The organism is Nisaea sp. (genome assembly GCF_034670185.1).
Lineage (GTDB): Bacteria > Pseudomonadota > Alphaproteobacteria > Thalassobaculales > Thalassobaculaceae > Nisaea.
Genome location: NZ_JAXMNY010000006.1, coordinates 57672 through 142469, shown reverse-complemented (window position 1 = coordinate 142469; position 84798 = coordinate 57672). Strand labels below are relative to the sequence as shown.

Annotated in this window: 69 protein-coding genes and 1 pseudogene (1 of these 70 cut by a window edge); 40 read left to right on the top strand and 30 right to left on the bottom strand. The window is 62.3% G+C overall.

Going from position 1 to position 84798, the window contains the following annotated elements; genetic code table 11:
• Positions 1–226: 226 nt before the first annotated feature.
• The 7 genes and pseudogenes from VOI22_RS21145 to ectB all read left to right on the top strand — a co-directional run.
• Positions 227–367, top strand: a pseudogene (locus VOI22_RS21145) (hypothetical protein); the annotation flags it as partial.
• Between the two features lie 3 nt (positions 368–370).
• The gene (locus VOI22_RS20525) at positions 371–6610 is read left to right on the top strand and encodes a non-ribosomal peptide synthetase (protein WP_323798315.1); all 6240 of its coding nucleotides are present in this window, start codon (positions 371–373) and stop codon (positions 6608–6610) included.
• The gene (locus VOI22_RS20520) at positions 6607–9288 is read left to right on the top strand and encodes an amino acid adenylation domain-containing protein (protein WP_323798314.1); all 2682 of its coding nucleotides are present in this window, start codon (positions 6607–6609) and stop codon (positions 9286–9288) included. The genes VOI22_RS20525 and VOI22_RS20520 overlap by 4 nt, the downstream gene beginning before the upstream one ends.
• Positions 9288–10046: a thioesterase II family protein gene (locus VOI22_RS20515; RefSeq protein ID WP_323798313.1), complete on the top strand. Its 759-nt coding sequence runs from the start codon at positions 9288–9290 to the stop codon at positions 10044–10046. Before VOI22_RS20520 ends, VOI22_RS20515 begins: the two co-directional genes overlap by 1 nt.
• 29 nt (positions 10047–10075) lie before the next feature.
• Positions 10076–11200 carry a hypothetical protein gene (locus VOI22_RS20510; RefSeq protein WP_323798312.1) on the top strand — a complete coding sequence of 375 codons (1125 nt, stop codon included), beginning with the start codon at positions 10076–10078 and terminating at the stop codon, positions 11198–11200.
• Positions 11197–12306, top strand: a complete 1110-nt coding sequence (locus VOI22_RS20505) for an FkbM family methyltransferase (RefSeq protein WP_323798311.1) — start codon at positions 11197–11199, stop codon at positions 12304–12306. Before VOI22_RS20510 ends, VOI22_RS20505 begins: the two co-directional genes overlap by 4 nt.
• A gap of 12 nt (positions 12307–12318) precedes the next feature.
• Complete coding sequence (ectB, locus tag VOI22_RS20500) at positions 12319–13617, top strand: diaminobutyrate--2-oxoglutarate transaminase (RefSeq protein WP_323798310.1); 1299 nt, start codon at positions 12319–12321, stop codon at positions 13615–13617.
• 93 nt (positions 13618–13710) lie between these two features.
• Here the strand turns inward: ectB and VOI22_RS20495 are convergent, their stop codons facing one another.
• Complete coding sequence (locus VOI22_RS20495) at positions 13711–13932, bottom strand: hypothetical protein (RefSeq protein WP_323798309.1); 222 nt, start codon at positions 13930–13932, stop codon at positions 13711–13713.
• Positions 13933–13981: 49 nt separating this feature from the next.
• Between VOI22_RS20495 and VOI22_RS20490 the strand changes: the two genes are divergently transcribed.
• Entirely contained in the window at positions 13982–15412 is a 1431-nt protein-coding gene (locus VOI22_RS20490) for an amidase (protein ID WP_323798308.1), read from the top strand.
• Between the two features lie 73 nt (positions 15413–15485).
• Here VOI22_RS20490 and queF read toward each other — a convergent pair whose 3' ends face one another.
• Together queF and VOI22_RS20480 are read right to left on the bottom strand one after the other, a co-directional pair.
• Positions 15486–15959, bottom strand: a complete 474-nt coding sequence (queF, locus tag VOI22_RS20485) for a preQ(1) synthase (protein ID WP_323798307.1) — start codon at positions 15957–15959, stop codon at positions 15486–15488.
• 207 nt (positions 15960–16166) lie between these two features.
• A complete protein-coding gene (locus VOI22_RS20480) occupies positions 16167–17294 on the bottom strand; it encodes a TauD/TfdA family dioxygenase (protein WP_323798306.1) in 1128 nt (375 codons plus the stop codon).
• A gap of 187 nt (positions 17295–17481) precedes the next feature.
• Between VOI22_RS20480 and VOI22_RS20475 the strand changes: the two genes are divergently transcribed.
• Together VOI22_RS20475 and VOI22_RS20470 are read left to right on the top strand one after the other, a co-directional pair.
• Positions 17482–18384 carry a LysR substrate-binding domain-containing protein gene (locus VOI22_RS20475; RefSeq protein ID WP_323798305.1) on the top strand — a complete coding sequence of 301 codons (903 nt, stop codon included), beginning with the start codon at positions 17482–17484 and terminating at the stop codon, positions 18382–18384.
• A 272-nt stretch (positions 18385–18656) separates the two neighbouring features.
• On the top strand, positions 18657–19421 hold the full coding sequence (locus tag VOI22_RS20470; RefSeq protein ID WP_323798304.1) for a class II aldolase and adducin N-terminal domain-containing protein: 765 nt from the start codon (positions 18657–18659) through the stop codon (positions 19419–19421).
• A gap of 75 nt (positions 19422–19496) precedes the next feature.
• Here VOI22_RS20470 and asnB read toward each other — a convergent pair whose 3' ends face one another.
• Positions 19497–21020 carry an asparagine synthase (glutamine-hydrolyzing) gene (asnB, locus tag VOI22_RS20465; protein WP_323798303.1) on the bottom strand — a complete coding sequence of 508 codons (1524 nt, stop codon included), beginning with the start codon at positions 21018–21020 and terminating at the stop codon, positions 19497–19499.
• A gap of 273 nt (positions 21021–21293) precedes the next feature.
• On the opposite strand from asnB, the gene VOI22_RS20460 reads away from it, so the two are divergent.
• The gene (locus tag VOI22_RS20460; protein WP_323798301.1) at positions 21294–21848 is read left to right on the top strand and encodes a cytochrome b; all 555 of its coding nucleotides are present in this window, start codon (positions 21294–21296) and stop codon (positions 21846–21848) included.
• Between the two features lie 236 nt (positions 21849–22084).
• On the opposite strand, the gene VOI22_RS20455 is transcribed toward VOI22_RS20460, so the two are convergent.
• The 4 genes from VOI22_RS20455 to VOI22_RS20440 are packed head-to-tail and all read right to left on the bottom strand — an operon-like array spanning position 22085 to position 28848.
• Positions 22085–24184, bottom strand: a complete 2100-nt coding sequence (locus tag VOI22_RS20455) for a hypothetical protein (protein WP_323798300.1) — start codon at positions 24182–24184, stop codon at positions 22085–22087.
• The gene (locus VOI22_RS20450) at positions 24181–26955 is read right to left on the bottom strand and encodes a DUF4159 domain-containing protein (RefSeq protein ID WP_323798299.1); all 2775 of its coding nucleotides are present in this window, start codon (positions 26953–26955) and stop codon (positions 24181–24183) included. The genes VOI22_RS20455 and VOI22_RS20450 overlap by 4 nt, the downstream gene beginning before the upstream one ends.
• Positions 26956–26965: 10 nt before the next feature.
• Positions 26966–27823 (bottom strand): DUF58 domain-containing protein, encoded by an 858-nt coding sequence (locus tag VOI22_RS20445; RefSeq protein WP_323798298.1) that lies wholly within the window; start codon positions 27821–27823, stop codon positions 26966–26968.
• Between the two features lie 14 nt (positions 27824–27837).
• The gene (locus VOI22_RS20440) at positions 27838–28848 is read right to left on the bottom strand and encodes an AAA family ATPase (protein WP_028466758.1); all 1011 of its coding nucleotides are present in this window, start codon (positions 28846–28848) and stop codon (positions 27838–27840) included.
• A gap of 85 nt (positions 28849–28933) precedes the next feature.
• Here VOI22_RS20440 and VOI22_RS20435 point away from each other — a divergent pair, with 85 nt between their 5' ends.
• From VOI22_RS20435 to VOI22_RS20420, 4 genes are read left to right on the top strand one after another with little or no spacing between them, the layout of a single operon-like run.
• Positions 28934–29521, top strand: a complete 588-nt coding sequence (locus VOI22_RS20435) for a DUF1285 domain-containing protein (RefSeq protein ID WP_323798297.1) — start codon at positions 28934–28936, stop codon at positions 29519–29521.
• Positions 29521–30141, top strand: a complete 621-nt coding sequence (locus VOI22_RS20430; protein ID WP_323798296.1) for a CoA pyrophosphatase — start codon at positions 29521–29523, stop codon at positions 30139–30141. The genes VOI22_RS20435 and VOI22_RS20430 overlap by 1 nt, the downstream gene beginning before the upstream one ends.
• 9 nt (positions 30142–30150) lie before the next feature.
• The gene (locus VOI22_RS20425; RefSeq protein ID WP_323798295.1) at positions 30151–31359 is read left to right on the top strand and encodes a CCA tRNA nucleotidyltransferase; all 1209 of its coding nucleotides are present in this window, start codon (positions 30151–30153) and stop codon (positions 31357–31359) included.
• A 2-nt stretch (positions 31360–31361) separates the two neighbouring features.
• A complete protein-coding gene (locus VOI22_RS20420; RefSeq protein ID WP_323798294.1) occupies positions 31362–32132 on the top strand; it encodes a 2-keto-4-pentenoate hydratase in 771 nt (256 codons plus the stop codon).
• A gap of 13 nt (positions 32133–32145) precedes the next feature.
• Here the strand turns inward: VOI22_RS20420 and VOI22_RS20415 are convergent, their stop codons facing one another.
• The 7 genes from VOI22_RS20415 to hemC all read right to left on the bottom strand — a co-directional run bounded on the left by VOI22_RS20415 (position 32146) and on the right by hemC (position 39340).
• On the bottom strand, positions 32146–32709 hold the full coding sequence (locus tag VOI22_RS20415) for a hypothetical protein (protein WP_323798293.1): 564 nt from the start codon (positions 32707–32709) through the stop codon (positions 32146–32148).
• Positions 32710–32815: 106 nt separating this feature from the next.
• Positions 32816–33679, bottom strand: a complete 864-nt coding sequence (hemF, locus tag VOI22_RS20410; protein ID WP_323798292.1) for an oxygen-dependent coproporphyrinogen oxidase — start codon at positions 33677–33679, stop codon at positions 32816–32818.
• Positions 33680–33773: 94 nt separating this feature from the next.
• On the bottom strand, positions 33774–34565 hold the full coding sequence (locus VOI22_RS20405) for a hypothetical protein (RefSeq protein WP_323798291.1): 792 nt from the start codon (positions 34563–34565) through the stop codon (positions 33774–33776).
• A 116-nt stretch (positions 34566–34681) separates the two neighbouring features.
• Entirely contained in the window at positions 34682–36160 is a 1479-nt protein-coding gene (locus tag VOI22_RS20400) for a heme biosynthesis protein HemY (RefSeq protein ID WP_323798290.1), read from the bottom strand.
• A gap of 4 nt (positions 36161–36164) precedes the next feature.
• Positions 36165–37553 carry a COG4223 family protein gene (locus VOI22_RS20395; RefSeq protein ID WP_323798289.1) on the bottom strand — a complete coding sequence of 463 codons (1389 nt, stop codon included), beginning with the start codon at positions 37551–37553 and terminating at the stop codon, positions 36165–36167.
• Positions 37554–37655: 102 nt separating this feature from the next.
• Positions 37656–38384: a uroporphyrinogen-III synthase gene (locus VOI22_RS20390; protein WP_323798288.1), complete on the bottom strand. Its 729-nt coding sequence runs from the start codon at positions 38382–38384 to the stop codon at positions 37656–37658.
• Positions 38384–39340: a hydroxymethylbilane synthase gene (gene hemC, locus VOI22_RS20385; protein WP_323798287.1), complete on the bottom strand. Its 957-nt coding sequence runs from the start codon at positions 39338–39340 to the stop codon at positions 38384–38386. Before hemC ends, VOI22_RS20390 begins: the two co-directional genes overlap by 1 nt.
• A gap of 25 nt (positions 39341–39365) precedes the next feature.
• On the opposite strand from hemC, the gene tsaD reads away from it, so the two are divergent.
• From tsaD to VOI22_RS20370, 3 genes are read left to right on the top strand one after another with little or no spacing between them, the layout of a single operon-like run.
• Positions 39366–40454, top strand: a complete 1089-nt coding sequence (gene tsaD / locus VOI22_RS20380; protein ID WP_416366269.1) for a tRNA (adenosine(37)-N6)-threonylcarbamoyltransferase complex transferase subunit TsaD — start codon at positions 39366–39368, stop codon at positions 40452–40454.
• Positions 40451–41473, top strand: a complete 1023-nt coding sequence (locus VOI22_RS20375; protein ID WP_323798285.1) for an NAD(P)H-dependent glycerol-3-phosphate dehydrogenase — start codon at positions 40451–40453, stop codon at positions 41471–41473. The genes tsaD and VOI22_RS20375 overlap by 4 nt, the downstream gene beginning before the upstream one ends.
• Positions 41474–41487: 14 nt before the next feature.
• Positions 41488–41907: an EVE domain-containing protein gene (locus VOI22_RS20370; protein ID WP_323798284.1), complete on the top strand. Its 420-nt coding sequence runs from the start codon at positions 41488–41490 to the stop codon at positions 41905–41907.
• Positions 41908–41913: 6 nt separating this feature from the next.
• On the opposite strand, the gene VOI22_RS20365 is transcribed toward VOI22_RS20370, so the two are convergent.
• The 4 genes from VOI22_RS20365 to VOI22_RS20350 form a co-directional block, all read right to left on the bottom strand.
• Positions 41914–42645: a hypothetical protein gene (locus VOI22_RS20365; RefSeq protein WP_323798283.1), complete on the bottom strand. Its 732-nt coding sequence runs from the start codon at positions 42643–42645 to the stop codon at positions 41914–41916.
• 39 nt (positions 42646–42684) lie between these two features.
• Positions 42685–43863, bottom strand: a complete 1179-nt coding sequence (locus tag VOI22_RS20360; RefSeq protein ID WP_323798282.1) for an alpha-D-ribose 1-methylphosphonate 5-triphosphate diphosphatase — start codon at positions 43861–43863, stop codon at positions 42685–42687.
• A 113-nt stretch (positions 43864–43976) separates the two neighbouring features.
• The gene (locus tag VOI22_RS20355; protein ID WP_323798281.1) at positions 43977–44306 is read right to left on the bottom strand and encodes a lipid-A-disaccharide synthase N-terminal domain-containing protein; all 330 of its coding nucleotides are present in this window, start codon (positions 44304–44306) and stop codon (positions 43977–43979) included.
• A complete protein-coding gene (locus VOI22_RS20350; RefSeq protein WP_323798280.1) occupies positions 44303–45079 on the bottom strand; it encodes a glycosyltransferase family 2 protein in 777 nt (258 codons plus the stop codon). The genes VOI22_RS20355 and VOI22_RS20350 overlap by 4 nt, the downstream gene beginning before the upstream one ends.
• 547 nt (positions 45080–45626) lie before the next feature.
• Between VOI22_RS20350 and VOI22_RS20345 the strand changes: the two genes are divergently transcribed.
• Positions 45627–46889, top strand: coding sequence for a TIGR04372 family glycosyltransferase (locus tag VOI22_RS20345; protein ID WP_323798279.1), 1263 nt, complete (start codon positions 45627–45629; stop codon positions 46887–46889).
• 107 nt (positions 46890–46996) lie between these two features.
• Positions 46997–47485, top strand: a complete 489-nt coding sequence (locus VOI22_RS20340; RefSeq protein ID WP_323798278.1) for a tetratricopeptide repeat protein — start codon at positions 46997–46999, stop codon at positions 47483–47485.
• 4 nt (positions 47486–47489) lie between these two features.
• Here the strand turns inward: VOI22_RS20340 and VOI22_RS20335 are convergent, their stop codons facing one another.
• The gene (locus VOI22_RS20335; RefSeq protein WP_323798277.1) at positions 47490–48410 is read right to left on the bottom strand and encodes a LysR family transcriptional regulator; all 921 of its coding nucleotides are present in this window, start codon (positions 48408–48410) and stop codon (positions 47490–47492) included.
• 125 nt (positions 48411–48535) lie between these two features.
• On the opposite strand from VOI22_RS20335, the gene wrbA reads away from it, so the two are divergent.
• Positions 48536–49135, top strand: a complete 600-nt coding sequence (gene wrbA, locus VOI22_RS20330; RefSeq protein WP_323798276.1) for an NAD(P)H:quinone oxidoreductase — start codon at positions 48536–48538, stop codon at positions 49133–49135.
• A gap of 28 nt (positions 49136–49163) precedes the next feature.
• Positions 49164–49865 (top strand): pirin family protein, encoded by a 702-nt coding sequence (locus VOI22_RS20325; protein WP_323798275.1) that lies wholly within the window; start codon positions 49164–49166, stop codon positions 49863–49865.
• A gap of 7 nt (positions 49866–49872) precedes the next feature.
• On the opposite strand, the gene VOI22_RS20320 is transcribed toward VOI22_RS20325, so the two are convergent.
• A complete protein-coding gene (locus VOI22_RS20320; protein ID WP_323798274.1) occupies positions 49873–50883 on the bottom strand; it encodes an NAD-dependent epimerase/dehydratase family protein in 1011 nt (336 codons plus the stop codon).
• A 312-nt stretch (positions 50884–51195) separates the two neighbouring features.
• Between VOI22_RS20320 and VOI22_RS20315 the strand changes: the two genes are divergently transcribed.
• Positions 51196–54684, top strand: a complete 3489-nt coding sequence (locus VOI22_RS20315) for an indolepyruvate ferredoxin oxidoreductase family protein (RefSeq protein ID WP_323798273.1) — start codon at positions 51196–51198, stop codon at positions 54682–54684.
• Positions 54685–54766: 82 nt separating this feature from the next.
• Positions 54767–55537, top strand: a complete 771-nt coding sequence (locus VOI22_RS20310; RefSeq protein WP_323798272.1) for a DUF3750 domain-containing protein — start codon at positions 54767–54769, stop codon at positions 55535–55537.
• Here the strand turns inward: VOI22_RS20310 and VOI22_RS20305 are convergent.
• Entirely contained in the window at positions 55534–56619 is a 1086-nt protein-coding gene (locus tag VOI22_RS20305) for a helix-turn-helix domain-containing protein (RefSeq protein WP_323798271.1), read from the bottom strand. The two genes, VOI22_RS20310 and VOI22_RS20305, sit on opposite strands and share 4 nt — an antisense overlap.
• 588 nt (positions 56620–57207) lie before the next feature.
• On the opposite strand from VOI22_RS20305, the gene VOI22_RS20300 reads away from it, so the two are divergent.
• Positions 57208–59541, top strand: a complete 2334-nt coding sequence (locus VOI22_RS20300) for a DUF4347 domain-containing protein (RefSeq protein ID WP_323798270.1) — start codon at positions 57208–57210, stop codon at positions 59539–59541.
• Between the two features lie 175 nt (positions 59542–59716).
• Here VOI22_RS20300 and VOI22_RS20295 read toward each other — a convergent pair whose 3' ends face one another.
• Both VOI22_RS20295 and VOI22_RS20290 read right to left on the bottom strand, forming a co-directional pair.
• Positions 59717–61141, bottom strand: coding sequence for an aldehyde dehydrogenase family protein (locus VOI22_RS20295; protein ID WP_323798269.1), 1425 nt, complete (start codon positions 61139–61141; stop codon positions 59717–59719).
• Positions 61142–61168: 27 nt separating this feature from the next.
• Positions 61169–62128 carry an NAD(P)-dependent oxidoreductase gene (locus VOI22_RS20290; RefSeq protein WP_323798268.1) on the bottom strand — a complete coding sequence of 320 codons (960 nt, stop codon included), beginning with the start codon at positions 62126–62128 and terminating at the stop codon, positions 61169–61171.
• A 270-nt stretch (positions 62129–62398) separates the two neighbouring features.
• Between VOI22_RS20290 and VOI22_RS20285 the strand changes: the two genes are divergently transcribed.
• Together VOI22_RS20285 and VOI22_RS20280 are read left to right on the top strand one after the other, a co-directional pair.
• Complete coding sequence (locus VOI22_RS20285) at positions 62399–63706, top strand: tetratricopeptide repeat protein (protein ID WP_323798267.1); 1308 nt, start codon at positions 62399–62401, stop codon at positions 63704–63706.
• Positions 63707–63851: 145 nt separating this feature from the next.
• Positions 63852–65159 (top strand): hypothetical protein, encoded by a 1308-nt coding sequence (locus VOI22_RS20280; RefSeq protein WP_323798266.1) that lies wholly within the window; start codon positions 63852–63854, stop codon positions 65157–65159.
• Between the two features lie 38 nt (positions 65160–65197).
• On the opposite strand, the gene VOI22_RS20275 is transcribed toward VOI22_RS20280, so the two are convergent.
• The 4 genes from VOI22_RS20275 to VOI22_RS20260 all read right to left on the bottom strand — a co-directional run bounded on the left by VOI22_RS20275 (position 65198) and on the right by VOI22_RS20260 (position 69568).
• The gene (locus tag VOI22_RS20275) at positions 65198–65878 is read right to left on the bottom strand and encodes a DNA-3-methyladenine glycosylase I (protein ID WP_323798265.1); all 681 of its coding nucleotides are present in this window, start codon (positions 65876–65878) and stop codon (positions 65198–65200) included.
• Between the two features lie 94 nt (positions 65879–65972).
• Positions 65973–67598 carry an ATP-binding protein gene (locus tag VOI22_RS20270; RefSeq protein WP_323798264.1) on the bottom strand — a complete coding sequence of 542 codons (1626 nt, stop codon included), beginning with the start codon at positions 67596–67598 and terminating at the stop codon, positions 65973–65975.
• Between the two features lie 222 nt (positions 67599–67820).
• The gene (locus VOI22_RS20265) at positions 67821–68969 is read right to left on the bottom strand and encodes a DSD1 family PLP-dependent enzyme (protein WP_323798263.1); all 1149 of its coding nucleotides are present in this window, start codon (positions 68967–68969) and stop codon (positions 67821–67823) included.
• Positions 68970–68971: 2 nt separating this feature from the next.
• Positions 68972–69568, bottom strand: a complete 597-nt coding sequence (locus VOI22_RS20260; protein ID WP_323798262.1) for a LysE family translocator — start codon at positions 69566–69568, stop codon at positions 68972–68974.
• A gap of 222 nt (positions 69569–69790) precedes the next feature.
• On the opposite strand from VOI22_RS20260, the gene VOI22_RS20255 reads away from it, so the two are divergent.
• The 4 genes from VOI22_RS20255 to VOI22_RS20240 all read left to right on the top strand — a co-directional run bounded on the left by VOI22_RS20255 (position 69791) and on the right by VOI22_RS20240 (position 73607).
• The gene (locus VOI22_RS20255) at positions 69791–70195 is read left to right on the top strand and encodes a hypothetical protein (RefSeq protein ID WP_323798261.1); all 405 of its coding nucleotides are present in this window, start codon (positions 69791–69793) and stop codon (positions 70193–70195) included.
• 33 nt (positions 70196–70228) lie between these two features.
• Complete coding sequence (locus tag VOI22_RS20250) at positions 70229–71794, top strand: HAMP domain-containing sensor histidine kinase (protein ID WP_323798260.1); 1566 nt, start codon at positions 70229–70231, stop codon at positions 71792–71794.
• Between the two features lie 120 nt (positions 71795–71914).
• Positions 71915–72340, top strand: a complete 426-nt coding sequence (locus VOI22_RS20245) for a DUF2946 family protein (protein ID WP_323798259.1) — start codon at positions 71915–71917, stop codon at positions 72338–72340.
• A gap of 133 nt (positions 72341–72473) precedes the next feature.
• On the top strand, positions 72474–73607 hold the full coding sequence (locus VOI22_RS20240; RefSeq protein WP_323798258.1) for a transporter: 1134 nt from the start codon (positions 72474–72476) through the stop codon (positions 73605–73607).
• A gap of 84 nt (positions 73608–73691) precedes the next feature.
• Here the strand turns inward: VOI22_RS20240 and VOI22_RS20235 are convergent, their stop codons facing one another.
• On the bottom strand, positions 73692–74129 hold the full coding sequence (locus VOI22_RS20235; RefSeq protein ID WP_323798257.1) for a type II 3-dehydroquinate dehydratase: 438 nt from the start codon (positions 74127–74129) through the stop codon (positions 73692–73694).
• Between the two features lie 173 nt (positions 74130–74302).
• Here VOI22_RS20235 and VOI22_RS20230 point away from each other — a divergent pair, with 173 nt between their 5' ends.
• The gene (locus tag VOI22_RS20230) at positions 74303–75187 is read left to right on the top strand and encodes a dienelactone hydrolase family protein (protein WP_323798256.1); all 885 of its coding nucleotides are present in this window, start codon (positions 74303–74305) and stop codon (positions 75185–75187) included.
• Positions 75188–75196: 9 nt separating this feature from the next.
• Here VOI22_RS20230 and VOI22_RS20225 read toward each other — a convergent pair whose 3' ends face one another.
• Positions 75197–76435: a LysR family transcriptional regulator gene (locus VOI22_RS20225; RefSeq protein ID WP_323798255.1), complete on the bottom strand. Its 1239-nt coding sequence runs from the start codon at positions 76433–76435 to the stop codon at positions 75197–75199.
• A 129-nt stretch (positions 76436–76564) separates the two neighbouring features.
• Here VOI22_RS20225 and VOI22_RS20220 point away from each other — a divergent pair, with 129 nt between their 5' ends.
• From VOI22_RS20220 to VOI22_RS20185, 8 genes are all read left to right on the top strand, one after another.
• A complete protein-coding gene (locus VOI22_RS20220; protein ID WP_323798254.1) occupies positions 76565–77299 on the top strand; it encodes a PIG-L deacetylase family protein in 735 nt (244 codons plus the stop codon).
• A gap of 2 nt (positions 77300–77301) precedes the next feature.
• On the top strand, positions 77302–78264 hold the full coding sequence (locus tag VOI22_RS20215; RefSeq protein ID WP_323798253.1) for a catechol 2,3-dioxygenase: 963 nt from the start codon (positions 77302–77304) through the stop codon (positions 78262–78264).
• On the top strand, positions 78264–78935 hold the full coding sequence (locus VOI22_RS20210) for a 4-carboxy-4-hydroxy-2-oxoadipate aldolase/oxaloacetate decarboxylase (RefSeq protein ID WP_028466714.1): 672 nt from the start codon (positions 78264–78266) through the stop codon (positions 78933–78935). Before VOI22_RS20215 ends, VOI22_RS20210 begins: the two co-directional genes overlap by 1 nt.
• Entirely contained in the window at positions 78928–79983 is a 1056-nt protein-coding gene (locus VOI22_RS20205) for a 4-oxalomesaconate tautomerase (RefSeq protein WP_323798252.1), read from the top strand. Before VOI22_RS20210 ends, VOI22_RS20205 begins: the two co-directional genes overlap by 8 nt.
• 33 nt (positions 79984–80016) lie before the next feature.
• Positions 80017–80904: a DUF1932 domain-containing protein gene (locus VOI22_RS20200; RefSeq protein WP_323798251.1), complete on the top strand. Its 888-nt coding sequence runs from the start codon at positions 80017–80019 to the stop codon at positions 80902–80904.
• Between the two features lie 199 nt (positions 80905–81103).
• Positions 81104–82207 carry a tricarboxylate transporter gene (locus VOI22_RS20195; RefSeq protein ID WP_323798250.1) on the top strand — a complete coding sequence of 368 codons (1104 nt, stop codon included), beginning with the start codon at positions 81104–81106 and terminating at the stop codon, positions 82205–82207.
• A 73-nt stretch (positions 82208–82280) separates the two neighbouring features.
• Complete coding sequence (locus VOI22_RS20190) at positions 82281–84296, top strand: tripartite tricarboxylate transporter permease (protein WP_323798249.1); 2016 nt, start codon at positions 82281–82283, stop codon at positions 84294–84296.
• Between the two features lie 355 nt (positions 84297–84651).
• Positions 84652–84798: the 5' end (the start) of a TRAP transporter substrate-binding protein gene (locus tag VOI22_RS20185; RefSeq protein WP_323798248.1), read on the top strand. It continues 885 nt past the right edge of the window; 147 of the gene's 1032 nt are visible here — the first part of the coding sequence; the start codon lies at positions 84652–84654; its stop codon lies off the right edge, out of view.

Below are 84798 nucleotides of genomic sequence, written 5' to 3'. Positions count from 1 at the left end.
CGCGGGAGAGCTGCATCTCGGCGGCGACGGCCTCGCGGACGGGTATCTCGCACAGCCGGACCTGACCGAAGAGCGCTTCGTCATCCACCCGACCCTCGGGCGGCTCTACCGCACAGGCGATCTCTGCAGATGGAACCGGTCTGGCGCCATCGACTATCTCGGCCGCACCGATCACCAGATCAAACTCCGCGGCTTCCGCATCGAGCTCGGAGAGATCGAGGCCGCGTTGCGTGCCCAGCCCGCTGTCGAGGAGGCCGTCACACTCCTCGCGGGCGAGGGAGAACACCGCCGCATCGTCGCCTATGTCACAGGCACAGACCTTGACGGCACAGCCCTCCGCCGGGAGCTCCACACCGCCCTCCCGAGCTACATGGTGCCGTCTGAGATCATCGTCCTCGACGCCTTGCCTCTGACGGTCACAGGCAAGCTCGACCGCAAAGCGCTCCCCGTGCCCGAGATGGCGCCCATTGCACAAACCTACGAAGCACCCCGAACAGATCGGGAAATAGCGCTTGCTGCGATCTGGGGCAGTGTGCTCGGACGCGAGCGGGTCGGCCGAAACGACAATTTCTTCGAGCTCGGCGGGGATTCGATCCTTAGCATCCAGATCGTTGCACAGGCGCGGGCAGCCGGGCTCCGGCTAGCGGTGCGGGATATTTTCAAGCATCAGACGGTCGCTGCCCTTGCCCCCCACGTGACGTCGGTAGAGCCGTCCGCAGAAGCGGCGACGACCAAACCGGCCGGACCGGCGCCGCTGACGCCCGTTCAGTCCTGGTTCTTTTCCTGGGATCTGGCCGATCTGTCGCATTTCAATCAGGCGCTTCTGCTGCAGCCGAACGAACGGATCTCGACAGAAGAACTGCAAGCCGCGGCCAGCGCGATCATCGCGCGGCACGCCGGACTGCGCCTCCGGTTCCGGCAAAGTGCCGAAGGCTGGCAGCAAGAGCCCGCCTGGATCGACGGGGACCTGCCGGTCTACGAAGAAGATCTCCGCGACTTGCCGATCGAGGCACAGGCTGATGTCCTTGCCGAGCGCGCGACCCATTGGCAACGCAGCCTCGATCTGGAAAGCGGCCCGGTCATGCGACTCGTCCTGTTCGAGCTGACAGCGGGCCAGCGCCTGCTCTGGTGCATCCATCATCTCGCGGTCGACGGCGTGTCCTGGCGCATCCTGCTGGGCGATCTCGATAATGCCTTCGCACAGATCCGGCAGGGCGCCGACATATTCCTTGAGCCGGTCCCGGCCTCTTTCCCGGACTGGGCGCATTATCTCCAGAGCCTCGCCGGCACACAGGAGAACACCGAAGAGACTGTCTACTGGCGTGGTTGGGAGACGACACCGCCCTTGCCGAAAGACGATCCGGAGGGAGCGGCACGCTGGGACAGTACAGAGCATGTCCGGATCGCCTTCGACCGGGAGACGACCGCCGCTCTTCTTGAACAGGCCCCGCGCGCTTACGGCACACGGATCAACGACCTGCTGCTGACGGCGCTGGCGCTGGCGCTGGCCGACTGGACCGGACGCAGCGACTGGCCCATCGCGCTCGAAAGACATGGGCGTCCGGAGCGGCCGGGTGCGCCGGATCTGAGCGAGGCGGTCGGCTGGTTCACGGCAATTTACCCGGTGCGCCTGAGCCTGCCCGACCGACACGATCTCGCCGCCTGCCTGATGGCGGTGAAAGAACAACTCCGCGCGGTGCCTGGTGAGGGGCTGGCCTATGGCATCGGGCGCTATCTTCCGGAGGACCCGCCAGAGGATTATCCGGAAGCGGAGATCGCCTTTAACTATCTTGGCCAGTTCGAGACCGACGCGGGCGCCGGGTTGTTCTCTGTCGCGGAGGAAGGCGCTGGCGAGAGCCAATGCCTCGACGGAACGCGGCCGCACGCAATCGATATCAACGGGCTGGTATCGGACGGCTCCCTGACTGTCTCGCTGAGCTACAGCAGCCATCAGTACCGGCCGGAAACAATGGAGAGTCTGGCGCAAGGCTTCGAGGACGCCTTGCGCTCCCTCGTGGACCTATGCCGCGACGAAGCGGCCTGCGGTTACACGGCAAGCGATTTCCCGCTCGTCCCCGTCGCGCAGGACCGGCTCGACCGGCTCGCGGCACAGCAGGGGCGCGGCGTGGCGGCGCTCTATCCGCTAAGCCCGATGCAACAGGGCATGGCCTTCCACAGCCTCGCCGACGAGCCGGGCGGGTCTGTCTATTTCGAGCAACTGACCTGGAAGATCGCCAGCCCGTTCAACCCAGAAGCTTTCCGCGCGGCGTGGGATGCGCTGGTGGAGCGCCATCCGATCCTGCGCACCGCGCTCTGGCTGGATGGCGGGGAGCCTCTGCAGTTCGTCCGGCGTGATGTCACTCTCCCCTGGCGGGATCTGGACTGGCGCGATCTGGACGAGGAGGAGCAAACCGACGCGCTGGAACGGCTTCTCGCCGAAGAACGCAGCGCCGGTTTCGCCCTGACGTGCCCGCCGCTGCTGCGCTGCCTGCTGATCCAGCTGGAAGACGATAACTGGCAGTTTGTGCTGGGCCTCCATCACATGCTGCTGGACGGCTGGAGCCTGCCGATACTCTTCCGGGACTTGATGCTGCTCTATGGCTCCCGCTCGACCGACCTCCCTCCGGCTCCGCCCTACGAACGCTACATCGCCTGGCTGCAGGAACAGGATCACGCGGCAGCCCGCACCCACTGGCGAGACGTTATAGAAGATTTCGGCGCACCCACACCGCTGCCGGGTGCACGGACAAAGGCGCCTGATGGTTCCGCAAACGCGCAGCCGAGCGAAAAAACCTTCACCTTCGAGCCCGCGCTCGGCCGCGCCTTGATCGAGACCGCGCGCCAGCGCCACCTGACGCTGAACACCCTCTTCAATGCGGGCTGGGCACTGGTGCTGAGCCGGACCAGTGCCGAGAGCGATACTGTTTTCGGCGTCACCCTGTCCGGCCGCGATATCGACCTCACCGGGATCGAGGACATGGTCGGCCTCTTCATCAACACGGTGCCGATGCGGGTTTCGACCGTGGATTGCCCGGTCGGCGTCTGGCTGGACACACTGCAGACGCAGCATCAGGAAAACAGCCGGTTCGGCTTCGTGCCCCTGGCCGAGATCCAGCGGGACAGCGCGGTGTCGCCCGGCACGCCCCTGTTCGACAGTCTGCTCGTCTTCGAAAATTATCCGCTCGATCCAGATCTGCCTACTGGCGAAGGCACGGACGAAGGCGGGGGGGCCGAATTCTCCGGCGGCCGCGCCATCGACCATACCAACTACCCGCTCACCCTCATCGCGGCAGCCTATGGCGACGAGATTCGCCTGCGTGTCGGCTACGACGGAGGACAATTCACGACAGACGATATAGGCCGGATCTTCGCCTTTCTGAGCACCACGCTGCGCGGCCTGATCGAGGCGGATTCGGATCAGCCGCTGGATAGGATCGGCATCGTCAGCGAGGCTGAGTGCAAGGCTCTCTGGGAGGCAGGACGCGCACGCTGCCACCTGCCCGTCGCCGATACCCTGACCGAACGCTTCGCCGCGCAGGTCGCGCGACACGCGGGCCGCCCCGCCGTCACCTGCGCCGGCGAGACGCTGACCTATGCAGAACTCGATGCGCGCGCCGACGATATAGCCCGGCGCCTTTCCGCTTTGGGCGCAGGGCCGGACCGGCTGGTCGGCCTGCTTGCGGAGCGATCCAACGATCTCATTGCCGGCCTGCTCGGCATCGTGAAGTCTGGCGCCGCCTATCTGCCGATAGACCCGGCGACACCGTCCGCGCGCGTTGATTTCATGCTGAAAGACGCTGGTGCAATCGCTCTGGTCACGGAACGGGCGCTCGCGGAAGACCGTTCCGCATGGGAAGGACCCCGCCTTTATCTGGACGATCCGGCGGAGGTCGATGACACATCTCCGCCGTGCGCCAGGATACCGGCGCAACCGGATGATATGGCTTACGTGATCTATACGTCAGGCTCCACCGGCCAGCCCAAGGGCGTCATGGTCAGCCACGCAAATGTGCTGCGTCTGTTCGACGCAACCCAGCCGGACTGTGCTTTCTCGGCGGACGACGTCTGGACCATGTTTCATTCCGTCGCCTTTGATTTCTCCGTCTGGGAGATCTGGGGGGCGCTGCTGCATGGCGGGCACCTGATCGTGGTTCCCGATGAGGTGAGGCGTGATCCCACCGCCTTTCACACCCTGCTGGAAAGTGAGAGCGTCACGGTTCTGAACCAGACGCCTTCTGCCTTCCGGCACCTCATTCCGGAGGCCGTCGAGCGCGGGCGGACGCTTTCTCTCCGGCTCGTTGTTTTCGGCGGCGAGGCTCTGGACCTGCCGGGTCTGAAACCCTGGTTCAAGCTCTATGGCGAGCGGGGCCCCCGGCTGGTCAATATGTACGGGATCACCGAAACCACGGTGCATGTCACCTGGTGCCCGCTGACCGAAGCGGATTGCAGCAGCACGGCGAGCCTGATCGGGACACCGCTTCGGGACCTTGACCTGCATCTGATGGACCGGCGCGGCGAGCCGGTGCCGGTCGGCGTGACCGGCGAGATCCATGTCGGCGGAGCCGGGCTCGCGCGCGGCTATCTCAACCGTCCTGAGCTGACTGCCGAGCGCTTTATCGAGCGCACTATTGAAGGAACCGCACAGCGGCTGTACCGCAGCGGCGATCTCGCGCGGCGGCGTGCGGATGGCAGCCTCGAATATCTCGGCCGCATGGACAAACAGGTTAAGCTGCGCGGCTACCGCATCGAAATCGGCGAGATCGAAGCGACTCTGAGCCAGCATACGGCCGTCCGACAGGTCGCTGTCATCGCACAACAAGAAGAAGGCCGGATCGTCGCATACGTTGTCGCAGACAGTGAGGCGATACCGGAGATCAGGGACTGGTCGGCAGCGCGCCTGCCTGGATATATGGTTCCGGCGATTTTCGTCCCGATTGAGCGCATCCCCCTCACACGAAACGGCAAGACCGACCACGCAGCCCTGCCGAAGCCCGAATCCCGCACCGCCCCCGATCGCGGGGGAGCGGCCCCGGCCAACGAGGTGGAACGGCGCCTTGTTGATATCTGGCGGGAGGTTCTCGGCGTCGAGAATATCGCCACCGACGACGACTTCTTCGCGCTCGGCGGACACAGCCTGAAAGCCCTGCAGGTAGTCGCCCGCATCAATCAGGCCTTCGGCCGTCAACTACCCGTCGGCCTGTTGCTGAAGAACCCCACAATCGCCGCGCTGGCACCGCATGTCGGCAACAGTGGTGCGGCAGCTTACGAGCCGATCCGGGCCACGCTGAAACAGGAAAACTATCCGCTCTCCCATGCTCAGAAGCGGTTCTGGCTCGAAGACAGGCTGGCCGGGGATGCCCGTTACAACATGCCCGCTGCCTTCGAGCTGAAACAGCAGATCGACGCAGATGCCCTGCGCCGCGCGCTGGCACAGCTGATCGACCGGCACGAAATTCTCCGCACCGTCTTCGTCGAAGTGGATGGCGAGCCGCGCCAGCAGGTTCTGGACGTCATAGATGTGCCGCTCACACCCGTTGATCTGAGCGATGCGGAAGATGCCGACGCGCAAACGCGCGCCATCGTCGCAGAGGAAAACCGGACGCGCTTCGCCCTCGACCAGGCGCCGCTGTTCCGCGTCACCCTGATTACCCGGGACGGCGGCCCCACGGTCTTCGTGCTCGTGATGCATCACATCATCGGAGACGGATGGTCGATGCAGGTCTTTTATCGCGAGCTCCTGACGCTCTACGACGCCGCGAGATCCGGCGCGCGGAGCCCGCTTCCGCCGTTGGAGATCCAGTACCGCGACTACGCCGTTCTGCAGGACGGGCGCGACCGAAGCGAAGATGCCCGCTTCTGGAAAGCACGGCTCGACGGTCTCGAGGGGCCACTGCGCCTGCCGCACGATCTCGCGCAAAACGCGGGGACGGACCGGAAGGGCGAACGGGTCAGTCTGGAACTCTCGGAGGAATGCAGCGAGGCGCTGCGCGCGCTCTCTCGCTCACGCGGCTCTACGCCCGCCAACGCCCTTCTCGCCCTCTTCAAGCTCTTCCTGTTCCAGCTCACGCAACAGGAGGACATCTGTATCGGCATGGCCGTCGCCAATCGGGGGAGGCCCGAGCTGGAGCCGCTGCTTGGCGCGTTCGTGAACCTTTTGCCCCTGCGCACGCGGGTTTCGGCAGGGCTCGATTTCGACACATTACTCGATCGGGTGACTGAAACCAGCACCGCCGCCCTGGACCATCAGGATTATCCCTATGACCTGATCCTCAGCGGCCGGACTACGGGGCCCGGCCGGGACCCGGTCAATGTCATCTATGCCTATCAGAACGCGGCCAACGTCAATGTCAGAGGCGGCAAGCCACCCGGCGCGCCAGATGAAGAGGAAGCGCCGGAGGCAAGACAACTCGACCTCGCGTTCCCGTTCGCCAAGGTCGACCTGATGCTGCTGGCCGCGGAACACGGCCCCCGGTTCGAGCTGACCCTCGAATATGACGCGGGCCTATTCTCGGCGGCGACCGCCGAGCGCTATCTGCAAACCCTGAACCGTTTCGCCGAAGCCATCGCGGCCGATACCGCACAAGAACGTCGCATGGGAGAACGGATATGAAACTTTCGAGCTTCAGCCTGATCGACCAGACCGGCGACGCGGATGACGTCACCGCACTGATCCAAAGCTTCAATCGGACGTCACGGGACTATCCGCTCGACAGCACCGTGGCCGCTCTGTTCTTGGAGCAGGCCACGGCCCATCCGGGCGACGTCGCGGTCAGCTCCGAGGGACGGAACCTGACCTATGGCGAGTTGGACCTGCGGTCAAACCGTCTGGCGCATTACCTGAAAGACACCGCAGAGATTGCCGACGGCGCACTGATCACAGTTTGCCTCGACCGCTCGCCGGAGCTGATCGTCGCACTTCTGGGAATCCTGAAGGCCGGGGCGGCCTATCTTCCGCTTGACCCAAGCTATCCGGCGGACCGGCTCCGCTTCATGCTGGAGCATTCCGGTGCATCGGCCCTCATCACGCATATGGATGCTTCCGGAAACCTGCCGGAAAGCGATATTTGCCGAATCCTGCTGGACCGGGACGGAGCCGAGATCGCGCGGGCGCCGGTGACCCCGCTTCCGCCGGTTTCAGGCGCCGATGCCGGAGACCGGCTCGCTTATGTCATGTACACCTCCGGCTCGACCGGACGGCCGAAAGCGGTCGCCGTGCCTCAGCGCGGGATTGTCCGGCTGGTTAAGGGTTCGGACTACGCCGACTTCGGCACCGATCAGGTCTTCCTGCAATACGCGCCCATCTCTTTCGACGCCGCCACTCTCGAAATCTGGGGACCCCTCCTGAACGGCGCCCGGCTGGCCCTGGCGCCGCGCGGGAAGCAGAGCCTCGCCGATCTCGGAGACACGATCGCGTGCGAGGGTGTCACGACGCTCTGGCTTACCGGCGGGTTGTTCAACGTGATGATCGACGAATATCCGCAGAGCCTGAAGCCACTCCGACAGCTCCTCGTGGGCGGCGAGGCACTCTCCGTTCCGCATATCCAGAAAGCGCTGGAGGCGCTCCCCGCCTGCCGCCTTGTGAACGGCTACGGCCCGACCGAAAACACGACCTTTTCCTGCTGCTTCCGGATCGAGCCGGGCGACTATCGCGGCGCTATTCCCATCGGGTCGCCGATAGCTAATTCGACGGCCTATATCCTGGACGCGGAAATGCGGATTCTGCCGCCCGGCGCGGCAGGGGAGCTTTATGTCGGGGGCGACGGCCTCGCCCTTGGCTACTGGAACGACCCCGCCCTGACGGCCGAACGCTTTGTCGCGAATCCCTTCGCTGGCCATGATCTCCCGGAGGAACGCCCTGGGGAACGGCTCTACCGCACCGGCGATCTGGCCTGTTGGCGCAGTGACGGTTCCATCGAGTTCCTCGGCCGCATGGACGACCAGCTCAAGATTCGGGGATTCCGGATCGAGCCCGGTGAGATTGAAGTCGCGCTTCATCAATTTCCCGGCGTCACAAGTGCGGTCGTGCATGCCTGGGATGCCGGCAAAGCGGCGACCGAAGAAGACCGGCGCGTGCTGATCGCGCATTATGCGGCAGCGACCGGGACAATCGACGAGACCGCCCTGCGCGCGCATCTCCATGCGACACTGCCGGATTTCATGGTGCCCACCCACCTGACCCGGGTCGACAAACTTCCGCTCAACCCAAACGGCAAGATCGACCGCGCCGCGCTGCCGCCGCCAATCCCGCAACCGGATAAGGATGATGCCGCATCCGAGCCGCCATCTGGCGAGACGGAAGGCGCTCTCGCGACAATCTGGGAAGACCTTCTCGGCCTCTCGCCCATCGGCGTGCATGACGACTTCTTCGCCCTCGGCGGGCATAGCCTGATGGCTGCGAAGATGGTCTCGGTGTTGGAAAAACAGTTCGGCGTCACCCTGCCGCTGACGTCCATCTTCACGCATCCAACCGTGCGCCAACTGGCCGGAGCCGTGCTGGATGCGGCCAAATTCGGCAATGTTTCAGTCGATCAAACATGCGTACGGCTGAGCCCGGAGCCGGGCGGGCGACCACTCTTCGCCCTGCCGCCAGGCACCACGGATGCCCTCAGCTATGGCCGTCTGGGTGGAGACCTCGCGGGGTTCGCGCTCCACGCCTTCAACTTCATCGAGGCGGAAACCCGGATCGGCGATTATGCGGACCTGATCGCAGAGCACGATCCGGACGGCCCGCATCTGCTGTTCGGCTATTCAGGCGGCGGCAATATCGCCTTTCACGTAGCACGGGAGCTGGAGCGGCGCGGCAGGCCCGTCAGCGCCATCGTCCTGCTGGACGCCTCGCGTTTCCTGCGGTGCTTTGACTTTCCCGAAGAAGAGGCAGACCGGCTGACCAGTGCCGTTCTGGAAGCGGATGGCGTGGCCGAAATCGTCTCCAGCAGCATCCTGAGGGACAAGATCCAGCGCCGCGTCCGGCGCTACTACGCCTTCCTCTCCTCAATCACCGAAGATGCGCCGATCAACGCCGATATTCACCTGATCAGCAGCCCCACGGGCGATGACGAGCATCGCGACGAAGCGGGAAACCTTATCGCCAGCAAACCGGCTTGGGCGGAGATGACCCGCGGCAGCTTTCACCGGTATGACGGCCACGGCGATCACGGCGACATGCTGCTCGATCCGCATTACCGCGCCAATGCGGCGCTTCTCGAAAAGATCTTGAGCGCCGCCGCCCGGAAGCCTGCAGCTGCACCCGACGCCGCCCAGACATTCGAAAACCACCGGAGACCGTAATGAACGCAACGGCAAAAACCGATCCCTGGATCCGCTGTTCGAAACCGACCCCTGCCGCACGGCTCCGGCTCTTCTGCCTGCCCTATGCAGGCGGCGGCGCTTCCATCTTCAAGAACTGGGGACGCGCGCTGCCGGACAGCATCGAGGTCTGCGCCATCCAGCTTCCGGGACGTGAGGACCGGATCGCCGAGACGCCTTTCCGGCAGGTTGAACAACTCCTGCCCGTTCTGCTGGAACGGCTCCGCCCCTATCTCGACCGGAATGTCGCGTTTTTCGGGCACTCCATGGGCGCTTTCCTCTCCTACGAGCTGGCCCGCGCGCTGACCGAGGAGCATCGCGCTCCGGCGCAACTGATCGTCTCCGGCCAGAGGGCGCCTCACCTGCCTCTTTCCCGGCCCGAGAGCTATCACCTGTGCGACACAGGTTTCTGCGAGCGGCTGCGCAGCCTCAACGGCACGCCCGCCTCCGTGCTGGCAGAGCCAGAGCTGCTGTCGATGATCCTGCCGCTGCTGCGGAGCGATTTCGAGATGAGCGAGACCTACCGGCGCGCCCCACAGGCCAGACTGAATTGCCCCATACAGGTCTTCGGTGGCGACCAGGATGAAGAGGTCGATCAGGCCGGACTGGAGGCCTGGCAGGAGACCACCAGCGCGCCGGTGAAGGTGGAGATGTTCCCCGGCGATCATTTCTTTCTGCAAAGCCAGACCGACGCATTGCTGCAAACGGTGGAGCGCACGCTCCGACCGCATCTGCACTGACAAAGCCACGGGAAGGGAGCGAAACAGACATGAGCAATCGCGATGCCGCACTGGCCTATGCCGCATTCGAAGACAGGAATCTGGACGCTGCCGCCAGCCACGCGGATGCCGCGTATGCGGCGGGCTTCAAACCGATCCAGCAGCTGGGCGCCATGATTGCCGCCCAGCGCGGAGAGTACGGCAATGCCATCGCCAGGCTGGAAGCGATGGAGGATCACAGCGAGGCCTCGGCCGCCCTGCTTATTCGCCTTCACCTGCTGGCAGGCGATGTCAGGAAAGGCGGCCAATTGCTGCTCGATTGCTGCAAGGCCAACGCCTTCGGCCCACCGCTCTACCCGATCCCGCGCTGGCAGGGCGAGCCGCTGGAAGGACGCCGGATCGTCGCCTGGGGCGGCGGGCTTGGCGACGACATCCTCTACGCCCGCTTCCTGCCCATGCTGGCCGCCACCTACAGGACCGAGATCACATTGCAATGCCGTCCCGGTCTCGTGGATCTTTTCCGCTCCCTCTCCGGGGTCGCCCGCGTACTGCCCCTTGAGACCGAGGTCACGGATTGCGACTTCCATGTGCAGACGGCGGAGCTGACGGCACATTTCGGTATCGCCCGCGGCAGAATGTGGGATGGCCCCTATCTTCATGCCGCCGCTCCGCTGGAGCTTTCGGGCGACGGGCTGAAAGTGGGCATCGTCTGGGCCACCACCGCCACCCACTGGGAGGGCGGATCCCGCAGCACCTCGCTTGCCGAAATGGCCCCCCTCGCCAGCGTTCCGGGCGTGCGTCTCTACAGCCTGCAATTCGGCGCGCCAACAGCCCAACTGATGCCGCCACCGGAGGGAATGGAGGTCGAGGATCTGAGCGACCGGATCAAGGGTTTCGCGAATACGGCGGCAGCAATTGCGGGTCTCGATCTGGTGATCACGATCGACACCGTCGTCGCGAACCTTGCAGGCGCGATGGGCGTGCCGGTCTGGGTGGCGACGCCCTCCATGCCGGACTGGCGCTGGGGTCTCGAAGGAAGTCGCACACCCTGGTTCCCGTCGGCGACCGTCTACCGGCAGACGAGAAGCGGGAGCTGGCGCGAGCTGTTCGAGGCAATTGCGTCGGATCTTGCCGGGCTTGCCAAGGATACCGGCAAGAGGAACGCCAGCCGATGAGCTGGGTCTGCGACTGCACCCTCTGCCGCGCGGACCCGGCCCATCCGGCAAAGCGCTTCCACGACATGTTCCGGCGGATCGCCGCCTGCATGTCCGCAAGCGATCTCGCCGCCTCTCTGGTCCAATACGGACAGCGCTCGGAAATGGGAGACAGCGACGACGGCATCCTCCGGCAGATCGGCCGGCTGGACACGCGGCAACTGCGGGAAGCGCGCATGGTCGTCCAGCAGGATCAGGAAGCATTGATGCGCGGGCTGAGCCAGCCCGCCGACCAGATCCCGGCCCTCGCCGCCAACGACGAGACACGGGACTGGCTCATTGCCGTTGCCGCAGCGGCCGCGAGCCAGGCGGCCGATTTCCGCCTCCGCGTCCAGCGCCTCGCCGTCACGCTTAACGGCCGCCCCTACCGGATCGACATGCCGCCCGACTGGATGGCCTATGCCAATCTGTTCGAGGTTTTCCTGCGCAAGAACTACGCGCACGCGCCCCAAAAGGTCGACACGATCTTCGATATCGGCGCGTTTGTCGGCCTGTCGTCGCTCTATCTGAACAGTTGCTATCCGGACGCGGACATCGTCGCGGTAGAGCCAAACCCGGCCAATCTCCGGGCCTTGAGCGAGACGCTTGGCCTCAACGCCGGACAAATCCGCTATCGGACAATCGGCAAGGTTCTCGCGGCCGAGTCCGGGACCGCCACCATAGCCAGCCTGGTAGACGGACCGGACGCCACAAGCATGATGAATTCCACCGTGATCACTCTGACGAACGCACCAACCGCACAGGTCGATGCCATCGGCTTGACCGAACTCGTCGGCGAGGCCAGCAGCTACGGTCTCAAGCTCGACATCGAAGGAGGGGAATTCGGCCTGAAACCGGCCCAGGCCGCGCTTTCGGATGCGGAATGGATCCTCGGAGAATTTCATTACGGCCCATGGTCGACAAAAGGCGACCAATGGCTGCCGAAACTCCTGGCACGGGATTTCGAACTGAGCATGCAGGTGCCACGTCTCGAAATGACCGGGAGCGGTGAGTTCTTCTGTATCGGTCAGGATTTCCGCGCCGTGAAGCCGAAAGGAAAAACTGCCATCGCATCGGAAAATCCCTGAGGAGGAAGGTCGATGAACGATATTTTTGAAGTCGCTGAATCACAGGTCCGCAGCTATTGCCGGAGCTTTCCCGCCATCTTCACCAAGGCCGTCGGTCACGAGCTGATCACGGAGGATGGCCGCCGGGTCGTTGATCTGCTGATGGGATGCGGCGCCCTGAATTACGGGCACAACAATCCCATCATGAAGAATGCGGTGATGGACTATCTGCGCGATGACGGCGTCGTTCAGGCGATGGACTTGCATACCGGCGCGAAGGACGATTTCCTGCGCCGTTTCAAGCGTATAATCCTCGACAGGAGCGGGCTCCAGCATCGCGTGATGTTCACCGGCCCGACCGGCACAAATGCCGTGGAAGCCGCTCTCAAGCTGGCACGAAAAGTCACCGGCCGGTCGACAGTGCTGGCCTTTACCGGCGGATTTCACGGCATGACTCTTGGAGCCTTGTCAGCAACGTCCAACCGCAACAGCAGGGCCGCGTCCGCGCATCTCTTGTCCAACGTGATCAGGGTGCCCTACGACGGCTACCTGCCGGGAGATGGTCTCGACTTTCTGGAACGCTCTCTGGACGATCCCAGCAGCGGCATCGACGCTCCCGCCTGTATCCTGGTTGAAACCATTCAGGGCGAAGGCGGCTTGCGAGCGGCGTCCTGCGCCTGGCTCCGCCGGCTGAGAACCATTGCAGATCGCTGCGGCGCGCTGCTGATCGTCGACGATATTCAGGCTGGGTGCGGGCGCACCGGAACGTTCTTCAGTTTTGAAAGCTTTGATGTTCGCCCGGACCTGATCTGCCTTTCCAAATCGATCAGCGGCATCGGATTGCCGATGGCTCTGCTTCTGATCGAACCCGAATTCGATATCTGGCAGGTCGGTGAGCACAACGGAACTTTTCGCGGCAACAACCTGGCCTTTGTCTCCGCCTCCGCCGCCTTGCAATATTGGGAAGACGACCGTTTCCGGAATGAGGTTTCCGGCAAGATCGAGATCCTCGATGCGCGGTTGCAGGCAATGGCGGAGCGTTTCCCCGATCATATCGAGGAAGTCCGCGGGCGTGGCTTCATGCGCGGCCTGGTCTTGCGCGGCGCCGGCAAGGCGGATGCGGTGTCACGGGATCTGTTCGCGCGCAACGTCATGGCCGAAACATGCGGTGCCGGCGGTCAGGTGCTCAAACTTCTGCCGGCCCTGACCATCCCCGTCGACGTTTTACACACAGCCCTGTACACAATCGAGGAGGTGATCGCACACCTCCCGACCCATGATTCTGACGCGGCAACCGCGTCCCTCGCTGCAACAACAGCACATACCGCGTAGGGCGGATTACCGCCGAAAACAGTTCCGCAGTTCAAATGGATGCGTCGATAGAGAGTGTCCCGCAAGCACCTTCGCCGACGCCACTTTCGAGGATCAACCGCCTAACCGTCCCCGGAACGGCGCCCCCGAAATCAGTGTCACCAAGTGCGCCAACAGCACGAGGCAGGTGACGACAGCCAAAATCTGGATCATCGTATAGGGGATCAGGCTAACCTGACCCGGCTCCCGCTCGCGTTTGTCCTGCCAGTAGGCATAGGCGAACACCAGAGCGGCGACGCCAAGTGCGATCAATGTGGTGAAGAGGTCCATAAACACGACAGACTGAACAAAAGACCCAAGAAAAACGACAGGGGGAAACATAAGCATGAGTGTTGCAAAGCGCCAGCAGACCGCGACAAGCGGCAATTACGATCCGGCGAACGCCAGCCTGCCTACCTTCCACGACGCTGTGCCTGGCTTTCAGGATGGAAGCGACAGCCCGAGGGCCTATCTGGAACGCTGCCTCGAGGTGATCGAAGCGCGGGAACCGGAGGTCCAGGCTTGGGTCACGATCAACCGCGACGGCGCCCGCGCCGCAGCCGATGCGGCGACAGACCGCTTCAAAGCCGGCCGCGCCCTTTCCCCTATCGACGGCATGCCCATCGGCATCAAGGATCTCTTCATGACGAAGGACATGCCGACGGAAATGGGCAGTCCCCTGTTCAAGGGGAACCAGACCCACGCGGACAGTGCCCTCGTCTATGGCCTGCGCCTTGCCGGCGCCGTGATACTCGGGAAGACCGTCACCACCGAACTTGGCTTTTCGCATCCCGGCCCGACCCGGAACCCGTTCGACACGAACCGCACACCGGGCGGCTCCTCCAGCGGCTCCGCCGCCGCGATCGGCGCCGGCATGGTGCCCGCCACCATCGGCTCCCAGGTCGTGGGCTCGGTCATCCGGCCCGCCAGCTTCTGCGGCAATATCGCCATCAAGCCGACCCTGGGTGCCCTCAATCGGGGCGAGCGCGCGGGCGGCCTGAGCCAAAGCCATGTCGGCGTGCATGCCGGCTCTCTCAAAGACATGTGGGCGGTTGCCTACCAGATCGCCGCGCAGGCTGGCGGCGATGCGGGCTATCCCGGCCTTTACGGCGAGGAAGCACCGGCAGAGGCGCGCAAGCCAAGCCATCTGGTCCTGCTGCAAACCGAAGGCTGGGAGATGCTGGACGGCACCACCCGTGCAGCTTTCGAGAAGGTGCTGGACCAGCTCCGGCAACAGGATGTGAAGATCCTGACCCGCGCCGACAGTCCGACCATCGATGCCTGCGAGGCCGCAATCGCCGACAGCCTGAAGCTGGCCCGCGATATCTGCTGCTGGGAGCTGCGCTGGACCCTTCGGAATCTAGCGGAGAAAGACGAAAGCCTGATGAGCGAGAGCCTGAAACAGCGCCTCGCCCTGGCCGAAGACATGGGGCTGGACGATTACCGCGCCGCGCTCGACAACCGGGAGCGGATGCGGGCCCGGTTCCGCGCTCTGGCGCCTTTCGCGGACGGCTGCATCACACTGTCCTCCGTCGGCATCGCGCCGCCGTTCGACGGCTCCGGCTCTGTCGGCGAGCCGGGCATCACGCACCAGACCGGTCTGCCCGCCTTCAACGCGGCGACGTCGGCTCTCGGCGTGCCCTGCGTAACCCTGCCGCTTATGGGTGTGAGCGGTATGCCCGTCGGCGTGCAACTGGTCGGCCAGGCCCATCGGGACCAGGAACTGACTGGCTTCGCCGCCTGGATGCAGGAGAACGTGAAACCGGTCTCGCTCTGAGCTGTATCGTTTCCAACAAAACCGTCATCCCGACCTGCGTCGGGATGACAAATTGGTTGGGTGAAGGTGCGTTCTAGCCACGCCCGCGATAGGGCGGTACGCCCTGGTCGGGCAACCAGACACCGTCCGGCACCGGGCCGGACTGGAAGAACACGTCGATCGGGATGCCGCCGCGCGGATACCAGTAGCCGCCGATGCGAAGCCAGCGCGGCTCCAGCTCCTTGATCAGCCGGCGGGCAATTCCGACTGTGCAATCCTCGTGAAACGCGCCGTGATTGCGGAAAGAGCCGAGAAACAGCTTCAGCGACTTGCTCTCCACCAGCCACTGGTCCGGCACGTAATCGATCATCAGGTGGGCGAAATCGGGCTGGCCCGTCATCGGACAGAGCGAGGTAAATTCCGGCGCCGTAAAGCGGACGAGATAATTCACGTCCGCCATGGAGTTCGGAACTTTCTCCAGTACGGCCTTCTCCGGACTGTCCGGCAATTCAGTCGCGCCGCCGAGCTGGGTCAGACTGGAAAAACGCTCTTCGGAATGCGTGGTCATGGGACGGCTCCGTGTCAAATCCTACCGGTCGGGCCGTTTCATAACGCCGGAGCGTCCCGGAAGCCAGCGCCTGCTCACACCTTACATCGTCATTCCGGCCGGAGAGCCGGGACCTAGATGATCATAAGACTGCGCTCGCCTTCCTCTGGGTCCCGTCTTTCGACGGGATGACGATGTAAGGTGAGAATAAGATCACCCCTTCTCCCCCTACGTGAACCGTCCCGCCCCAGAGAGCACGCGATAGGCGCTGCGCAATTCCCCCCGGTCCGTGTAGCAGCCGCGCAGGTGACGATCGCCGCTGGTTGCCGTGTAAGCTTCCCGGCCATGCACCACGCGGTGATTGTCGAAGCTGATGCACTCTCCCGCATTAAGCCGGAACCGCATGATGTATTTCTCACCCTGCAGCATCCGGCCAAACCGATGAAAGGCCGGGTAGTAGAGATCGAGAAAATCCTGCGGCAGGTCGAAGATGTCTGCCATGTGCTGGCTGATGGTGACGCCGGAGACCGTTCCGTGAGCGTCGAGTTCGATGACCCGTTGGCGAGCCCGCATGTCAAAGGCGTCATGTTCGCAAAAATAGGGGATCCCGGTCTCCGCCAGCAGCTCGAAATCAGCCGGGTATTGCTCCCGAAAATCATTTGCGACCGCGACCGCATCGACGAAAACGCTGTTGCCGCCTTCCACCGAATTCGCGACGCAATGCAGGTACTGGACGCCCGGCGCGAACTCCTCTGACGGCAGGTCGGTATGCAGCTCCAGCGCACGCGCCGTGAAGGCCGTGTTGGTCGGGTTGATGTGGGTCATCACCTCGAACGAATTACCGAAGAAGCTCGGCCTGACATAACCCGCCAACGCGGCAGTCACCTCCAGGGCGTCCGGCGTTTCCGGCATGTCCGTGATCAGTGCGACACCCTCGGTCAAGATCGTCTTGAACCAGGCCTTCCGAAGATCCGGGTCCGCCATAAGAGCCGGCTGGGAGTACCGGGGCACATCCGGATAATGATCGCTGAACCAGGCCCGGCGCGGCAAGTCCGCCGGATCGGGCCGCGGCGTTCCGGCCGCATAGGAGGCGAGAAAATCGAGCGAGTAGCGGCTGCTGTGGCCGCAGCGCCAGACCACGTCCAGCGCCTCGTCAGACAGCACCGCCGCCTCCGGTTCCGGCGCAGTCTCCTCGGCAAAAATGTCAAAGGAGCGTTCCCGCGTCACCGGGTCAAAAGATGTCCTGCAGTTATCGCGAAGCCAGAAGTAATTGAAATAGGCCGTAGTTCCGTCGGGGAACCCTACCTCAAGCCCCATATCGCGCAATATGACACCGCCTTCTTTTCGCGCCTGCATATCAAATGCTCCTTATCCGCGCTGAAACCGCCTCATAAGAGAAAAAATCGGTCTCAATGTCGCATTCGAGCCAATTGATGGCCCGCACGCGTCAACTAACCTTATGTTTTCAATGAAAAACTTGAACCTGCGCAAAGGCTGTGAGAAGCCTGAAAAATCGGATCATTCGATAAGGTGAGCTTATTTCATGTCCCGACATCTGCCGCCGCTTCGCCTGTTTGGTGTGTTCGAGACGGTCTGCCGGACGGACAACCTCCGCGCCGCTGCGGCGGCGCTGAATGTCTCCCAGCCGGCCGTCAGCCAATCCCTGCGGCAACTTGAGGACCATATCGGCGCGCGCCTGATCGACCGGAACACCCGGCCCGCCTCTCTGACGGCCGAGGGGGAAATCCTGCTGCGGGCGACGGAAGACGGGCTTGGCCGGATTTCAGGCGCCGTCGACGAGATCCGCCGCCATCAGGCGCAGCGTGGATCGAACGTCACGGTGGCCTGCTCAGTCGGTGTTGCCACACTCTGGTTGATGCCGCATCTGGAGAGTTTCTACTGCGATCATCCGGACGTGCAGGTGAATGTCATCACCTCCGAAAGCGGCGCGCCGACCATTGCGGGCGATGTCGATATCGCCATCAGATTCGGCGACGGCAACTGGTCCGACGGCACTGTCACGCCACTGCTGGAAGAACGGATCGAGCCTGTCTGCACACCGGAGTTGGCGGAACGCCTGACCCTGACGCCGGAGAGACTGCACGCGGCTCCATTGATCCATGTCGATGTTAAGGACCCGCACTGGCTCGGCTGGACGGACTATCTGACAGCTCTTGGCCTCGACCGTCCCACCCATCCGGTCCAGCTCCGCTTCTCGAACTATGTCCAGGCCACCCAGGCGGCGCTTGCCGGACGTGGCGTCGCGCTCGGCTGGCGCACGATTACCGGCGGCTATGTCGCGGAAGGCCGACTGGTGGTGCCGGTAGAAGCTCCGCTGACACCGCCGAGCAGCTTCTATGCCGTCACGGCATTCGACCGCGCCGAAGATGCCGCAACCCGTAGCCTGCTCGATTGGCTGGCGAGCCTCGGTGGAGAGTTTGATTAGCTTTTTCGTCTCAATTCTTCGCCTCTATTACCTTAATCGTCATCCCGTTGAAAAACGGGACCCAGGGGAAGGCGAGCGCAGCGATACGATCATCTGGGTCCCGGCTCTCCGGCCGGGATGACGGAGTTGGGGGGTGACGGTTATGGAAATGGGTCCAGTCATTACAGAAGGCAGATAAGAAACGCTAATCGCAGCATCCGTATTTTTGCAGTAGCGAAGACACCAACGGCGCGGCACTCTGCGGCAAGACCATACCTTCCGGAGACCACACCATGTCCTCGCCCGTCGCCCTCACCCTGAAAAGCAATCTCGGCTACTGGCCGGAGCGCGTCGATCTCGCCGCCGCTTTCCGCTGGACCGCGCGGCTCGACATGCATGAGGCGGTGGCGAATCATTTCTCGCTGGCGACAAACGACGACGGCACCCGCTTCCTGATGAACCCGAACCAGATGCATTTCTCCCGCATCAAGGCCTCGGACCTGCTGGAGCTGGATGCGAACGACCCTGACGTGCTGAGCCGCCCCGGCGCACCGGACCCGACAGCCTGGGGTCTGCACGGCTCGGTGCACCGGCACTGCCCGCATGCCCGCTGCGTCATGCATGTGCATTCGATCCACGCCACCGTGCTTGCCAGCCTGAAAGACAGCCGTCTGCCGCCAATCGACCAGAACTGCGCCACCTTCTACAACCGCATGGTGATCGACAACGACTATGGCGGGCTGGCCTTCGAGGAAGAGGGCGAGCGCTGCGCCACCATGCTGACCGACCCGAAGGTCAAGGTCATGGTGATGGGCAATCACGGTATTCTGGTGATCGGCGACACGGTCGCGGACACCTTCAACCGGCTGTATTATTTCGAGCGCGCGGCGGAGACCTATATCCGCGCCCTGCAGACCGGCATGGAACTGCGTGTGATACCGGACGACATCGCCGAGAAGACAGCGCAGGAACTGGACGACTATCCGGGACAATCACAGCAGCATCTTGACGAGCTGAAGGCGATCCTCGACGAGGAAGGCTCGAACTACGCGACCTGAGCGGGAACCGACGCGATCAGTCCGCCGCGACGATCTCTAAGGATTTCTTCATCAGCTTATGGAGCGCGGAAGAGTTCACACCGCGACCCGGTCCGCCGACCAGGTGCCGGCATTCTCGATGATCCGGTCCGGATTCTCATATCGGCTGCGCAGGATTTTCTCGTAGAGCAGCCCCTCTTCGGCGCGGGTAACGGCGCCTTCCTTCCCGATCAATCCGCGCAGCGCGCCATCAAGCGCAGCGACGGTGCCTGAGCCTTCGTCGAACTGCGCCTTCTTGCGCCAGACCAAATCCGACGGCAGGAGATCGTCGCAGCTCTTGCGCAGGATCCATTTCTCCGTGGTCGGCCCGGTGGACTCAAGCGCGTTCGGGTCCGTCCGGCAGAGCTTCAGGGAAGCAGGAATGGATTGCGCAAAGTCGATCAGATCGCGGTCGAGGAAAGGCGTCCGGGCCTCCAGACTTTCGGCCATGGTCACCCGGTCGACCCGCTGCAGATTGATGTTGTGCATGGTGCCCAGAGACCGCGTCAGCTCGTCGGCCAGCGCTCGCGGTTCGTTCACATAGGCGTGGTGATAGGTATAGCCGGCGAATAGTTCGTCGGCTCCCTCGCCGGTCAGCACCGCCTTTACCTCGCGTCGGGCAAGACGGGCAGCGAACAGTGTCGGTATCGCGCTCCGGACCAGATCCACGTCAGCGCTTTCCAGATGATAGATCACGTGCGGCAAGGCCTCCGCCACGTCTTCCGCCGTGAAGACATATTCCCGGTGGTCGGAGCCGATATGCGCCGCAACCGCGCGGGCCGCAACGAGATCCGGCGAACCCTCGGTGCCGACGGAGAATGTCTTCAGCGGCCCCTTGCCCGCCGCCCGGCTCACCTGCTGGGCGATGGCGGCGATGATCGAGCTGTCCAGCCCGCCGGAAAGGAAGGAGCCGACCTCGACATCGGCAACCATCCATTTCGCCACAGCCTCTTCAAGCACCAGCCGAAGCTCGCGCGCCGTCCGGCCGGTATCGAGATCCGGCTCCGCCTCGGCCGCACCCTGGGGCGTACGGTACCATTGCCGCCAGCCGTCCCGGCTGTCGTAGAGCGAGCCCGGCGGGATCGCCTCCATATTCTCGACCTCGATACCGTCAAAGGCCTTCAGCTCGGAGGCGAAGGCATAGCCGTCCCCCAGCTTGGCAACATAGAGCGGCTTGATACCAAGAGGATCGCGCGCCGCGATGATCCGGTTCCGGGTGGCCAGCACGAAGGCGAACATGCCGTCCAGCCGGCTGATCCAGCGCGCCTCGCCGGAGCGGAACAGATGCAGGATGGTTTCGCTGTCGCTTTCGGTCTGGAAGGCGCTCTCGCCGAGGATCGCCCGCAAATCCCGGTGATTGTAGATCTCGCCATTGGCGACCAGCAGATCGTCCGTCTGGTGGATCGGCTGCCGCCCGTCTTCCGGCCCGATGATCGACAGCCGGCAATGCGCCATCACGGTCTGCGTCCCGGGCAACCGCGCCACTTCGACGGCGTCGGGACCCCGGTGGGCGATCTTCCTGATCATTCGGTTGGCAAGGGATTCGTCTCCGGCATTCCAGAGACAGACGAAACCACACATGGGAATTACTCCTTCTCGTCGGGCTCGTATGCGTGCGGCGGGTCCGTTGCGTCACGCTGGCGACAAGCTTAGAGCAGTGTGCCGTGGATGGAAAAGGCGTTCTCAGCCTCGCAACGACGACGGGGATGACGTCATCTTGAATCCGCCCCGCCTTCAATTTCCTTGATTTTCAAACGTGTTAACTATGAGATCAAGATCCATGCAGACAGCCAGGAAGAAGAGCGCCGCGCCGCTTTTGATTGCCGCACGCCTCGACCCAGCAAGGAGCGACAGATGCAGGAAGACCGCTACTCCCTCCCCCAGCGATTGCTCCATTGGGGGATCGCAGGACTGGTCGCGCTGGCACTTGCCGCCGGCATCCTCTTCTTTGTTTTCGGGTATGACGGACTGAACACGACCTTCGGCGGGGCCGTGACCAATGCGCTCTACAAGTATCACAAGACTGCGGGCGTTCTGGTACTGGGTCTGATGCTTCTCCGCATCGCCTTGCGTCTGAGCCTCGGCGCCCCGCCGAAGCTGGAAAGCCTGACACCACAGGAACGCATTCTCTCAACAGCCGTGCAGCACCTGCTCTATCTGGCGCTGATCGCGCTGCCGGTCTTCGGCTGGCTCGCCACCGCGGCCGGTGGCTTTCCCGTCGAGTTCTTCAACTGGACACTTCCCGGCCTGATCGGCAAGGACAAGGTCCTGTCAGAGATACTCTTCACGCTGCACGGGCTGGCCGCGCTGGCCGTCATGCTGCTGCTCGGCCTGCACATCGCTGGCGCGCTGCGGCACTGGCTGATCAAGCGGGACGGGGTGATGCGGCGGATGAGTTTGTTCGGGTGAAAGCTTGCGCGAAGGTAAGAGCGTCGAAAGCTGAGTAAGCGCAGCCTTGAATTTGGAATAATTCCAGCGGCCTTAGATGTCAGATCCTCCCCCATAACCGTCATCCCTGCGCACGCAGGGACCCAGGGAAGACACGCTCAGCCTTAGGTTCATCTAGGTCCCGGCTCTCTGGCCGGGATGACGACGGTCTGGATGGAAGAGAAGGTGGAATGATCCCGGCCCTTCGTCCTGTTTCCTCACCCCGCCTCACGCCGCCACGCCATGATGATCCCGCCGATCACCAGCAGCAGTACGAGCACGCCGGGCAACAGCGGCACGGTCTGCACCCCCGTCACGATGTAATCCTCGTTCCGCACCAGCCCCGCCCAGTCGCGGCCTGATGTGGCGCGGCCGGTGCGGACGCGGCGGAGGGACGGGTTGTCCTCCTCGGCGCCCCAGGTGACGGAGCCGCCGGTCTGTTCCGCCAGCGGGCCGAGCCACTCCGCCGTGGTGCGGACATCGGAGAATTCGACCGGGTTGAGGGCACCGACGGCGGCGAGTTTGCTGAGAGTGCCGTCGGTGAAGCCATGCAGGCCGACCTGGTCCGTGGTGAAGCTGGCCTGGCCCCGGCCGGGGCCGGTGCGGGTCAGCGGCAGGGTCAGCTCGGTGCCGTCCGGCAGGGTCATGGTGACATCCGGCAATTCCCCGTCGAGGGAGCGGCGAATGACGTCGATCCGGTCGCCCTTTACGCGGACGCGCAGATCGTTCTCTTCAAGATCAGGCTCCCGCATCAGCCAGTGGGCGGTGCGGCGGAGAATTTCGGCCTGTGGGCCGCCGCCGTCGAAGCCGCGGGTCCAGAGCCACATCTGGTCGGTCAGCAAGTGGGCGACGCGGCCTTCGCCGAAACGGTCGAGGATCAGCAGCGGGCGGCCTTCCGCCCCTTCCATCAGCACGACACCGCGCAGCACGTCCGCCTCGATTTGCCGGAACCAGCGCCCCCATGTCGGCGCGGCGGTCTCGATACCGTCGGCATCAAGCGCCGGGCCGCCCGGCAGGTCCGCTGTCACCGGATGGCGATGGCCGTCCGGCGTGGTGGCGGGGCGGAACGGTTGCTCGACGATATCGCCGGTCGGCATGGCCGGCAGCACCTCGCCGAGCGGTGTATTGGCGAGCGACAGGCGGGAGGCGAAGGGCGGGCCGCTGGCCTCAAGGAAGGCGCCGCCATTACGCACGAACTCGACGATGTTGCGCAGATAGCTGCGCGGCAGCACGCCCCGGCGCTGATACTGGTCGAAAATGATCAGGTCGAACTCATCCAGCTTCAGCTCGAACAGCTCACGCACCGGAAAGGCGATCAGGGACAGCTCGCGCACCGGCGTGCCGTCCTGCTTTTCCGGCGGGCGCAGAATGGTGAAATGCACCAGATCGACGGACGGGTCCGCTTTCAGCAGATCCCGCCAGGTCCGCTCACCGGCATGGGGCGCGCCAGAGACCAGCAGCACGCGCAGCCGGTCCCGCACGCCGTTGATGGCCAGCACAGCGCGGTTATTCTTTTCCGTCAGCTCATCCGGGCCCGGGCCCGCCATCATCTCCACGATGGTCTCGCCACCATGCTCGATGGGGATTTCGATCTCCACCACCCGGTTGGCACGGATCACGGCATCAGGCCGGGGCACACCGTCGATCGACATGGTGAAGGGCACCGCCGCCGTCTCGTCCGCATCCTCGATCCGGATCTTGGCGGTCACCGTCCGCCCGACCACGCCAAAGGAGGGCACATGCTCGATCACAAGGCGCCTGTCCCGCTCGCCCTTGCGGCCGGTCAGGATGACATGCAGCGGCGCGCCGAGCTCCCGTCCGCCGAGTTCTTCCATCCGGTCATGGCTCTGGCCGTCCGTCACCGCGATCACACCGGCAAGCCGGCCTTGCGGCACATCGTCCAGCACGTCGCGGAGCGCAGTGAAAAGCCGGGTTCCATCCCGGCCGCTCGCCGCCCGGCCGCTGCCGCCACCGACGGTCACAGTTCGCAGTTCAAGATCGCCGAGGGCGCCAAGCTGGCGCTTCAGATCCTCGGTGATTTCAGCCGCCCGCTCCGTGCGGCCGTCTATCGACTGACTGGTACTCTCATCCACCAGCAGCACGGCAACATCATCGCGCGGGTCCCGGTCCTCGGCGATCAGATAGGGGTTGGCGAGCGCGGCCAGCAGAACAAGGAGCGCCAGACTGCGCCAGACGGCCCCGCGTCCGCGCATCGATGCCGTATAGACCACCAGGGCGAAGCCGACCGCCGCCAGCGTGCCGATCACCCACCAGGGGACCATCGGCGAGAAATCCAGCCCGACCGCCGCGCCGATCATTGCCCGAGCCTTTCAAGGATCGCCGGGACGTGCACCTGATCCGCCTTGTAGTTGCCGGTCAGCATGTACATCACTAGGTTCACGCCGGAGCGGAAGGCCATTTCCCTCTGCAACTCACCGCCCGGTACAACCGGGAACCGATAGAAACCATCCTCTGATTTCGCCCAGGCACCGGCCCAGTCGTGGCTGCCGATGATCACCGGGGAGACCTCGCTCTCGCTGCTCCCCTCGCCCTGCTCGACATAGAGCCGGCCGCCGTCATAGCGGCCCGGGAAGGTATCAAGCAGGTAGAAGGTCTTGGTCAGCACGTGGTTTTCCGGCACCGGCGCGAGCGCGGGAATATCGAGATTACGGGTCAGGGAGCGGAGCCTTTGCAGACCCGGCCCGGCACTCCCGGGGGCGGCGTCGATCCGGTCCCGCGTGTCGAAAAAGATCGTCCCGCCATTGCGCATATAGAGGTTGAGCCGGGCTTCCCCGCCCGGCGTCAGGTCTGTCTGCACGCCTGTGATAGGCCAGTAGAGCAGCGGAAACAGCGACAGCTCGTCCACCTCCACATCGACGGCCATCGGCTCCAGCGGTTCCACCGCCGTCCGGCGGTTCAGGATTTCGCTGAGACTGCTGAGCCCGGAGCGGCTGATCTCGTCGACGTCACGGTCCCCCGTGATGACATAGGCCAGTCGCGTATTGAGCGCGGCGCGCATGATCCAGCGATCCTGCTCGCTCATCGAGCTTGTTGTCTGCGCGCCGGCGCCGTTCAGCGGCACCAGAGACAACAGCCCGGCGAGCAGAAGAACCGCCGTCGTCGCGCCGGAGCGTGCATTGCCGACACCGCGCACAAGGCCTCTCATGACCAGGGTGATGATGAAATCGACCAGCAGCAGCAGGGCGGCGGCGGTCAGTCCCCACGGCGCGAGGTCGAGTTCGTCCCCGCCACCGTAATGCGCAGTCTGACTTCCTTCCGGTATCGTCGCGAGCGGCGCCATGTTCGCAGCCAGCGGGCCCAGATTGAACGCCATGCGCGACAGCTCGCTACCGTAATAACCCGGCGGATGCTCCGGCCCGATCGCCGGTGTCACATCCCCGCCCAGTTCGAGCGCCCGGGCGCTGGCCTGAGGCACACCGATCTGACCGAAGCCGTTCAGTGTTTCCACGGCAGGCGCCGTCCCGCCGCCTGCTGCCTCGCCGACCCCGGCACTGACAGCAACGATGCGGCGGAGCATTTCGACAAAGGCACCGGAGATGGAGAGATCGCTCCAGTCCGTATTGGCCGTGGTGTGGAACAGCACAATACGGCCGTCTCCGAGCGTCATGGCAGTCACGATCGGCGTGCCGTCTCCCAGGCTGGCCCAGGTCCGGTCAGCCAGCTCTATCGACGGCTCGGCCAGCACCTGCTTGTAGATCAGCACATTCTCATAATCCGGCAGATCGGCGAACGGTGTCTCTCCCTCAAAGGGGGCAAGGGCAGCCGGGGAGTCCCAGGAGAGCACGCCACCAAGCGAGCGATCCCCGCCGCGCAGGCGTACCGGCAGCAATTCGGACTCGCCGAGCCCGCGATTTTCCAGGCTGGCTCCGGCCAGCCGTGGCCCAGCAAACCGGATCAGCGTGCCCCCGGCGGAGACCCAGTCATTCAGCAGGGCCTTTTCCCCGGACGGCAGCAGGCCGGTATCCGGCAGCGCAATGACCGAGATATCGCGTTTCAGCAGATCCTCCAGTGTGCCCCGGCTGACCTCGCTGAACGGCGCCAGCGCCCGGTCGAGATAGAACATCTCCTCCAGCAACGGCTGGGATTCCTGGAAACCCGAGCCTGCAACCAGCCCGACCGGCCGACGCCGGAAACTTTCGTCCAGCAGGGCAACGGAAGCCGCGCCCGGACGGTCCTCAAGCTCGAGACGGGCCAGCTCGTTGCGCAGCTCCAGCGGAAGCTCGACGACTGTTTCGGCAGCGGGCTCTCCTTCCGCGAATGTGGCGATTGCCCTTGTCAGTACCCGGCCATCGGTTGCCACCGCGCGGACATTCACGATCTCTTCCGCACCGGCGGACAGCCGTGTCAGCCGCGCGGTCAAGGCATTGCGCTCTCCGACACGGGCAGTCAGGGCCAGTGGGCTCTCGCCGCCTTCATAGACAGTCAGGCTTCCGAAACCGGCGAGCCCGGCCGCCAGTAACCGGTCGTCCGGCTCTTCAATCCCATCCGCCAGCCAGAATGCCGAAGCGGCAGCCAGTGCTCCCAACGGCGCTTCCCCTATCCGTTCAGCCACGACCGCGGGGGCCGTCGGCCAGGGCTGCGGCGCAAGACCATTGACGAAGGTCCGTGCGTCGTCCGGCGCCATCAAACCTCCGCGCTCGATAGCGGCGGAATCCGAGACGGCGGTCGGAAAAATCGCCACGGCCCGCCCGGCCCGCTCCGCCCGTTCGACAAGATCCATCGCCGCCGCCTTGCGGTCCGTCCAGCCCGGCGCGGATGCCCAGCCATTGTCGACAACGATCACCACCGGCCCGGAGCCGACCAGCTCCTGCCGGGCCCCGATCAACGGCTTCGCCAGAGCCAGCACGACCAGCGCCGCGAACAGCAGACGCAGCAGCAACAGCCACCAGGGCGTACGGTCCGGCGTTTCCTCCGGCGATTGCAATCCGTAGAGCAGGCGGATAGCGGGGAAAGCGACGGTGCGTGGAGCCGGGGGCGTGATCCGGATCAGCAGCCAGATCGCAGGCAAGGCAATCAGCCCGGCAAGGATCCAGGGGGAGGCGAAAGCCAGAGGACCGAGTGTCAGCATCCGCGCGCCCTCACCCGTCCTGCCGCGTCATCGCGGTATAGAGCTTGAGCAGGGCGGATTCAGGCGGCTCCGTCGTGACGTGCTGGGCAAAGAACCATCCCGCACTCCGGCAAACATCCTTCAGCTGCGCCCGGTGCTTTGCCAGTTTCTCGATATAGGCGTCCCGCACCCGGTCAGCACGCCGTAGCAAATGCGATGCCTCGGCCTCGGTGCCTTCGAAGCGAATTCGGCCCTGGAACGGAAATGCCTCTTCGGCCGGATCGGTCACCTGCAGCAGGAACCCGGATACACCGGCTGCGGCGTAATGCCCGATGATCCCGGCATAGTCCGCCGCGGGTTCCATGAAGTCGGACACCAGAACCATGACGGCATGGCGTGGCAGGCTTTCAAGGGCAGGAAGGCTCGCGGCACTGTCCCGTGCATTTTCCAGAGTGTTTGCGAAGAGGTTCAGACCGCTCCTGCCGCCGCGTGGCGGTATGCCTTCGCCCAGCAGGGCGATACGCTCCCCGGCCTCGACCAGGAGGGCGCCAAGAGCAAGCGTGAGAAGATCGGTCCGCACCGCTTTTTCAGGCAGGGTCCGATCCGAGGAAAACCGCATAGAAGGTGAGGAATCGCGCCAAAGCCAGACGCTCTGCGACGCTTCCCATTCTGTCTCCCGGACATAGACCTCATCGGTCCGCGCCGTGCGGCGCCAGTCGATCCGGCGGACCGAGTCTGTCACCTGATAGGGCCGGAACTGCCAGAAGGCTTCTCCCATGCCGACGCGCCGGCGGCCGTGCATACCTTGGGAAACAGTCGCAGCAACCCGCTCCGCCGCGACCAGAAGCGGCGGGAATTTTCCGGCGAGTTCTTCGGCATGATGACGCATCGGGGCGCCCCGGCTCAGCGATACGGAGCCAACAGGCGCTGGATGATATCGTCGAGCGAGACACCTTCCGCGCGTGCGGCAAAGTTCAGAGCCATACGATGCCGCAGGACCGGCGGTGCCAGATCAAGCACATCCTCGACCGACGGAGACAGGCGGCCGTCCAGGATGGCACGCGCCCGAACCGCCAGCATCAGCGCCTGGCTGGCGCGGGGGCCGGGCCCCCAGGCCACATGCCGCTTCACCTCGTCCACCTCGGTGGTTTCCAGCCGGCCGGACCGCACGATTTCAAGGATAGCCTCAAGCACGGTTTCACCGACCGGGATCTGCCGCAGCAGTTTCTGCGCATCAATCAGCTCAGCCGCGTTCAGCACCGGTTCGACCTTCGACTCCTCGCTGCCGGTCGTGGCCAGCAACATGCGGCGTTCCGCATCCCGGTCCGGATAGCCGACATCGATCTGCATCAGGAACCGGTCGAGCTGGGCTTCCGGAAGTGGATAGGTGCCTTCCTGCTCAAGCGGATTCTGGGTCGCCAGCACCATGAAAGGCGCCGGCAGATCGTAGGTATGGCCGCCGACGGAGACCGTGCGTTCCTGCATGGCTTGCAGCAGGGCAGACTGGGTCCGCGGGCTGGCACGGTTGATTTCGTCCGCCATCAGGATCTGCGCAAAGACAGGCCCCTTCACGAAGCGGAAATGCCGCTTTCCGTCGTCCGATTCTTCAAGGATTTCCGCGCCGACGATATCGGCGGGCATCAGATCGGGCGTACATTGGATGCGTTTGTCATCAAGCCCAAGAACGGTGCCAAGGGTTTCGACAAGCCGCGTTTTGGCAAGCCCCGGCACCCCGATCAACAGGGCATGCCCGCCGGCAAGAACGGTGGTCAGCGTCTCGTCGATAACCGCACGCTGACCGAAGATCACCGCTTCGATTTGCGCCCTGGCCTTGGCCATGCGCGCGCCGAGTGCATCGATTTTTTCAACTGTGTCGGTTTCAAGCCGATGATCGAGAGTGGAGGAATTGGTCATGGACTCTATACTTCCTTCTTAATCATGAGCTCCGCCGGCAACCGGCGGCGCATAACGAAGAACCCATAGAAGCAGCCAACAACCGATGACCGCATCGAACGCGCCTTCCGATGTCTCCCCCACACCAGATCAGTTAGAGCGTATCGCAGCTGCTGCAACAGGCAAGCGCGAACAACGCAAACAGATCGATATGGGCCACTACGGCATTCGGATCGCCGTAGACGGCACATGGTACCACCAGGGCGCGCCGTTCACCCGCCAAGCCCTAGTAAAGCTCTTCGCAACCATCCTGCACCGCGACGAAGATGGCGGCTACTCTCTCAGAACGCCGGTCGAACGAGGCAAGATCACGGTCGACGACGCTCCCTTTACAATCGTCGAAGCATGGTACGACGATGCGGGGTCAGCGGAAATGACATCTCCGAGACTTATGCTCCGAACAAACCTTGACCTCATTGTGATCGCCGATGCCAAACATTGCATTCGTGTGGTTACCGATGCTGAAACCGGGGAGCCGCGACCCTATATCGATACAGGAAATGGTTTGGATGCCCTGATCCTGCGTCCGGTGTTCTACGATCTGGTGGATCAGGCAGTGAGCCTTGAGCGCGACGGTAAAACCACTCTCGGACTCTGGAGCGACGGCGTATTTCATGAACTCGGTACCATCTGATGCATAATTTCGACAGCAGCCGGCTACGGATGGCGTTTGAAGGGCTTGCCCCACAGGACACGGAAAAAGGCCGCGGCGATCACGACCTGAACCCGGACATGAAGCCGCCGGCCAAGAACCGGCCGGCTTCCGTTCTCATCCCGATTGTGGAGCGCGACGAGGGCCTCACCATGCTGCTGACCAAGCGGTCGGAGGATTTGCCGGTCCATCCGGGGCAGGTCAGCTTTCCGGGGGGCCGGGCCGAGTCCCACGATGACGGCCCTGTCGACACCGCCCTGCGCGAGACCGAAGAAGAAGTCGGCATCCATCGCCGGCACATCGATATTGTCGGCCAGCTCGACCTCTACAGCACCCGCACCGGCTTCGAGATCACGCCAGTGGTCGGCCTGCTCACCCCGCCTTTCGACATGCGGGCCGATCCGATGGAAGTGCAGGAAATCTTCGAGGTCCCGCTCGCATTCTTTCTGGACCGCAAAAATCACGAACGGCACAGCCGGGAATGGAACAACAAGATCCGCAGCTTCTATGCCATGCCCTATGGTGATTATTACATCTGGGGCGCGACCGCCGGAATGCTGGTGAACTTCGTCGACGTGCTACTCCCCCGCGTCGATGCCTGAGTCCCTCTGATGCGCATTTCTCCGCTACCCTGGATGACCAGCCCCGAGACGCGGGCCGTGATGGACGCCCTGAACCAGGACGGCGACATGGCGCGCTTCGTTGGCGGCTGCGTGCGCAGCGCGGTATTGCACTTACCCATCGCGGATATCGACATCGCCACACGTCACACGCCGGAGAAGACAACCGAGCTTCTGAAAGATGCCGGCATCAGGGTTGTGCCGACTGGCCTGCAGCACGGCACGGTGACGGCGGTCATCAATCACGAGCATTTCGAGATCACCACACTTCGACTCGATGTCGAGACCGACGGACGGCGCGCGATCGTCGCCTTCACCGAAGACTGGAAAGAGGACGCGGCCCGGCGGGATTTCACAATGAACGCCATGTTCCTCCGCCCGGACGGCACGCTGGAAGACCCGTTCGGCGGGCACGGCGATGCGCTGAGCGGCCGGGTCCGGTTCGTCGGCGATCCGGCAACCCGCATCCAGGAAGACGTGCTCCGGATTCTCCGCTTCTTCCGGTTCCATGCGCATTTCGGCAAGGACGGTATCGATCCCGTCGGGCTCAAGGCCTGCGCGGACCATGCCGGGCTGATCGAGACCCTGTCCGGAGAGCGGATCGGAGCCGAGTTTCTGAAACTTCTGGCCGCGCCCGGCCCGGGCGCCGTGCTGGAGGCTATGGAATCAGCCGGGATACTGCAAAGCTACCTTCCCGGCCCTTACGATCCGGCTGCCCTCACCCGGCTCATCGCGTTCGAGCCCGAAGTCGCCGACCCCATTCTACGCCTCGCGGCATTCGCGCCGGAGCGGCCCGAACAGACTTTCCGCGCGTCGGCGCGGATGCGGTTCTCAAATGCGGAAGCGGCCCGCTTCACCAGCCTGTCGCAGACGAACCTCGCGGAAATACCCGATGACCCTGCGATCCGCCGGCAGATCTACATCAATGGCAATTTCCTGTTCGAAGATCTCGTCCGGCTCGGCTATGCAAGTGGCGGCTTCGACCGGGAGCAAGCCGAAAACCTCATCGCCCGATCCAAAGATTGGCCAAAACCCGACCTGCCCCTGCGCGGTGCCGATCTCGTGAAAATGGGGATTGCCGCTGGCCCCGGAGTAGGAAACCTTCTGCGGAAAATCGAATCATGGTGGATCGAGCGGGATTTCGGTCCCGGACACGAGGAATGCCTCGCTGAGACCCACCGCATTGCAGGCAAGGAGTAACAATGTCAGACAGAGTGAGTGCCGCAGCCCAGCGGCTGTTCAAAGCTTTCGGGACCGGCACGCCAATCGCGGATCTGCCCGCGGCCGAAGCGCCGCAGACACGTGACGATGCCTTCGCCATTCAGGATGCTACGTTCGATCTCCTCGGTCGGAAGGTGGGCGCCTGGAAAGTCGGCGGCAGTCCCGGAACGGAATCGACCGCATCGCCGATAGCGACCAGCAAGATCTATCCCTCGGGACAGGTGCTCGCCTCGGCTGAGCACCGGAACTTCGGTGTGGAGGCCGAGATCGCCTTCCGGCTCGGCCAGGACTTGCCGCAGCGTGAAACAGACTATGGCCCCGACGATATCAGGGCAGCCGTATCGGACATGATTGTCGCCATCGAGATCGTCGAATCCCGCCTGCTGAACTGGCCGAAGACAGATCCGCTCTGGGCACTGATGGATTTCCAGGCGAATGACTCGCTCGTACTCGGCACCGAGATGCCAGTCCCCGAGGCGCTCGACTTCTCCACTCAGCCCGTTCGCTTGTTGTTCGACGATACAGTCGCCTTCGAGGATACCGGAACCTTCGGCGGCGGCGATCCCTTTGTCCTGATGGCATGGCTCGCCAATCATGCGCCGGGCCGGACAGGCTCCCTCAAGGGGCGTGGATTGAAAGCCGGGGACGTGGTCACAACCGGGTCATGGAACGGCGTTCACTTCGCCAAGGCAGGCACTGCGGCACGGATCGAGTTTGCCGGGCTCGGACAGGCGGACATGCGGTTCGGGTAAAAGGGAAGCCCCGTCAGGCGATGATGCTTAGACCGCCCCCGGAGCGTGGGGCAGGACGGCTGTTCAGGAATTCGAGCACTTGGGTCGACCGGCTGATGCGCTCGTTAAACACCTGAATGTCCTGCTCCGCCGGGTCGATGCTGTAATTTGGAACTTCCAGTGGCTCGCCCGTCAGCCGCTGGGATTCGCTCACCAGCTCGCCGGCCTTCACTCCCTCAGGGCGACCATCAAGGGCGACGCTCTCCGTCGAATCCTCATCCCCCACCGGAACCAGACGGGCTGAAATCGTCAGAGTTCCATCATCCTCCGTCTCTGTGTCCGTCTCTTCAGCCGCTTCTTGCGCCTGTGAAAGATTTGCGGGATCGACAAGCGGACGCGGCGCCAAAGGCGCCGGGCTTTGCCCGGACTCTTCCCGGTTTTCTATCTCTCCGGGAGCCACGGTTGTCACGGGAGCTTCATCGGCTGATGACGTTTCACGGATATCGGCAGCCGAACTGCCCGATCCGGACCGGGAATTGACGACAGCTCTCTCGAGCGCGCTGGTCGCCGTCAGATTTAACGCACCAGAAATGGTCATTAGTCAGCAAGGCCTCAACTACCCCGGCGCCCCCGCACCGGGTCTTAACGGAAGGTTAATTCATCCGCAAAATGAGTCCAACTGAAATAGGAGTATCACTTGGTGTCTAGTCGTCTCCGGGCGCCGGCCAGATAACCATCGGAGGCATACTCATCAGGATAGCCTCAACATTTCCGCCGGTTTTCAGGCCGAAAAGCGTGCCCCGGTCATGGATCAGGTTGAACTCAACATAGCGTCCACGCCGCACCAGCTGATGGTGGCGCTCCTCTTCCGTCCAGTCCTCGTTCATCCGCCGCCGGGCAATCGCCGGATACGTCTCAAGGAACGCCGTGCCGATATCGCGGGTGAAGGCGAAGTCCTTTTCGAAGTCGCTGTCCAGATAGTCATAAAAAATCCCGCCGACACCGCGCGGCTCGTTCCTGTGCTTCAGGAAAAAGTACTCGTCGCACCAGTCCTTGAACTTCGGATAGTAGGCTGGATCGTGCTTGTCGCAGGCAGCCTTGAGGCCGGCATGGAAGGCGTCGGTGTCCACCTGCTCCGGCACCATCGGAGTCAGGTCGGCACCGCCGCCGAACCAGGATTTCGTCGTTGTGATGTGCCGGGTGTTCATATGCACCGCCGGAACCTTCGGCGACTGCATATGCGCGACCAGCGAAATACCCGCCGCCCAGAAGCGCGGATCCTCGTCGGCTCCGGGAATCGACTTGCGGAATTCTTCGGAGAACGTGCCGTGCACGGTCGAGATATTGACACCGACTTTCTCGAAGACCCGGCCTTCCATGACGGACATGACACCGCCACCACCGCCGTCGCGTTCCCAGCTCTTGCGCTTGAAGCGACCAGCCGGGCGGTCTTTCAGAGGCCCCTCGTAATCATCCTCCATACGCTCGAAAGCCGCGCAGATCTGATTACGCAGATTTTCGAACCAGGCGCGGGCCGCGCCCTTTTGTTCTTCGGTGGAGATGTACATGGACCTATCCATTGCTGAACCAACGATGCCGCCCTTCACGGGCTGCGCCCCGGTTTAGCCGGAAGCCGGAAGTCCTGTCGAGAGCCAGGGTGACTCAGACGTCCAGAATACCGCTACCCGGAAAGACCGCGCTCTTCGTGACGTCCTTGGCGCTGGACAGTGCACGGACGCTTTCCGCATCCAGCGTACCGCTCCGGAACAGGCTTTCGATATTCTGCAACGGACCAAGATCCCCGCGCCGGAACGCGGCGAGAGCGTCGCTGACCAGCTTCAGCCTTTCCAGGGCCTGATCGGCCGCCGTCGCCTGGGTCGAGTTCGACGCAGTGGCCGGGTCGTCGAGGACAAACCTTCCGGTGACGATACCGGTCTGCTTCTGCGCATCGGTCAGGGGAAGCTTCTTGCCTTCAAAGGACAATAGCGCCACGTCCTCGGCAGCAATCTTGCCGTCACGGACCAGCCCGACCTCAATGGAAAGCTGGGAAATGCTGGAAAACACATCCCCCCCGCCATCGTCAGTACGCAATTGCTGGCTGACACTGGAAATCCGGATCTGAAAGCCGGAGACAGACGGGTCTTCTCCGGCTTTGCCGAGCAAATCCTTCAGACTGTCGAGGGCGCGTGAAACGGAACCATCCGGGTCGTTTTTCCGGTCGAGAGCACCGAACAGCTTCTCAAGCTCGCCGCCAAGCAGTTCCTGCAGGCCCGCCGTGGTGCGGTCACCGTCGGAGATAGACGCCGAGAAAAGGTTGTTTCCTGTCTCGGCAGTCCGGTAGGTCGGTGATGAAGAAGACGAGGCTGAACTCTTGCTCGTCGCTTCCTGGCCGATAACACGCGGTTGGGCGACCTGCAATTTGGTCAAGCTCGACAGATTGGAAATACTCGTCATCGTACAGGCTCCATTCTGGGCCCTTAAAGATCCGGGGCTTCCTGCCCCTCAAGAGGTATCGCGGGTTTACAATACCCTGAAATCAACCAACAGATTAACTCATAGTGCAGTAAGAGTCACGCGAGACGACGTACCACATCTTCCGGGTTCGGCTCGTCACCAGATGGTTCATCCGGGCGCCCAGACGCCACATTCTCCCCGACAACCGCCTCGGCCGGTGCCGGAGCCTCCGCCGGAACTGACGTTTCGATCAGCGCCGGAGCCGGAACGATATCGGATTCCGGCAGGACGACGAGGGCCGAGACCCGCGGCGGCTGTTTCCAGGTCAGGGTTGCGAAATGACCGCAATTGCCACACGAGACCGTCCAGCTTCCAGAGGTTGCGCCGCAATCGGAGCATGTCCAGGCAGGGTCGGCCGGCGCATTGCTCGCACGCTCCAGAAAACCACGGGCCTGCGCCGCATCTCCGCGTTCCGCCTGTGCCATATAGGCGAGCAATCGAAACACGCTGGCGCTGCGCTCCGCATCCGGGATCGCTTCCAGTGCCGCGCGGGCCACGCCCCAGAGTTCGGCCGCGATGGCCGCCTCGGCGACAGCCAATCGCCCGGCCAGACCGTCAGCCAGCCGATCGGTCAATTTCTGGATGCGTTTCAGCCGCTGGGCAGGGTCGTCATCCGGCCAGAGACCGGCATAAAGTTTTGCAAACGTCGGATGCGGCGCTGCCGACCAGGCATCTTCCAAAAGGCGTTGTGCTTTCTTGTCCCGCCCCTTGACCTGCTCTGCCTCGACCGCGACCTGCACCGCCGGCGGAAAAGCGGGTTCCACCGCTAGCGCCCGCAACGCGAAGTCCGCCGCGCCACCGAGATCGCCGGCTTCCTGCTTCAGCCGGGCGCGTTCCATATCGATGGCCATCCGGTAGCGCTTCGCCTCGCCTTCCGGAATCAGGTCCCGCCGGACAGCGTCGAACAGGGTCTTCTGCGCGCCATCCCAGTCTTCCGCTCCGGTCTCCAGCGTGAACAGGGTACGGGCGACAAACCCCGAATCCGGCCGCAAATCGCGGGCACGGAGCGCAAGCGTAAGGGCTTCGTCCCGATCGCCCGCGTCGAGCGCCTGACGCAGTTTGCCGACCAGACCGACAAATCGGGTTTCCGGACTTTCGGTCAACGCATCGAAATAACGGCCCGCAGCCTCGCTATCACCGCCGAGTGCCGCCGCCTGGGCGGAAAGCAGCCGGGTCTTCGACGGATCATTGAGAAGTTTCTCCGCCCGCTTGGCCTGCTTGCGCGCCTCTTCGGCATCTCCGGCCGCAATCGCCGCCATACCAAGGCTGAGGGCGTTCACACCCTCATCTCGGCGTCGCTCCGCGCGGCGGTCGAAAAACCCGCCAGGCAAGCCGACGATGCCCCGGAACAGTCGGTAGACGACAAGCAGCAGCCAAAGGCACGCCAGCAGCGCCAGCAAGGCAACGCCGAAATAGGTATCGATATGGTAGCCGAGCCAGTCGATAGAGATCTGGCCCGGATTGTCCGCAAGCTGAATGGCCGCGAAGGTGATCGCGCCGACCAGGATGATGAGGCCGAAACAGAATTTCAACATGGCCTTACCCCGCTTCCGCAACGGACGCGAGCGCGGCACCGCGCAGGCGGGCAACCGCCTGATCGACAGCGACACGCGCCTTCGCCGCCGCGACCCAGGCAGACGCCCGTTCCGCCGGAGCGCCGGAAAGCTCTTCAAGTGCGGCAACGGCACCGGCGATATCCCCGGCTTTGACCGCACTCTCGACCCGCACCAGGATTGCATCGACGCCGGGCCCTTCGGCCACATCGGTCCGCCTGATGGTCACCAACGAGGCAACCGTATTCAAGGTTTTCCCCACCAGCCCCTCATCGCTTCCGGCAATCTTGGCTTGGCTTACCGCCTTGGCAAGATCGTTGAAGCGCTGGGTGAGCGAGGTCACTGTTGCAACACCGCCTTCATGCCCTTCAAGCACCGCGAGAGCCTCTGCCGTCTCGGCAGACTCTCCAGAGGCCAGGTCCTTCACCGATGCGAGCTGTGCCGCGAAGCTGCCGGACGTCGTCGTCGCTGCTTCAAGCTGCCCCACCGCGAGCAGCAGCAGGCCAGCGCGTTCACGCTGCGGAGCCCGCTTCTCGGCAAGCTGACGAACCGTCGCCAGATCGGCCTCCAGCCCGGCAATACGCGCACCTGCACCGCTTTCCGCCGTCTCTATCCGGTTTGTCACCGTTTCAAGATCGGACGGTGCAACCGTCTCACGCGATTCCAGGGAGACAATCCGCTCCCTGAGGGAGCCGATCAGATTGAGCAGGGCCTCATTGACCGCAGCGGCCTCCGAGCCGCCTCCGGTTGCGGCGGCAAGCGGCCGGGCCTCAAGCCCATCCAACCGTTGCTCAAGACGATCCAGCCGGGCGGAAAGAGCCGTCACAGCTTCTTTATCGGTATCCGGGCTGCCCGCGATCGCGGCGGATGTCTCCGCAGCGCTTTCGGCTACGGACTGGGCCGCCTCTGCAGTTTCCGCGACGGTGTCGATTTCTTCTTCAAGCCCATCAAGGCGGCTCGCCAGAGCTGTCAGCGGATCGACGACAGGCGCCGGCGCGGGGGCAGCCGTTATGACCGCCGTCGCTGTATTTTCAATGGGTGCGGCGTCGGGTGACGCGCCTTCGAAGAAAGAGATGACGTCGCCGACCGTTCCATAAAAGGCATTGTCCGGCACTTCCGGGAGGGCGAGCGGCAGACCGCTCTGCGACACCACGGCATCCGCCTTGTCCCGCCAGAGCGGATAGAGCGCAGCAGCCACACCGCCCGCGATGATCACCAGCAGGATCAGGAACCCGATCAGCTTGGTGCGCAAGGAGAGGCCCGGCTTTTTCTCAGGGCCATCTGCGGACTCTTCCGAGACCCGCGTCGGCTCAACGTCAATAACGGTGACGTCCTCAGGGTTGGTCTCGCCAGTCTGGCTTTTCGGGTCGGTCATACGTCGGATCTTCCAAACTCAGCGGCGCGCAGTGCACCGCTTCACATTTCAGCCCAGTCACCATCGAAGCACCAAGGCGCCGAAGATTCAGCTATTATTTTTTTAGGCATCTTTGTGACATGGGGCCGCAAGCAGGGCGAGTAAATCCCCTTTGTTCGGCTTTGCCGCGATGCGGACGGCCGCCCATGGCATCGTAGAGACGGCATCCGCAACAGCGTCGCTGAGGCAATATGCCGTCATCTCGTCACAGAATGACGCGAGCCCGGCCTGTTCGACAAGAGAGATAAAGGTGCGCCCTGCCCGGGGCGAGAAAAACAGCACGCCCTGAATTTCCCCGGCGCGCATTTGAGCCTCGACATCGCGGGCCAGAATCCGCTCGGGAACGCCTCGATAGGCAATGATTCGCCGCAGGTCGAAACCGTCCGCAGACAGTGCGCCCTCGATATCTCCGGCAACAATTTCGGCGCTCAGGAAAAGCAACGGTCCGGCGGCGGGATCAAGCCGGCCTCGGGCCAGCTCCGCGAGATCGGCAGCATCGCCATCCGCGCTTTCAACTGTCTCGAACCCGAGATGCGCCAGTCGCTCCGCCGTCGCCGCGCCCACCGCCAGAACCGGTTTGTCCCGGCTCTCCGTATACCGCGCCAGCGCTTCGGCTCCGTTCCGGCTGGTAACCAGATAGGCCTGCACCGGCTCATCAGGTTCCTCGACCGGATTAAAGAATTCGATGGAGAGCATCGGGGCGAGGACCGAGGAAATTTCGTGGCCCAGGAGCTCCGCCTGCAACGCCAAACCGTCCTCGATCGCCCTGGTAATGAGGACGCGCACCGCCACTAGACCTTGTAGTCCGGCCCGGCCTGCGCAATCAGCGCCTCGCCAACAGCCAGACCAAGCGCGGCAGGATCGTCCACGCTGCCAACTTCCTCGGCCGAGAACAGCGCACTACCGTCGAGCACCGCGAGCTGGCCGCGCAACCGCAGCTTTCCGCCCGGCAGCAATTCCGCGAGCCCGGCAATCGGCGTCCGGCAAGAACCGTCGAGCCGCGCCAGCATGGCCCGTTCCGCGGTCACCCGGATGTCGCTGTCCCGGTCATTGATGCCGCGCACCCAGTCCAGGATACGGTTGTCACCATTTTCCTTGCTGGAGCGGCACTGGACGCCGATGGCGCCCTGCGACACTGCCGGGAGCAATTCCTCCGGCTCCAGCACGCGGGTCGCCTTGTCCGCCAGGCCGAGGCGGCTGAGCCCCGCGATCGCCAGCATGGTGGCGTCGCAAACGCCTTCGTCGAGCTTGCGCAGGCGGGTCTGCAGGTTTCCGCGATAGAGGATGATCTTGAAGTCGGGCCGCTTGTTCAGGAGCTGCGCCGCCCGGCGCACAGATGCTGTGCCAATGACCGCGCCTTTGGGCAGATCCTCGATACTGGTGGCCACGCGGGAGATCAATGCGTCGCGCGGATCCTCGCGAGGGAGAATCGCTGCCAGCTCGGTGCCGTCCGTCAGGAAGGTTTCCACATCCTTCAGGGAATGCACGGCGATATCGATACGGCGCTCGATCAGGGCCGCTTCGATCTCTTTCATGAACAGACCCTTGCCGCCGATCTCGGCCAGCGCGCGGTCCTGCACCTTGTCCCCGGTGGTCTTGATGACCACGATCTCGACGGCGTCATCCGGCGCCAGAGCCGCGTGGGCTTCGCCAAGGCGACGCTTGGTCTCGTAGGCCTGCGCCAGAGCCAGGTTGGAGCCACGGGTGCCAAGACGGATCAGGGGGGCTGCTTTCGACTGGTGTTCCATGGGCCGACTGTGTAGACCGGAGCGCATGGCATTGGAAGAGCAAACAGCCCTGTCTGAAACCCCGATCGTTCTCGGGATAGAGACCAGTTGTGACGAGACCGCCGCGGCGATTGTCGATGGTGCGGGGACTGTGCACGCCAATGTCGTCTTCAGTCAGATCGAAGATCATGCGCCGTTCGGCGGCGTCGTACCGGAGATCGCCGCCCGCGCCCATCTCGACCACCTGCAGCCTGTCATCGCCCGCGCACTGGAAGAAGCCGGTCTCGGTTTCGACGAACTCGACGCGGTTGCGGCAACAGGCGGACCCGGCCTGATCGGCGGCGTGCTAGTCGGCACCATGACCGCCAAGGCCATCGCCATGGCGCGCGGCATCCCCTATCTCGCGGTGAACCATCTGGAAGCGCATGCGCTGACCGCGCGACTGACGGACAAGGTCGCCTTTCCCTATCTGCTGCTGCTGGTCTCCGGCGGTCATTGCCAACTCATCGCGGTCGAAGGCCTCGGCCGATACCGCCGCCTCGGCACGACCATCGACGATGCCGTGGGCGAGGCTTTCGACAAGACCGCGAAGCTGCTCGGCATGGGCTACCCCGGTGGCCCGGCGCTTGAGAAAGCAGCCAAGACCGGCCATCCGGACCGCTTTGATTTGCCGCGCCCGATGGTCGGCAAGCCGGGCTGCGATTTCTCCTTTTCCGGCCTGAAGACCGCCGTGCGGCAGAAAGTCGAAGCCATCGCCACGCCGACGGAACAGGATATTGCCGATATCGCCGCCGCGTTCCAGGAAGCCGTTGCGGGCAGTCTGGTGAACCGCTGCCGCAATGCCATCCGTACCTTCAGCGAAGAACATGGCACCGGCCATGCCCTCGTCGTTGCGGGCGGCGTCGCGGCAAACCAACGAATTCGGGCCGCGCTGTCGGAGCTGGCGACAGCCTCCGGCATGAGCTTCACCGCCCCGCCCATCGCGCTCTGCACCGACAATGCCGCCATGGTCGCCTGGGCTGGTGTCGAACGCCTGCAGGCCGGGGAAAGCGATCCACTCAGCTTCGCGCCGCGCCCGCGCTGGCCGCTCGACCCCGATGCCCCCAAAGCCATCGGCGCGGGGGTGAAAGCATGAGTATCGACAAGATCTGTGTGCTCGGCGCCGGTGCCTGGGGCACGGCACTGGCCCTCGCCGCACAGCGTGCGGGGCGGCAAACCACTCTCTGGGCACGCAGGCAGGATCACGCCGAGGCCATGTCCCGGACGCGCGAAAACGCCAAGTATCTGCCGGGCATCGCCCTGCCATCCGACATCAAGGTGACGAGCGACCCGGCTGAAGCCATCTCCGGCGCCGGTGCCCTGGTGTTGGTAATCCCCGCACAGCATATGCGTGGCGCCCTTGCCGCATTCGACATTCCGGCCGGTATCCCGCTGATCTCCGCCGCCAAGGGGATCGAGCTTTCCACCGACAAAACCATGAGCGCCGTGCTGCAGGAAATCCTTCCCGACAATCCGGCCGCCATGCTCTCCGGCCCAAGTTTCGCGAGCGAGACCGCCGCCGGAAAGCCGACCGCCGTCACCCTGGCGGCTGCAAACCGCGATCTGGCCCTGAAACTCGTGGAAGCGCTCAGCACCGAAACCTTCCGGCTCTATGCCTCCACCGACGTAGCCGGCACCGAGGTTGGCGGCGCGGTGAAGAACGTGCTGGCCATCGCCGCCGGTATCGTCAGTGGCATGGGCATGGGGGAAAATGCCCGTGCCGCCCTGATCACGCGCGGGTTGGCGGAAGCCACCCGGTTCGCGGTCGCCCTTGGCGGCAGGACCGAAACCCTGATGGGGCTGTCCGGCCTCGGCGATGTGATGCTGAGCTGTTCCAGCACCAGCTCCCGCAATTTCTCGCTCGGCCACAGGCTTGGCAAGGGTGAACGGCTGGAGGATATTCTCGGCTCCAGCCAGTCCGTTGTGGAAGGCGTCCATACCGCCGCCGCGCTGGTCCGCCGGGCGCGCGCCCATTCCGTCGAGATGCCGATCGCCGAAGGTGTCGATGCGGTCTTGAACCGCGGCATCGATCTCGGCACGGTAGTACGGGAACTTCTGTCCCGGCCGACCGGCTGGGAAACGCCGGGCGCATCGGCGCCCAAACCATCCGAGTGAAGGAGACACCGTCCATGGCCTACTGGTTGTTCAAATCCGAGCCGAATACCTGGTCCTGGGACGATCAGGTGAAGAAAGGCGTGGAAGGCGAAGGCTGGGACGGGGTCCGGAACTATCAGGCCTCGAACAACATGAAGGCCATGAAAGTCGGCGATCTCGGCTTCTTCTACCACTCGGTCAACGAGAAGCAGATCGTCGGCATCGTGAAGGTGATCGAGGAGTACCATCCAGACCCGACCGACGCGAAGGGCCGGTTCGGCATGGTCACGGTCGAGGCGGTGAAACCGGTTGTGAAGCCGGTGACCTTGGCTGACGTCAAGGCGGAGCCCCGGCTCGAAGATCTGGCACTGGTGCGTCAGTCCCGTCTTTCCGTCGTACCGGTCAGCGAAGCACAGTGGAAGATCATCATGGAGATGGCGGAAACGCCGCTCTGAGCGCGGCTAGATCCCGTCGTCCTCATCCTCTTCCGGCATCTCGCGCAACCTGACCTCGGCGACTGTCTCAGGCTCGGCCCCGCCAGAAAATTTCCGTTTGTAATATGCCACCCAGAGGATGATCGCGGCGGTGCCGATGATCGTCGGCGCAAGCCAGCGCGCGAGCGGCGGCAGCATATCGCCGGTATTGACGAGAAATGCCGTGACCGAAGCGATTGTGCCGCCAAGCATCCGGGTCATGTGGGTGAAGAACCAGGCGCGGGGATCTTTCGGCGGAGAACGGAACCGCTTCAGATCGAAAAACGCCATCAGGCTGCCGACGCTGCCGAGGACCACGAGTACCGGCGCCAAGGGTTCAGTGTACCAGTACACCCCGCCATAGGTCGCCATCGCCGAGCAGGCGATCATGGTGAACTGCGCCGCGCCCTTGTCCAGTGCCCCAACCCGGTAGCGTGAGTCGAATGATCGAGCCGGTTGCTTCAGGTAAAGCGCCCGATAACCGCTCAGCACCATGTAGAAACTGAAGATCGCCACCGTCATCAGGAACAAATCGTTGGTAGCGAGGCTAAGCGACACCGCAGTCGCGAACACCACAACCATCGACAGGACATAAAGCTTCCCGGCAAGCCGGTGCAGACGCCGACCTTTCGGCGCCGCAATGGCAACCGCAGCAGTGGCGAGAGAGACCGCCCCGGTGGCGATATGCAAGGTAAGCAGGAACGAGGGCGCAGCATCCATAGCGTCAGTCTTGCACCCCAACCGTGTTCTGGAAAAGCGTCAAACCGGGAACAGTTCCGGCAACGCGGCAACCCGGTAAGGCTCGGACGCGTATGACAGCGCGCCGTTCACCACGGCAAAATCCACCTTCGGCAAAGCCTTGTCACTGTCATCGACCACGATTATGTCCGCGCGTTTACCGACTGCAATCACACCGCGATCATCGAGGCCGCCGACCTTTGCCGGACCGGCAGACACCAGCGCCCAAGCGCTGCCCAGGGGCAGCACTCCGTCAGCGGCAAGCTTGAATGCCGCATGGAACTGGGCCGGATAGTAATAATCGGAGATCAGGTAATCGCAGAGCCCCTCCTCGATCACAGAGAGGGCGGAAACATTGCCAGAGGCGCTGCCGCCGCGCAGGGCGTTCGGCGCGCCCATGCCGACGGGGTTCCCCAACGCCCGGGCCGCTTTCGCCGTTTCCAGATTGACCGGGAACTCGGCAATCCGGGCACCCAGCGCATTGTAATGCTGACGCAGCTCCGGCGTATCGTCATCGTGTGAGCCTGTCGGCACCCCAACCTGGCGAGCGAGTTCGGCGATCCGGCGCACCGTCTCCTCCGCCTCGTCCTGACGGGCACGACGGGCACGGACTTCGGCCCGGAAATCATCAAAGGTCATGCCGAGCTGGTGAGCCCAGCGCTGCATCCTGTCGGGTGTCTCGCGCAGGGATTGCTCGAACTGCGGCAGGTGGTCGTTGAACACCAGCATCGAAACGCGACCGTCTTCGAGCCAGCGCATCGCGGCTTCCTGCTCCTCAATGGCGAAGGTCTCGAACCGGAGATGGAACTGCAGGTCGGCACCGAAGCGCTTCCGGCCCCGTTCGATCGCGGACAGGATCTTTTCCGCCGTTGCCGAACCGCGGAGGCCGCCTTCCCAGCTCACTCCCTGGGCCAGAAAAGCCGTTGTGATGCCCGAGGAAAGGATCGAGCGGTCCGCATCCATCAAAGCGATATCGATAGGAAACCCCGTGCCGGTGCGCGGCATCAGGCTGCGCTCGAACCCGTCTCCGTGCAGATCGATGATCCCCGGCAGCACCAGCCGGTCATCCAGATCGAAGGCATGTCCGGTGACGGCGCCGGAACCGATCGCCTGGATCACACCGTCTTCGATAAGGATCTCGGTTTTCTCTACCGAACCGCCCTCAAGCAGAACACGGGCATTAACCAGGGAAACAGACATGGGACCTCGAACGGGCTGGACTTCAGAAAAGAGGGAAGGTGTCCCCCTATTTCATTGCAAAAGAATGACAAGCAGGAAGAAAAGTTCCCGCAGCGATCCGAAGCCGGCCCGGTTCAGTCGTCTCCGCCCGCGTCTTTCGCAGCCATCATATCCATCCGCTTTTCACGATGGATCAGGAAAAGGTTGCGGATATAGACGATGAGGCCAGTCGACTGACCGAGGATGAAAACCGGGTCCATACGCCAGATCGCATAGATCAGCATCATGATACCGCCGGCGCAGCTGAAGTACCAGAAGGCGACGGGAATCACGCTCTTGCGCCCGATCTCGCTGGAAACCCACTGCACCAGGAAGCGCGCCGCGAACAACGCCTGGGCGACAAATCCGAATGTGAGCATGACCATCTCTTCAGGAGAGAGGTCGAAGAAGGCATCCAGGTTCACTGATCGATTTCTTTCGCTTTAAGACCGCCCGGACTCCGGCGCAGCAACCAGGCCACACCCAGCAGGTCGGGAATGCCAACCAATGCACGGCCAAAATTCGAGTATTTGGACTGACCGTGCTGACGGTGGCGGTGGTTTACCGGAACTACATGCACCGCGCAATTCTCGCGCTTCGCCAGAGCCGGCAGGAAACGGTGCATATGATCGAAATAGGGAAAGCGCAGGAAAGTACCGCGCGCATAGAGCTTCAGGGAGCAGCCGGTGTCCGGATTGTCGTCCTTCAACAGGGCCCGCCGGAGCTTGTTGGCATATTTCGACGCCACCCGCTTTGAAGTGGTGTCCTGGCGGTTGACCCGGTGACCGGTGATCATGACCGGTTGCTCCGCCGTCGCGGTCTGCCGGTATTTCTCCAGCAGCTTCGGAATATCGGCGGGATCGTTCTGCCCGTCGCCGTCCAGCGTGGCGATGAGTTCGCCCCGGGCGACGGACACACCGTTACGGAGCCCCGCGCTCTGCCCACAGGTCCGGTCATGCCGGATCACCCGAAGGTGCGGGCGATCCGCCTTCAGGCGCCGCAGGACGTCCGGTGTCTCATCGGTGCTGCAATCGTCGATATAGATGATTTCGAAGGTACAGACGCCGGTCAGCGCCGCCTCGATCTCGCCGACCAGCGGCGCGATATTCTCGGCCTCGTTCAGGACCGGGACGATCACGGACAGCAAAGGCCGCGCAGTGGCGGCTGCCTCGGGACTGGAAACATTTGAATGCGGCACGTCGGCCCTTTCGAAAACGCCTGCCTCTGCGGTTCTTTAAGGTGTGGGGGCGCCCGGATCAACCGCCAAGGGCGGGACGCTGATTTGTCGCAGGCGCCTAACGGCTTGCAGCCGGTAGAGCGTAACAGCCACCGGATCACCCCGGGAATAGTTCAGACCGCTGACTGTATCACCCTCTTCCGTCCGAAGACCGCGGGTCTCCGCCTCCTCTAGGAACGCGTCACGGTGCCTGGCTTCAACAAGCACGATGCTGTCGCTGGCCGCGTCAAGATAGCGGTGAGGCGGTGAGGCGGTGAGGCGGTGAGGCGGTGAGGCGGTGAGGCGGTGAGGCCAGGCAGATAAAGCACCAGAAACAACGCCGCAAGGGCGAAGACGAGTCGAAGGGGCATGCGGACTTTTACCGGATGGAGAACGCTAGTGCGTTGTGTATAGCGCCACATTACTTCAGTTGTGTGAGCATTCCCAATGCAGTGGCATCTCTATCTGTCATCGGCAGATACATCGGGCTAGACTCACCTCATGCTAATCACGAATGGACTCCGGATCGATGACTGACAGCAAACCGGAACTCGCATCGGTCGGTCTCGACGCAACAAAAGAGATTTTCTCCCAGGCCAATCTTCAAAGTCTCGTGGAGCTTGTCGGCCCTCTGATGCAGCGCGGCGGGCAAACGCTTGCCTACATGCTGCCGGCGGCGTCCCGGATCGGACATATGTGCCTGGAGCCGTTCTATCTCGCCAACCTCTACGGCGAGACCCACCCGAATATCGCGGCCATCATCCATGACCGCCGGTTTCAGGGACACAGCCAGGGCGTCCGGCGCCTGCACGAGCCGCGGATCGACTTCCTGGAAACCATGAACCGCAAGCTCGTCATGATGGGCCACTTCAATGCCCGCGCCCTGGATATCGGGCCACTCACCTGGGCTGTGATCTCCCCAAGCGCGCTGTTCCGCGATTTCGTCCTGCACCTGGAAGCAGGGAACACTATTCGTCACCTGACGCCACCGGCAGACCTGCTCGAAGAGGGCAGACGCCTGTTGGAGAAGATGGGCTTCGGCGATGACCGGCCGTCCGTCGTCTTGCATGTCCGCGATACGGGTTATCTGCCTGAAATGGCCTACCACCACTTCCGCGCCAGCCAGATCGAGAACTATCTCCCGGCCATCGATCATCTTGTCAGTGAGGGTTACAGAGTCTTCCGGCTTGGCGACCGCACCTCGGTGCCGCTGAACCACGAAAGTCCGCTGGTGGTCGATCTGCCGCATCACCCGGACTACGCCGACTTTCTGGACGTCTGCTGCATCGCACAGGCTCATTTTGCCATCACCTGTTCCTCCGGCCCGGAAGCAATCGCCCGCATCCTCAACACACCGATGGTGATGGTGAACGGCTACAGCCAACCGGACCACTGGCTGAACAACAGGGACCTGTTGTTGTTCAAGACATACCGGAACACGGAGAATGGCGCTCAGATCGGGTATGACGAGATGCTGGCACGCGACCTTTTCCTGCTGAATACGGTCGAGGGATTCGCGCGGGCAGGCGTTGCGCTCGAGGACAACAGCCCGGGGCAGATCCTGTCAGCGGTCAAAGAGATGGAAGAGAGACTGAACGGATCTTTCGAGGTCGACGGATCTCTTGATGCACGGTTTCGCGAAATGTCACGGGCCCATCTGGAGCGCTACAGAGCGAATCTGCCGGAAAAAGGCCCGGACGAGCAGGACCGCTTCGAAACCTATGCCTACGCCCTACCTTGGACCAATTACTGTCAGTCCTTCATGATAGATAATCCCTCGTTCCTTCGTTAGGGAACAATCGCAGCCGCGCCACACTCTTGCCTCGCTGCGAAACACATATTAGGTCCAAAGGCCTCTCCCGCGCGTATCGCTGGAGACTATGTTGGGAGACGATAACAATGGCCCGAGCCCGCCTGCCGATCCTGATCGCTTTTCTCATCGCATTCGGCGGTAACGCCGCCCATGCCGTGTTCCCCGAGAGCGGGAACAGCGAGATCGAACGGCCGCCGATCTACTATTCCGGCATCAAGGCCATCGAGGACGGCGACTACGCCAAGGGCCTCGAGATCATGCAGTCTTTCGTCGACGAGGACCCACAGGACGCCGATGCCTGGGCGCTGATCGGTTTCAGCCTGCGCAAGACCAAACGTTATGTCGATAGCGAGCATGCCTATCAGAAGGCTTTGGAGGCCGACCCTAAGAACCTCGCGGCCAACGCTTATGCGGCGAAACTCTATCTCGAGACCGGTCGCGTCCAGGAGGCGGAGCAGAAACTCGTCGTACTGGGCGAACTCTGCACGGGTGGGAAAGGCTGCGAGGAGCGGGAAAGACTTGCCGGAATGATCGAAGCTTACAAGAAAACTGGCAAGGTCGGAGCAGACTGGTAGACCTTCAGTCCAGCTCGAGACCTTCATCCCAACCAGGGTTCTCGCGGAAGCGTTTGCGCAAAAAATCGATAAATACCCGCACCTTCAATGGCAGGTTCCGCGCATTGGGATAAAGCGCGTAGACGCCAATGGGCGATGCCGCAAAGTCGGGAAGGATCGGCTGCAAGCGCCCTGCCCGGATACTGTCTCCGGCAATGAAGGTTGGAATCTGCGCGATACCGCCACCCTGTTCCGCCATGGTCAGGATCGCATCGCCGTTATTCGTGATCATGCGCGGCGCAATCCGAAATTGCTGCGCTCGCCCGTCGACCCTGAAATCCCATGCGAGCCCCTCATTGAGGTAGCTGTAGGCGAGATGCTCGTGCCCCGGAAGCTCGCCGGGATGTTTCGGCTCGCCCCGCTTTTTCAGATAGTCCGGCGACGCGACGGTGACCTGCCGTGCCGGGCAGAGTTTGCGGGCGACAAGCGTCGAATCTTCCAGTCGGCCGATCCGGAGAGCAACGTCGTAGCCTTCCTCGACCAGATCCACTCGCCGATCGTTTAACACCAGCTCCATCGAGAGTTCGGGATACTCGAACAGGAAATCCGGCAGCACGCGCGAGAGATGCAGGCGCCCGAAGGACACGCCTGCGCTGATCCGGAGACGCCCGCTTGGATTGGACTGGAGTGAACCCGCCTCGCGTTCCGCCGCGTCGACTTCCGCCACGATACGCTGGCAGCGCTCGTAAAGCAGGGTCCCGGTTTCGGTCAGGCTGAAGCGGCGTGTCGTCCGGTTGAGCAGCCTTGTGCCGAGATGGTCCTCTAGCGCACTCACCTGCTTCGAGACCGAAGATTTCGAGATACCGAGGCTGCTTGCTGCTTTCGAGAAGCCCCCCTCCTCGACGACTTTCGCAAACACCACCAGTCCGGTCAGGTTATCCAGCATTGACGCTCACTCACTGTTTCTTAAAGGAAACAATTTTGTTCATTTTTACCCAATTGTTCAAAACCGTCAATATCCCCAATTTCCATCTCGAAGCGACAATGCAACCCCGTCGCGGGAGACCGATCATGACAAAGCTTCTCGTTCTTTATTATTCATCCTACGGCCATATCGAAACGATGGCCGGTGCGGTCGCCAAAGGCGCGTCCGGCGTTGCCGGTGTCGAGGTCACCGTGAAGCGTGTTCCAGAATTGATGCCCGATGACGTCGCCAAAGGCGCCGGCATCAAGCTGGATCAGGACGCACCGGAAGCGGCCCCGTCCGAGCTTGCCGACTATGATGCAATCATCTTCGGCACACCGACCCGGTTCGGCAACATGGCCTCGCAAATGCGCAACTTCCTCGACCAGACCGGCGGCCTGTGGGCCAAGGGTGCGCTCGTCGGCAAGGTCGGCAGCGTCTTCACCTCGACCGGCACCGGCGGTGGTAACGAGTCGACCATTCTCACCACCATCCCGACGCTGATGCATCACGGCATGGTCATTGTCGGCCTGCCCTATGCGGCTGAAGGCCTCACAAACATTGCCGAAGTCCGCGGAGGCTCACCTTATGGCGCCGGTACGATCGCCGGTCCCGACGGCAGCCGCCAGCCGAGCGATCTCGAACTTTCGCTCGCGGAATATCAGGGCAAGCATGTCGCGACCATCGCAGCGAAGCTTGCCGGCTGAACAGCACATCCAGACAGGAGTGGGAACCATGATTGATGTCAGACAATTCGACTCGCTCGGCGGGGTCAAGATCGACTGGCTGAACGCCCGCCACCATTTCAGTTTCGGCCATTACCATGACCCGAAGCGCATGGGCCTCGGCCCACTCCGGGTCTGGAACGACGACACCATCAAGCCGAAAACCGGGTTCGATCCGCATCCGCACCGGGACATGGAAATCATCACCTATGTCCGCAAAGGGGCGATCACCCACAAGGACCGGCTCGGCAACGAAGGCCGAACGGTCGCCGGAGATGTGCAGGTGATGCATGCCGGCACCGGCATCGTCCATGCGGAGTACAATCTGGAAGATGAGGAGACCCAGATCTTCCAGATCTGGATCCATCCTGACCGGACCGGGCACGAACCGGGCTGGGGCGCCAGGAGCTTCCCGGAGAAATCCTCCGGCAGCTTCACCGCCCGGGCCTCCGGACGGGGCGCGGACAAGGCAAGCAACGCCCTGCCGATCCACCAGGACGCGGCTGTGCTCGGCGCCAAGCTGAAAGGCGGCGATGTTGTCAGCTACAGCTTCGGCGAAGGCCGTCAGGGCTATCTCGTCTCGACCGATGCCGCCATCGAGGTGAACGGTACTCCGGCACAGGCCCGCGATGGCGTCGCTGTAAGCGGAGAGGAAACCATCACGGTCAAAGCGCTCGGCGACACCGACCTGGTGATGGTCGACGTGGCCTGAACGCCAGTCACACTCCGTGATACTTCCGGTACCAGTCGACGAAGGCGGGAATGCCTTCCTCGATTGGCGTGCTCGGCGCGTAGCCGAAGTCTTCTGATGCCGGGTCGATATTTGCGTAGGTGGCATAGACGTCACCCGCCTGCATCGGCTGCATGTCCATGATCGCCTTGGTGCCGCAAGCTTCCTCAATCACCCGGATGTAATCCAGCAGCTTCACCGGCTTGTTGTTGCCGATATTGTAGACCTTGTGCGGACAGGTATCGCCCTCGCCCTCGCCCTCACCCACGCCTGATGGCGGAGTGTCGAGCGCACCGACCACACCGGCGGCGATGTCCGCGATGTAGGTGAAGTCGCGCATCATGTCGCCATTGTTGAAGACCTTGATCGGCCGGCCTTCGAGGATGGCGCTGGTGAACAGCCAGGGCGACATGTCCGGCCGGCCCCAGGGTCCGTAGACGGTGAAGAAGCGCAGGCCGATGGACGGCACCCGGTACAGATGAGCGTAGGAATAACTCAGCAGCTCGTTCGCCTTCTTGGTCGCGCCGTAGAAGGAGACCGGGCTGTCGGTCTTCTGCTCTGTGCTGAAAGGCATTTCCTTGTTCGCGCCGTAGACCGACGAGGAGGAGGCATAGACGAAGCTCTTGCAGCCGCCCGGCCGCCCCATCAGGCCGCGCACGAATTCCAGCATGTTGGAATGGCCGACAAGGTTGCTGCGGACATAATCGCCCGGATGCTCGATGGAATAGCGCACCCCGGCTTGCGCCGCGAGATGCACCACCCGGTCGATATCCGGATAGCGCGCCGTCAGCCCCATGACCGCGTCCGTATCCGCGATCTCCAGCGCCTCGAAGGTGAAGCCATTGCGGCCTTCGAGGTTTTTCAGCCGGGCCTGTTTCAGGGCCGGATCGTAATAACTGTTGAGATTATCGATCCCTACTACGCGTTCGCCGCGTGCCAGCAACAGCTCCGCTACATGCATGCCGATAAACCCTGCAGCGCCAGTCAGCAGTATCGTCATAAGCCTCTTCCGGATCGGTGGAGCACTGTCATTTCCAGGATCCCTTATGCCGGAAGGAATCCGGGGCGCCAAGCTCCCGAAACAGGAATTTCATATTCGACGGTTCGTGATCGAAGCATGCTTTTCATTTCGCGCGCACTTGGATTAACGAAAAACTGCGTCGTTCTGTCGCGTCACATTGTCGATTTCTTGCGTTTTTGTGCCGCACCTTCTGCACTGATTGCCGCGCCCCCGGTAGAGGCATACCTTAATTGCAAATGAAACAAGTGGAGTGCCGTGACAATCGGCACCCAGAATTGCCGGGGAGATATCATGACGGCACTCAAGTCCGTCTCGCTCGACGACAAATACGCCCTCGACCGGGGGCGGGTTTACATGACCGGCATCCAGGCGCTTGTGCGCGTGCCCATGGCACAGCGACAGCGCGATGCCGCGCGAGATCTCAACACAGCCTGTTTCATCTCGGGTTACCGTGGCTCGCCGCTCGGCACCTATGACATGCAGCTCTGGCGTGCCCGCGCGTTCATGAAGAAGAACAATATCGAGTTCCAGCCGGGCCTGAACGAGGATCTCGCCGCCACCGCCGTCTGGGGCAGCCAGCAGACCGGGCTTTACCCCGGTGCCAAATATGATGGCGTCTTCTCCATCTGGTACGGCAAGGGCCCCGGCGTCGACCGCTCCGGCGATGCCTTCAAACACGCCAACTTCGCCGGCTCTGCGCAGCATGGCGGCGTGCTGGCGGTGGCCGGCGACGACCATGTGGCCAAATCCTCCACCATCCCGCACCAGAGCGAATATGCCTTCATGGATGCCTGCATTCCGATGCTGCATCCGGCCGGCGTGCAGGATGTGCTCGACTACGGTCTCTATGGTTTTGCCATGTCCCGTTTCAGCGGCTGCTGGGTCGGGCTGAAGGCGACGGCGGAGAACATGGACAGCTCCGCCTCCATCGATATCGATCCGCTACAGCTCGAAATCGTGACCCCCGATGATTTCGCCATGCCGGCAGGCGGCCTCAATATCCGCTGGCCCGATCCCTGGCTGGAGCAGGAGGAACGGCTACACAGCCACAAGCTGCCCGCCGTGCTCGCCTTCGCCCGGGCCAACCGGCTCGACAAGGTGATGCTGGACAGCCCGAAGCCCCGGATCGGCATCATCACCGTCGGCAAGTCCTACCTCGATGTCCGTCAGGCGCTCGACGATCTCGGCATCTCCGACGAAGAGGCCGCCGAGCTTGGCCTGCGGATCTACAAGGTCGCCATGCCCTGGCCGCTGGAGCCGCAGGGCCTGAAGGAATTTGCCGCCGGGCTCGAAGAAGTGCTGGTGATCGAGGAGAAGCGCCCGCTGATCGAGGATCAGGTGAAGCAGATCCTGTTCGACCTCGCCGACCGGCCGCGCGTCATCGGCAAGAAGGACGAGACCGGCGCTACCATCATGCCGACCAACGGCGAGCTGTCCGCCAGCAGCATCGCCCGGCTGCTTGCCCGGCGCGTTCTGAAGCTGCGGGATCATAGCCGCCTGCGCGACCGGCTGAGCTTCCTTGAGGATCACGCCAAGACCGCGCTGAAGCCGGTGACCGACTTCCAGCGCATCCCCTATTTCTGCTCCGGCTGCCCGCACAACACCTCGACCAAAGTGCCGGATGGCAGCATCTCCTTCGCCGGCATCGGCTGCCACTTCCTGGCAAGCTGGATGCCGCACCGGGAGACCAAGACCTTCACCCAGATGGGCGCCGAGGGCTCGCCGTGGATTGGCATGGCGCCCTTCACCGAGCACAAGCACATGTTCGTCAATCTGGGCGACGGCACCTACACCCATTCCGGCGTACTGGCCATCCGCGCCGCCGTCGCCGCGAATGTGAACATCACCTACAAGATCCTCTATAATGACGCCGTCGCCATGACCGGCGGTCAACCGGCGGAAGGCGCTTTCTCGGTACTGGAGATCGCAAATCAGGTCGCCGCCGAACGGGTCGCGGCCCTGCGCATCATCACCGACGAGCCGGATAAATATCCGCTTGGCACCCACTGGCCCGATTTCGCCACCCTGCACCACCGGGACGAGCTGGACAGTGTGCAGAAGGAACTGCGTGACACCGAAGGTGTCACCATCATTCTGTACGACCAGACCTGCGCCACCGAGAAGCGCCGCCGGCGCAAGCGGGGCCTGCTGCCGGAGCCGGCAAAGCGTCTGTTCATCAATCAGCAGGTCTGCGAAGGCTGCGGCGATTGTGGTGTCGCCTCGAACTGCGTTTCGCTGACACCGGTCGAGACCGAATTCGGCCGCAAGCGCGCCATCGACCAGAACTCCTGCAACAAGGATTATTCCTGCGCCAAGGGCTTCTGCCCGAGCTTCGTCAATGTGGTTGGCGGCGGGCTTCGCAAGAAGACCGGCGCACAGCCGGACGTGCCGGCCCGCGCCGACATCTTCCCGGTGCTGCCGGAGCCTGCGCTCCCCGCTCTGGACCATCCCTACAACATCGTTGTCACCGGCATCGGCGGCACCGGTGTGGTCACCATCGGCGCCCTGCTCGGCATGGCCGCACATCTGGAAGACAAGGGCGTCACCGTCCTCGACCAGATCGGCCTGGCCCAGAAAAACGGTTCCGTCGTCACCCATGTCCGGCTGGCGAAAAAGCCCGAAGACCTGCATGCGGTGCGGATCGCAGCCGGATCGGCCAACCTGTTGCTGGCCTGCGACATGATCACGGCGGTCGGTGTGGACAGCCTGTCCAAGCTCAGCCTTGGTGATACCACCGCCATCGTGAATATCCAGCAGACCATGAACGGCGCCTTCACCCAGAACCCGGATCTGCAATTCCCGGCCGAAGCGGTGAAAGCGGCCCTCAGAAGTTCCTGTGGCGAAAACTCGACCCACTTCCTGGATGCAAACCGGATCGCCACGGCCCTGCTTGGCGACAGCATCGCCTCCAACCTCTTCATGCTCGGCTATGCATACCAGCTCGGCCAGGTACCGCTTACAAGCGAGGCCATCCTCAAGGCGGTCGAGCTGAACGGTGTCGCTGTCGATTTCAACAAGAAGGCGTTCCTCTGGGGCCGCCGGGCCGCGCACGATCTCGCCACCGTCGAGAAGGCGGCCGCCCCTGTGGTGGAGCCGCCGAAACATCTCGATCTCTCAACCAGCCTAGACGAGACGATCGAGCGGCGCATCGCGCAACTCACCGCCTATCAGAATGCCGGCTATGCCGCGCGTTATGCCGGGCTGGTAGAAAAGGTTCGGGCCGCCGAGGAACGGGCCCTGCCTGGCTCGGAGAAACTGTCAGAAGCCGTGGCCCGCTACGCCTACAAGCTGATGGCCTACAAGGACGAGTACGAGGTCGCCCGGCTCTACACGGACGCGGCATTCCGGCAGCAGCTCGACGAGCAATTCGATGGAAAGTTAAAGCTTGAAGTAAATCTCGCACCACCGCTTCTGGCGCAACGCGATCCGGAAACCGGAGAGCTGAAAAAGCGGGCCTATGGCCCCTGGATATTCACCGCCTTCGGTCTGCTCGCGAAGCTCAAAGGCCTGCGCGGCACGGCGCTCGATCCGTTCGGCCGGACCGAGGAACGGCGGACGGAGCGCAGGCTGATCGAGGAGTATTTCGCCGACATGGAAGATGTCGCGCGCGGCCTCACCGTTGAGAACCATGCTACGGCCGTCGCGCTGGCGACCGTGCCTGAACATATCCGCGGATACGGCCACGTGAAGGAACGGCATCTGAAGAATGCGGCCATCCGCCGTGAGGAAGCCCTTGAGGCTTTCCGCAATCCTGCTGCAACACGCGACGCTGCCGAATAAAATGGCCCCATAGAATGCAAGGCCGGTCCGGTATCTCCGTGACCGGCCTTGCATACGCCTGCGCCTGCCCCATTTCATCGTGATGGCACACGGCAAAACCCTCTTCAAACGCATCACTTTTTTCAGCCTGATGCTGATCGGCCTGCTCGGTCTGCCACTGGCGGCCAGCGCGGTCGGAAAATGGGCGGAGGGACCAATGCACTGGAGTCAGGCACGGCGGGATTCAGCCGAAATTGCACCGGCACCAGAAACGACACCGGAAGCTGTGGTTCACGTCTACGCCGCGCGCGCCTGGAGCTGGCGCGGTATATTCGGCGTGCATACCTGGATCGCCGTCAAACAGCCTGATGCCGCGCACTACACCCGCTTCGAGGTGATGGGCTGGCAGCTGCGGCATTCCAATACCGCCGTGCGGGCCACCAACGGTAACCCGGACGGCTACTGGTTCGGCTCGAAACCCGATCTGCTGCGGGAGATCCGTGGCGCGGAAGCCGAGGCCCTGATCCCCCGCATCTTCGCCGCCGCGAAAAGCTATCCACACGCGAGCACTTATCGGGTCTGGCCAGGCCCGAACAGCAATACCTTCACCGCCCATATCGCCCGGCAGGTGCCGGAGCTGCGGCTCGACCTGCCGCCAACCGCCGTCGGCAAGGATTTCATCCCGGAAGGTGGCATATTCGCAGAGGCACCCAGCGGCACCGGCTACCAGGTCTCGTTCTTCGGCCTTGCCGGCCTGATGCTGGCGCTGGAGGAAGGCATCGAGGTGAACGTCCTCGGCCTGACACTCGGCGTTGACGTGACCAGTCCGGCGTTGAAACTGCCCGGTGTCGGCCGGGTCGGCTTCCCGGACTAAGAAGCCACAGACGCCATCCCGCTGCCCGACTCCCCGAGTTCCTTGGACCAGCGCTGCATGATCTCGACATCCGAGAGGCCATTGTCGTCGTCCGCCTTGAAAAGCACATTTCCATGCGCGGCATGACTTCTGGCCGCCTCGCGGGCTTCGCTTGGCGACATGCCGAAATACTCCCGAAACCGGGTGGAAAAATGGCCGGCGTTAATAAATCCGTATTCAAGAGCGATATCGAAAACACCGCGCTCAATATTGGTCGGCGCAGACAACGCCTTGAAAACAAGCATTAGTCTCCGGCGCTGGATGTAGTCGCGCACGCCCCCGTGTGCCTTCAGTAACCGATAGAGTGTTGCCCGGGACATCCGGAAATGAGCGCATATCGTCGCAACGCCGAGGGCAGGATCCCCCAGGTTCTGATCGATATATTTCTGCAGTGCGGCGAACACACCTGACTGCGCCTCTATGGAAGAAGGATCACCAGCCATGACCAGTGCGCGCAACAGGCCCATCAGACTCTCGGTAAGAACCGGGGCTTCGCTGGCGGACGTGGTCGGCATGGTCGTGCGCAGCAAGTGGAAGAAGCCGCTGAGCAATTTTCCCGAGGTCGTATCGCCATCAAACATCAAGCCGCGCGCTTCGGCCAATGCCGGCAGGTCCTCGATCACCCGGTCCCGCGGCAGAATGATGGAAAGCACTTCCGCATCGGAACAGACAGCCTCGACCTCGTAGCCAAGATTGACGGCATAGACGCCCTGCGTGCCTAGCACAAAATCCGAACCGCCATTCTCGCAGCGATTCCGGCCGCTGATATAGACCTGCAGTCCTATATGATCGGAATCGTCGTTGCGGCGCAGCCAGGAGCTGTCCCGGACAAACTTCTGCCCCGAAAACTTCGTGTCCATGAACAGGAAGCCGCCGGCATTGAACATGTGGATTTCCGGCACCTGCGGCGGCTTGCGTGGATCGGCAAGGGGAACGGAGTCGAAATAGGGGATGATGGCCTGCCGCCAATGCCAGAACAGCTCTTCCGGCGGCAACATCCCGGGCAAGAGAGATAAAGACGGAATTCGCGCTTCTGCTTCCAACGCGCTCACCCTTTCTAGACTGATGCGTTTGAACCCCCATCGAATTTCAACTGGGCCCAGAGACTCAATACAACGGTGTGAGACATCTGCAAAAACATATTGAGACACCCAGAAAAGCGGCCCGGCCCCGACATTGGTATAGTGCCGCCCAAGCTTCGGACTTTCTTTTCGGATTTATTTTAGGTTTAAAGCCTACTTACAGCGCCGACAGACCTCTGAATGCAGAAGCTGAAACAGGTCGGAGCAAAGAATAACAACTCGGTTCGGTCCTGGCAGCATCACATGGCGCTTGAGACCGTCCCTTTATCTTTCTTGGGCAGAAAGCCTCCGACGGACAAATGCACAACACGAGACTCCAAACATGACCACCGGGTTCAGCCAAGACAGTGAGACTCTGTCCGGCGTCGTGCTGAATCCGCCGCTGCATTGGCGCGATCATGCGCACCGGAACCACTCGAAATCGCCCCTTTCATATATCGAACGCCAAAAACGCGCCGCAGACAACGGCTTCGATAAAGCCTTGGCCTGCAGCAAGACATCCGAGGCTGCATCTCCTCCACCTTCACAAAAAAATGGGCACGCCCCGTCATGAAAAATCACGAGACCATCCTGTTCGTCGATTCATCCGTCCGGCATGCACATCTTCTGGTGGAGGGGCTCGATCCGGACGCCAGGGTGCATCGGTTGTCTTCCTGGAGCGATCCGCTTGCGGAAATCGCCGCAGTCGTCTCCCGCGCCGCGCCGGTCGGGCACATTGCGATTCTGACCCACGGCGGTCCCGGAACGTTCACACTTTCGGGACAACGGGTCGATCGGGAAACACTCTCATTATCCGCAGAGGCGCTGGCCAAAATCCGCGTGGCACTGGCGCCCGGCGCGGACGTTCTCCTGATGTCCTGCTCGACCGGGGCGCACCGTGCGGGGCGAGAATTCATCGCTGGGCTGGAAGCCCATCTCGGCGTGCCGGTCCATGCTTCGGAGACCGATATCGGCGCTGATGCCGGTTGGAGCGGCCTAGCGGCGGCAGCCACCATATTCGCCCCGTCCGCGCTGGCCTCCTATCCGGAGCGGTTGGGGCCCACAGTGATCAGCGGATCGAGCGGCAACGACACGCTTACCGGAACAGCCGCCTCCGATACAATCAGGGGCAACGATGGCAACGATGTCATCTCCGGTCTCACCGGCGACGACGACATCGCCACCGACGACGGAAACGACCTCATCTACGGCGGTGACGGCAACGACACGATCTCCTCTTTAGATGGCACCGATACGATCTATGGCGGCTCCGGCAACGACTTGTTGGCAAGTCGATCGGATAACGACCTCATCTACGGCGGTGACGGCAACGACACGCTCACCGGAAACGCGGGCAACGACACCCTATATGGCGATGCTGGGAACGATCTGCTTTATGGTGGTGACGATGCTGACCTGCTGATTGGCGGAGCCGGCAGCGATACATTCAAAGGCAGTGCTTCCGAGTTTAACGGCGACACCATTTCAGGGCTTGAGGCAGGAGACACCATCACCGTCACCACCGCCGGCGCGGATGCCAGCGCCCTGAACGGGACCACACTCGGCAGCACTATCGACCTCGGCAGCGGCTACACCCTCAACCTGTCCGGCGCTGCCTCGAACCTGACCATTTCGGCCGTGGCCAGCGGCAGCACCACGACCCTCACCTTCTCCACACCCGCAAGTGGAGGCTCTTCAGGCAGCTCATCCGGCAGCGGCCTGACCGTGACCAGCCAGACGTCGGCGGACACCGCCGGCACGGCCACCGGCCGGACGCTGGTGAACAATACCGGCAGCGCCGCCTCCGGCTCTCTGGTGGAAGGCACCGGCAACGGCAACAGTGTCACCGCGACCCTGCCTTCCGGCCTCTCGCTAACCAATTCCGGCACCTCCACGGCCGTCACCTCGACAGCCGCGACCACCAGCCTGACGCAGCAGATCCAGACCACCGAGCCCGTCGTCGGCGCCCAGAGCTTCCTCTCGGGCCACGGCCAGAACTTCATCAATAGCTCCGGCGGCATGGCGCTGGATGTCCGCACTATCGGTTTCTCCGGCTCCGGCACGTCGGCGCAGACTGTCCAGATCGCCGGTAGCACATCTGCCTCTGGCTCCGAGGCCTTCGTCATCGACACGTCCGGCCTTGCGACCGGGTCAACAGTGCAGCTCGACAATATCGAGTTCGCCGCCATCGTCGGCAGCGCGACCATCAATGGGGGTGGTGGCCAGAACTACGTGGTCGGAGACGATGCCGCGCAGTTCATCTCTCTCGGTGCCGAGGACGACACGCTGGCAGGCGGCGGCGGCGACGACACAGTCGGCTCGGCCTGGGGCGAGGATATCGTCTATGGCAACCAGGGCCTCGATTATGTCTTCGGCGGCGGCGGCATGGACACGCTCTATGGCGGCCAGGATGACGACACCGTCTTCGGCGGCAACGACAATGATGTTGTCTACGGCAACAAGGGCAACGACACCCTCTCCGGCGGCGAGAACGACGACCTCCTCTATGGCGGTCAGGGCAACGACATCATCTACGGCAATTCCGGGAACGACACGCTCGCCGGGAACATCGGCAACGACACGCTCTATGGCGGCCAGGGCGCCGATTATCTCGCCGGAGACAGCGGTGCGGACCTGCTCATCGGCAATGCCGGAGACGACACGCTGGTCGGTGGCGATGGGGCCGACACCTTCCTGTTTACTGCCGGCGGCGGCAACGATCAGGTCAACGATTTCCAGTCCGGCACCGACAGCCTGCAGTTCGACAGCGGGCTGACCTACACGGCAGCGGAAAGCGCCGGCAACACTGTGCTCACCCTCTCCGACGGAGGCACCGTCACCCTGATCGGCGTCAACCAGTCCGAGCTCGGGGTCAATGCGTCGTCGGGTTGGGACCTGATGTAATCGGCAGCTATGTTCCGGACTGGCTGATTATCCAACCCAACGCCGTCATCCCTGCGGACGCAGGGACCCAGTGATGACGGGCGCGGCTCTATGATCTCTGGGTCCCCACTTGCGTGAGGATGACGATTAAGGGTGGGGATGACGAAAAGAAAGCGGGGCGCTTGCCCGATCGTCCCTACCCCGTGATCGCCTTCGTCTCCAGGAAATCCTCAAGGCCCATCGGCCCGTTCTCGCGGCCGATGCCGGACTGTTTGAAGCCGCCGAAGGGCACGTCGGTATCTGCGAAATTGCCGTTGATATAGATGTTCCCCGCCCGAAGCCGCCGCGCGACGCGCTGGGCTTTTTCAGGGTCTGCAGTCTGGATATAGGCGGCGAGGCCGTAAGGCGTGTCGTTGCCGATCCGGACCGCCTCGTCCTCGCCGTCGAACGGGATCATCACCAGCACCGGGCCGAAGATCTCGTTTCGGGCGATATGCATGTCGTTCGTGACATCGGCGAACAAAGTCGGCTTGACGAAATACCCCGTCTCGAAGCCCTCCGGCTTGCCGAGCCCGCCGGTAACGACGAGGGCACCTTCCTCGATCCCCTTGCGGATATGGCCCTGCACGCGGTCGAACTGGAGGGCGTTCACCAGCGGGCCGATATGATCTCCCGGCTTTTGCGGATCGCCGACCTTGACGGCAGCGGCAAACCGTCCGGCCATGGTGACGGCTTCCTCATAGACTGAGCTTTCGACCAGCAGGCGGGTCGGCGCATCGCAGGACTGGCCGCTGTTTGAGAAGCAGTTCTCCACGCTGAAATGCAGAGCCACCTCGAGATCGGCATCGGCAAAGACGATGTTCGGCGACTTGCCGCCAAGCTCCAGCGCCACCCGACGGATACCATCGGCGGCGGCGGTCATGACAAGCTGCCCCGCCCGAGTGGAGCCGGTGAAAGACAGCAGGTCGATCTCGGGATGGGCGGAGAGCGCGGCGCCGGTGCCGGGGCCGTCGCCATGCACCATGTTGAACACGCCCGGCGGGCAGCCGGCCTCGGCCAGCACCTCGGCGACAATACCGGCGGAGAGCGGGGCGTACTCACTCGGCTTCAGAACCATGGTGCATCCGGCGGCAAGCGCGGAGGCGACCTTGGCCATGACCTGGTTGACCGGCCAGTTCCATGGCGTGATCAGCCCGGCGACACCCGCCGCCTCGTCCCGCAGCGTGCTGCCGCCGCGCAGGCTCGGCCGCTCGAACTGATGCGCCTCAAGCGCTTCGATGGCGGCCGTCAGCAGAGCGTCACCGCAAGGCGCCTGACTGTCCCGGGAGAAGTCGCGCGGCGCGCCCATTTCAAGCGTGATCGCCTCGGCGAACTCGTCCCGGCGGCGGAGATAAATCTCCAATGCCCGGCGCAACATGGCGGCGCGTTCGGATACCGCCGTCTCGCTCCATAACTCGAACGCTTCCCGCGCGGCCCGTACCGCCCGGTCCACATCCATATCTGAGGCAATCGAGATCACCGCGACCGGCTGTTCCGTCGCCGGGTTCAGCACCTCGAAATCGCGGACCTCGGACGGGGCGACCCAGGTGCCGTCGATATAGAATGCGCGCCTGTCCAGCATGGCTTTCTCCCGGTTATGAACGCCTGATTATGCACGGCCTTGAGGGACAATTTCATAGCCCGGCTCTTCAGGCTCGTCATCTTCCATTTCCGTCGGGAAACCGGGAGCGGTGATGTCGAGACCGGTAGCCTCTTCCAGACGCTTGATGATGTTCGGCGACAACTCGCGCGGCCCAAACCGCTCGATCCCATCAGCGAAGATCTTGTTGATCAGCGGCGAAACCTCGAGCGGCACGCCATGCGTTTCGGCGATTTCCTGGAACAGTCCGATATCCTTCAGCACCAGATCCATGGTGAAGCTGATATCGCGCGAGCCGTTCAGGATGACCTGGCTTTCCGTCTCGTGAACGAAGGAATTACCGGAGGAAATCTTGATCGCCTCGAAAGTGGTGTTGAGATCCATACCGGCCGCCTTGGAGGTGACCAACGCCTCGCAGACGGAGATGAGGTTTACGGTCGCAAGGTAGTTGGTCATCACCTTCAGGACAGAGGCAGTACCAAGATCGCCCGTATGCAGGATGCGGCGGCCCATCATGGTCAACACCGGCAGGATCTTCTCGAAGGTCGAACGCTCACAGCCTGCAAGGATGGCGATATTACCAGTCGCCGCCCGGTGGCAGCCGCCGGAGACCGGGCAATCGACAGCTTCACCGCCTTTCACCGTGACAAGGGCACCGAGACGTTTCACCTCTTCGGCATGGGTGGTCGACATCTCCGCCCAGATGGTGCCGAGCGTCAGGCCCGCAAGGATGCCGTCGTCGCCTTCCATCACCGCCGCCGATATCGCAGGGCTGGGCAGGCAGGTGATGATAACGTCGCAGGTCTCTGCCATGGCCTTCGGGCTTTCACCGAACGCCGCGCCCTGATCGAGGAAAGGCTGCACATGCGCCGGATCGAGATCGCGCACCACCAGATCCGCGCCGTTGCGGAGCAGACACCCCGCCAGTTTCGCCCCGACATTGCCGAGCCCGATAAACCCAATCTTCATAGCCATCCCCCGCTGTCAGGCACCTCGAAACGGGGAGCTTGGCGAGGCTGATGGCAAAAGGAAATCGATAAATAATTATCGGCAAACCGAGTTGTGCTTATAATAACCGGGGCCGGGAAGTTGCTGTGCCAGACAGTCACGGGGAGAGCGCCTCTGGAGAAGCCAAATTCCGTGTGATAGAGCTGGGATCTGTCGCTGTTGCCCCTTTAATTCATTTGGATCCTCGGCTGTGCTCTTCATTCAGAAACGCTCCCTGATAGTCATCCGGCCATGTCGCTAGTCGACAGAGTTCTCGGCGGGGACCCAGAAGCCGTTCGGGAGGCTGAAATCAGCCTTCAGGATGCTGCGGTAGTGGAGAATGCCTTCGACCTCCGCAGAGTTCTGATAAAGCATTATATGGCCTGGAAGGGCGTTCGCCGGGACGCTGGCACCAGCCATCTGGAGCGTGACTCCGAGGCAGCGCTCCGACATATGAGGGCTATCCACGAAGCCTCCCCGGAAGATACAGGCCTAGCCCACCGGCTATCCTCACTGTTGATTGAAACCGGTCGGCTCGACGAGGCGTTGCAGCTACTCGAAAGGCTTCTGGAGACGGTGCCGAACAACTCCCTCGGCCTCAAGATGACCATCATGGAATCGCTCGCGCGGGTGCTTACCGCCCGAGGACAACTCGAACGAGCCGCCGCACTGTTCGAGCAGATCTTCTCGCTCTCACTGAAAGCATGCGGGCCATCCCTGAGCGAAAACCAGGAAGGTTTCTTCGGCTCGGCCCTCGCGCGACTGTCGCGGATCCGCATAAATACCGGCGACTATGCGGAAGCGGTCCGGGTAGTCGAGGCGTTTCCGCACACAATCAAACTGCCGTTTCTCAACAACACACTGGACCGGGCCCGCGCCTTGTTGCGCGATGGGGTGCCATCGCAAAGCCCCGACGCTCGACCGGTCGACCTGAATCAATTAACGATCGCCTGCGTCAAACACGGAGAGAAATACGGGCCGGACTATGTCAATCGTCTATACGCGATGGTACGCCGCCATCTGCCGGGGAACTGGCGGTTCGTGTGCCTGACCGACGACCCGCAGGGCATTCGTCCCGAGGTCGGCATTATCGACATATCGAACATCAAAACTCGGGGTTGGTGGACGAAACTGGCCCTGTTCGATCCGCAAACACCGTTCGCAGACCAAACGATCTTCTATCTCGACCTCGACACGGTAATCGTCGGAGATCTGGGATTTATTGAGGGCCTGAAAGTGGGTTTCTACGTCCTCGAGCACTCCTTCATACCGGGCTACAATTCCTCCGTCATGCTGTTCGACAGGGCATTTGCCGCGCCAGTTCATCACCGTTTCGAAAGCAGCGACATCGACCGGCTGGTCGGCGATCAGGACTGGATCGAGGAATGCATGCCCGGGATCGATACCTTCCCGCGCGCGCCCATCCGACTCTATAAATCAATCGAACCGGAAATCTCTTCGACAGATCTGGCCCGGACCGACACGAAAATCGTGACGTTTCCATCGGTGCCAAAACCTCACGAGATCTCGCATGGCTGGGTGGCGGAACACTGGCGCTAGGCTCGCGCGAAATTCGTCCTTCACGGTGCGGCGGACTTCCCAGGGAACGTCGCTTGAGGCAGCAAATTGTGCATTATAGCGATAGCGTTTTTCGTTACTTCGGCTGTCCTTTAACTCAGATACGCTGCTAGGTATTTGTCCGAATATGTCGCTAATCGAAAGAATTCATGCTGGGGACCCGGAAGCCGTTCGGGAGGCGGAAATCTGCCTTCAGGACGCTGCGGCAGCAGAAGGCACCTACGATCTCCGCAGGGCCTTGATAAAACATTATATTGTGTGGAAAGGCGCTCGCCGTGACGCTGGCGTCAATCATCTGGAGCGCGACACCGAAGCAGCGCTCCGGCATTCGAGAGCCCTCTGCGAAGCCCATCCGGACGTTACCGGCCTGGCCTACCAACTATCCTCCTTGCTGGTCGATACCGGCCGGCATGACGAGGCGTTGCGGCTGCTTGAAAAACTGCTGAAAACAATGACGGCCGAGACCCTCGGACTCGAATTGAGGATCCTGGATTCGCTTGCCAGAATTCTATACATGCGAGGAGAGTTCGACCGAACCATCGCAATATTTCAGCAGATCTTCTCACGCGCTCTGAAATCAAACGGGCAGGCCCTGAACGAGGAACAAGAGAGTTTCTTCGGTTCTGCCCTCGCGCGGGTGTCGCGGATCCGTGTCAATACCGGCGACTATGCGGAGGCGGTGCGGGTAATCGAGGCGTTTCCGTATAAAATCCACCTTCCTATTCTCAACAACACGCTGGAACGGGCCCGCGCCTTGTTACGCGACGGTCCGCCATCGCAAAGCGCCGACGCACGGCCGGTAGACCTCGATCACCTGACCGTTGCCTGCGTCAAGCACGGGACGAAATACGGGCCGGACTATGTCAATCGTCTGTATGCGATGGTACGCCGCCATCTGCCGGGGAACTGGCGGTTCGTGTGCCTGACCGACGATCCGCACGGCATCTCCCCCGACGTCGACATTATCGATATATCTGCACTCCAGACCCGGGGATGGTGGACAAAGCTGGCCCTGTTCGATCCGCAAACGCCGTTCACTGGTCAAACGATCTTCTATCTCGACCTCGACACGGTAATCGTCGGAGACCTCGGGTTCATCGAGGGTTTGAAAGTGGGTTTCTACATCCTCGAACATGCCTACACACCAGGCTACAACTCGTCCGTCATGCTGTTCGACCGAACTTTTGCCGCACCGGTTTATCAGCGCTTCAGTAGCAACGACACCGACCGGCTGGTCGGCGATCAGGACTGGATCGAGGAATGCATGCCTGGGATTGACACCTTCCCGCGCGCGCCCATCCGGCTTTATAAATCGCTCGAACCAGACATCACTTCGACAGAACTGGCGCAGACTGGCGCGAAGATCGTGACCTTTCCGACGGAGCCAAAGCCCCATCAGGTCCCGCACGAGTGGGTAGTCGAGCACTGGCGCTAGGTTGCTGAGGAAAGCTTCCGGAGCTTGGATATGCCGGTCTAAGCCTTCGGACCGACCGACAGGGCCAGCGTGCGGCTGATCGCGGTTTGGGACTGGCCGCTCTCCTCACCCCACCGGTTGAAGGCCGCCTGGATTTTGGCCAGCGCGGTCTTGGACGTGGCTGGCCCGTCGATCACGCCCGCCGCCTTCAGTGCGGAGGTGACATCCTTCGACAGAACAAACCCGTCGCGCCCGACGAAACGCAGGAAATACTGTCCGGTCAGCCCGCCGAGCCGATTGCCGTGCTTCTTCAGATAGTCCAGCAGACCAATCTGATCGGCAGCATCCCACTTGGCGATGAACCGGCCGGCGCTGCCGTCGAGGGCCGTCATCTGTTCCACCAGCCGGGCATTGTCGCGCACCGCCAGGATCTTCGGCTTGTTCCGGATGATACCGGTATCGGCGAGCAGTGCCGACAGCCGTGCCTCGCTCATCTCGCTGTTCACAGCGATATCGAAGCCGTCGAAGGCCTCTTCAAACCCCGGCCATTTGCTCTCGATGATCTTCCAGACGAACCCGGCCTGGAAGACCCGCTTGGACATCTCGGCGAGGATGCGGTCGTCGGGAAGGGACGCCGGGTCCGGTGCATCGGCAAAATCGGCGAGACGGGCATCGACTGCTTTTGCGCCGCCGTGATGCGCCTCGGCGCGGGCGCGGATTTCCTTGAAGGTCTCACTCATCAGCCTTGTCCGGACGGTTATAGAGTTCCGTGCTGAGATATTTTACCCTACTATCACCCATTATGGTGACAACAACGCCGTCAGGGTCGCATTTCTATGCCTCGCTTGACGTCAGACCGTTGCTTTTTTGCGGCACTGTAAGGACAACCGCAGTGCCCTCGCCAGGGATACTCGAGATATTAAGACTCCCACCTTGGAGCTCGAGAAGGCGCTTGGTGATGGCGAGGCCAAGGCCCGCCCCCTCCGACGACGTCACCAGAGGACTACTTCCCCGCATAAAGGCATTTCCAAGTTTTGGCAGTAAATCTGCCTCGATGCCAATGCCTTGATCCCGAACCTCAAGGATGAGACGGCCGTCATTGTTTTCTGCAGAAATCGACACAGTCGAACCGGACGGAGAAAACTTGACCGCGTTGGAGAGGATATTGATCAAGCACTGCCGCATGGCGCCTGAGCTGTAGTAACCCTCGGCGTTCTCCGTGACATTAACGATCACATCGATCGATTTGGCGGACGCGAGCGGGTTAATCGTTTCGAGCGCTTGCGCGATTGTCGCATCGACCGATTCAATTTTCGTTTCGATTACGGCTGTTCCTTCCTCGAGCCGCCCAAAATCAAGCACATCGTTTATGATTTCCAGCAGCAGAGCGCCGCTGTTCTTGATGTCCTGACAATACTCACGCATCCGATCATGACCGAGCTGCTGTGGTCCAAGATGATGCATCAAGTCTGCAAAGCCGATTATGGCATTGAGCGGTGTGCGAAGTTCATGGCTCATAATGGCGAGGAAGCGCGTCTTCGCGTGATTCGCAGCCTCAGCCTGATGCAAGGCCGCCGTAAGGTCGGAGGTTCTGTTCTGCACCACAACCCTCAAATATTGACTCAAGCCGAGGAACAGGAAGAGCGCCGCGAGCATGCATCCACCTGCCCAATAAGCCCAGAGCGGAAGCACCTGTTCTGTCGACGGACTGATCCACTCAGCTTTCAAATGGTAGTAAACTGAATTCGGATCGGACTTGAGTTGGGCAACGGTCGAGTCCATCGCTGTGATCAAATCGGTGGGCACATTCGGCGAATAGGCAAAAAACAGCCGGGAAGGCCGGAAGACGATAGGCGTCCGTTGGACCGAGTAATCGCTTTCGGTCGCGTAACCGAAATACTGGTTCACGATACCGACCTGTACATCGCCACGATCCAGGAGTTCGAAAGTTTCACGGTGAGACGTCGTCGATCTGATGGAGAAACCGAGTTCCCGTTCACGTTGGAGTTCGGCCAGACGCCTGTGCTGCACGCTGTCTCGCAGCACCGCCACTTCTTTGCCGGCGAGATCGGCGAGTCGACCGACCGTCAGACCCGGCGCCGTATAAATCGAGGACCAGCTGTGCAGTGCTGTTTCACGTCCAAATCTGAACAGTTCCTCACGCTCAAGGGTCCAGGCAACGTCCGGCATGATGTCGATTTCACCGTTCTGCAGGAGTTGCAGACAGTCGGCCCATTTGCAGGGCACCGATTCGTATTCGAAACCGATATCAGCGGCGATGACCTTCAGAAGCTCGGGGAAAAACCCTGTAGGTGAAGCATTCTCAGCATAGTCAATCTTCGGCGGATTTTTGTACACACCCACTCTGAAAGGGGCCATGTCAGCAGCTTTGGCCACTGGAGCCGGGTCACAAAAAACAAACGCGACCATCAGTCCAACCGAAGCAATCCAAACTCTCATTTTTAAAAATTCCGCGAGCGAGAACAGTCACCTGTCAAAAGTCTCTTAGACCTCATACTCCGAACAAACTGTTAATGGAGCAAGTAGTGCTCTCGCCCTTATAGATGTGTCGCAGCCTTTACTGACGCCTGACACATACCGTCCCCGAGCTGTGTCGGGAACTAACGCATCGTCACAAGCCCACGGGAGTCTGCGACACCCGATCGATCCAAGACTTCGATATCAGTAAGCCTTGCCACGAGCCGTTACCGGCCAGAGGCATTCGACAGCACCACCGCGCACGCCGACATACCAGTCATGGATATTGCAGGTCGGATCGCAATGACCGGGCACCAGTTTCAGCTTCTCGTTGATCCGCAGCACATCGCCCGGATCGCGAATGGTGCCGTGCTCGTCGGAGCAGGCGACATATTCGACATCGTCCCGCCCGAAGATCACCGGCAAGCCTGAATCAACGCTCTGTACCTTGAGTCCGGCATCGCAGACCGCCTGCCCCGGCTTGGCATTACTCATCACGCTCGTCAGCAGGAAGAACGCGTTCTTGAATTCTGAGATCGGCGCGCCGCTCTCGTCCCGGACCTGCTGGTAATCCGCATCCATGAAGGCGTAGGAGCCGCACTGCAATTCCGTATAGACGCCGGAGCGGCCCTCGAACGGATAGGAGCCGGTGCCGGCCCCGGTCACGCTCGGGCAGCCGATCCCTGCGTCCACCAATCGATCGCGCGTGTCGCGCGCATGTGCAATCGCCGCCTCGATCCGGGCCTTGCGCTCGGCGAAGTCGCGTACATGCTGCGCGCCGCCGTGATAGGCCTGAATGCCGCGAAATGTCAGCCCCGGCGCCGCAACGATAGCTTTCGCCAGATCGACCGAGGCCGCCCCCGGCTCGACGCCGCAACGTCCGGCGCCGCAATCGATCTCCACCAGAACCTCGATCGCGCTACCGACACGGACCGCAGCGTCCGACAATTCGGCAACGTTATCGATATCGTCAATGCAAACGCCGATACGGGTCGTCTTCGCCAATTGCGCCAGCCGGTCGATCATCAACGGACTGCGTACCTGGTTGGTGATCAGGATATCGGCAATACCCCCGCGAGCGAAAGCCTCCGCCTCCGACACTTTCTGACAGCAAACACCGACGGCACCGCCTTTTTCGATCTGGTAGCGGGCAATGTCGGCCGACTTGTGCATCTTGCCGTGCACACGCAGATCGATGCCCATATCCGCCGCAAAACCGCGCATTGCCGCGACATTCTGCTCGAACGCGTCAAGATCGATGAGGAGGCAGGGCGTCTGGATATCGCCCTCGCTCATACCGACAGTCGCCGGTACATCGAAGCCGACTTCCAGGGTTCCGGTCTCGTCTGTCATGTTCAGCCTCCCTCGCGCGGCCACGCGGCCAGAACGACCACGACCAGCATCGAAAATGCCATGCCCTTGTTGATCAGAGATTGCGTGCGGTCCGAAAGATCCAGCCTTTTCAGCGAAACCCCGGCCCAGAGCCAGGTCAGATGTACCGGGATCCATATCGCGTTGATGATCACGAATTTCACCGCGATCTCGATACTCTGGCTCTCCGCCATGAAATGGAACCCGGAAAAAAGCGTGGTATTCACCGCATAGGCTTTCGGATTGATGAGCTGTAATCCGAAACCGCCTATCACCCCCGGCGCACTCTGACGCTCCACAAAGGCGATTTTTGAGCCTGCCCAGCCGATCCGGAAAGCCAGATAAAGCAGATAGGCAACGGAGCCGTAGAGCAAAATTGGCCCAAGAACGGGGTTTGCCAAGACCACGGCAGCAATCCCGGTGACCACAAGAAGGGCAACCGCGTTGGTGCCGAGGAAAAGGCCTATCAGAAAGCGGGCCCCTGACGCAAAACCGTATCCCGCTCCAATCCCTGCCGTTGTCAAAACACCAATGCCAGGCGTGATGATCAGAAAGAAAATGGCCGCAGCAAAAGTCAGCATGAAAACTCGGAAGAAAAAAGGAGGGACGACTCTGTCCGGGAGACTATCCGTATCCCCTAGACTGTCAAATGCTTCAGCATCAGGTGCGCCGAACCTAAATCAACCCTGACGATGCATCTTCACTGAAAAGCATACCTACTATGCAGACGGGTTCCGGCAAATTAACGGCTTCTTTAACTTCCACCGATAAATTGCCAGTCTCATTTGAGAGTGAGGAAACCAATGACCAAGCTTCACACAATCATCTTTGGCCTCGCACTGCTGGCATCGTCGCTTGCTGTTCCGTCACAAGCCTCTGCGCTGACTCTGGCGGAGAAAGCATCGATCCAGGCTTCCATGCAGCGGCATGTAGACGGGCAACTCGTTGATGGCGCCCTGCTCTATCTGGAGCAGAAGACAGGAGAAGTGCAGCGCCTGCACCCCGTAACAGCACACCCCATGATCCTGACCATGGGCGATCACTACGTCCTCTGCTTCGACTACCGGGATGACAACGGCAAGAACGTACCCGTTGACTATTACATGGCGCGCCGGGATAGCGCGTATGTGGTGTTCCACACGGCTGTTGCCGACCGGGTTTTGTTGAAGCGCCTGATGGCGGACGGAAAGGTCGCAAGGTTGCGCTAAGGCGCACAATCTTGCACATCCGGGTGAAATGAAATGATCGCCAAGCTGGCACTGCTGAAACGCCTGAAAGTCAAATTGCTGGCAATTGTCGGCGTGGCTTTTCTCGCGCTCATCGTGCCTGGCGTTTGGATTCTGCTCGTGACAACCTCGCTCTCGGACGAGGAAATGCTGGCAACCCGGATCGGAAATCTGGCGGCCCGCACCGCACTCGCAATTGACCGTCACCAGGCCTATGACAGCCCGTTCCTGGCACGTGACCTGCTCTCTCCCTTGGCTGCGGACCGGGCGTTCCTATGCGCCGAGCTGTCCAGGAACGGAAGCACCCCAGTAGCCGCTCTCCCGTCTTCGCAGGGCTGTCCAACTGATCTCGAAGGCCTCGAAATCAATATCCCCGTCTCCACCCAGCAAGGCTGGGAGCTGCGCGTTCTCTTCACCGACGCGGAACTGCACGCACAGCGGCACTTTGAATACACACTGGGCCTTTCGGCCATCGGCGTCGCTTTTCTCGCGGCCATGATCGCTGTCGCGGCGGGTTTCACGTTCCTCGTGGAACGGCCGCTGACGCGATTGCTGACCGCCATCCGGAATTCGTCTGAAAGCGGCGAGCTGCAAACTGTGAACTGGCGGGGCAGCGATGAGATGGGACTGGTCGTCCGCGCCTATAATGCAATGGTCGAACGCGAACGTCAGCGCGATCAGGCATTGGTGAATACGAACGAAGAACTGCGCCGCTCAGAAGCGGATCTGAATAACCTGAACCGACAGCTGGAAGACCGTGTCACAGACCGCACGCGTGAGCTGGAGCTGGCAAAGAAGTCCGCGGAGTTCGCCAATTTCTCCAAGACCCGGTTCCTGCGCGCCATGAGTCATGAGTTGCGCACCCCGCTAAATGCGATCATCGGCTTTTCCGATATCATGGTGCAGGGCACGCTCGGCAAGCTGGAGAACGACCGTTACAGGGAGTTCTCCGGGGACATCCGGGATAGCGGGCGCCATCTTCTGAAGATCATCAACGAATTGCTCGACATCGCCCGGATCGAGGCGGGGCAGGATACGCTCGAGGAAGAGATCGTCAGCGTCAACGTGCTGATGATGGAGTGCATTCGGTTGGTGAGTCCCCTTGCCAAAGAGCGCTCCATCACATTGCACAATTCCGAGATCGACCCCGAGTTGGTGCTTGATGTGGACGCTACAAAAGTGAAGCAGGTGCTGCTCAACCTGATCGGCAATGCTGTAAAATACACACCGATTGGCGGCAGCGTTCACGTCGCCGTGACGTTGCGTCCACGCCACGGCGATCCACGCAGAGGCGGGATCGAATTCCACATCCGGGATACCGGAAAAGGCATGTCCGCGGATCAGATCCCGCAAGCAATGGCCGCTTTCGAGCGCCTGGACAATGAGATTACGGCCTCCCAGAGCGGCACCGGCCTCGGCTTGCCGCTTGCCCAGATGATGATCGAACTGCACGGCGGCTCGCTCACTCTTGAAAGCGAAGTCGGTGTCGGAACCACAGTTTCCGTCTGGCTGCCGGCCACCCGCGTCGGCTATATGCGGTCCGTACTCAACGACATCCCGCCGGTTCAGAAAGCGGGCTGATCCCGCTCCAGCGGCACACATGCCGCATCGCCTTCCCCCGAGCCACACAACCCGCATTCCTCCCACCCTGCGACAAGGTGCCGCTTTGTTGGACTGCCGGCCTTCACATAGGAAGACCGGATGCGTTTTCCGGGAATTCCACACCGCGCCGTCCTGACGCGCTTCCTGATCCTCAGCCTGACCCTTCAGCTGTTGATCCCGACGGTTTTCGCTTCCATTCAAGGCGGGGCGGGGCAACGGGCATCTGACGATCCCTTTCGCACGGCCGTCATCTGCACCGCCAAAGGCCTGGTCCGGATCTCCCTGGACGAGCAGGGTATTCTCGTCAAAAACGACGATAAAGAGCCCAGCTCAGCCGTCACTCCCGACTGTATCTATTGCAGCCTGGCCAGCAGCGTTCTGCCATCCCAGGCGCAACAGCCGGTCCCGGCCGGGCTCCTGCCAGGCACACGCTGCCAAAACCCGCTCGTCGACGCCGAGCTTCCCCGGACGGCGCACCATGCGAACAGTCTGCAGCCCCGTGCGCCACCACGCGGTCAGGCGTGAGTTAGCACACGGCGCCCGACGCCACGCTTCACGCCGCTTCTTTCAGAACATCCAGGACAGATCCAATTCGCCGGCCCTCATGCGCCGGACGAAGACGTCTGTCATTTGAAAGATTCCGACCATGCGAGGAACCATGGCACAGACAAAGACTCTCAAATTTCTGCGTACCGCTGCACTCGCGGCCCTGTTCGCAGCACCCTCCCACGCCGCGTTCGCGCAGCATGCAAATCATGGCGCGAAGGACCACAGCGCCATGCAGCATGGCCATGACGCAAAACACGGCATGGCCATGGACGCGCACGGACACCCGCTGCCGATCGGCGTCATGGGTGCGCGCACGCCGATGAAGGGGCGCTTCATGCTCGGCGCACGCGTCATGCAGATGAAGATGGACGAGCTGCTGCAGGGCTCGAACGAAATCACGCCCGAAACAGCGGCTGCCAGCGTTGCCAATCCCTTTGCACCGCCCGCGACCGTACGCATGGTGCCAACCGAGATGGAAACCAAGATGGCCATGGTCAGCGCGATGTACGGCGTCACCGACACTCTCGGCGTGATGGCCACGGTGCCCTATATCGAGAGGGACATGACAATGGTCACCTTCTCCGGCATGTCGGGCACGACGCGGCGGGGCGAGAACAGCGCCTCCAGTTCAGGGATCGGAGACGTCAAGGTCGGCGCGGCCTATACGCTCTACAAGGAAGGCATGCACCGGATCACCGCAGCCGGCGCCGTCAGCCTGCCCACGGGCAGTATCGAGGAAACCGGCCGCATGCTGATGCCGACCGGTATGTACATGACCCGGCGTCTGCCCTACGGCATGCAACTCGGCTCCGGTACCGTCGACTTCCTGCCCGGCATTACCTATTCCGGTGCCTCCGGCGCCTTCTCATGGGGCGCCCAGTACAAGGCAGTTCTCCGCATGCAGTCGGAGAACTCCGAGGATTACCGCCTCGGCAACATCCACCGTGTGACAAGCTGGGTCGGCTACCGGTTCACCGACTGGTTCCAGGCGACGGCACGGATCAATGCCCGAACCGAAGGGAAAATCCACGGCCAGGACCCGAATATCAGCGGTGCGGCTATCGGCGCCAATCCGGACAATTACGGAAGCGACCGGATCGGCGGCCTGCTCGGCTTCAACATCACGCCGGGGAACGGAGTGAGAATTGGTGCGGAAGCCGGCCTGCCCCTCTACGAAAAGGTTAACGGCACCCGCCTCGGTGCCAGCTGGAGCGCCAGGCTCGGCGTCACCTACATGTTCTAGGCCGGTAATCTGCCGTCAGGCCAAGCAGGCTCCTCTCCCAAGCCATCAAAACATCGGGAGGAGAGCCTGCCGCCCGACAGAAGTTCAGGCACGAGCATCCAGCATCTCGTAAATCGCCCCCATCGCAGTCAGATACCCGCGTGGACCAAGACCGCAAATAACCGCTGTCGCCGCTGCCGACAGCAGGGAATGCTCGTGCAGCTTGTCGCGCGCATGAATGTTGGAGATGTGCAGCTCGATCTTCGGACCCTCGAATATTTTCAAAGCATCGAACAGCGCGACCGAGGTGAAGCTGTAGCCCGCCGGGTTGATGATCAGCCCGTCGGCCTCGTCTTCGGCCTGCTGGATCATTTCGATCAGCTCGCCCTCATGGTTGGTCTGCTTGAACTCCAGCGGACCACGCGCCGCTTCCCGGCACCATCCCTCGACCTCACCAAGCGTCGTATATCCGTAGATATGTGGCTCGCGTTTACCGAGCTTGTTCAGGTTCGGACCGTTCAGGATATGAATCTTGTGTGTCACGGCGTTTCGCCTCCCTCTTGATTTCTTGCGCGCCCTCCCGGCACGGCGCCCCAAGTAACGCGGCTTTGATCTCATTCAGCAAGAGGAGGTGCCGGACGGCCTCGAGTTTTTTCACATACCGCGCGTATGATCTCATCGCGGTATTTGTGAGATCACTCCCAGGGAGGGAAGAGATGGACACGTCGAAGATCGATCCACGTATCTACGCGCTCTACGATCAGTATTGTCACAGCAGCATGAAGCGTCGCGAGTTCCTGAAACGCGCGTCGACCATCGCCGTGATCGGCGGAACCGGACTTGCCATGGCCGAGGCCCTGCTGCCGAACTATGCGGCGGCACAGACCATTTCCTTCACCGATCCCCGGATCAAGGCAACCTATGAAACCTATAAGTCTCCCGGTGGCAACAGCGGTGAGATGCGGGGTTATCTGGTGCAGCCGGCGGGCGACGGGCCGTTTCCTGCCGTTCTGGTAGTCCACGAGAACCGGGGCCTCAATCCGTATATCGAGGATGTTGCGCGCCGGGCCGCCGTTGCCGGTTTCCTGGCTTTCGCACCGGATGGGCTCTGGCCGGCGGGCGGGTATCCCGGCAATGACGATGACGGTAAGGTCCTGCAGGCCGGCCTCGACCGGGGCAAGATCCATGTCGACATGCTGAACGGTGCCAAATTCCTGAAATCACACCCGCTCTCGAACGGTAAGCTCGGTGCCACCGGGTTCTGCTTTGGCGGCGGTGTGGTGAACTATCTCGCCGTGGAAATGGGCGCTGATCTCAATGCCGGCGTGCCCTTCTACGGGCGCCAACCGGCGGACGCGGACGTGGCCCGGATCAAGGCGCCGCTGCTGGCCCATTACGCGGAAGAGGACCCGCGCGTGAATGCTGGGATCGAAGGCTTCGATGCTGCCCTCAAGGCGAATGGTGTCAGTCACGAGATCCACGTCTATCCCGGCACCAATCACGGCTTCCACAACAATTCGACGCCCCGCTACAACGAGGCTGCCGCGAAACTCGCCTGGGAACGGACGACTGCGTTTTTCACCGCCAATCTCGCGGGATAAGCGGCGCGATCAGTGCGGATCGGGGTAATGCGCCGCGACCTCGGCGCCGGCATTGAACAGCAGATCGATCATGCGCTGCTGTGACAGGGTCGGACGCCAGTTGCGGCGCACCGAGAGGCCGATCTGTCGTGGCGCGGCCGGGACACGAAAATTCAGCCGGGCCAGGATATTGAGGGACTCCTCGTGCCTGATCTGGTGCGCCGAGATCAGTGCCACCGCGTCGCTTTCCGTCAGGATACCCCGTATCAGGATGAGCGAGCTGGCCTCGACGACATGTGTCGGGCGCAGCTCCGGGCGATCCTCGAACATCCCCTCGAAATTGCTCCGGGTCGGTGCCCCGGGGCGCGGCACGATCCAGCTGAACCCCGACAGATCTTCCAGTGTGATTTCCGCTCGTGCCGCCAGCGGGTGGTCCGGGCGTGCAACCAGCGCCAGACGATCCTCGAACAGGGCTTTCTGCTCGATATCCGCGACGGCCTCGGGCGCCCTGAGGGCACCGATGAGCATATCAATCTCGCCGTATCGCAACGCGTCAACCAGCGTGTCATAGGGACCGTCGACCACGCTCAGATAGGCATCCGGGCGTTCATCGAGGAAGGCATTGATGGCATGAGGTAGCAGATAGGTCCGGGCCAGCGGCAGTGTACCGATCCTGACCCGCGCCGTATCCCGACCGCTCCATGCCGCGATATCCTCCAGCGCCTGTTCCAGCTCTTCGAAGGCAAGGGCCGCGTGCCGCGCCAACCGGTCCGCTGCCCGGGTCAGCACGACCCCGCGCGAGACCACCTCGAACAACGCGATCCCGGCATCTTTCTCAAGGCTGCGGGCCATTCTGTAGAGCGCCGACTGGGACATGCCGATCAGACGCGCTGCCCGTGAGAAGCTGCCGGTCTTCGCCACCGCCAGCAGCGCACGTAACTGGGCAGCGGTAATCCGGCGTTCAAATCCGCCCCCAGATCCGCCTGCCTGCTTCTGCCCCCGTCGCGCCGCGGGCCGTGTCCCTTCTTCAATATGCTGGATGGCTCGTTCGGCACGCTGGCGGAACAGCTCCCCGGGCTCGGTCAGCAGCAGCCCCTCCGTCGTCCGCTCGAACAAAGCCACCCCGACCTGTCCCTCAAGCTTCGCAATCGCTTGCGTTACAGCGGGTTGGGAGAGATGCACCCGGTGCGCGGCACCACTGATGCTGCCGAGCACGGCAACTTCGCAAAATGCCCTCAGGTGGCGAAAGTTGATGCGATTGACATCCATGAGACAGGCAACCTTCTACGCGCGGGGAACCAGTATGCATAAATCTTATACAGCTTGGCGCCGTTTGAAATTGGATGATCCGCGTGCGCGCCGCATAGTTGGGAGAATTTCCCAGTTGAGAGGCGAGAAATGGCAGGAAACAAGACCGCGCTGGTCATCAGCGCCCATGCGGCCGACTTTGTCTGGCGCGCGGGTGGCGCAATCGCGAAGCATCAGACCCTCGGTTACGACGTCACCGTCGTCTGCCTGTCTTACGGAGAACGCGGCGAGTCCGCCAAGCTCTGGAAAGAAAGCGGCATGACGCTGGAGAAGGTCAAGGCCGCGCGCCGGATCGAGGCGGAGAATGCCGCCGTCGCCCTCGGTGTTCACGATATCCAGTTCATGGATCTGGGCGACTATCCGCTGATTCTGGAGCGCGACGACAAGTACAAGCTGGTCGACATCATCCGCAAGGTGCAGCCCAGCTTCATGATGTCTCACTCGCAATACGACCAGTACAATACCGACCATATGTACACGACCGGGATCGCCCTCGAAGCGCGGATGATCGCGCAGGCCTGGGGCCATAATCCGGGCGAAAAGGTGCTCGGTGCGCCGCAGCTCTATCTGTTCGAGCCGCACCAGACTGAACAGATGGGCTGGAAGCCGGACACTTTCCTCGACATCACCGATGTCTGGGACAAGAAGCGGGCCGCCATCGAATGCATGGAGGGCCAGGAGCATCTCTGGGACTACTACACCAACGTGGCCGAAAACCGCGGCAACCATTTCCGGCGCAATTCCGGCGGCCAGGCCGGCGGACGCCCCGCACGCTATGCCGAGGGTTTCCAGTCCGTGTTCCCGCGCACCGTTGACGAGTTGTGATCATGAGCGAGCCCTGTTTCGACGTCGCGCATCTGGCCCATGTCGAGGTGCTGACAAACAAATTCGAAGAGAGCCTGGATTTCTTCGTGAACATCTATGGCCTGACCGAAAGCGGCCGGGACGCGAACTCCGTCTATCTTCGCGCCTTTGACGACTACGAGTTTCACACTCTGAAACTCACACGCTCCGACACCACCGGCGTCGGCCATATCGCCTACCGGACAAGTTCTCCGGAAGCGCTTGAACGGCGGGTCAAGGTCATCGAGGAGATGGGTTGCGGCATCGGCTGGGTCGATGGCGATCTCGGCCATGGCCGGGCCTATCGCTTCACCGATCCGGACGACCATGTATTCGAGCTCTATTACGACACGAACAAATATGTGGCCCCGCCGGAAGAAAAGCCGGCGCTGAAGAATATCGCCCAGCGCTTCCACGGACGCGGTGTCGGTGTCCGCAGGCTCGACCATCTGAACCTGCTGGCAACGAATGTCGAGGCGATCCGGGATTTCATGCAACAGGCTCTCGGCTCCCGCGTCACCGAGCAAATCATGCTCGATACCGGGAAGCTGGCAGGCTGCTGGTTCACGGTGAACAACAAGACCTACGATATCGCCTATACGCAGGATCATACCGGGGTCAAAGGCCGGTTCCATCATGTGACTTACGCGGTGGACCAGCGCGAGGAGATCCTGCGCGCCGCCGATATCTTCCTCGAAAACGGCGTCTTCATCGAGACCGGGCCGCACAAGCACGCGGTGCAGGGCACCTTCTTTCTCTATGTCTACGAGCCCGCCGGGAACCGGGTCGAGGTCGCCAATGCAGGCGCCCGGCTGATCCTTGCGCCGGACTGGGAGACGGTCACCTGGACGGAGAGCGACCGCAAGAAAGGTCAGGCCTGGGGCCTCAAGACCATCGAGTCTTTCCATACCCATGGAACACCGCCTGTTGCAGGAGGAAGCCACTGATGGCTGTCGTCGTCCAGAATATCGAGCGGGCCGATCCCGCCATCATCAAGGCCCTCGGCGAATGCGGAGTCGCCTCCGTGCATGAAGCGCAGGGCCGCAAGGGCCTGCTCGCCTCCTATATGCGGCCGATCTATTCAGGTGCAGCCATTGGTGCTTCAGCCGTCACCATCCTTGCCCCGCCCTGCGACAACTGGATGATCCATGTCGCCATCGAGCAGTTGCAGCCGGGCGACGTGATGGTGATGGCAACCACCTCGCCCTCCGACGCCGGCTATTTCGGCGATCTTCTGGCCACTTCCGCAAAAGCGCGCGGTGCCGTCGGCATGGTGCTCGATGCCGGGGTGCGGGACGTCCGCGACCTCACCGAAATGGGCTTTCCCGTCTGGTCCAAGGCCATCGGCGCCCAGGGCACGGTGAAGGAGACGCTTGGCTCGGTGAACGTGCCGGTGGTCTGCGCCGGGGCCCAGGTCAATCCGGGCGATGTCATTGTTGCCGACGATGACGGTGTCTGCGTTGTCCGCCGCGAGGAAGCGGCGGAAGTGCTGGAGAAGACCCGCGCCCGGATCGCGCTCGAGGAAGAGAAGCGGCAGAAGCTCGCCAGCGGTGTGCTCGGCCTCGACATGTACGACATGCGCGGCAAGCTGGCCGAAAAGGGCCTGAAATATGTCTGATGGCATCCGCGCCATGTGGATGCGGGGCGGGACATCGAAGGGTGGCTATTTTCTTGCCTCGGACCTGCCCGCCGACAGTGCGGAGCGGGACCGGCTGCTGCTCCGGATCATGGGCTCGCCCGACCCGCGCCAGATCGACGGGCTTGGCGGCGCCGATCCGCTGACATCCAAGATCGCCGTGGTGAAACCGTCGGAGCGCCCCGGTGTGGATATCGACTACCTGTTCCTGCAGGTTTTCGTCGATCAGGCCATCGTCACGGACGCGCAGAATTGCGGCAATATCCTGGCCGGTATCGGCGGTTTCGCTATCGAGCGGGGACTTGTCCCCGCACGGGACGGCAAGACGCCGGTGACGATCTTCATGGAAAATACCGATCAGACCGCAGTCGCCGTGATCGAGACGCCGGGCGGGCAGGTCCGCTATGACGGCGACGCCCGGATCGACGGCGTGCCGGGCACCGCGAGCCCGGTTGCGATCACTTTCCGCGACACCGCAGGAAGCACCTGCGGCGCCCTGCTGCCGACCGGCAACCCTGCTGACATCATCGACGGTATCGAGGCCACCCTGATCGACAACGGGATGCCTTGCGTGATCCTGCGAGCGGCGGATCTCGGCATATCCGGCACCGAGACGCGCGAGGAACTCGATGCCAATGACGCGCTGAAAGCGCGGCTGGAGGCGATCCGCCTGAAAGCCGGACCGCTGATGAATCTCGGCGATGTAACCGACAAGTCCGTCCCGAAAATGACCATGCTGTCCCCACCGAAAGCGGGTGGAGCGATCTCGACACGCACCTTCATCCCGCATCGCTGCCACGCCTCCATCGGCGTGCTCGGTGCGGTCAGCGTCGCCACCGCCTGCCTCATAGAGGGGGCCGTCGGCTCTGAGATGGCCATGATACCGGAAGGCAGCCGCAAGAGCATGCCGATCGAGCATCCGATTGGGGAGACGACGGTGATTGCGGAGACGGACGAGGCGGGAAACGTTGTCGCGTCCGGAATTTTACGGACCGCCCGGAAGCTTTTCGACGGTATTGTGTTCCCATAAGAAACTGAAAATCCCTTCCTACGGAAACGCACCATGACACAACGCATCACTTTCATCGGCTTCGGCGAAGCCGCAACGGCTTTTGTCGACGGCTGGACGGACGTCCCGGATATTCGCGCCTTCGACATCAAGACCGATGACGACGCCCAGCGACCGACCCTGCTCTCCCGCTATCAGGAGCATGGCGTCGCCGGACGGCTCAATGTGAAGGATGCGGTGACGGACGCGGACATGGTGTTCTGTACCGTGACTGCCGACCAAGCGCCGGTCGCGGCACAAGCCGCCGCCCCATATCTGAAGCAGGGCGCGCTCTGGTTCGACATGAATTCCTGCGCCCCGTCTTCGAAACGCCAGGCGGCGGAGACGATTGAGGCTGCTGGCGCACGCTATGTCGATGTCGCCGTCATGGCACCGGTCTATCCGCAGCAGAACCTTGCTCCCCTGCTGCTGGCAGGACCGCACGCGGCCGAGGCCGAGCAGCTTCTGAAAACCTTGCCGATGGCACCGAGGGTGGTCGAAGGACCGGTCGGATCGGCATCCTCGATCAAGATGATCCGCTCGATCATGATGAAAGGCATGGAGGCGCTGACCGCCGAATGCGTTCTTGCCGCCGTCAATGCCGGGGTCGACGAGGCGGTGCTGTCCTCGCTCGGAAAGAGCTATCCTGGCATCGATTGGCCCTTCCAGGCCGCCTACAATCTGGAACGCTCTCTCGTTCACGGCGCGCGCCGCGCGGCGGAAATGCGCGAAGTCGCGAAGACCGTGACGGATCTCGGGTTTCCGTCCGACATGGCCACAGCCACCGTCGCCTGGCAGGAACGTTTGGGGGCAGTGGAGCGCGACAAGGAGCTCGATCTGGAGGCCGCCGACTACCGCACGATCGTTGCTGATATTACCCCCGGGCTGCGCCGCAAGGATTGACGCCAACCCAACACTCTATGCATAAAACTTATCGCTTTGGCCGGTATTGAATTTGAACCGCACCTGCCATCTGTGAAAACTCGCGTCAATGAGTGCCGCATCGCGTGATAGCGGATGAACTCCTGTCGAAGAAGCGGAGTCATCGGATGCGGAAATTTGCCGCGACAAATTGTATACAAAAATTCAGGGAGGAAGATTGATGGCTTGGAAAACACAGTTGCGAATTATTGCCGCGGGTGCGGCCGTCGCAACACTCGGCGCCTTCACGCAAGGGCAAGCGGCCGACGCCGCCGACCTTGATCTCAGCGGAAAAACCGTCAATTTCGTGATCCCCTTCTCGGAGTCGGGCGGCTCCGCGAAATGGGCAAACTTCTACGCGCCACTGCTGAGCGAAGCCCTGCCGGGCAAGCCGACCGTGGCCGTCAAATACATGCCCGGCGCCGGCTCTACGAAGGGCGCGAACTGGTTCCAGAAACAGAGATACGAGGACGGAACCACGATCTTCGGTTCTTCGGGCTCGACACAGTTTCCCTATATGCTCGACGATCCGCGCGTTCGCTATGACTATAACGACTGGAACGTCGTGCTCGCCTCAGGCGTCGGCGGCGTTGCCTATCTGCCGCCGGATATTGCCAAGAAATTCGACGGCGATGCGGACGACCTGAAGGACATCAATTTCATCTGGGGCTCCCAGGGTGCGACACGGCTCGATTTGGTGCCGCTGCTGGCCTGGGAAATGCTCGGCATGAAAGTGGAGCCGGTATTCGGCATCAAGGGCCGCGGCGCCGGACGGCTGATGTTCGAGCGCGGCGAAGCCAATATCGACTACCAGACATCCCCGGCCTATCTGAAAGCCGTGGTGCCGCTGGTCGAGGACGGCAAGGCCGTGCCGATGATGAGCTGGGGCGTCCTCGACGCCAATGGCGACATCGTCCGCGACCCGACCTTCCCGGACATGCCGACCTTCAAGGAAGTCTGTGCGGCGACGGCAGTATGCGAAACCTCCGGCGATGCCTGGGAAGCCTGGAAAGCCTTCTTCATTGCCGGCTTCCCGGCCCAGAAGATGGTGTTCCTGCCGCAGGGCGCTCCGCAGGAAGCCCTCGACACCTATCAGAAAGCCTTCGAGGCAGTGATTGCCCGTCCTGACTTCAAGAAGCTGTCGGAAGCCCGTCTCGGGATCTATCCGCAGCTGACAGGGAAGCAGGCGGAAGCGACACTGAAGCTCGGCACCCAGGTCGACCCGAAAGCGAAAGCCTTCGTGAAGAGCTGGTTGAATGAACGCTACGGCGTGAAGCTGAACTGATCAGGCTTATGGAAGCGCCCCCGGACCAATGCGTCCGGGGGCGCTTCAACCTTATTTCTCCAGGGACTTGAACATGGACCTGATTTCGACGGCACTGCCCGCTCTCGGGGACGCCTTTGCTCTGATTCTGCATCCGGAGCAGATCGGCTTTCTGATCCTAGGCGTTGTGCTCGGCCTGTCCGTCGGCGTTTTCCCGGGGCTCGGCGGCATCGCCGGGCTGTCCATGGTCTTGCCGTTCATCTTCGGCATGGATCCGGTCTCCGGACTCGCCCTGATGGTCGGGTTGATCGCTGTGATCCCGACCTCGGACACTTTCGCCAGTGTCCTGATGGGAATTCCCGGCTCCTCCGCCAGCCAGGCGACAGTGCTGGACGGCTTTCCGCTCGCCAAGAAAGGCGAGGCAGCCCGGGCCCTCTCGGCGGCTTTTGCCTCCTCGCTGTTTGGCGGGTTGCTTGGCGCCGCCGTGCTGACAGTCTTTATCCTCGTCGCGCGCCCCATCGTTCTCGCGTTCGGCCTGCCCGAAATGCTGATGATCACCGTTCTCGGCCTGTCGGTCGTGGCAACGCTTGCGGGGCGCGTGCCGCTGAAAGGCATTGCCGCGGCCGGGCTCGGCCTGATGGTCGGCACCATCGGCGAAGCGGGGGCGGGCGGAAGCCTAAGGATGTCGACCTACGATGTGCCATATCTGATCGATGGCCTGAGCCTGGTCATTGTTGGCCTTGGCACCTTCGCCATACCCGAAATCATCGGCCTGCTGCGGCACGACCGGCCAATTGCCGGATCGGATAGCCTTGGCGCCGGATGGGCCGCCGGCGTGCGCGACTGGTGGAAGAACATCTGGCTGTCAGTGCGCTGTTCCGTGATCGGCGTGATCGTCGGCATCATTCCGGGGCTTGGTGGCTCTGTCGTCGACTGGATCGCCTACGGTCACACCGTCCAGTCTTCCAAGGACAAATCCAAATTCGGTTCCGGCGATATCCGCGGCGTGATCGGCCCGGAATCCTCGAACAACGCCAAGGAAGGCGGCGGGCTGGTGCCGACCATTATCTTCGGCATTCCCGGCAGTGGCTCGATGGCCATCTTCCTCGGCGGCCTCGGTCTGCTCGGCTACGACGCCGGCCCGCAGCTGATCCAGTACGAGCTCGACATCACCTATACGATCATGTGGTCGCTCGCCCTGGCGAATGTCATCGGCGCCGGGCTCTGCATCATGCTGTCCGGCACCATCGCCCGGCTGACCACGATCCGCTTCACCTTGCTCGCCCCTTTTCTGTTCATGATGATCGCCTTCGCGGCCTTCCAGTCCCGCCAGGATCTGGGAGACCTCGTCAGCCTGTTCGCCGTTGGCCTGCTCGGCATTCTGCTGCGCCGGTTCGACTGGTCGCGACCGGCCTTCCTTATCGGCTTCGTGCTCTCTCATCAGACAGAGAACTTCACCAACATGGCCAACCAGGTGGCCGGGGCAAAATTCCGGGTCGGGCTGGAACAGGGCTTCAGCTATATCGCCTCGCCGATCGTGCTGGCCATCCTCGCGCTCACCGTGCTTTCCGTCGTAATTGGCATTCGACAGGCGAAGCAAATCCTGCCCGAAGGCGCCGTCAAGACCGGTAAAAAACGGGCACCGATGGTCTTCCTGCTGGCCGTCATCGCCTATCTTGCCGTCGCCTGGGTCGACGCGCTCAGCATCGACCTGATCAGCGACAAGATCTTCCCGCTGACCATCTCGTCCATCACGCTGGTCTGCTGCCTACTGCTGCTCATCCAGATGATGCGTTCGCCGGAGACCGATGCCGTATTCGCAGACAGGGAGGCGGCCGGAAACGAAGATCACACCGGCGCCGGGCTCTGGGGCACGCTTGCCTGGTTCGCCGGCCTTCTGGTGCTGTCCAGTCTGTTCGGCTTCATACTGGCGCTTGCAATCTTCCTTGTGGCGTTCCTCGCTATCCGGGCCCGGCTCAAATGGCCTCGGGTTCTCCTTCTCAGTGGAGCGGGGATCCTGCTGATCTGCGTCATGGCCTATTCCCTCAACAGGGATTTTCCGCCCGGCCTGCTGCAAGACATGGTTCGTTTGCCATGGCCGCTCGGATAACCTCCCCGAAGGCATTTGCGGTGTCGGTTTTGGGTATTTCCGCAACCGGGAACCTTGCTGGAAAGCTCTCGTTCTCCGCGCCCGGCAAAGGGTTCTGGCTCCCCGCCATATTCGATTTTTGAATAGGCTGTGCAAGGTTTGAATTTCGGCGATCGGTTTTTCGCTGATACTTTCCGGTGGGTGAAAGAGTCAGCGGGCTGGCTCCGAATGACCGGAATTTATTGGAGATTGACCGGATTTTTATAACGACGGACCGAAATTTAGAATAATTATAGAAACGTCGGAAAATCGCACGGTTCACTTAAGAGCGAATTCCAAACCGGTCCTTATCCGGTAGTTCATCTGGGAGGTGACAATGAAACTCAATATCGTAAAGACCGCCATTGCAGCGGCGGCCCTGCTCTCCACTTCGGTCGTGGCGCAAGCTGCCGAAGTAACACTGACAATGTCCCATTTCCTCAGCCCGAAAGCCCCGCCACACGCCAAATTCCTTGAGCCGTGG

Bases quoted from the DNA above. Each gene is read 5' to 3' on its own strand.
- VOI22_RS20525 (WP_323798315.1), top strand. From the start codon at position 371: ATGGTGCCGTCTGAGATCATCGTCCTCGACGCCTTGCCTCTGACGGTC.
- VOI22_RS20520 (WP_323798314.1), top strand. From the start codon at position 6,607: ATGAAACTTTCGAGCTTCAGCCTGATCGACCAGACCGGCGACGCGGAT.
- VOI22_RS20515 (WP_323798313.1), top strand. From the start codon at position 9,288: ATGAACGCAACGGCAAAAACCGATCCCTGGATCCGCTGTTCGAAACCG.
- VOI22_RS20510 (WP_323798312.1), top strand. From the start codon at position 10,076: ATGAGCAATCGCGATGCCGCACTGGCCTATGCCGCATTCGAAGACAGG.
- VOI22_RS20505 (WP_323798311.1), top strand. From the start codon at position 11,197: ATGAGCTGGGTCTGCGACTGCACCCTCTGCCGCGCGGACCCGGCCCAT.
- ectB (WP_323798310.1), top strand. From the start codon at position 12,319: ATGAACGATATTTTTGAAGTCGCTGAATCACAGGTCCGCAGCTATTGC.
- VOI22_RS20490 (WP_323798308.1), top strand. From the start codon at position 13,982: ATGAGTGTTGCAAAGCGCCAGCAGACCGCGACAAGCGGCAATTACGAT.
- queF (WP_323798307.1), bottom strand. From the start codon at position 15,959: ATGACCACGCATTCCGAAGAGCGTTTTTCCAGTCTGACCCAGCTCGGC.
- VOI22_RS20480 (WP_323798306.1), bottom strand. From the start codon at position 17,294: ATGCAGGCGCGAAAAGAAGGCGGTGTCATATTGCGCGATATGGGGCTT.
- VOI22_RS20475 (WP_323798305.1), top strand. From the start codon at position 17,482: ATGTCCCGACATCTGCCGCCGCTTCGCCTGTTTGGTGTGTTCGAGACG.
- VOI22_RS20470 (WP_323798304.1), top strand. From the start codon at position 18,657: ATGTCCTCGCCCGTCGCCCTCACCCTGAAAAGCAATCTCGGCTACTGG.
- asnB (WP_323798303.1), bottom strand. From the start codon at position 21,020: ATGTGTGGTTTCGTCTGTCTCTGGAATGCCGGAGACGAATCCCTTGCC.
- VOI22_RS20460 (WP_323798301.1), top strand. From the start codon at position 21,294: ATGCAGGAAGACCGCTACTCCCTCCCCCAGCGATTGCTCCATTGGGGG.
- VOI22_RS20455 (WP_323798300.1), bottom strand. From the start codon at position 24,184: ATGATCGGCGCGGCGGTCGGGCTGGATTTCTCGCCGATGGTCCCCTGG.
- VOI22_RS20450 (WP_323798299.1), bottom strand. From the start codon at position 26,955: ATGCTGACACTCGGTCCTCTGGCTTTCGCCTCCCCCTGGATCCTTGCC.
- VOI22_RS20445 (WP_323798298.1), bottom strand. From the start codon at position 27,823: ATGCGTCATCATGCCGAAGAACTCGCCGGAAAATTCCCGCCGCTTCTG.
- VOI22_RS20440 (WP_028466758.1), bottom strand. From the start codon at position 28,848: ATGACCAATTCCTCCACTCTCGATCATCGGCTTGAAACCGACACAGTT.
- VOI22_RS20435 (WP_323798297.1), top strand. From the start codon at position 28,934: ATGACCGCATCGAACGCGCCTTCCGATGTCTCCCCCACACCAGATCAG.
- VOI22_RS20430 (WP_323798296.1), top strand. From the start codon at position 29,521: ATGCATAATTTCGACAGCAGCCGGCTACGGATGGCGTTTGAAGGGCTT.
- VOI22_RS20425 (WP_323798295.1), top strand. From the start codon at position 30,151: ATGCGCATTTCTCCGCTACCCTGGATGACCAGCCCCGAGACGCGGGCC.
- VOI22_RS20420 (WP_323798294.1), top strand. From the start codon at position 31,362: ATGTCAGACAGAGTGAGTGCCGCAGCCCAGCGGCTGTTCAAAGCTTTC.
- VOI22_RS20415 (WP_323798293.1), bottom strand. From the start codon at position 32,709: ATGACCATTTCTGGTGCGTTAAATCTGACGGCGACCAGCGCGCTCGAG.
- hemF (WP_323798292.1), bottom strand. From the start codon at position 33,679: ATGTACATCTCCACCGAAGAACAAAAGGGCGCGGCCCGCGCCTGGTTC.
- VOI22_RS20405 (WP_323798291.1), bottom strand. From the start codon at position 34,565: ATGACGAGTATTTCCAATCTGTCGAGCTTGACCAAATTGCAGGTCGCC.
- VOI22_RS20400 (WP_323798290.1), bottom strand. From the start codon at position 36,160: ATGTTGAAATTCTGTTTCGGCCTCATCATCCTGGTCGGCGCGATCACC.
- VOI22_RS20395 (WP_323798289.1), bottom strand. From the start codon at position 37,553: ATGACCGACCCGAAAAGCCAGACTGGCGAGACCAACCCTGAGGACGTC.
- hemC (WP_323798287.1), bottom strand. From the start codon at position 39,340: ATGGAACACCAGTCGAAAGCAGCCCCCCTGATCCGTCTTGGCACCCGT.
- tsaD (WP_416366269.1), top strand. From the start codon at position 39,366: ATGGCATTGGAAGAGCAAACAGCCCTGTCTGAAACCCCGATCGTTCTC.
- VOI22_RS20375 (WP_323798285.1), top strand. From the start codon at position 40,451: ATGAGTATCGACAAGATCTGTGTGCTCGGCGCCGGTGCCTGGGGCACG.
- VOI22_RS20370 (WP_323798284.1), top strand. From the start codon at position 41,488: ATGGCCTACTGGTTGTTCAAATCCGAGCCGAATACCTGGTCCTGGGAC.
- VOI22_RS20365 (WP_323798283.1), bottom strand. From the start codon at position 42,645: ATGGATGCTGCGCCCTCGTTCCTGCTTACCTTGCATATCGCCACCGGG.
- VOI22_RS20360 (WP_323798282.1), bottom strand. From the start codon at position 43,863: ATGTCTGTTTCCCTGGTTAATGCCCGTGTTCTGCTTGAGGGCGGTTCG.
- VOI22_RS20345 (WP_323798279.1), top strand. From the start codon at position 45,627: ATGACTGACAGCAAACCGGAACTCGCATCGGTCGGTCTCGACGCAACA.
- VOI22_RS20340 (WP_323798278.1), top strand. From the start codon at position 46,997: ATGGCCCGAGCCCGCCTGCCGATCCTGATCGCTTTTCTCATCGCATTC.
- VOI22_RS20335 (WP_323798277.1), bottom strand. From the start codon at position 48,410: ATGCTGGATAACCTGACCGGACTGGTGGTGTTTGCGAAAGTCGTCGAG.
- wrbA (WP_323798276.1), top strand. From the start codon at position 48,536: ATGACAAAGCTTCTCGTTCTTTATTATTCATCCTACGGCCATATCGAA.
- VOI22_RS20325 (WP_323798275.1), top strand. From the start codon at position 49,164: ATGATTGATGTCAGACAATTCGACTCGCTCGGCGGGGTCAAGATCGAC.
- VOI22_RS20320 (WP_323798274.1), bottom strand. From the start codon at position 50,883: ATGACGATACTGCTGACTGGCGCTGCAGGGTTTATCGGCATGCATGTA.
- VOI22_RS20315 (WP_323798273.1), top strand. From the start codon at position 51,196: ATGACGGCACTCAAGTCCGTCTCGCTCGACGACAAATACGCCCTCGAC.
- VOI22_RS20310 (WP_323798272.1), top strand. From the start codon at position 54,767: ATGGCACACGGCAAAACCCTCTTCAAACGCATCACTTTTTTCAGCCTG.
- VOI22_RS20300 (WP_323798270.1), top strand. From the start codon at position 57,208: ATGAAAAATCACGAGACCATCCTGTTCGTCGATTCATCCGTCCGGCAT.
- VOI22_RS20295 (WP_323798269.1), bottom strand. From the start codon at position 61,141: ATGCTGGACAGGCGCGCATTCTATATCGACGGCACCTGGGTCGCCCCG.
- VOI22_RS20290 (WP_323798268.1), bottom strand. From the start codon at position 62,128: ATGAAGATTGGGTTTATCGGGCTCGGCAATGTCGGGGCGAAACTGGCG.
- VOI22_RS20285 (WP_323798267.1), top strand. From the start codon at position 62,399: ATGTCGCTAGTCGACAGAGTTCTCGGCGGGGACCCAGAAGCCGTTCGG.
- VOI22_RS20280 (WP_323798266.1), top strand. From the start codon at position 63,852: ATGTCGCTAATCGAAAGAATTCATGCTGGGGACCCGGAAGCCGTTCGG.
- VOI22_RS20275 (WP_323798265.1), bottom strand. From the start codon at position 65,878: ATGAGTGAGACCTTCAAGGAAATCCGCGCCCGCGCCGAGGCGCATCAC.
- VOI22_RS20270 (WP_323798264.1), bottom strand. From the start codon at position 67,598: ATGAGAGTTTGGATTGCTTCGGTTGGACTGATGGTCGCGTTTGTTTTT.
- VOI22_RS20265 (WP_323798263.1), bottom strand. From the start codon at position 68,969: ATGACAGACGAGACCGGAACCCTGGAAGTCGGCTTCGATGTACCGGCG.
- VOI22_RS20260 (WP_323798262.1), bottom strand. From the start codon at position 69,568: ATGCTGACTTTTGCTGCGGCCATTTTCTTTCTGATCATCACGCCTGGC.
- VOI22_RS20255 (WP_323798261.1), top strand. From the start codon at position 69,791: ATGACCAAGCTTCACACAATCATCTTTGGCCTCGCACTGCTGGCATCG.
- VOI22_RS20250 (WP_323798260.1), top strand. From the start codon at position 70,229: ATGATCGCCAAGCTGGCACTGCTGAAACGCCTGAAAGTCAAATTGCTG.
- VOI22_RS20245 (WP_323798259.1), top strand. From the start codon at position 71,915: ATGCGTTTTCCGGGAATTCCACACCGCGCCGTCCTGACGCGCTTCCTG.
- VOI22_RS20240 (WP_323798258.1), top strand. From the start codon at position 72,474: ATGGCACAGACAAAGACTCTCAAATTTCTGCGTACCGCTGCACTCGCG.
- VOI22_RS20230 (WP_323798256.1), top strand. From the start codon at position 74,303: ATGGACACGTCGAAGATCGATCCACGTATCTACGCGCTCTACGATCAG.
- VOI22_RS20225 (WP_323798255.1), bottom strand. From the start codon at position 76,435: ATGGATGTCAATCGCATCAACTTTCGCCACCTGAGGGCATTTTGCGAA.
- VOI22_RS20220 (WP_323798254.1), top strand. From the start codon at position 76,565: ATGGCAGGAAACAAGACCGCGCTGGTCATCAGCGCCCATGCGGCCGAC.
- VOI22_RS20215 (WP_323798253.1), top strand. From the start codon at position 77,302: ATGAGCGAGCCCTGTTTCGACGTCGCGCATCTGGCCCATGTCGAGGTG.
- VOI22_RS20210 (WP_028466714.1), top strand. From the start codon at position 78,264: ATGGCTGTCGTCGTCCAGAATATCGAGCGGGCCGATCCCGCCATCATC.
- VOI22_RS20205 (WP_323798252.1), top strand. From the start codon at position 78,928: ATGTCTGATGGCATCCGCGCCATGTGGATGCGGGGCGGGACATCGAAG.
- VOI22_RS20200 (WP_323798251.1), top strand. From the start codon at position 80,017: ATGACACAACGCATCACTTTCATCGGCTTCGGCGAAGCCGCAACGGCT.
- VOI22_RS20195 (WP_323798250.1), top strand. From the start codon at position 81,104: ATGGCTTGGAAAACACAGTTGCGAATTATTGCCGCGGGTGCGGCCGTC.
- VOI22_RS20190 (WP_323798249.1), top strand. From the start codon at position 82,281: ATGGACCTGATTTCGACGGCACTGCCCGCTCTCGGGGACGCCTTTGCT.